At 71.2% G+C, this 114,168-nt stretch carries 98 protein-coding genes, 3 tRNA genes and 2 pseudogenes (2 of these 103 running past the window's edge); 49 read left to right on the top strand and 54 right to left on the bottom strand.

The window, feature by feature from the left end; genetic code table 11:
- Positions 1-133, bottom strand: the 5' end (the start) of a protein-coding gene (locus PV682_RS21750; protein WP_319732307.1) for a sensor histidine kinase. 911 nt of this gene lie to the left of the window's left edge; the window shows 133 of its 1,044 coding nt (coding positions 1-133); the start codon lies at positions 131-133; the stop codon falls past the left edge of the window.
- Positions 134-464: 331 nt separating this feature from the next.
- Between PV682_RS21750 and PV682_RS21755 the strand changes: the two genes are divergently transcribed.
- The 6 genes from PV682_RS21755 to PV682_RS21770 all read left to right on the top strand — a co-directional run bounded on the left by PV682_RS21755 (position 465) and on the right by PV682_RS21770 (position 6,093).
- A complete protein-coding gene (locus PV682_RS21755; protein WP_319732309.1) occupies positions 465-782 on the top strand; it encodes an SseB family protein in 318 nt (105 codons plus the stop codon).
- The gene (locus PV682_RS21760) at positions 772-1,413 is read left to right on the top strand and encodes a hypothetical protein (protein ID WP_319732311.1); all 642 of its coding nucleotides are present in this window, start codon (positions 772-774) and stop codon (positions 1,411-1,413) included. Before PV682_RS21755 ends, PV682_RS21760 begins: the two co-directional genes overlap by 11 nt.
- 2 nt (positions 1,414-1,415) lie before the next feature.
- Positions 1,416-1,556: a hypothetical protein gene (locus tag PV682_RS44550; protein ID WP_456154970.1), complete on the top strand. Its 141-nt coding sequence runs from the start codon at positions 1,416-1,418 to the stop codon at positions 1,554-1,556.
- The gene (locus PV682_RS44555; RefSeq protein WP_456154972.1) at positions 1,556-2,203 is read left to right on the top strand and encodes a putative T7SS-secreted protein; all 648 of its coding nucleotides are present in this window, start codon (positions 1,556-1,558) and stop codon (positions 2,201-2,203) included. Before PV682_RS44550 ends, PV682_RS44555 begins: the two co-directional genes overlap by 1 nt.
- Complete coding sequence (locus PV682_RS21765) at positions 2,200-5,673, top strand: RHS repeat-associated core domain-containing protein (protein ID WP_456154971.1); 3,474 nt, start codon at positions 2,200-2,202, stop codon at positions 5,671-5,673. Before PV682_RS44555 ends, PV682_RS21765 begins: the two co-directional genes overlap by 4 nt.
- Before the next feature lie 90 nt (positions 5,674-5,763).
- Positions 5,764-6,093 carry a hypothetical protein gene (locus tag PV682_RS21770; protein WP_319732312.1) on the top strand — a complete coding sequence of 110 codons (330 nt, stop codon included), beginning with the start codon at positions 5,764-5,766 and terminating at the stop codon, positions 6,091-6,093.
- Positions 6,094-6,108: 15 nt separating this feature from the next.
- Here the strand turns inward: PV682_RS21770 and PV682_RS21775 are convergent.
- The 3 genes from PV682_RS21775 to PV682_RS21785 all read right to left on the bottom strand — a co-directional run bounded on the left by PV682_RS21775 (position 6,109) and on the right by PV682_RS21785 (position 6,526).
- A tRNA-Ile gene (locus PV682_RS21775) sits at positions 6,109-6,185 on the bottom strand.
- Between the two features lie 190 nt (positions 6,186-6,375).
- Positions 6,376-6,448: transfer RNA gene (locus PV682_RS21780), tRNA-Asn, on the bottom strand.
- A 5-nt stretch (positions 6,449-6,453) separates the two neighbouring features.
- Positions 6,454-6,526 (bottom strand) — tRNA-Asn (locus PV682_RS21785).
- Positions 6,527-6,662: 136 nt separating this feature from the next.
- On the opposite strand from PV682_RS21785, the gene PV682_RS21790 reads away from it, so the two are divergent.
- From PV682_RS21790 to PV682_RS21805, 4 genes are all read left to right on the top strand, one after another.
- A complete protein-coding gene (locus PV682_RS21790; protein WP_319732313.1) occupies positions 6,663-6,953 on the top strand; it encodes a YtxH domain-containing protein in 291 nt (96 codons plus the stop codon).
- 117 nt (positions 6,954-7,070) lie between these two features.
- Positions 7,071-8,522 (top strand): FGGY family carbohydrate kinase, encoded by a 1,452-nt coding sequence (locus PV682_RS21795; RefSeq protein WP_319732315.1) that lies wholly within the window; start codon positions 7,071-7,073, stop codon positions 8,520-8,522.
- Between the two features lie 222 nt (positions 8,523-8,744).
- Positions 8,745-10,478, top strand: coding sequence for an ABC transporter ATP-binding protein (locus tag PV682_RS21800; RefSeq protein WP_319732317.1), 1,734 nt, complete (start codon positions 8,745-8,747; stop codon positions 10,476-10,478).
- Positions 10,478-12,406, top strand: a complete 1,929-nt coding sequence (locus tag PV682_RS21805; RefSeq protein ID WP_319732319.1) for an ABC transporter ATP-binding protein — start codon at positions 10,478-10,480, stop codon at positions 12,404-12,406. The genes PV682_RS21800 and PV682_RS21805 overlap by 1 nt, the downstream gene beginning before the upstream one ends.
- A gap of 36 nt (positions 12,407-12,442) precedes the next feature.
- Here the strand turns inward: PV682_RS21805 and PV682_RS21810 are convergent.
- Positions 12,443-13,690: pseudogene (locus PV682_RS21810) on the bottom strand (RNA polymerase sigma factor).
- A gap of 115 nt (positions 13,691-13,805) precedes the next feature.
- On the opposite strand from PV682_RS21810, the gene PV682_RS21815 reads away from it, so the two are divergent.
- Both PV682_RS21815 and PV682_RS21820 read left to right on the top strand, forming a co-directional pair.
- Positions 13,806-14,378, top strand: coding sequence for a hypothetical protein (locus PV682_RS21815; protein WP_319732321.1), 573 nt, complete (start codon positions 13,806-13,808; stop codon positions 14,376-14,378).
- The gene (locus PV682_RS21820) at positions 14,375-15,313 is read left to right on the top strand and encodes a nucleotidyl transferase AbiEii/AbiGii toxin family protein (protein ID WP_319732323.1); all 939 of its coding nucleotides are present in this window, start codon (positions 14,375-14,377) and stop codon (positions 15,311-15,313) included. Before PV682_RS21815 ends, PV682_RS21820 begins: the two co-directional genes overlap by 4 nt.
- Here PV682_RS21820 and dnaG read toward each other — a convergent pair.
- From dnaG to PV682_RS21840, 4 genes are all read right to left on the bottom strand, one after another.
- Entirely contained in the window at positions 15,284-17,179 is a 1,896-nt protein-coding gene (gene dnaG / locus PV682_RS21825; protein WP_319732325.1) for a DNA primase, read from the bottom strand. The genes PV682_RS21820 and dnaG overlap by 30 nt on opposite strands.
- A 58-nt stretch (positions 17,180-17,237) precedes the next feature.
- Entirely contained in the window at positions 17,238-18,494 is a 1,257-nt protein-coding gene (locus PV682_RS21830; RefSeq protein ID WP_319732327.1) for an NAD(P)/FAD-dependent oxidoreductase, read from the bottom strand.
- Between the two features lie 88 nt (positions 18,495-18,582).
- On the bottom strand, positions 18,583-19,926 hold the full coding sequence (locus PV682_RS21835) for a deoxyguanosinetriphosphate triphosphohydrolase (protein WP_319732329.1): 1,344 nt from the start codon (positions 19,924-19,926) through the stop codon (positions 18,583-18,585).
- A gap of 81 nt (positions 19,927-20,007) precedes the next feature.
- Positions 20,008-20,769, bottom strand: a complete 762-nt coding sequence (locus tag PV682_RS21840; RefSeq protein WP_319732330.1) for a sirohydrochlorin chelatase — start codon at positions 20,767-20,769, stop codon at positions 20,008-20,010.
- A gap of 204 nt (positions 20,770-20,973) precedes the next feature.
- Here PV682_RS21840 and PV682_RS21845 point away from each other — a divergent pair, with 204 nt between their 5' ends.
- Complete coding sequence (locus PV682_RS21845; RefSeq protein WP_319732332.1) at positions 20,974-21,660, top strand: SanA/YdcF family protein; 687 nt, start codon at positions 20,974-20,976, stop codon at positions 21,658-21,660.
- On the opposite strand, the gene PV682_RS21850 is transcribed toward PV682_RS21845, so the two are convergent.
- The 3 genes from PV682_RS21850 to PV682_RS21860 are packed head-to-tail and all read right to left on the bottom strand — an operon-like array spanning position 21,647 to position 25,208.
- On the bottom strand, positions 21,647-22,414 hold the full coding sequence (locus tag PV682_RS21850; protein ID WP_319732334.1) for an enoyl-CoA hydratase-related protein: 768 nt from the start codon (positions 22,412-22,414) through the stop codon (positions 21,647-21,649). The genes PV682_RS21845 and PV682_RS21850 overlap by 14 nt on opposite strands.
- Before the next feature lie 14 nt (positions 22,415-22,428).
- Entirely contained in the window at positions 22,429-23,676 is a 1,248-nt protein-coding gene (locus tag PV682_RS21855; RefSeq protein WP_319732336.1) for a ferredoxin reductase domain-containing protein, read from the bottom strand.
- Entirely contained in the window at positions 23,673-25,208 is a 1,536-nt protein-coding gene (locus tag PV682_RS21860) for an amino acid adenylation domain-containing protein (RefSeq protein ID WP_319732338.1), read from the bottom strand. Before PV682_RS21860 ends, PV682_RS21855 begins: the two co-directional genes overlap by 4 nt.
- 496 nt (positions 25,209-25,704) lie before the next feature.
- Between PV682_RS21860 and PV682_RS21865 the strand changes: the two genes are divergently transcribed.
- The 5 genes from PV682_RS21865 to PV682_RS21885 all read left to right on the top strand — a co-directional run bounded on the left by PV682_RS21865 (position 25,705) and on the right by PV682_RS21885 (position 32,124).
- The gene (locus PV682_RS21865) at positions 25,705-27,189 is read left to right on the top strand and encodes an MFS transporter (protein ID WP_319732340.1); all 1,485 of its coding nucleotides are present in this window, start codon (positions 25,705-25,707) and stop codon (positions 27,187-27,189) included.
- A 242-nt stretch (positions 27,190-27,431) separates the two neighbouring features.
- Complete coding sequence (locus PV682_RS21870; protein ID WP_319732342.1) at positions 27,432-28,553, top strand: hemopexin repeat-containing protein; 1,122 nt, start codon at positions 27,432-27,434, stop codon at positions 28,551-28,553.
- Between the two features lie 21 nt (positions 28,554-28,574).
- Entirely contained in the window at positions 28,575-30,041 is a 1,467-nt protein-coding gene (locus PV682_RS21875) for a hypothetical protein (RefSeq protein ID WP_319732344.1), read from the top strand.
- Positions 30,041-31,600 carry a hypothetical protein gene (locus PV682_RS21880; protein ID WP_319732346.1) on the top strand — a complete coding sequence of 520 codons (1,560 nt, stop codon included), beginning with the start codon at positions 30,041-30,043 and terminating at the stop codon, positions 31,598-31,600. Before PV682_RS21875 ends, PV682_RS21880 begins: the two co-directional genes overlap by 1 nt.
- Positions 31,597-32,124: a hypothetical protein gene (locus tag PV682_RS21885; protein WP_319732348.1), complete on the top strand. Its 528-nt coding sequence runs from the start codon at positions 31,597-31,599 to the stop codon at positions 32,122-32,124. The genes PV682_RS21880 and PV682_RS21885 overlap by 4 nt, the downstream gene beginning before the upstream one ends.
- A gap of 86 nt (positions 32,125-32,210) precedes the next feature.
- Here the strand turns inward: PV682_RS21885 and PV682_RS21890 are convergent, their stop codons facing one another.
- Positions 32,211-33,857, bottom strand: a complete 1,647-nt coding sequence (locus PV682_RS21890; protein WP_319732350.1) for a M4 family metallopeptidase — start codon at positions 33,855-33,857, stop codon at positions 32,211-32,213.
- Between the two features lie 71 nt (positions 33,858-33,928).
- Here PV682_RS21890 and PV682_RS21895 point away from each other — a divergent pair, with 71 nt between their 5' ends.
- The 3 genes from PV682_RS21895 (at position 33,929) to PV682_RS21905 (ending at position 35,883) form a co-directional block, all read left to right on the top strand.
- Positions 33,929-34,471, top strand: coding sequence for a gamma-glutamylcyclotransferase family protein (locus PV682_RS21895; protein ID WP_319732352.1), 543 nt, complete (start codon positions 33,929-33,931; stop codon positions 34,469-34,471).
- Positions 34,472-34,625: 154 nt separating this feature from the next.
- Positions 34,626-35,147 carry a hypothetical protein gene (locus PV682_RS21900; protein WP_109363909.1) on the top strand — a complete coding sequence of 174 codons (522 nt, stop codon included), beginning with the start codon at positions 34,626-34,628 and terminating at the stop codon, positions 35,145-35,147.
- A gap of 118 nt (positions 35,148-35,265) precedes the next feature.
- Positions 35,266-35,883, top strand: coding sequence for a class F sortase (locus tag PV682_RS21905; RefSeq protein ID WP_319732354.1), 618 nt, complete (start codon positions 35,266-35,268; stop codon positions 35,881-35,883).
- A 40-nt stretch (positions 35,884-35,923) separates the two neighbouring features.
- Here the strand turns inward: PV682_RS21905 and PV682_RS21910 are convergent, their stop codons facing one another.
- Positions 35,924-36,706: a sulfite exporter TauE/SafE family protein gene (locus PV682_RS21910; protein WP_319732356.1), complete on the bottom strand. Its 783-nt coding sequence runs from the start codon at positions 36,704-36,706 to the stop codon at positions 35,924-35,926.
- 69 nt (positions 36,707-36,775) lie between these two features.
- Between PV682_RS21910 and PV682_RS21915 the strand changes: the two genes are divergently transcribed.
- The 4 genes from PV682_RS21915 (at position 36,776) to nirD (ending at position 41,677) form a co-directional block, all read left to right on the top strand.
- On the top strand, positions 36,776-37,936 hold the full coding sequence (locus tag PV682_RS21915) for a polyprenyl synthetase family protein (protein ID WP_319732358.1): 1,161 nt from the start codon (positions 36,776-36,778) through the stop codon (positions 37,934-37,936).
- Positions 37,933-38,556, top strand: a complete 624-nt coding sequence (locus PV682_RS21920; RefSeq protein WP_319732360.1) for a biliverdin-producing heme oxygenase — start codon at positions 37,933-37,935, stop codon at positions 38,554-38,556. The genes PV682_RS21915 and PV682_RS21920 overlap by 4 nt, the downstream gene beginning before the upstream one ends.
- 182 nt (positions 38,557-38,738) lie before the next feature.
- Positions 38,739-41,330: a nitrite reductase large subunit NirB gene (gene nirB, locus PV682_RS21925; protein ID WP_319732362.1), complete on the top strand. Its 2,592-nt coding sequence runs from the start codon at positions 38,739-38,741 to the stop codon at positions 41,328-41,330.
- Positions 41,327-41,677, top strand: coding sequence for a nitrite reductase small subunit NirD (gene nirD / locus PV682_RS21930; protein WP_319732364.1), 351 nt, complete (start codon positions 41,327-41,329; stop codon positions 41,675-41,677). Before nirB ends, nirD begins: the two co-directional genes overlap by 4 nt.
- Positions 41,678-41,701: 24 nt before the next feature.
- Here nirD and PV682_RS21935 read toward each other — a convergent pair whose 3' ends face one another.
- Both PV682_RS21935 and PV682_RS21940 read right to left on the bottom strand, forming a co-directional pair.
- A complete protein-coding gene (locus PV682_RS21935) occupies positions 41,702-43,168 on the bottom strand; it encodes a sensor histidine kinase (protein WP_319732366.1) in 1,467 nt (488 codons plus the stop codon).
- On the bottom strand, positions 43,165-44,061 hold the full coding sequence (locus PV682_RS21940) for a response regulator transcription factor (protein WP_319732368.1): 897 nt from the start codon (positions 44,059-44,061) through the stop codon (positions 43,165-43,167). Before PV682_RS21940 ends, PV682_RS21935 begins: the two co-directional genes overlap by 4 nt.
- 246 nt (positions 44,062-44,307) lie before the next feature.
- Between PV682_RS21940 and PV682_RS21945 the strand changes: the two genes are divergently transcribed.
- Positions 44,308-44,913, top strand: coding sequence for a carbonic anhydrase (locus tag PV682_RS21945; protein WP_055718709.1), 606 nt, complete (start codon positions 44,308-44,310; stop codon positions 44,911-44,913).
- Positions 44,910-46,715, top strand: coding sequence for a SulP family inorganic anion transporter (locus PV682_RS21950; protein ID WP_319732371.1), 1,806 nt, complete (start codon positions 44,910-44,912; stop codon positions 46,713-46,715). Before PV682_RS21945 ends, PV682_RS21950 begins: the two co-directional genes overlap by 4 nt.
- 26 nt (positions 46,716-46,741) lie before the next feature.
- Here PV682_RS21950 and PV682_RS21955 read toward each other — a convergent pair whose 3' ends face one another.
- From PV682_RS21955 to PV682_RS21965, 3 genes are all read right to left on the bottom strand, one after another.
- The gene (locus PV682_RS21955; RefSeq protein ID WP_109363900.1) at positions 46,742-47,662 is read right to left on the bottom strand and encodes an oxidoreductase; all 921 of its coding nucleotides are present in this window, start codon (positions 47,660-47,662) and stop codon (positions 46,742-46,744) included.
- A gap of 239 nt (positions 47,663-47,901) precedes the next feature.
- Entirely contained in the window at positions 47,902-50,622 is a 2,721-nt protein-coding gene (gene ppdK / locus PV682_RS21960) for a pyruvate, phosphate dikinase (protein ID WP_319732374.1), read from the bottom strand.
- Between the two features lie 342 nt (positions 50,623-50,964).
- Positions 50,965-52,185, bottom strand: coding sequence for an ROK family protein (locus PV682_RS21965; RefSeq protein WP_319732376.1), 1,221 nt, complete (start codon positions 52,183-52,185; stop codon positions 50,965-50,967).
- A 124-nt stretch (positions 52,186-52,309) separates the two neighbouring features.
- Here PV682_RS21965 and PV682_RS21970 point away from each other — a divergent pair, with 124 nt between their 5' ends.
- The 3 genes from PV682_RS21970 to PV682_RS21980 all read left to right on the top strand — a co-directional run bounded on the left by PV682_RS21970 (position 52,310) and on the right by PV682_RS21980 (position 57,621).
- A complete protein-coding gene (locus PV682_RS21970) occupies positions 52,310-53,755 on the top strand; it encodes an MGH1-like glycoside hydrolase domain-containing protein (RefSeq protein ID WP_319732378.1) in 1,446 nt (481 codons plus the stop codon).
- A complete protein-coding gene (locus PV682_RS21975; RefSeq protein ID WP_319732379.1) occupies positions 53,752-55,689 on the top strand; it encodes an amylo-alpha-1,6-glucosidase in 1,938 nt (645 codons plus the stop codon). Before PV682_RS21970 ends, PV682_RS21975 begins: the two co-directional genes overlap by 4 nt.
- A 162-nt stretch (positions 55,690-55,851) precedes the next feature.
- On the top strand, positions 55,852-57,621 hold the full coding sequence (locus PV682_RS21980; RefSeq protein ID WP_407705716.1) for a CDP-alcohol phosphatidyltransferase: 1,770 nt from the start codon (positions 55,852-55,854) through the stop codon (positions 57,619-57,621).
- A gap of 4 nt (positions 57,622-57,625) precedes the next feature.
- Here PV682_RS21980 and PV682_RS21985 read toward each other — a convergent pair whose 3' ends face one another.
- Both PV682_RS21985 and dusB read right to left on the bottom strand, forming a co-directional pair.
- Positions 57,626-58,156, bottom strand: a complete 531-nt coding sequence (locus tag PV682_RS21985; protein WP_319732383.1) for a hypothetical protein — start codon at positions 58,154-58,156, stop codon at positions 57,626-57,628.
- Positions 58,157-58,203: 47 nt separating this feature from the next.
- On the bottom strand, positions 58,204-59,346 hold the full coding sequence (gene dusB, locus PV682_RS21990) for a tRNA dihydrouridine synthase DusB (protein WP_319732385.1): 1,143 nt from the start codon (positions 59,344-59,346) through the stop codon (positions 58,204-58,206).
- A gap of 106 nt (positions 59,347-59,452) precedes the next feature.
- Between dusB and PV682_RS21995 the strand changes: the two genes are divergently transcribed.
- Positions 59,453-60,904 (top strand): MFS transporter, encoded by a 1,452-nt coding sequence (locus PV682_RS21995; RefSeq protein WP_319732387.1) that lies wholly within the window; start codon positions 59,453-59,455, stop codon positions 60,902-60,904.
- 137 nt (positions 60,905-61,041) lie between these two features.
- On the opposite strand, the gene PV682_RS22000 is transcribed toward PV682_RS21995, so the two are convergent.
- Positions 61,042-62,424 carry a glycine--tRNA ligase gene (locus PV682_RS22000; protein WP_319732389.1) on the bottom strand — a complete coding sequence of 461 codons (1,383 nt, stop codon included), beginning with the start codon at positions 62,422-62,424 and terminating at the stop codon, positions 61,042-61,044.
- Between the two features lie 228 nt (positions 62,425-62,652).
- Between PV682_RS22000 and PV682_RS22005 the strand changes: the two genes are divergently transcribed.
- From PV682_RS22005 to PV682_RS22020, 4 genes are all read left to right on the top strand, one after another.
- Positions 62,653-63,609: a metal ABC transporter substrate-binding protein gene (locus tag PV682_RS22005; RefSeq protein ID WP_319732390.1), complete on the top strand. Its 957-nt coding sequence runs from the start codon at positions 62,653-62,655 to the stop codon at positions 63,607-63,609.
- Between the two features lie 24 nt (positions 63,610-63,633).
- Positions 63,634-64,389, top strand: coding sequence for a metal ABC transporter ATP-binding protein (locus PV682_RS22010; protein WP_319732392.1), 756 nt, complete (start codon positions 63,634-63,636; stop codon positions 64,387-64,389).
- Between the two features lies 1 nt (position 64,390).
- Positions 64,391-65,293 (top strand): metal ABC transporter permease, encoded by a 903-nt coding sequence (locus PV682_RS22015; protein ID WP_319732395.1) that lies wholly within the window; start codon positions 64,391-64,393, stop codon positions 65,291-65,293.
- Positions 65,294-65,354: 61 nt separating this feature from the next.
- Positions 65,355-65,765: a Fur family transcriptional regulator gene (locus PV682_RS22020; RefSeq protein WP_319732397.1), complete on the top strand. Its 411-nt coding sequence runs from the start codon at positions 65,355-65,357 to the stop codon at positions 65,763-65,765.
- Here the strand turns inward: PV682_RS22020 and PV682_RS22025 are convergent.
- The 3 genes from PV682_RS22025 to recO are packed head-to-tail and all read right to left on the bottom strand — an operon-like array spanning position 65,762 to position 68,753.
- Positions 65,762-67,093 carry a histidine-type phosphatase gene (locus PV682_RS22025; RefSeq protein WP_319732399.1) on the bottom strand — a complete coding sequence of 444 codons (1,332 nt, stop codon included), beginning with the start codon at positions 67,091-67,093 and terminating at the stop codon, positions 65,762-65,764. The genes PV682_RS22020 and PV682_RS22025 overlap by 4 nt on opposite strands.
- A 40-nt stretch (positions 67,094-67,133) precedes the next feature.
- The gene (locus PV682_RS22030) at positions 67,134-67,988 is read right to left on the bottom strand and encodes an isoprenyl transferase (RefSeq protein ID WP_055719061.1); all 855 of its coding nucleotides are present in this window, start codon (positions 67,986-67,988) and stop codon (positions 67,134-67,136) included.
- 15 nt (positions 67,989-68,003) lie between these two features.
- Complete coding sequence (gene recO / locus PV682_RS22035) at positions 68,004-68,753, bottom strand: DNA repair protein RecO (RefSeq protein ID WP_055719060.1); 750 nt, start codon at positions 68,751-68,753, stop codon at positions 68,004-68,006.
- A 44-nt stretch (positions 68,754-68,797) separates the two neighbouring features.
- On the opposite strand from recO, the gene PV682_RS22040 reads away from it, so the two are divergent.
- Positions 68,798-70,009: an MFS transporter gene (locus PV682_RS22040; RefSeq protein ID WP_319732402.1), complete on the top strand. Its 1,212-nt coding sequence runs from the start codon at positions 68,798-68,800 to the stop codon at positions 70,007-70,009.
- Here the strand turns inward: PV682_RS22040 and PV682_RS22045 are convergent.
- Complete coding sequence (locus PV682_RS22045) at positions 70,006-70,431, bottom strand: protein-tyrosine phosphatase family protein (RefSeq protein WP_319732497.1); 426 nt, start codon at positions 70,429-70,431, stop codon at positions 70,006-70,008. The genes PV682_RS22040 and PV682_RS22045 overlap by 4 nt on opposite strands.
- 71 nt (positions 70,432-70,502) lie before the next feature.
- On the opposite strand from PV682_RS22045, the pseudogene PV682_RS22050 reads away from it, so the two are divergent.
- Together PV682_RS22050 and PV682_RS22055 are read left to right on the top strand one after the other, a co-directional pair.
- Positions 70,503-71,015, top strand: a pseudogene (locus PV682_RS22050) (SigE family RNA polymerase sigma factor); the annotation flags it as partial.
- A gap of 406 nt (positions 71,016-71,421) precedes the next feature.
- Positions 71,422-72,438, top strand: a complete 1,017-nt coding sequence (locus PV682_RS22055) for a hypothetical protein (RefSeq protein ID WP_319732404.1) — start codon at positions 71,422-71,424, stop codon at positions 72,436-72,438.
- Between the two features lie 30 nt (positions 72,439-72,468).
- On the opposite strand, the gene PV682_RS22060 is transcribed toward PV682_RS22055, so the two are convergent.
- The gene (locus PV682_RS22060; protein WP_319732406.1) at positions 72,469-73,164 is read right to left on the bottom strand and encodes a TerB family tellurite resistance protein; all 696 of its coding nucleotides are present in this window, start codon (positions 73,162-73,164) and stop codon (positions 72,469-72,471) included.
- Between the two features lie 182 nt (positions 73,165-73,346).
- Entirely contained in the window at positions 73,347-75,068 is a 1,722-nt protein-coding gene (gene leuA / locus PV682_RS22065) for a 2-isopropylmalate synthase (protein WP_319732408.1), read from the bottom strand.
- Between the two features lie 321 nt (positions 75,069-75,389).
- Between leuA and PV682_RS22070 the strand changes: the two genes are divergently transcribed.
- The 5 genes from PV682_RS22070 (at position 75,390) to PV682_RS22090 (ending at position 78,828) form a co-directional block, all read left to right on the top strand.
- A complete protein-coding gene (locus PV682_RS22070) occupies positions 75,390-76,457 on the top strand; it encodes a M4 family metallopeptidase (protein WP_319732410.1) in 1,068 nt (355 codons plus the stop codon).
- Between the two features lie 22 nt (positions 76,458-76,479).
- Entirely contained in the window at positions 76,480-76,746 is a 267-nt protein-coding gene (locus tag PV682_RS22075; protein ID WP_319732413.1) for a protealysin inhibitor emfourin, read from the top strand.
- A gap of 93 nt (positions 76,747-76,839) precedes the next feature.
- Positions 76,840-78,138, top strand: a complete 1,299-nt coding sequence (locus tag PV682_RS22080) for a GH1 family beta-glucosidase (protein ID WP_319732415.1) — start codon at positions 76,840-76,842, stop codon at positions 78,136-78,138.
- Between the two features lie 43 nt (positions 78,139-78,181).
- Positions 78,182-78,433, top strand: a complete 252-nt coding sequence (locus tag PV682_RS22085) for a type II toxin-antitoxin system CcdA family antitoxin (RefSeq protein ID WP_319732417.1) — start codon at positions 78,182-78,184, stop codon at positions 78,431-78,433.
- A complete protein-coding gene (locus PV682_RS22090; protein ID WP_319732418.1) occupies positions 78,430-78,828 on the top strand; it encodes a PIN domain-containing protein in 399 nt (132 codons plus the stop codon). Before PV682_RS22085 ends, PV682_RS22090 begins: the two co-directional genes overlap by 4 nt.
- Positions 78,829-78,831: 3 nt before the next feature.
- Here the strand turns inward: PV682_RS22090 and era are convergent, their stop codons facing one another.
- Positions 78,832-79,794 carry a GTPase Era gene (gene era / locus PV682_RS22095; protein ID WP_055718987.1) on the bottom strand — a complete coding sequence of 321 codons (963 nt, stop codon included), beginning with the start codon at positions 79,792-79,794 and terminating at the stop codon, positions 78,832-78,834.
- Between the two features lie 174 nt (positions 79,795-79,968).
- On the opposite strand from era, the gene PV682_RS22100 reads away from it, so the two are divergent.
- Together PV682_RS22100 and PV682_RS22105 are read left to right on the top strand one after the other, a co-directional pair.
- Positions 79,969-81,267 carry an ammonium transporter gene (locus tag PV682_RS22100; RefSeq protein WP_319732421.1) on the top strand — a complete coding sequence of 433 codons (1,299 nt, stop codon included), beginning with the start codon at positions 79,969-79,971 and terminating at the stop codon, positions 81,265-81,267.
- A complete protein-coding gene (locus tag PV682_RS22105) occupies positions 81,264-81,602 on the top strand; it encodes a P-II family nitrogen regulator (RefSeq protein ID WP_010354845.1) in 339 nt (112 codons plus the stop codon). Before PV682_RS22100 ends, PV682_RS22105 begins: the two co-directional genes overlap by 4 nt.
- Before the next feature lie 76 nt (positions 81,603-81,678).
- Here PV682_RS22105 and PV682_RS22110 read toward each other — a convergent pair whose 3' ends face one another.
- The 15 genes from PV682_RS22110 to PV682_RS22180 all read right to left on the bottom strand — a co-directional run bounded on the left by PV682_RS22110 (position 81,679) and on the right by PV682_RS22180 (position 98,289).
- On the bottom strand, positions 81,679-82,659 hold the full coding sequence (locus PV682_RS22110) for a DUF7507 domain-containing protein (RefSeq protein ID WP_319732425.1): 981 nt from the start codon (positions 82,657-82,659) through the stop codon (positions 81,679-81,681).
- Between the two features lie 91 nt (positions 82,660-82,750).
- Positions 82,751-84,070 carry a beta-xylosidase gene (locus PV682_RS22115; RefSeq protein ID WP_319732427.1) on the bottom strand — a complete coding sequence of 440 codons (1,320 nt, stop codon included), beginning with the start codon at positions 84,068-84,070 and terminating at the stop codon, positions 82,751-82,753.
- Positions 84,071-84,235: 165 nt separating this feature from the next.
- Positions 84,236-84,712, bottom strand: a complete 477-nt coding sequence (locus PV682_RS22120) for a hypothetical protein (protein WP_319732429.1) — start codon at positions 84,710-84,712, stop codon at positions 84,236-84,238.
- Positions 84,713-84,859: 147 nt separating this feature from the next.
- Positions 84,860-85,213 (bottom strand): cytidine deaminase, encoded by a 354-nt coding sequence (locus PV682_RS22125; RefSeq protein WP_319732431.1) that lies wholly within the window; start codon positions 85,211-85,213, stop codon positions 84,860-84,862.
- Between the two features lie 82 nt (positions 85,214-85,295).
- Positions 85,296-86,681: an SMI1/KNR4 family protein gene (locus PV682_RS22130; protein WP_319732433.1), complete on the bottom strand. Its 1,386-nt coding sequence runs from the start codon at positions 86,679-86,681 to the stop codon at positions 85,296-85,298.
- A gap of 20 nt (positions 86,682-86,701) precedes the next feature.
- Positions 86,702-87,061, bottom strand: a complete 360-nt coding sequence (locus PV682_RS22135) for an MmcQ/YjbR family DNA-binding protein (protein ID WP_055724576.1) — start codon at positions 87,059-87,061, stop codon at positions 86,702-86,704.
- A complete protein-coding gene (locus tag PV682_RS22140) occupies positions 87,058-88,353 on the bottom strand; it encodes a hemolysin family protein (protein ID WP_319732436.1) in 1,296 nt (431 codons plus the stop codon). The genes PV682_RS22135 and PV682_RS22140 overlap by 4 nt, the downstream gene beginning before the upstream one ends.
- Entirely contained in the window at positions 88,350-88,847 is a 498-nt protein-coding gene (ybeY, locus tag PV682_RS22145; RefSeq protein ID WP_319732438.1) for an rRNA maturation RNase YbeY, read from the bottom strand. The genes PV682_RS22140 and ybeY overlap by 4 nt, the downstream gene beginning before the upstream one ends.
- A 12-nt stretch (positions 88,848-88,859) precedes the next feature.
- The gene (locus PV682_RS22150) at positions 88,860-89,918 is read right to left on the bottom strand and encodes a PhoH family protein (protein WP_319732440.1); all 1,059 of its coding nucleotides are present in this window, start codon (positions 89,916-89,918) and stop codon (positions 88,860-88,862) included.
- 176 nt (positions 89,919-90,094) lie between these two features.
- Positions 90,095-91,165, bottom strand: coding sequence for a carbohydrate kinase family protein (locus PV682_RS22155; RefSeq protein ID WP_319732499.1), 1,071 nt, complete (start codon positions 91,163-91,165; stop codon positions 90,095-90,097).
- A 641-nt stretch (positions 91,166-91,806) separates the two neighbouring features.
- Positions 91,807-93,105, bottom strand: coding sequence for a glucarate dehydratase family protein (locus PV682_RS22160; RefSeq protein WP_319732442.1), 1,299 nt, complete (start codon positions 93,103-93,105; stop codon positions 91,807-91,809).
- Positions 93,106-93,176: 71 nt separating this feature from the next.
- Complete coding sequence (locus tag PV682_RS22165) at positions 93,177-95,807, bottom strand: immunoglobulin I-set domain protein (protein WP_319732444.1); 2,631 nt, start codon at positions 95,805-95,807, stop codon at positions 93,177-93,179.
- A 98-nt stretch (positions 95,808-95,905) separates the two neighbouring features.
- Complete coding sequence (locus PV682_RS22170; RefSeq protein WP_319732446.1) at positions 95,906-96,442, bottom strand: hypothetical protein; 537 nt, start codon at positions 96,440-96,442, stop codon at positions 95,906-95,908.
- Between the two features lie 82 nt (positions 96,443-96,524).
- Entirely contained in the window at positions 96,525-97,478 is a 954-nt protein-coding gene (locus PV682_RS22175) for an HtaA domain-containing protein (RefSeq protein ID WP_319732448.1), read from the bottom strand.
- 52 nt (positions 97,479-97,530) lie between these two features.
- Positions 97,531-98,289, bottom strand: a complete 759-nt coding sequence (locus tag PV682_RS22180; RefSeq protein WP_319732450.1) for a neocarzinostatin apoprotein domain-containing protein — start codon at positions 98,287-98,289, stop codon at positions 97,531-97,533.
- Between the two features lie 134 nt (positions 98,290-98,423).
- Between PV682_RS22180 and PV682_RS22185 the strand changes: the two genes are divergently transcribed.
- Positions 98,424-99,437 (top strand): heme/hemin ABC transporter substrate-binding protein, encoded by a 1,014-nt coding sequence (locus PV682_RS22185; protein ID WP_319732453.1) that lies wholly within the window; start codon positions 98,424-98,426, stop codon positions 99,435-99,437.
- Here PV682_RS22185 and PV682_RS22190 read toward each other — a convergent pair.
- From PV682_RS22190 to PV682_RS22205, 4 genes are all read right to left on the bottom strand, one after another.
- Positions 99,434-100,423 (bottom strand): adenosine deaminase, encoded by a 990-nt coding sequence (locus tag PV682_RS22190; RefSeq protein ID WP_319732454.1) that lies wholly within the window; start codon positions 100,421-100,423, stop codon positions 99,434-99,436. The genes PV682_RS22185 and PV682_RS22190 overlap by 4 nt on opposite strands.
- 20 nt (positions 100,424-100,443) lie before the next feature.
- Positions 100,444-101,355, bottom strand: coding sequence for a ribonuclease Z (locus tag PV682_RS22195; RefSeq protein ID WP_319732455.1), 912 nt, complete (start codon positions 101,353-101,355; stop codon positions 100,444-100,446).
- Between the two features lie 6 nt (positions 101,356-101,361).
- Entirely contained in the window at positions 101,362-101,715 is a 354-nt protein-coding gene (locus PV682_RS22200; protein WP_319732456.1) for a histidine triad nucleotide-binding protein, read from the bottom strand.
- 64 nt (positions 101,716-101,779) lie between these two features.
- Entirely contained in the window at positions 101,780-104,983 is a 3,204-nt protein-coding gene (locus PV682_RS22205; RefSeq protein WP_319732459.1) for a S41 family peptidase, read from the bottom strand.
- A gap of 103 nt (positions 104,984-105,086) precedes the next feature.
- Between PV682_RS22205 and PV682_RS22210 the strand changes: the two genes are divergently transcribed.
- Positions 105,087-105,425: a hypothetical protein gene (locus PV682_RS22210; protein WP_319732461.1), complete on the top strand. Its 339-nt coding sequence runs from the start codon at positions 105,087-105,089 to the stop codon at positions 105,423-105,425.
- Here PV682_RS22210 and PV682_RS22215 read toward each other — a convergent pair.
- The 4 genes from PV682_RS22215 to hrcA form a co-directional block, all read right to left on the bottom strand.
- Positions 105,420-106,166, bottom strand: a complete 747-nt coding sequence (locus PV682_RS22215; protein WP_319732463.1) for a 16S rRNA (uracil(1498)-N(3))-methyltransferase — start codon at positions 106,164-106,166, stop codon at positions 105,420-105,422. The two genes, PV682_RS22210 and PV682_RS22215, sit on opposite strands and share 6 nt — an antisense overlap.
- A complete protein-coding gene (locus PV682_RS22220) occupies positions 106,166-107,275 on the bottom strand; it encodes a nitronate monooxygenase (protein ID WP_319732465.1) in 1,110 nt (369 codons plus the stop codon). The genes PV682_RS22215 and PV682_RS22220 overlap by 1 nt, the downstream gene beginning before the upstream one ends.
- Before the next feature lie 78 nt (positions 107,276-107,353).
- Complete coding sequence (dnaJ, locus tag PV682_RS22225; protein WP_055718599.1) at positions 107,354-108,490, bottom strand: molecular chaperone DnaJ; 1,137 nt, start codon at positions 108,488-108,490, stop codon at positions 107,354-107,356.
- Positions 108,491-109,507: a heat-inducible transcriptional repressor HrcA gene (gene hrcA / locus PV682_RS22230; protein ID WP_055718598.1), complete on the bottom strand. Its 1,017-nt coding sequence runs from the start codon at positions 109,505-109,507 to the stop codon at positions 108,491-108,493.
- Positions 109,508-109,627: 120 nt separating this feature from the next.
- Between hrcA and PV682_RS22235 the strand changes: the two genes are divergently transcribed.
- Together PV682_RS22235 and PV682_RS22240 are read left to right on the top strand one after the other, a co-directional pair.
- Entirely contained in the window at positions 109,628-110,317 is a 690-nt protein-coding gene (locus PV682_RS22235; protein ID WP_319732470.1) for an MBL fold metallo-hydrolase, read from the top strand.
- 41 nt (positions 110,318-110,358) lie between these two features.
- Positions 110,359-111,162, top strand: a complete 804-nt coding sequence (locus PV682_RS22240; RefSeq protein ID WP_319732471.1) for a DUF3097 domain-containing protein — start codon at positions 110,359-110,361, stop codon at positions 111,160-111,162.
- A 62-nt stretch (positions 111,163-111,224) separates the two neighbouring features.
- Here the strand turns inward: PV682_RS22240 and hemW are convergent, their stop codons facing one another.
- Together hemW and PV682_RS22250 are read right to left on the bottom strand one after the other, a co-directional pair.
- Positions 111,225-112,457 carry a radical SAM family heme chaperone HemW gene (gene hemW / locus PV682_RS22245; RefSeq protein ID WP_319732473.1) on the bottom strand — a complete coding sequence of 411 codons (1,233 nt, stop codon included), beginning with the start codon at positions 112,455-112,457 and terminating at the stop codon, positions 111,225-111,227.
- A 27-nt stretch (positions 112,458-112,484) separates the two neighbouring features.
- Positions 112,485-114,168, bottom strand: partial view of a SpoIIE family protein phosphatase gene (locus PV682_RS22250; RefSeq protein ID WP_319732475.1) — the 3' portion only. It continues 332 nt past the right edge of the window; the window shows 1,684 of its 2,016 coding nt (coding positions 333-2,016); its start codon lies off the right edge, out of view; its stop codon occupies positions 112,485-112,487.

Genomic DNA, 114,168 nt, shown 5'->3' on the forward strand with positions numbered 1-114,168 from the left:
AGTCGACCTGGCGGGCGAGCAGTTCACTCAGATGAGGCTGCCGGACGAGCGGGCTGTCCAGGGCCCCGAGCCGCTGGAAGAACTGATCGGTGATGCGCGTGCGCGTGCGATCGGAAAGATCGGTTCTGCCCATGTCGACGGAATCGGGACTTTCGTCAGGTGAATCTAACGCCATGGTGGCATCCCCCACGATTCTGGCCTGTTTCGCCGTGTTCCCTCACGTCCGATCGTAGCGCGCCCGGCAAACACCGCTTTGTGGCCGGGAGACGTGACGTCAACACGCCGGAGGCCATTGTCCGGGCACGGACATGAGAACAACCGATCTCCCGACACCGGCTCCAAACCTCGCGTCCCGCCAAGCATGACTTCCCTGCATCGAGGCCGGTCCGCCTCGGAAATCTTCACGAGAACCGCCCCTGTCCCCCGTGCCCTGGTCGGCGAGATTGCGGCGTTCGGTCCTTCTCGTGCCGACGGCCGCCGGCGGCCTCTGGTCGGCGCGGTCGGGCGGTGTCCGGTGGATCTGCGGGTTCACCGACGAGTCCGCACTGGCCCGGTTCGCTCTGCACCACGGCCCCGGCGGTCAGCCCATGGAGTACGCGGCGCTGCTGGGCGCGCGCATCGTGGACGAGATCGTGCCGTCCCTGAACGAACCCGCCGGCCTCGCCGTGGACATCGCCACCGAGGACGGGGCGATGTTCTTCCCACCGGTCACCGGCATCGTCCCGGACGGCGCCGCCGTCGACTCCGGCGAGGCGCGGGAGGAGCGCGGCCATGGGCGATGACGGAATGGACCTTCAGCTCGGCAGGGAAGCCGTCGCGAAGTTCACCCAGGGCGTGGGCGCGACCATCGACGCGCTCGGTGACCTCGGCGGCCCCACCGGTTCGGTGCTGGGCAAGGGCTTCTCGGAGCTGTCCATGACGGGGATGGAGGCCGGACACCACGGCCTCTCGGTCGACTTCGAGGACTTCTGCGAGCGCTGGGAGTGGGGGGTACGGGCCCTGGTGAGCGATGCCGGCGAGCTCGCGAACCGCCTCGGCCTGGCCGCGGGCACCCAGTGGGAGAACGACCAGTACGTGGCGGGCTCGCTGAAGGTGGGCGTCAACGCCCTCATGGGCGGCAATCCGCACGCCACCGAGGAGGAGATCGCCCGGCAGAACTGGGGCGACGTGTTCACGCCGGACGCCCTGAACCCCGACTACAGCCCCGAGTCGTTCGAGAAGGCCGGCCAGGACATCGAGCAGACGTGGAAGGACACGGGCCGCACGCTGCTCACCGAGGGCCAGGGCGGCCAGCGGTCGGAGGTGCTCAAAGACACGCTCGGGATCTCCGACGGCGAGTGGAACCAGGCACTGGACGACACCTTCGGCCCCTCCCCCGAGGAACGGCAGACACCACCGTCCGGGGGCAACTGACCATGGGGATCGGCGACTTCATCAGCGACCTCACGCCCGACTCGGTCAAGGACGCGATCGAGGACGGTGCCGAGTGGGTCGGCAACCGGGTCGAGGACGTCGGCAACTGGACCTCGGCCAGACCGACGACAAGACGAAGCTGATCTACGGCAGCCCCGGCAAGCTCGACTCGACCGCCGCGAAACTCCGCTCCTTCCAGACCGCCTTCGACACCACCGGCGACGGCCTGAAGGGCCTCGACTCCTCCCGCCTCAAGGGCGAGGCGGCCGACGCGCTGCGCACCGCGGTGAACACCCAGCCGCCCAAGTGGTACACCGCCGCCGACGCCTGCGCGAAGGCCCTCGCCGCGCTCGACGCGTTCGCCGCCACCGTCACCTGGGCGCAGGGCCAGGCGCAGACCGCGATCGACAAGTGGAAGGAAGGCACCAAAGCCTCCGCCGACGCGGCCGACGCCCACCGCAAGAAGGTCGACGACTACAACAGCGCCGTCGACCGCTACAACGCCCAACCCGCCGACAAACGCGACCCGTCCTCGCTCCCCGCCAAGCCCACGGCGACGTTCGACGACCCCGGCAAGAAGCTGATGCAGGACGCCCAGGACATCCTCGCCGAGGCCCGCAGACAGCGGAACTCGGCGGCGGAGACCGCGCGCACGGCGATCCGCGCCGCCCGCGACATGGCCCCCCGGAAACCGTCGTACGCCGAACAGGTGAACGACGGGCTCGACGAGTGGCAGATCATGGGCGACCACGTGGCCGGCGGCCTGATCAGGGCACGGCGGGCATCGTGAACTTCGTCCGCTCGGTCAACCCGATGGACCCGTACGACCTGACCCACCCGGCCGAGTACGCCACGTCCCTCAACAGCCTGGCCGCCGGGCTGCTGGTCGCCGCCAACGACCCCGTGGGCACGGGCAAGCAGATGGTCGACGGCTTCATGAAGGACCCCACGGAGGGGTTCGGCCGCCTGCTGCCCGACGTCGCGCTGACGCTGGCCACCGGCGGAGGCGGCGCCGCGGTGAAGGGCGTACGCGTCGCCGAGGAGGCGTCCGACCTCGCGAAGGCCCGCCGGCTCCTCGACGAGACCCCGGAAGGCACCCACACCCGCCCCGACGTCGAGCGCCACACCGATGGCACCGACCCGGTGGACCTGGCCACGGGCCGGATGTACCTGCCCCAGACCGACGTCGAGATCCCCGGCATCCTGCCGCTGCTCTTCACCCGCCGCACCGAGTCCGGCTGCACGGCCGGCCGCTTCCTCGGCCCCTCCTGGACCTCCACCGTCGACGAGCGCCTGACGATCGACGCCATCGGGGTCGTCCACATCACCGCCGACGGCCTCCTGATCCCCTACCCGCACCCGGCCCCCGGCGCCCCCACCACCCCGGAGACCGGCAGGACCCGCACCCTGCTGTCCCGTGGCCCCGACGGCGACTACACGCTCACCGACCCCGACACCGGCCTGACCTTCCACTTCACCGCCCCGCCCGGCAGCGAACCGGGAGGCGACGGCACCGCCTTCGCCTACGACGACCGCCGCCGCGTCACCGCCTGGACCGACTCCAACGCGAGCCGCTACGACTACGTCTACGACGACCGCGTCGTCGCGGAGGGCGGCCAGGCCGGCCACGTCCAGATCACCCTGGCCACCACCGACCCCCTCGGCCACACCACCCGCTTCACCCACGACCCGCGCGGCAACCTCCTCACCCGAACCGACCCCCTGGGCCGCACCACCTCCTTCTCCTACGACGAAGACGGCCGCCTCACCACGGTCACCCGCCCCGACAGCACCGAACTCCGCGTCGTGCGCGGCCCGTTCGGCCTGCCGGTGGAGCGTCATGACCCGGACGGCGCCCGCTGGCTCCAGGAGTTCGACGCACACGGCAACCGCACCGCGGTCACCGATCCGGCGGGCCGCACCACCCACTACGCCTACGACGAGTCCGGTCTCCTCACCTCCGTCACCGACGCCCTGGGTGCCACCACCCTCGTACGCTGCGACGGCTCCGGCCGCCCGGTGGACGTGACCGACCCGGCAGGCGGCACTACCCGCCTGACACGCGACGCCCTCGGCAGACCGGTCCGTGTCAGCGATCCGACAGGCGGCGTCACCCACCTGGAGTGGCACGCGGACGGGCAACTCGCCCGGCGCACCGGGCCCGACGGCGCCACCGAGTCATGGACCTACGACGGCGAGGGCAACTGCCTCACCCACACCGACGCGGCGGGCGGGGTCTCCCGCTTCGAGTACCCCCACTTCGACCTGCTCGCCGCCCGCATCCGGCCCGACGGCGCCCGCTACGAATTCGAGCACGACGCCGGCCCGCGCCTCACCCGCGTCACTGACCCACAAGGCCTGACCTGGACCTACGAGTACGACGCGGCAGGCAACACCGTCTCCGAGACCGACTTCGACGGCCGCCTCGTCACCTACGGACTCGACGCCGCGGGACAACTCGCCACCCGGACCGATCACCTCGGCGCCGTGACCGCGTACGCCTACGACGAACTCGGCCGGTTGATCCGCAAGGAGGTCGCGGACCGGGTCACCGTCCACGCCTACGACCGCGCCGGACGCCTGATCCAGGCGTCGAGTCCCGACAGCGAACTGGTGCGCGGCTACGACCGGTGCGGTCGGCTCAAGACCGAACTCGTCGACGGCCGCGCCCTCGACCACGCGTACGACGCCGTCGGCCGCCGGATTCGTCGCACCACCCCCACCGGACTGGTCACGAGCTACGCCTACGATGCCGCGGGCCGCCCCACCCGAGTGAGCACCGGGGGCCACGACATCACCTTCACGCACGACCCTGCCGGACGCGAAGCGGAACGCGTCTTCGGTGACATCGTCACCCAGACCTCCGCCTGGGACGAGGCAGGCCGGCTGTCGGCCCAGCACCTCACCGCCGGTTCCCGCACCCTCAACGAGCGCACTTACGCCTATCGCGCCGGCGGCCGTCTCACCGCGACGTCCGACCGGTTGTCGGGGAAGCGCACCTTCGAGCTCGACCCGGTCGGCAGGGTCACCGCCGTCCACGCACACGGCTGGAGCGAACGGTACGCCTACGACGCGAGCGGCAACCAGACCACGGCCGCATGGCCCGCCGCACACCCCGGCCACGAAGCCACCGGCCCTCGCACCTACACAGGCACCGCCGTCACGCGCGCGGGTGACATCCGCTTCGAGCACGACGCCCTCGGCCGCGTCACTCTGCGCCAGAAGATCCGGCTCTCCCGCAAACCGGACACCTGGCGGTACACAGGGGACGCCGAGGACCGGCTCACCTCCGTGGTCACCCCTGACGGCACCCGCTGGCGCTACCGCTACGACCCTCTGGGCCGACGTACCGCCAAGCAACGCCTGACGCAGGACGGCGACACCGTGGCGGAGGAGATCCGGTTCACCTGGGACGGTCCGACTCTCTGCGAACAGACCAGCGTTTCCGGCGACTTGCCCCGTCCGGTGGCGATCACCTGGGAGCATCGGGGCCTCGTGCCTCTCGCGCAGACCGAACGCATCCTCACCCCGGACGCCCGTCAGGAGGAGATCGACCGGCGCTTCTTCGCCGTGGCCACCGACCTGATCGGCACCCCCACGGAACTGATCGACGAGTCCGGGCAGATCGCCTGGCGCACCCGCACCACCCTCTGGGGAACCACCGCCTGGTCCCGCTCCAGCACGGCCTACACCCCGCTGCGCTTCCCCGGTCAGTACTACGACCCGGAAACCGGTCTCCACCACAACCTCTTCCGTCACTACGACCCGGAGACCGGCCGGTACACGTCCCCGGACCCGCTGGGACTTTCTCCGGCGCCGAACCCGGTCGCCTACGTGACCAACCCGCACACCGTCTGCGACCCCTTCGGCCTGTCGCCGTACCCGAACGGCGAAGGCCCCACCATCGGCGAATACACCACCAAGGGCGAGGGCCAGGACCTCAAACACTCCGCCACCGTGGGCGACGACCAGTGGCACTTCAACACCGGCCACGGCTACGACCGGGCCCACACCGGCCCGGACGGAACCACGGACGACCTCCGCACCACCAACCTCAAACCCGACCAGATCGAACAGGCGATCGTCTCCGACGTGTACGCGTACATGAGGGACGGCGGGGTCGTCCCCCGCGCCAGAACCCCCGAATTCACCGGCCCACTCGACAGGTCGATACAGATCGACGGCCACGACATCGGCTACCGGGTCATCCAGCGGCCCGACGGCGCCTACCAACTGTCCACGTACTGGCTCAACCCGTAACGTCCGGTAGGCGTCGACTAGGGTCTGAACACCCGTATCGTCCCCAGGCACCTCGGGGCGCCGTCCGAGATCCGTCAGGAGCAGCGAGAGATGCCCGACCCGACCCCTGCGGCCAGGAGTCTCAGCCAGGCGATCGACGGCGTGGACCATCAGCAGGTCAACGACGCCGCCCGTGAGTTCGTCGAGAAGCTCACCTTCGCGACGGCCGACGAGATCCTCGCCATGCTCAGCGAGATCCTCGACGAGGACTGGACGGCCCTGCCGCCCTGGGCCCGCAATCTCGCCTACCGCCTGGCCTGCCTGCAACGCCCCGACGACCCGCACCTGCTCCGCGAAGCGGCTGCGGACCTCCTGTCCTTCGGACCCGACTGGGACACGTACGCCGAAGACCTCAAGAGACACGCGGCAGAACTGGAGTAGCCCCGCGGGACGAAATGGTGGGGCGGGTGGGACTCGAACCCACGGCCGACGGATTATGAGTCCGCTGCTCTAACCGGCTGAGCTACCGCCCCATAGCGGCGTGTCGCGTACAAGTGTGCGCGCCGTCTGCCGCAGCATAGCCGGTCATACGATCTCCCGCTCCGGATGGTCGGCTTCCGCATGCCTGCTGACCTCGCCTTCATATCCGGGAGGACCGCACCAGCGCCCGTACGGTTCCACCGGACATGAAAAAGGACCCCAACGGGGTCCTCGTTCAGCATGCTCCCCCGACTGGACTCGAACCAGTAACCTGCCGGTTAACAGCCGGCTGCTCTGCCAATTGAGCTACGGAGGACCGAGCTCCCCCGACTGGACTCGAACCAGTAACCTGCCGGTTAACAGCCGGCTGCTCTGCCAATTGAGCTACAGGGGAATGCCTCGTCGCATCGATCGTCGTCACCTGGGTACTTGCCAGGGGGCGCCCGCTCGCTGCGACACATACATTAGCGCAAGCAGGGGGGTGCTTCGCCAATCGGTATCCCCGCCGACACCAGGGAAGGGTCGCCGTCATGCGCTACCGGCTGACGTTCGCCGCCGGACTCGCCGTGGGTTACGTCCTCGGCACCCGTGCCGGACGTGAACGCTACGAGCAGCTGAAGAAATCCGCCCGCGCCGTCGCGCAGAACCCGGCGGTCCGCAACACCGCCGAATCGGCCGCCCAGCAGGGCCGCCAGTTCGCGGGCCGCACCTTCGAGAAGGTCAGTACCCGCTTCCCCGACTCGGTCGCCACCCGCGTCCGTACGCTCCGTGAGCGCAACGCGACGGCAGCGGACGACGACTGGGGAACGAGCAACACATAAACGAGCCGCACAGAGGGGTCGCGACCAGCCACGACGTGCCCGCGCCCGGAAGACCCCGCGAGCCGTCCAGCACCTCACCGGCCCGAGCCAGCGCAGCGCTACGGCAGAATTTGACCCATGGGGATAGTCGCCGGGCTGGACAGTGCGCCCGATTTCACTCGCATCGTCGTCTGTGACACGGACACGGGCGCCGTGCTCAGGCAGGGCTACGCCCCGCACCCGCTCGACAGCGCGGAGGGCGGCGCCCGCCCGAGCGACGTCGACCCGCAGTCCTGGCTGCTGTCGCTCGGCGAGGCGGCGGGCGGCGGTCTGCTGGAGGGCGTGCAGGCGATCGGCGTGAGCGCGCAGCAGAACGCGGTGATCCCCCTGGACGCGCAGGGCAACACGGTCCGCCCGGCGATGACGGGCAGCGACAAGCGCGCCCAGGTCGCGGCGGCGGACCTGGTGGACGCGCTGGGCGGGCGCGGCGCGTGGGCGCAGGCCGTCGGCGCGGTCCCCCAGTCCGCGCACCCGGTGACGAAGCTGCGCTGGCTCGCGAAGAGCGACCCGGAGGCGGCGGCGCGCACGGCCGTCCTGCTCCAGGCGCACGACTGGCTGGTCTGGCAGCTCCTGGGCCGCCCGGCGCGCCGTACGACGGACCGGGGCGGGGCGTCGGGTACGGGCTACTGGTCGGCCGCGTCCGGTGGTTACCGCCCCGATCTGGTGGAGCTGGCGCTCGGTCACCAGGTGATGCTCCCGGACGTCATCGGGCCCTCCGAGGCGGCGGGTACGACGCCGGAGGGGCTGCTGATCTCGGCGGGGACCGGCGAGACGATGGCGGCGGCCTTCGGTCTGGGCCTGGGGCTCGGGGACGCGGTCGTGTCGCTGGGTGCCTCGGGTTCGGTGATGGCCGTGCACCCGGAGGCGCTGGTGGACAGCTCCGGGATGATCACGTCGCTGGCGGACGCGACCGGCATGCACCTGCCCGTCGTCACCACCCTCAACGCCGTACGCACCCTGCGCGGGACCGCCGAACTGCTCGGTGTGAAGGACCTGGAGGCGCTCTCGGAGCTGGCGACGCAGTCGACGCCGGGGTCGCACGGGCTGGTGATGCTGCCGTACCTGGAGGGTGAGCGGACGCCGAACCTGCCGCACACGGCGGGGACGATCACCGGGCTGCGCCGGGAGTCGATGAAGCCGGAGCATCTGGCGCGGGCGGCGTTCGAGGGGATGCTGTGCGGGCTGGCGGACGCGTTGGACGTGCTGCGCGGGCGCGGGGTCGACGTACGGCGGATCTTCCTGCTCGGCGCGGCGGCCGGGCTTCCGGCGGTGCAAGCGGCGGCTCCTTCGCTGTTCGGGGCCCAGGTGGTCGTACCGCAGCCGGCGGACTACGCGGCGATCGGGGCGGCGCGGCAGGCGGCGTGGGCGCTCGGGGTGTCGCAGGGGACGCTGGACCCGCGGACGCCTCCGGCCTGGCAGGGAGCGGCGGCGCAGGTGCTCGACCCGGGCGAGGATCTCGCGGTGGGCCAGGCCGTGCGCCAGCAGTTCGTGTCGGTGCGGGAGCAGATCCATCCCGGGGCCCTGCACTGACGCTCCACTGAGGCGGGGCGCGCCTTCGAAAAGCGCGTTCCCATAAGTTCCAACGCACCAAAGAACGGCCGAGTTCCCGGTTGCGCTGTCAGCTCAAGAAGGCCACCTGATGGGTTAATCGGTTGAGGTAACGCGGGTGGAGTGTCCGACGATAGGGGCCAGGGGCAACCAGAAGGCCCCGTCGTCGGACCACTCCATCCACCCTCTGCCGAGAGACGTAGCGTGCTCATACGACTTCTGCGGACCTATCTCAGGCCCTACCGAAAACCGATCGGTCTGCTGGTGCTGCTGCAACTGCTCCAGACCAGCGCGACCCTGTACCTGCCCACGCTGAACGCCGACATCATCGACCAGGGCGTCATCAACGGCGACACCGGCTACATCCTGACCTACGGCGCTCTGATGATCGGCATCTCGCTGGCGCAGGTCGTGACGAACATCGGTGCCGTGTACTACGGCGCGCGGACGGCGTCCGCGCTGGGCCGGGACCTGCGCGGGGCGGTGTTCGACCGGGTGCAGTCGTTCTCCGCGCGCGAGGTGGGCCAGTTCGGTGCCCCGTCGCTGATCACGCGCACGACGAACGACGTGCAGCAGGTCCAGATGCTGGTGCTGATGACGTTCACCCTGATGGTGTCCGCGCCGATCATGTGCGTGGGCGGCATCGTGCTGGCGCTCGGTCTGGACGTGCCGCTGTCGGCGGTGCTGGTGGCCGTCGTCCCGCTGCTGGGCGTCTGCGTGACGCTGATCGTGGTGAAGCTGCGGCCGTTGTTCCGGTCGATGCAGGAGCGGCTGGACACCGTCAACCGGGTGCTGCGCGAGCAGATCTCCGGCAACCGGGTGATCCGCGCGTTCGTGCGGGACGCGTACGAGGAGGAGCGGTTCCGGAAGGCCAACACGGACCTGACGGACGTATCGCTCAAGGCGGGGAATCTGCTGGCGCTGATGTTCCCGATCGTCATGACGGTGGTGAACCTGTCGTCGATCGCGGTGGTCTGGTTCGGGGCCCATCGCATCGACGGCGGCGAGATGCAGATCGGTGATCTGACGGCGTTCCTCGCGTATCTGATGCAGATCGTGATGGCCGTGATGATGGCCACGTTCATGTTCATGATGATCCCGCGCGCGGAGGTGTGCGCCGAGCGGATCCAGGAGGTGCTGGAGACGTCGTCGAGCGTGGTTCCGCCGTCGGCGCCCGTGCGGGAGCTGCGGCGGCACGGGCATCTGGAGCTGCGGGGCGCGGGGTTCCGCTACCCGGGCGCCGAGGAGCCGGTGCTGAAGGCGGTGGACCTGGTGGCGCTGCCCGGTGAGACGACGGCCGTGATCGGCTCGACGGGCAGCGGCAAGTCCACGCTCCTGGGGCTCGTGCCCCGGTTGTTCGACGCGACGGACGGCGAGGTCCTGGTGGACGGCGTGCCGGTCGCCGACATCGAGCCGGAGCTGCTGGCGAAGGCGGTGAGCCTGGTGCCGCAGAAGCCGTACCTGTTCGCGGGGACGGTCGCGACGAACCTGCGCTACGGCAACCCGGACGCGACGGACGAGGAGCTGTGGCACGCGCTGGAGGTGGCGCAGGCCAGGGAGTTCGTGGAGCGGCTCGAAGGCGGGCTGAACGCGCCGATCGCTCAGGGCGGGACGAACGTGTCGGGCGGCCAGCGGCAGCGGCTGTCCATCGCGCGCACGCTGGTGCAGCGGCCGGAGATCTACCTGTTCGACGACTCGTTCTCCGCGCTCGACTACGCGACGGACGCGGCGCTGAGAGCTGCGCTCGCGCGCGAGACGGCGGCGGCGACCGTGGTGATCGTCGCGCAGCGCGTGGCGACCATCCGCGACGCGGACCGGATCGTCGTCCTGGACGAGGGCCGGGTCGTCGGGACGGGCAGCCATCACGAGCTGATGGCGGAGAACGAGACCTACCGGGAGATCGTGCTCTCCCAGCTCACGGAAGCGGAGGCTGCCTGATGGCCGGGCCTGCGGGACGCATGTTGGCCGGTGCGGGACCCGACAGCCGGTCGCTGGACTTCAAGGTGTCCGGGAAGCGGCTGGTCGGGTACTTCAAGCCGGAACGCCTCACGGTGTACGCGCTGCTGGTGTGCGTCGTGATCAGCGTGGGGCTGAACGTCGTCGGTCCGAAGATCCTCGGGAAGGCGACCGACCTGGTGTTCGCGGGGATCATCGGGCGGCAGCTGCCGGCCGGTGAGTCGAAGGAACAGGTCCTCCAGGGGATGCGGGACGACGGGCAGTCGTCCGTCGCGGACATGCTCAGGTCGACGGACTTCACGCCCGGCAAGGGCATCGACTTCGGGGCCGTGGGGGAGGTCCTCGGGATCGCCGTCGGCGTGTTCGTGATCGCCGGTCTGCTGATGGCCGTCGCGACGCGGCTCGTCAACCGGGCCGTCAACCGGACGGTGTTCCGGATGCGGGAGGACGTGCAGACGAAACTGTCGCGCCTTCCCCTGTCGTACTTCGACAAACGGCAGCGCGGGGAGGTGCTGTCGCGGGCGACGAACGACATCGACAACATCGGGCAGACGCTCCAGCAGTCCATGGGGCAGCTGATCAACTCCGTGCTGACGATCATCGGCGTGCTCGCGATGATGTTCTGGGTGTCGTGGCTGCTCGCGCTGGTCGCGCTGGTGACGGTGCCGCTGTCGGCGCTCGTCGCGACGCGCGTCGGCAAGCGCTCGCAGCCGCACTTCGTGCAGCAGTGGCGGACCACCGGGCAGCTCAACGCGCACATCGAGGAGATGTACACCGGGCACACGCTGGTCAAGGTCTTCGGGCGGCAGCGGGAGTCCGCGCAGCAGTTCGCCGAGCAGAACGACGCGCTGTACGAGGCGGGGTTCAAGGCGCAGTTCAACAGCGGGATCATGCAGCCGCTGATGATGTTCGTGTCCAACCTCAACTACGTGCTGGTGGCGGTCGTCGGCGGGCTGCGGGTGGCGTCCGGGTCGCTGTCCATCGGGGACGTGCAGGCGTTCATCCAGTACTCGCGCCAGTTCTCGATGCCGCTCACGCAGGTCGCGTCGATGGCCAACCTGGTGCAGTCCGGGGTCGCGTCGGCCGAGCGGATCTTCGAGCTCCTCGACGCGGACGAGCAGGAGGCGGACGCGAAGGACTCCGAGCGCCCGGCCGAGTCGCTCGGGCGGGTCGCGCTGGAGGGCGTGTCCTTCCGGTACGACCCCGACAAGCCGCTCATCGAGGACCTGTCGCTGACCGTCGAACCCGGCCACACGGTCGCCATCGTCGGCCCCACGGGCGCGGGCAAGACGACCCTCGTCAACCTCCTGATGCGGTTCTACGACGTCTCCGGCGGGCGCATCACCCTCGACGGCGTCGACATCGCCCGCATGTCCCGCGACGACCTGCGCGCGGGCATCGGCATGGTCCTCCAGGACACGTGGCTGTTCGGCGGGACGATCGCCGAGAACATCGCGTACGGCGCCGCGCGCGACGTCACACGCGGGGAGATCGAGGAGGCGGCGCGCGCGGCGCACGCGGACCGGTTCGTCCGTACGCTGCCGGACGGGTACGACACCGTCATCGACGACGAGGGCAGCGGGGTCAGCGCGGGTGAGAAGCAGCTCATCACCATCGCGCGCGCGTTCCTGTCCGACCCGGTGATCCTCGTCCTCGACGAGGCGACGTCCTCCGTCGACACCCGTACGGAGGTGCTGATCCAGAAGGCGATGGCCAAACTGGCGCACGGGCGCACGTCGTTCGTCATCGCGCACCGGCTGTCGACGATCCGGGACGCGGACACGATCCTCGTCATGGAGAACGGCTCGATCGTCGAACAGGGCTCGCACAGCGAGCTGCTGGAGTCGGGCGGCGCCTACGCGCGGCTGTACAAGGCGCAGTTCGCGGAGGCGGTGGCCGAGGTCGACTGAGGGTCCGGGGGCCGCTCGTCACCCGCGGCCCCCGCTTCAGTCCAGGTATCCCCTCAGCTGGTCCGCGAACGCGTGGTCCCGGAGCTTGTTGAGGGTCTTGGACTCGATCTGCCGGATCCGCTCGCGCGTGACGCCGAAGATCCGGCCGATCTCCTCCAGGGTGCGCGGCCGGCCGTCGGCGAGCCCGTACCGCAGCTGGACGACCTTGCGCTCGCGCTCCCCCAGCGTCGACAGCACGGCCTCCAGGTGCTCCCTGAGCAGCAGGAACGCGGCGGACTCGACGGGGCTCGCGGCGTCGCCGTCCTCGATGAGGTCGCCCAGGGCCACGTCGTCCTCCTCGCCCACGGGTGCGTGGAGGGAGACGGGCTCCTGGGCGAGTCGCAGGACCTCGCCGACGCGCTCGGGCGCGAGGTCGAGCTGGGCGGCCACCTCTTCCGGCGTCGGCTCGTAGCCGCGCTCCTGGAGCATGCGGCGCTGGACGCGCACGACACGGTTGATGAGTTCGACGACGTGGACGGGGACGCGGATGGTCCGGGCCTGGTCGGCGAGGGCCCGGGACATGGCCTGGCGGATCCACCAGGTGGCGTACGTCGAGAACTTGTACCCGCGCGCGTAGTCGAACTTCTCGACGGCGCGGATGAGGCCGAGGTTGCCCTCCTGGACGAGGTCGAGCATGGTCAGGCCGCGGCCGACGTACCGCTTGGCGACGGAGACGACGAGCCGCAGGTTCGCCTCGATGAGGCGGCGCTTGGCCATCCGGCCCATGACGACGAGCCGGTCCAGGTCCAGCGCCAACTGGCTGTCCAGGTCAGGGGTGTTGAGGAGTTTCTCCTCGGCGAACAGGCCCGCCTCGACGCGCCGCGCCAGCTCGACCTCCTCGGCCGCGGTCAGCAGCGGGATGCGGCCGATCTCGCGGAGGTACTGGCGGAACAGGTCGGAGGAGGGTCCGCCGGTGTCGGACGGGCGGATCCGCTCGGGCGGTTCGTCGATCCCCTCCGGCGGGGGCCCCGTCTCGGGGTGGTGCGCGGCGGTGCCCTGCGCGGGCACCGCGGCCAGCACGTCGGCCTCGGCGTCGGGCTCCGCTTCGGTACTGACGTCGGTCTGGGTGAGCGTCTGGGTCTGCACGGGGGCGACCTCCAGGATGATCGCTGCCAGGGGGTACGACAGCGGCACTTCGGGGCGGAGTGGACGGCCTCGCCGCAGTCCGTCCCGTACGCGGTGAGCATCGGCCTGGGTGGGGGTTTCGTGGGGGACGGATCGGCCGCGCTCCGAGTACTCAGGCACCGCCACCCAGTGTGGGGTACGACACATCACCGCCACGAGGGGCGTGCGGTGACTTTTTGAGTCCGGGACGTGACCGGCCGCTGACCCGCACGCCCCCACCTGCGAGAATCCCCCGGTGTCCGAATCCTTGTACGAAACACACCTCACCGTCGACTGTTCCGACCTGGACCAACTGCGCGCGTGGGCGTCCGCGGCGGACCTGAAACTCACGGTGATCGAACTCGCGCGGGGGCGAACGCCGTTGCAGCCGATGCTGACGCTGCGGGGCGACGCGTACGCCGCGCAGCGCGCCCGCGCGCGGGAGGTCGCCGGGGCGCTGCGGGCGGCGGGGTTCGTGCCGGTCCGCGTGAAGATCGAGTCGGCGCCGTGGGCCCCCGAGGTACCGGACGGGCCCTGCGGGGACGGGCGTTACTTCGAGCACCACGTGAAGCTGCGGCTGGACGAGGGCGCCGACCTCTGTGAACTCGCCGCGCTGGTCGTGCCGTTCGGGGCGCATCTGTCGCGCAACGTGCGGCGGGAGGGCGAGCGGTTCGTGACGCAGCGCTGCCGGGGCACCGACGCGGACGGCGCCCGACTCGCCCTGGGAAAACTGCTGGACGCGCTCTCCGGCTTTGATGTGTTGTCGGTGGAGCGGGAGTTCGTGCTGTACGACAGCGACGAGTCGGTGGACGAGGGGTGGTTGGCATGACGCCGGACGGGGACTCGCGGTACGTCGACCTGCCGCCCACGCTGCGGACCGTCCCCGGTGAGGACGTCACGCAGAAGCTGGTCTTCGACCCGTCGATGAAGCAGCACCGGGACGCCTACCGCGCCACCGACCCCGCCTTCGCGGACCCGGCGCGCACCGAGGCGTGGCGGGCGGCCCGGCGGCGCGCCCTGGAAGCGGTCCTGCGCGTGATCGGCGGCTCGGAGTGGGCGGACGCGCTCGTCCTGCGCGGCAGCATGCTGATGACGGCGTGGTTCGGGGAGGCGGCGCGCGAGCCGGGCGACCTCGATTTCGTCGTCGTACCGCCCGCGTGGGGCCTCGGCGACCCCCGGACGGCCAGGATGCTCGACGGCATCGCGAGAGCCGCCGAGGAGGCCGCACAGGGCTTCGACGCGGCGGGGGCGGTCGCGGAGGACATCTGGACGTACGAGCGGGTGCCGGGGCGGCGGCTGGTCCTGCCGTGGACGGCGCCGGGGCTGCCGGGCGGGCACGTCCAGCTCGACTTCGTGTTCGGGGAGCGGCTGCCGCAGGAGCCCGCGCCGGTCGAACTCCCGGGCGGGGCCGTCCTGTTGGGGGCGACGCCGGAACTGTCGCTGGCGTGGAAGCTGCTGTGGCTGACCCTCGACATGCACTCCCAGGGCAAGGACCTGTACGACGCGGTCCTGCTCGCCGAACGGCACCCGCTGCCCTACGCGTTGCTGCACGCGGTGTTCGAGGCGGGGGGCGAGTGGCCCGAGTACCACCGGCACGAGGTCCGCTTCGAGGACGTGGCGGAGGCGCTGCGGTACGTGGAGTGGCGGCACTTCGTCGCCGAGTTCCCGCGATTCGCCGACGCGGAGGGGGAGTTCGTACGGCGGCTGCTGCGGGCTGTGGCGCCGACGTTCGCCTCAGAGGGCGGCGACCCCCTGCGCCTGTAGCGCCCGGTCGTACTCCTGGAGGATCCACAACTCGTTCTGGACGGCGGCCAGTTGGGCAGGGTCGCCGGCGGTGGCGAGGCGGGTCAGCTGGGACTGGATGTCGTGGATGCGGCGTTCCACGGCCCGGCGGCGGACGGTGACCAGTTGGGCGCCCGCGTACACGTCGTCGACGGTGCGGCGCATGATCGGTTCGACGGCGAGTTCGGTGACCATCGCGCGGACCGTGTCGTCGGGGGCGACCTCGCGCACGCACATCAGGTAGTCCTGCGCGTCCTCGATGCCGTACTCGGCGCCGCCCGCGTCGAGGATGGCCTGGCGGACGGCGGCGTAGGGGGCGCAGGTGAACTCGTCCACGCCGTACGCGTCGAACGCCGGGGAGACCAGCTCGGGGCGCTGGAGGGCGAGTTTGACGAGCTCGCGCTCGGTCGCGTAGACGGGGTTGCGGAGTTGGAGGGCGGGGCCCTTGACGGCGGGGCGGGGGCTCTCCTCGTACGGCTGGCGCCGGCCCGCGGGGGCGGGGGCCTCGCCCTTGCCCTTGGCCCAGCGGGCGAGTTGGGCGACCCGCTTGACGACGAACTGGGTGTCGAGGATGCCGAGCAGGCCCGCGAGCTGGACGGCGACCTCGTGCTGGGCGCCGCTGTTCTTGATGCGGGCGACGACGGGGGCGGCCTCGTCGAGCGCGGCGGCTCGGCCCCCCGGCGTGTCGAGGTCGTAGCGGGCGACGATCTGGCGCAGCGCGAACTCGAAGAGCGGCGTGCGGGGTTCGGCGAGGTCGGCGACCGCCTCGTCGCCCTTGGCGAGGCGCAGCTCGCAGGGGTCCATGCCGTCGGGGGCGATCGCGATGTACGTCTCGGCGGCGAACTTCTGGTCGTCCTCGAAGGCGCGCAGGGCGGCCTTCTGGCCCGCCGCGTCGCCGTCGAAGGTGAAGATGACGCGCGCGCTGCCGTTGTCCATCAGGAGGCGGCGCAGGATCTTGATGTGCTCGCCGCCGAAGGCCGTACCGCAGGTCGCGATGGCGGTCGTGACGCCCGCGAGGTGGCAGGCCATGACGTCGGTGTAGCCCTCGACGACGACCGCGCGGCTGGACTTCGCGATCGACTGCTTGGCGAGGTCGATGCCGTACAGGACCTGGGACTTCTTGTAGATCGGGGTGTCCGGCGTGTTCAGGTACTTGGGGCCGGTGTCGGCCTCGTACAGCTTGCGGGCGCCGAAGCCGACGACGTCGCCGCCGATGTCGCGGATGGGCCACATCAGGCGCCCGCGGAAGCGGTCGATGGGGCCGCGGCGGCCCTCCTGGGAGAGGCCGGAGAGGGTGAGTTCGCGGTCGCTGAAGCCCTTGCCGCGCAGGAAGCGGGTGAGGTGGTCCCAGCCCTGCGGGCTGTAGCCGACGCCGAAGTGGACGGCGGCGGCCTGGTCGAAGCCGCGCTCGGCGAGGAACATGCGGCCGGTGTCGGCCTCGGGGCTGGTGGCGAGCTGTTCGGCGTACCACTCGGCGGCGATCTTGTGGGCCTCGACCAGGCGGATGCGTTCGCCGCGCTGGTGGGAGGGGTTGTAGCCGCCCTCCTCGTAGCGCAGCGTGATGCCCGCGCGCGCGGCGAGGCGCTCGACCGACTCGGAGAACGTGAGGTGGTCGACCTTCATCACGAACGTGATGGTGTCGCCGCCCTCCTGGCAGCCGAAGCAGTGGAAGAGGCCCTTGCTGGGGCTGACCTGGAACGACGGGGACTTCTCGTCGTGGAAGGGGCACAGGCCCTTGAGGTTGCCGCCGCCCGCGCTGCGCAGTTGGAGGTACTCGGAGACCACGGCGTCGATCGGGACCGCGTCCCGTACCGCCTTCACGTCCTCGTCGTTGATCCGTCCTGCCACGCTGGAATTCTACGGGGGCCGACCGACACTCCGGTGCCGAGGCGGCCCCCGTCCGGGCTCAGGCGGCCAGGGACTCCAGGGGGGTCGCGGGGTTCGCGAGGGCGTCCGGGTCGACCTCGGCGCCGCTCTGGATCAGCCGCTGGATCTGCTCTGTGACATCCCACACATTCACGTTCATCCCGGCCAGGACCCGGCCCTCGCGCAGCCAGAACGCGATGAACTCCCGCTTCCCGGCGTCCCCGCGGATGACGACCTGGTCGTACGAGCCGGGCGGCGCCCAGCCGCTGTACTCCATCCCCAGGTCGTACTGGTCGGAGAAGAAGTACGGCACCCGGTCGTAGGTGACGTCCTTGCCGAGCATCGCGCGCGCGGCGGCCGGTCCGCCGTTGAGGGCGTTCGCCCAGTGCTCCACGCGCAGGCGCGCGTCGGCGAACGGGAACGCGGCGACGTCTCCGGCGGCGTAGATGTCCGGGTCGGAGGTGCGCAGGCTCGCGTCGACCTCGATGCCGCCGCCGTGCGCGCGGTCGGCGAGCGTGAGCCCGGCCGCCTCGGCGAGGCCGGTGCGCGGGGCCGCGCCGATCGCGGCGAGCACGTCGTGCGCCGGGTGCTCCTCGCCGTCGTCCGTGCGCACCGCGAGGACCATGCCGTCCTGGCCGGTGATCTCGGTGAGGCGGGCGCCGAAGTGGAAGCGGACGCCGTGCTCGGCGTGCAGGTCGGCGAAGAGCTGGCCCAGTTCGGGGCCCAGGACGCCGTGCAGGGGCGTCGGCTCGGGTTCGACGACGGTGACCTCGGCGCCGTACGTGCGCGCCGCCGCCGCGACCTCCAGGCCGATCCAGCCGGCGCCCGCGATCACCAGGTGGCCGTTGTCGCGGCCGAGGGCCTTGAGGACGTGCCGCAGGCGCTCTGCGTGGGCGAGGCGGCGCAGGTGGTGGACGCCCGCGAGGCCGGTGCCGGGGACGTCCAGGCGGCGCGGCTCGGCGCCGGTCGCGAGGAGGAGCTTGTCGTACGCGATCAGGGTGCCGTCGCCGAGGCTGACGGTCTTCCTGGCGCGGTCGATCGCGGTGACCGTCTGGCCGAGGTGCAGTTCGATGTCGTTCTGCGCGTACCAGGCCGGTTCGTGGACGAAGACGCTGTCGCGGTCGTCCTTGCCGAGGAGGTAGCCCTTGGAGAGCGGGGGGCGCTCGTAGGGGTGGTCGCGTTCGTCGCCGATCAGTATCACGCGCCCGGTGAAGCCCTCCGCACGGAGCGTCTCGGCCGCCTTGGCACCGGCCAGGCCACCTCCGACGATGACGAACGTCTGATCCGCGTCGACCACTTGATGCCTCCTCGTAAGGGTGTCGCCACATGCGAGCGTCCCGCACGCAACGTTCGGGGGGAAGGGGTAGTGCCCCGGCGGGGCGATCTCAGGGGCGGCCCGTCAGCCGTGTGTGCAGGGCTCTCGCGGACGCGTCGGTGAGGGACGCGATCTGGTCCACGATCACCCGTTCGCGGGCGTGGTCGTCCGGTGCCTTGACGTACAGCGCGTGGAACTGGGGGTCCAGTCCGTACGGCGCCCGCGCGGTGAGGGCCTCGGCGAGTTCCGTGATGACGATCCGCTGGTCGGCGCGCAGGCGCTCCTGTTCGGCGCGCTGCATGACGTACCGGTCGGCGACCGCCTTGAGGACGGCGCACTCCAGGCGGGTCTCGCGCGGGACGACCAGTTCGGCGGCGTAGCGCGTGAGGCGGCCGGTGCCGTACCTCGCGCGGGTCGCGCCCTCCGCCGCCAGGCAGAAGCGGCCGATCAGCTGGCTCGTCGCGTCCTTCAGGCGGGCCTGGGCGACCGCCGTGCCGTCGTAGCCGTGCGGCCACCAGTCCTGCGCGAGGAGGCGGTCCAGGGCCGCCGCGAGTTCGGCCGGATCCGTGTCCCCGGGGACGTAACGGCCCACCGCCACACGGAAGATCTCCTCGCGTTCCGCCCGCGCGGACAGGGCGGCCGGGTCGATGTGGCCCGCGTGCAGGCCGTCCTCCACGTCGTGCACCGAGTACGCCACGTCGTCCGACCAGTCCATGACCTGGGCCTCGAAGCACGCGCGCGTGCCGGGGGACTCCTTGCGGATCCAGTCGAAGACCGGGCGGTCGTCGTCGTACACGCCGAACTTGGGGGACCTCGGGTCCGTGGGGTGCTCGCCCCGCGGCCAGGGGTACTTCGTCGCCGCGTCCAGCGTCGCGCGCGTGAGGTTGAGGCCCACCGAGCCCTCCGGGGTGAAGCGCTTCGGCTCGATGCGGGTCAGCAGGCGCAGGGACTGGGCGTTGCCCTCGAAGCCGCCGCAGTCCTTCGCGAAGTCGTTCAGCGCCTGTTCGCCGTTGTGGCCGAAGGGCGGGTGGCCCAGGTCGTGCGCGAGGCAGGCCGCCTCGACGAGGTCCGGGTCACAGCCGAGGGCCGCGCCGAGTTCCCGGCCGACCTGGGCGCACTCCAGGGAGTGCGTGAGGCGCGTACGGGGGCTGGCGTCCCACACCGGGCCCTGCGTGCCCGGCGTGACGACCTGGGTCTTCCCCGCGAGCCTGCGCAGGGCGGAGGAGTGCAGGAGGCGGGCCCGGTCGCGCTGGAAGGCGGTGCGGCCGGGGCGTTTGTCCGGTTCGGGGGCCCAGCGGTCGGCGGCGGAGGGGGCGTAGGCGGGGGCGGTGCGGGTGTGGTCGGGGGCGGGCTCGGTGTTCTCGTCGGTGTTCTCGTCGGTGTTCTCGTCGGCGTTCGGATCGGTGCCTTCCATGCTTCGACAGTAAGGGCAGGCACTGACAATTCGGCTCTGCGCCTCGGGTCGGAGCGGGGGGAAGTGCGGGAGTGGGGTGGGTCAGGCCGCGTTGCTGGTGCCCGCCGTCGCCGTCGCGTCGTCGTAGCGGGTCAGGACGAGGCGGGCCATCGACTCGTGCGCGCCCAAGGGGGCCGAGACGATCCAGGGCGCCGCCGCCGCGCACTCCGTCGCGAAGCGGCCCGGGGCCGTGAAGTACGAGGCGATGGCCACGCGCGTGTAGCCGCGCGCGCGGAGGTCGGCCAGGGCCCTCGGGACGGCCGGTTCCGCCGTCGAGGCGTACGCCGGGAGGACCGGGACGCCCAGGCGGGCCGAGAGGAGGTGGGCCGTGCGGTTCGTGTCGGCCGCGTTGTCGGGGTCCCGGGAGCCGGCCGCCGCGAGGACGATCGCCGTATCGCCGTACCCGGCGTCCGGGCGGGTGGGCCAGCCGGCCTCCTCCAGGCGGGACACCAGCGTGTCGACCAGGAGGGCGTGCGGGCCCAGTGCGCCCGCCACGCGCGCGTGCGGGTGCGTCTGCGCCGCCATCTCCGGGATGTCGCGCTTGATGTGGTAGCCCCGGCCCAGCAGGAGGGGGACCAGGACGACGTCCTGCGTGTCCACGCGCGCGAGCGTGTCGGTGAGCAGCGGCTCGTTCAGCTCGATGTGCCCCAGGTGGACGTCCAGACCGGGGCGCTGCGCGCGCACGCGGTCCAGGAGGGCGCCGACCGTACGCAACGCGCGCGGGTCGCGGCTGCCGTGGGCGACGACCACGAGCGCGGGCTGAGCGGTGCGCCGCCGGGCGAGGCGGCTGAGCTGGCTGGACATGGGTCGATCCTCGCGCGGGGGCGTTGCGGGGTGGTTGCGTGACCGTCACGGGTGTTTTCCGGGGGTTCACGGTGGGGGTGGGGGTGGTGTGAGGGTGTTCTCGCAAGGGCTGGGGCGTGTGAGTGAACCTGATCAGCGCCGGGTGCGTCTTGCCTGGTGAACGTCGTCGGGGGTGGGCCGGGGAGGGTCCGGGGAGGGGTGTCCATGCGGAGGCTGTCGCTGCGCAGGCCGCGTCTGCCGCGTACGCGTGCCGGTCAGCGGCGGCTCGTGCAGGCCGTGATGGCGGTGTGCGTGCTGGCGCTGCTGCCGTCGACGTGGCTGTTCGTGTCGACGTCCGGCCGGTACGGGACGACGGCGGACGCGCCGCGTACGGACGTCGCCGTCGTCTTCGGCGCGGGCCTGTGGAACGGCGAGCCGTCCCCGTACCTGCGCGGCAGGCTGAACGCGGCGGCGGACCTCTACCGCGCGGGCCGCGTCAAGGTCGTCCTGGTGACCGGCGACAACAGCCGCGAGGACTACGACGAGCCGGACGCGATGCGCGCGTACCTGACGCGCCACGGCGTCCCGGACGGTCACGTGGTGAGCGACTACGCGGGCTTCGACACGTGGGACTCGTGCGTGCGCGCCAAGAAGATCTTCGGCGTCCACCGCGCGGTGCTGATCAGCCAGGGCTTCCACATACGCCGCGCCGTCGCGCTCTGTGAGGCCGCGGGGATCGACTCGTACGGCGTCGGCGTGGCCGAGAAGCACGACGCGACGTGGCTGTACGGGGGCGCCCGCGAGGTGTTCGCGGCGGGCAAGGCGGCGCTGGACGCGGTGTTCACGCCGGACCCCCGGTTCCTGGGGCCGAGGGAACCGGGGGTGGGGCAGGCGCTCGCTAGCGCCCGCTGAACCGTGGCGGGCGTTTCTCCAGGAACGCCGTCATGCCCTCCCGCTGGTCGCCGGTCGCGAACAGGCCGTGGAACGCGCGGCGTTCGTAGCGGATGCCGTCCCTGAGGCCGGTCTCCAGCGCCCGGTCGACGCAGTCGCGGGCCGCCCGGACGGCGAGACGGCCGTACGAGGCGATCGTCGCCGCCGCCTCCAGCGCCTCCGCAACCGTCCGGTCGTCGGGGACCACCCGGGACACGAGCCCGGCGCTCTCCGCCTCGCGGGCGTCCATCGTGCGGCCGGTGAGGACCAGGTCCATCGCCTTGGCGCGGCCGACGAGGCGGGTGAGGCGCTGGGTGCCGCCGATGCCGGGGATCACGCCGAGCTTGACCTCGGGCTGCCCGAACCGCGCGGACTCCCCCGCGATCACGAGGTCGCACATCATCGCGAGTTCGCAACCCCCGCCGTAGGCGACGCCGTTGACGGCGGCGATCTTCGGGACGCGGAGGCCGGCGAACTCCTCCCACGCCCCGAAGTAGTCCTCCGCCACCATGTCGGCGGCGCTCTTCCCGGCCATCTCCCTGATGTCGGCGCCGGCCGCGAACGCCCGCTCGGAGCCGGTGAGGACGACGCAGCCGACCGTGTCGTCGGACTCCAACGGCCGTACGGTGTCGAGGAGTTCGGCGAGCAGCTCGGAGCTGAGCGCGTTGAGGACGTGCGGCCGGTGCAGGCGGACGAGCACGACACCCTCGTACCGCTCGGTTTTGAGATGACGCATCGTCACCATCCTTTCTACGAGTCCCAGATCGCGCCGTAGGCGGGTATTCCGCGCTGTTCGAGGCCGTGGACGACCTGCCAGGTGAGCTTCTTGTTGGAGATGCAGATGACCGCCTCGGCGCCGAAGTCGCGGTAGGCGGCGTACGCGAGGCCGACCATGTCGGGTTTGCCGTGGCGGGAGGTGTCCCAGACGACCGCGTCGGGCTGGACGGCGAGGATCTCGTCGACGAGCGCGTCGCCGTAGGTGACGCGGGGGTCGCGGGTGGCCCAGACGAGGCGGGAGGGGACCTCGGCGGCGAGGAGGTGGGGCAGGCAGGGGCCGATGCCGCTGCCGGTGGCGACGTAGACCACCTTGCTGAAGAGGACTTCGATGTTGGCGACCCCGGCGGTGGTGATTCCCTTGACCCACACCTTCGTCGGGAGGTCGTCGATGAACTTCCCGGTCCAGTCCCCGGCCCGCGAGATGGTCAGCCGGAAGCCCGGGCTGCCCGGCGAGGGGACGTTCGCGAAGGAGTGCCACTCCGTGAGCGGGCTGCGGCTGACGGCCGTGGAGGACCCGGCGAAGGGGGTCTCGCCGTAGTCGAAGCGGGCCAACACCACGTGCGGGGACGGCCGTTCGACCCGTACGTCGACCTTGCGCAGCCGCAGCCAGGGCAGCGCGACGCTGAACGTGACGAGCGCGAGCACCGCCGGTTCGAGGGGCCCGGTCGCCGTCAGGACGGTGTGCGCCCAGAAGAGGGCGAGGGCGCTCCAGCCGCCGAAGCGGTGGATCTTCTCGAAGTGGTCGTGGTGCCGGGACCGGAAGGGCGGCAGCGCGGTCGCGACGATGACCAGCAGCAGTACGAGCAGCGCCCAACTCACGGCCATGACGGCCCTGTTAGTGGTCGTGAGGGTGAGCGCGGCGAACCACGCCGTCCCCGCGAGCGCGCCTCCGACGTGCAGTCCGCCGAAGTGGTAGACCTTGCCCAGCGTCCAGCGGACCCGCAGCGGCCAACTGACCGGGGCTGAAGTCGCCGCCCGGAAGAGGAAGTTGATGACGTACTGCTGGCGGATGAGGATCGCCGGCGCGAGGTTCGCGAGGACCGCGTGGGCCATGCCCTGTTCGGTGACCGGCCAACTCGCGTACAGGCACGCCCCGTTCACCAGGAACACCGTTGCCGCGAGCCGGTTGTAGTGCATCAGCCGGGGGTGCTTGAGGAGGCGGCGCGGCAGGGAGGTCAGGGCCGGCAGCGGGGTGCCGGTGCGGCTCAGCTCCGTCGTCATCGGGCCACCGCCGGGCGGTCCGGGGCGAGTTGGAGGAGCGCCGGTTTGTCGATCTTGCCCCGGTCGGTCTCCGGTAGTGATGTCAGGGGCATGACACTATCGGGTACGCAGTAGTACGGCAGCGCGTCGGCGACCGCGCGGCGGGCCGTGTCGGGGTCGACGTCCGCCGGGCAGACGAAGGAGACGAGCGTGCGGTCGTCGCGCTTGAGGGTGACCGCGCGCACGACGCCCGGCACCTGCTCCAACACCGAGGAGACGGAGTCGAGTTCGACGCGGAAGCCGCGTACCTTCACCTGGTCGTCGGTGCGGCCGAGGTGTTCGAGGCGGCCGTCCGGGGTCCAGCGGCCGAGGTCGCGGGTGCGGAACATGCGCCGGCCGCCGCCGAGGAACGGGTCCGGGGCGTAACGCTCTTTGTTCAGGCGGTCGCCCGGGTCATCGGTGAGGTAGCCCGCCGAGACGCAGTCGCCACCGGCCCACATCTCGCCGACCTCGCCGATCGGGAGCGCGCGGCGGTCGGCGTCCAGGACGTACACCGTGTTGTTGGGGGTGGGGCGGCCGATCGTGAGGAGGGGGTTCCTCGGGTCGTGCCGGGACATGGTGTTGACGATCGTCGTCTCGGTCGGGCCGCAGCAGTTGAAGAACGCGGCCCGGCGCGCCCACGCGTCGGCGAGGGGGCGCGGGCAGGGTTCTCCGGCGACCGCGACCGCGCGCACCCGGGGGCAGGCGGCCGGGTCGATGCCGGACAGGACCGTCGGGGTGGCGATCAGGACGGTCGCCGTGCCGGCGGTGGCCGCGATGTCGCGGTCGCGGATGACGAGGGTGGCGCCGTGCGCGAGGCAGCCGAGGATCTCCCAGGCCGCCATGTCGAAGGCGATGTTGAGGAGTTGGGCGACGCGGTCGCCGGGGCCGATGCCGAGCGAACCCGGTTCGGTGAGCAGGAGGTTGGCGACGTTGCGGTGGGTGACCTTCACGCCGTTGGGGCGGCCGGTGGTGCCGGAGGTGAACAGGACGTAGCAGCCGTCGTCCGGCAGCGGGGTGGGGAGCCGGAGCCTCGCGGGCGGCAACGGCTCGTCCAGGTCGATGAGTTGATGCCCCTGGTCCGGCGGGAGCGGGACGCGGTGCGCGTGTTCGGCGAGGGTGAGGATCACGCGGGTGCGTGCGGTGCCGATGACGTGGGCGAGTTGGGCGGGCGGTGCGAGGCCGATGTCCTGGGGAACGTAGGCGGCGCCCGCCTTGAGGATGCCCAGCAGGCCGACGAGCATCGGCAGGGAGCGGCGCACGAAGAGGCCGACGTGGTCGCCGGGGCGGACGCCCTCCGCGTGCAGGCGTGCGGCCAACGCCTCGGCGTGCGCGTCGAGTTGGGCGTAGGTGAGGGTGCGGCCCCGGTGTTCGGCGGCGATCGCGTGCGGGGTGGTGGCCGCGTGCCGGGCCACGGCCCGGTGGATCAGCGGGTCCGGCACGAAGGCGGCGGGGCCGGTGCCGTGGAGCAGGAAGAGCCGCTGGTCATGTGGGGTGAGATGGCGCAGAGGCATGGTCGGGGGACCTCCTGGCTGCTTCGAGTGTCGGTGACATGGCCGCCAAGTGCTGCGGCCTGCCCGGGAGTTCGAACGCCGTGCGGGTGTTGGTGCGGAGGCCGTGCGGGATGGTGCGGATGCGCTGCGCGGCGATCGGGCGTGGCCGCGCGGGGCGGGCGCCCGTCGGCGGGACCGTGCGGGGACACCCGTGTCGGTCGACTGTAGCGGGGGTTCTTCAACGCTCAAGCGTCTGGGACCGGCCAAGTAGCGGTGAGGAATGAGTCACTTGTGGCCGATGCCGGCGCATCAGCAACTCGGGTGGGGGGCGGCGGCGACTGGAGTGGGGGGCTGCGCGCCGGGATCTCCGGGGGCGCGGAGGGGCCGGGCCGGAAGGGTCGCCGGGGTGCGATCACCCCTCCTTGCGCACACTGTTCCGCGTGGCGTACGGTGTGCGCAACGGCAGCGAGAACACCGTACGCATCAGGCGCACGATGTTCGCAAGGGAGGGAATCCGATGGACGGACACGGCAGGAGCGGGCGGCGCTGGTGGATTCTGGTCGTGCTCTGTCTGAGCACGGTCGTGCTGACGATCGACAGCATGGCGCTCACCGTGGCGGTCCCGTCGATGACCTCGGACATCGGCGCGAGCGCGCAGGACACGCAGTGGATCCTCGACTCCTACATCCTCGTCTTCGCGGGCCTGCTCCTGACCTCCGGCAGCCTCGGCGACCGGTTCGGGCGGCGCCGGGTGATGCTGATCGGCCTGGTCCTCTTCGGGACGGCCTCGCTCGCGGCGGCGTTCTGCTCAACTCCCGCCGAGGTCATCGCCGTTCGGGTCGCGATGGGCGTCGGCGGGGCGCTGATCATGCCGTCGACGCTGTCGATCCTGATCACCGTCTTCGACGAGGAGGAACGGCCGAAGGCGATGGCCGCGTGGGGTTCGGTGTCGATGCTGGGCCTGGTCGGCAGCCCGGTGCTCGGCGGCGTCCTCATCGACCACTTCTCCTGGCACTCGATCTTCTTCCTCAACGTCCCTGTCGTGGCACTGGCGTTGGTCGCCGGAGTGACCTTGATGCCGGAGTCCAGGGCGCCTTGGCAGAAGGCGGACCCGATCGGCGCCGTGCTGTCGGCGGTCGGGATGACCGCGCTGGTGTGGTGGATCATCGAGATCCCCAAGCACGGTGCGTTCGAGGGCCGTTCGGCGCTCACCCTGGTGGTCGCGGTGCTGGCGCTCGCCGGGTTCGTCGTCTGGGAGAACGTCACCGCGTCGCCGATGGTGCCGCTGGTCCTCTTCAAGCACCGTAATTTCAGCGGAGGTTCGCTCTCGCTGGCGCTCGTCCAGATCGGCAACGGCGGTCTGCTGCTGGTACTGACCCAGTACCTCCAGTTCGTGCTCGGCTACTCGCCGGTCGAGGCGGGGCTCGCGTTCCTGCCGCTGGCCGTCGCCGCGCTGGCCGGCAACGGGGTGGGCGTGAAGCTCTCGGCCCGCTTCGGGAACCGGTTCGTGATCTTCGCCGGGATGCTGGTCATGGTCGCGTGCTTCGCCCTGATGACGACGGTCCGCTCGGACAGCGGCTTCACAACTCCCGCCGTCTCCCTCGGACTTCTCGGCCTCGGCGCCGGGCTCGCGATGCCGGCCGCCGTCGCCGCGCTGATGGGCACCATCCCGGCCGACAAGGCGGGCGTCGGCTCCGCACTCAACGACACGATCCAGCAGGCGGGTACGGCGCTGGGCATCGCGATCCTGGGCTCGCTGCTGACCAGCGGGTACACGGCGCGGATGCCGGAGGACGCGCCCGAGGCGGCCCGGCAGTCGATCGCGGGGGCCACTGAGCCGGGGGTGCTGGGCGCCGCGCGGTCGGCGTTCACCGAGTCGATGGGGACGACGTTCACCGTGAGTGCGGTGGGGGTGCTGGTGGCTGCGGTGGTGGCGGTGCTGGTGATGCGGGACGGAAAGCGTGCCGAAATGCCGGTGGAGGAGGCGGAGTTGGCGGCCTGATCGCTCGCGCTCACGGAACGGCCGGTGCCCTCTCGGGGGTGCCGGCCTTCCTCGCGTATTCACCCTCGCGTATTCACCCGAACGAGGACGCCCCCGGGGACAGAAGGTGACGGCCGGCGGGACAGACATCCAGGGACCAGGGCCTCAGAGGGACGGGACAAGAACGGGACAAGCACCCCAAGCGCTCAGCACACCGATCCCGTTAGAAATGAGTACATAACCCACCGACGAAAGGCCGTGACATGGGCGGCGTACCCGAGGCGTACTTCCTCACCGGCTCGACGGTGCGGACCTTCACCATCGACACGGACTCCGCCGACCCCGACTTCGACCAGCAACTCTCCGACACCTGGGCGGGGTTGCCGCCCGGCTGGGAGGAGGGGATCGACGGGGCCGTGGACCTCGGGCAGGGGTATCTGTACGTGTTCCGGGGCACCGAGTACGTCCGTGTCCCGTACGAGACGCGCGAGGTCGAGGCCGACTACCCGCTGCCGATCAGCGGGAACTGGGCGGGGCTCGCGTTCGAGACGATCGACGCCGTCATGAACTGGGGCGACGGCAAGCTCTACTTCTTCTGCGGTGCGCAGTACGCCCGTTACGACCTGCCGGGCGACCGGCAGGACCCCGGCTACCCCAAGGCGATCGCCGACGGCTGGTCCGGCGTCGACCCCTCCTGGGTCGGCACCGGTCTCGACGGCGCGCTCAACCCCGGCAACGGGCATGCCTACTTCTTCAAGGGCACGCAGTACGTGAGCGTCGACTGGGCGACCAAACGGCAGGACGGCGTCCCGCAGACCGTGTCGGAGCAGTGGGCGGGCCTGGTCGGGCCGTACGACGCGGTCTGGTCGGCGGCGGCGTCCGCGCCCTCGAAGGTGGGCGACTTCGTTGCCCGGTACGGGAGTTACGCGGACGCGAGCGAGACGGCGACCGGTGTTCCCGCGCTGGTGACGCTGGGGCAGGCGGCGCTGGAGTCCGGGTGGGGCGAGAAGGCGCCGGGCAACAACTTCTTCGGCGTGAAGGCGAAGGCGTCCGATCCACCCGAGACGCGCCAACTCGTCCGCACACATGAGGTGTTGAGCCGTCCCGACGTGCCGTTCCCGGAGGTCGTCTCGGTGACGCCCCGGGCCGACGGCAAGTACGACTACGACGTGCGCGACTGGTTCCGGGTGTACGCGAGCCCCGAGGAGTCGTTCTCGGCGCACGGCAACTTCCTTCGCGCCAACAGCCGTTACTCGCCCGCGTTCGACCACACCGACGATCCGTACGCGTTCGCGCGGGCCATCGCCTCGGCGGGGTACGCGACGGCACCGAACTACTACGACGTGCTGGCGAGCACGATGCGCTCGATCGCGGCGCACCGGTAACCCGGAAAGGGCGGACACGCCATGGCGTACAAACTGGCCGACCTCGGAAACCTCTTCCGCAACCAGCTCTTCGCGATCCTGACCGGCGGCGACGGGACCGTGCCGCCGGCGAAGGACTCGTTCATCACCTGGTGTATGCCCGGACTGCCGTACGAGCCCGCCGACTTCAGGTTCGCGGCGGAGGGCATCGCGTCGGGGAGCACCGTGGCGGAACAGCGGCTGCTGCTCCAACAGGCGTACAACTTCGCCTCGTTGATCGACTACATCCCGGATGTGACGTCCGCGTACTCGACCGACCGGCAGGAGGGGGTGTGGCGCAACGCGAGTGGGGCGCGGCTGAGCGAGATCTACGGGCAGATCCTCAAGTTCTCGCTGGTGATCGACGATCAGCTCACGCCGGAACAGCAGAAGCGGCTGGAGCGGATGCGCGGGCTGCTGCGGGTGACCAAGACGGTGAAGGACATCATCACCGAGGAGGAGAAGCAGGTCACCGAGGACAGTCCGATGCAGAAGGCGTACAAGGCCGGCATGCAGGCGTACGCGCAGGCTGTGACGGTGTACAACGCGAAGCGGACGGCCGCGCAGACCGCGACCGGCGAGGCGGGCATGCAGGCGGTCGCCGACTGGTCCAGCAACGCGGAGCTGTACCGGATGCAGGTCGCCGCCGCGATGGACGACTGGACGACGAGCGGCTACAAGAACGAGGTCGAGCAGATCCACGCGTACGTCGACCAGACGACCGAGAAGTCGATGCTGCTGTGGAAGCGGAACCTGGAGAACTTCTACGACCTGGGCACGCTCACCGGCGCGTCCGGTCCCGGCCAGCGGTTCTACTACACGACCGTCGTCCCCGGTGACTTCGCGACGGCGGGCGGCTGGACCGAGTACAACGTCTACCACAGCCAGGTCGACTCGCATCAGCACACCGAGAACACGTCCTGGTCGGCGGGCGGGGGCTTCGGGTTCGGGTTCTGGAGCGCGAACGCCGGTGTGAAGTCCAACTCGACGACGTACGACTCCAATTACGCGGTGGACGACTTCGCGATGTCGTTCAAGCTCGCGCAGGTGCAGATCGTACGGCCGTGGTTCTACCCGGAGTTCCTGGAGAACCGGGGGTGGGACCTGCGCAAGGGGCACGGCTGGAACTACGACCAGATGCCGTCCGACGGGGGCACCCCGCCGCAGGGCCGGTTCATCGGCTACCCGCTCCAGGCGATCTTCGTGAAGGACGTCGCCATCCGCTCGGCCTCGTTCGCCTCCGCCCTGCGTATGCACGACAGTTCGTTCTCGGCGAGCGCCAGCGTCGGCTTCGGGCCGTTCAGCGCGCGGGGCAGCTACAGCCACCAGGAGTCGGACCGGCGCTACCACTACGAGAACGACGGCACCACGATCACCATCCCCGGCATGCAGATCATCGGCTTCGTCAACCACCTGCTGGGCAAGACACCGAACCTGCTCGACGGCATCGACCCGAACTCGCTGGTCTGATGGACGAGTTGGGCGTGTGGGCCGCGTCCCCCGTGGACGCGGCGTCCCTCTTCGGCCTCGGCGCCCATTTCTGGCGCCAGTTGACCGACGCCGACCACCTGGTCTCCCTCCCGGTGACCCCGCTCGTCTACAAGGACGCCGAGTTCCGCCTCGAAGGCGGCCTCGACGCCCGGCGGGCCGCCGTCCTCGCGGAGTTCTCCGAACTCGCCAACCGCATCCCGACCCACCCGGTTTGGACCCCTCCGGTCACTCCTCACCTGTGGGACGTGTACGGCGAGGTCCTCGCCGCCGACCTGGCGCGCAGCTCCCTCACCCCCGAGGAACGCACCCGGTACGACGCCGCGATCGACTACCTCTACGACCCCGACCCCGCCACCGGCGACCCCACGCCCTCCGCCGCGCTGCGCGCCTACCGTGCCACCCGGCAGAACTGGACGGACGCCGACCGCGAGTACCGCCGTGCCGAGGACACGGCCCGGATGTCCACCGACCCTGCCGCGCACGACCGTTGGGCCCGCATCGAGGAGCCCGATCTGCGGCAGAAGCGGGACGACGCGCTGGACGCGTGGCAGACGGCGGGCCGCAAGGCCGAGGTCGAGGACGCGCTGCGCGAGTCCTCCGAGCTGGCCGCCAAGTCCCCGTCCGCCACATGGAAACGCCACCGCGACGCCTTCAACCCCAACGCGCCCGGCCAGTTCTCCACCGCCCCCAACGGCCTGCTCTACGCGCCCACTTACTACTCCCCCGCCGCCGCCCTCGACACCCCCTGGACCGAGGTCCGGCTCACCCGCGAACTCTTCCTCACCCTCGCCGACCAGGCGCCGGCCGCCTTCTCCGCCGCGCTCGGGCACCGCGCCACCGACAACTCCGTCTCCCAACTCGCCTTCGAGTACCGGGTGGTGTCCGTCGTACGGCCCTGGCTGGATCCGCCGATGGACCTGTTCGGGTCCCGTGCGTGGCGATTCTCGTCCGGGGTACGGGAGTTGAGCGACGGCGGGGATGTGCCCAAGGGCCGCTGCCCTTCGTACGTGGAGTCCATCGCGCTCGCCCGCAACGTCCATCTGACCCGGGAGGCGCACACCTACTCCCCCGGCGCCGCGTCCGAGAACACCTGGCCGCCGATGACCACCTTCGACTTCGACACGTGGCGGTTGGAGGTCGGCATGGACGAGGCGTCCATCCGCTGGGAGTGGACCGGGGACGGCACCGGGGCACGCCTCGCGCCCGGCGCCGATACGGGGCTCGTCCTCCTCGGTGCCGTCGACTACGACGGCCTCGACGGCCGCGCCCTCGACCGCCTGCGCTACCGCGATGCCCCCATTCCCGGGACCGACCTCGTCCCCGGCGCCGTCTTCGCCGTGCGCACGCGCCGCAAGAAGCTCGTGAAGATCCAGGTGCTGTCCTACGGCTCCCAACTCGCCATCCGTGACCAGGAGTACGAGTTGACCGCGTCCTCCGCCGTCGCCTCCGACACCGCGCCGGACGATGTGTTCATCGCCGCGTTCGTCTGTCGGCGGCTTCCCAAGTCGCCTGATCCTGATGGGGCGTTGCAGTGGTGAGCGACTGGTTGCTGCTGGGGCTCGACACCGTCTACGCCGTGCGGCTGGGAACGGGCGGGGAGCAGACGGTGGTCCGGGTGCAGCCGACGTCGGAGCTGTATCGGACGGCTCGGGAACTGTACGGGGGCGCCGCTGAGTTGACGTTCCGGACGGGGGAGGCCGCGCCGTACACCGGGGAGTTGTTCTTCGGGCGGATGGATGTGGACGCGGAGTCGCTGGGCCATATGACGGTCGAGCTGCGAAAGGTTCTGTACCGGGAGCGCCTCGCCCGTCGTGAGGGCCTCCGTTATCTCCTCTTCGGCGACGACCAGTTGTTCCTGTGGCACCTGCCGGGCTCCTTCGAGCAGGGGCTTCGGGTGCGGTTCTCGGGGTGGGAGAGTCCGGCGCTGGGGGTGGACGAGGTGGTCGCGGTGGAGGTCGAGGGGCGGGGATCCGAGGTGGGGGGGAGGCTGTTGCCCGGGGAGCAAGTAGCGGCGATGGGGGCGGAGTTGATGGTGGTGGCGGAGGTGTACCTGAGAGAGTGATCGTCAGCCTCGTCCGGCAGTTCGGCGTCCATGCCGCTTTGGTACCCCACCGGACGAGACCTCCGACAACCGACCGCCAGCTCCCCCTAGTTGACGTTCACCGCGCTCCAGGCCGCCGCCACCGCGTTGTACTCGGCGCTGCCGGTGCCGTACAGGTCGCGCGCGGCGTTCAACGTCGCCGTCCGCGCGCCCGCGTAGTTCGTGGACGACGTCATGTAGACCGTGAGTGCCCGGTACCAGATCGCGCCCAGCTTGGCGCGGCCGATGCCGGTGAGGGTGGAGTTGTTGTACGTGGGCGAGTTGTAGGTGACCCCGTTGATGGTCTTCGTGCCGCTGCCCTCCGCGAGGAGGTACGCGAAGTGGTTCGCGACGCCGGAGGAGTAGTGGACGTCGAGGTTGCCGACCGAACTGCTCCAGTAGTCGGCGGAGTTGGCGTCACGGCTGGGCCGGTCCATGTAGCGCAGGGCGTCGCGGCCGAAGCCGGAGCGGACGATCTTCTCGCCGATCAAGTAGTCGCCGGCGTCGGAGGAGTTGGCGGCGTGGAATTCGACGAGGGTGCCGAAGATGTCGGACGTCGCCTCGTTGAGGCCGCCGGACTCGCCGGAGTATGTGAGGTTCGCGGTCTTGGAGGTCACGCCGTGGGACATCTCGTGGCCCGCGACGTCGAGGGAGACGAGGGGGCCGAGTTGCGTGCCGTCGCCGTCGCCGTAGGTCATGCAGAAGCAGCTGTCGTCCCAGAAGGCGTTGTTGTAGCCGTTGCCGTAGTGGACGCGGTTGTAGGAGCCCTTGCCGTCGTTGCCGATGCCGTTGCGGCCGTGGACGTTCTTGTAGTAGTCCCAGGTGACGTCGGTGCCGTACTGGGCGTCGACGGCGGCGGTCGCGCGGGACGCCGTAGTACCCGTACCCCAGTGGTTGTCGGCGTCGGTGAAGAGGGTCGCGGGCGCGCGGACGATGCAGATGCCGAAGATGCAGAGGTCGGTCTTGTTCTCGGCGTCGCCGGTGTACGTGTTGCCCCGGGTCGGGTCCTTGAGCTGGTATGCCGTACCGGAGAGGGTCGTCTCCAGCGGGACCGTACCCCCGTAGAGGGACTGCCCGTCACCGCTGACGGTCTCGATCAGGTCCCAGGCGTCGATCTGGGCCCCGGTGCGCGCGTCGGTGACGACGGTGCGGGCGACCGGGTTGCCCTGCCGGTCCAGCCCCACCGCGTCGGTCTTCCAGGCGAGCTTCGGCGCCCCGTGCAGGGCGTCGACGACGAGCTGCGGCTTGGCCTTGGCCTGCCGGACCCCGGCGCCGAGGTGCGCGGCGCGCAGCGCGTTCACCGCCTTGTCGGCGGCCTCGGGCGCGGGCACGGCCGGGGTGATGGTGGCCAGCGCGATGGTGCTCCGGGTCGCGCGGTCGGCGGCGCGGTAGGCGCCGTCGGGCGCGAGGTGGACCACGAAGTCGCCGCCCAGCACCGGAAGTTGCCGGTACGTCCGGTCGTAACGGACGTGCTGCGTACCGTCCTTGTCGACGACCACGTCCCGCACGCTCGTGCCCTGCGCGGAGTTGATGCCGAGACTCGCGGCCCGGTCGGCGACAGCGCTCGCCGCGTTGTCGATCGCCTGGGCGCGGGTGGGTCTGTCGGCGGCGTCGGCCACGGGGCTGAGCACCGCGGCCATCAGGGTCGCCGTGGTGGCGGCTATGCCGGCCGCGGCGAGACGGGAACCTCGGACGTGCTGCCGTAAGGGGCTCATCGGTCTCCTCGGGGGCGCGTAGCGGGGATGGCGCTGACGTCGACTGCGATTTATAGGCGCCGCAACTTGTCATGTCCATAGCGCGCTCACAGCGACGGCCGGGAGACAATCCCTCCGTGACCCCCGCGCCCCTCCCCTTCTTCGTCTACGGCACCCTGCGCCCCGGCGAGACCAACCACGCCCTGTTCCTGTCCGGCCGCACCCTCACCGAGGAGCCCGCGCGTCTGACCGGCGCGGTGCTGTACGACGGCCCGGGGTACCCGTACGCCGTGGAGGCACCCGGCGGACCGATACACGGCGACCTCGTCACCGTCACCCCCGAGTACTACCCGGGTACCCTCCGCGAGCTGGACGCCCTGGAGGAATACCGGGCGGACGACCCGGACAGCCCCTACCTGAGAGTTACCCGGGACGTGGTACGAGCCCGTAGCTCCGAAGTCGTACGCGCCTGGGTGTACGTCGCCGGCCCTCGTATCTCCACCCGCCTCCGCGCCACCGGCACCCTCATCGGGACCGGTGACTGGCTCACCCGGCACCGACCTGACGGCGCGTCGGTCACCCGTTCACCCCTCCCCGGCAAGGATTTCCCCGCCCCCTCCTCACACCCTCACTGACCTGCCCAAACGCCAGCGGCACCCCCTCCTCCCCGCCACCCGTTCATCCCATTCCTGACGCCCCCTCAGGAAGCGCGCCCGCCCCGCTGCCTCTTACCTCGGAAGGGCACAGACACGAAGGGCACAGGCACGACCGAGGCTCGGAGGAGCACCGATGCGACGTACCGTCCGGCTGCTGGCCGCCACCGCGTTCGCCGTGGCCGCCGCGAGCGGAGCCGCGGCACCCGCGTACGGCGAGGACGGCGGCAGCCTGGAGGTGTACCCCTCGACGGTGATCCCGGGCGGGCAGGTCACCGTCAACACCGACGCGTGCGGGGACGGCGGGACCGCCGCCGGGGACGCGAGCGCGGTCGGCGCCGGCCGGTTCACGCTCGCGCCGTCCACCCACGAGGGCGACGCCATCGGCCAGTTCGGGGTACCGCCGAGCGCGCAGCCGGGGACGTACGAGATCGTCGCCGCGTGCGCGGAGGGCGGGCGGAAGGTCACCGGAGATCTCGTGGTGATGCTGGCCGGCGCTCGACAGCCGGCGCATCCGAGGGGGAGTGTGAAGACGGGGGTCGGGGGCGCGCTGGGCCCCGACCCCGTGCAGACCGCGGCCGGTGTGGCGGCGCTCGCCGTCGCAGCCGCGGGCGGTACCTGGCTCCTGCATCGCCGGGCGAGAGGCGACGGGATCTGACGGACACCCTCCGCTGTCCGTCCGCCGGTACCGCATACCCCTCCCCCTCCGGGTCCGACGCCCCTCGCGGCCCGGAGGGGGGTACGGGGTACCCGTACGACGAGAGGGGTACGTCCCGATGCGCAAGGTCGGCAACACCGCGATAGCGGCCGTCACCGTGACCGCTCTCTGCTCGGGCGCCTGGCTGCTGCACAACGGCACCGAGGAGCACGCACCGCCCCAGCCGTCCGCCGCGCAGGCCCGCACCGCCGCGGTCGACCCCCGCTCGGCCCCCGCGCTCCCGCCCTCTCCCCCGGACCGCATCCGCATCCCGTCGATCCGGGTGGACGCGCCCCTGATGGGCCTCGGCCTCACCCCCCACGGCAGCCTCGACGTCCCGCCGGCCGCGAAGAAGAACCTCGCGGGCTGGTACGAGGCCGGCACCACCCCCGGCGAGACCGGTACCGCCGTGGTGGCGGGCCACGTCGACAACGCCGACGGCCCCGCGGTCTTCTACTCCCTGGGAGCCATCCGCAAGGGGGCAACCATCGAGGTACAGCGGCGAGACGGCTCCGTGGCCCTCTTCGCCGTGGACGCCGTCGAGGTCTACCAGGCGGACGCCTTCCCCGACGAGAAGGTGTACGGCGCGGCCGACCGCCCCGAACTCCGGGTGATCACCTGCGGCGGCCCCTACTCAAGGGCTACGGGATATCAGGGCAACGTGGTGGTGTTCGCGCACCTCACGGGGACGAGGTGATACCCGTAGACCTCGTCATACCTCAGAGCCACCCCGTCCCTCACGCCACCCACTGCTCGTACGCCATGTTCGCCACCAGCGCGAACACCACCGTCAGCAGCACCACCCGCACGAACCCGCTCCCCTTCTTCAGCGCGGTGTGCGCCCCCACCGTCCCCCCGACCAGGTTGAACACCGCCAGCAGCACGGCGAGTTGCCAGATCACCGCGCCCTGCCAGGCGAACGTGACCAGCGCGCCGAAGTTCGTGCAGCAGTTGACGATCTTCGCGGTCGCGGAGGCGGTGACCAGGTCCAGGTGGAGGATCGCGGTGAGGGCGAGGACCAGGAACGTACCGGTGCCGGGGCCGACGAGCCCGTCGTAGAACCCGATCCCCACCCCGGCCAGCCCGATCGCCGCGAGGACCCGGCGCGGGCCCGCCGGGCCGGTCGCCGGCGCCGTACCGAACGCCGGGCGGGCGATGACGAAGGCCGCGACCGTGAGCAGGACGACCATGATCACCGGCTTGAGGACCGCCGTGCTCATGCCCGCCGCGAGGAGGGCGCCCCCGGAGGAGCCGAGCAGGGCCGCGACGCCGATACGGACGGCGAGCCCGACGTCCACCTTGGTCTTCCGGACGTAGGTGACCGCCGCGCCGGACGTGCCGACGATCGCGATCGCCTTGTTCGTGCCGAGCGCGTGGGCGGCCGGGGTGCCCGCGGGGAGGCCGAGGAGGAGCGCGGGGAGCAGGAGAAGGCCGCCGCCGCCCACCACCGCGTCGATCCAGCCCGCCGCGAGCGCGGCCAGGCAGAGCAGAGACAGGGTGGTCAGGGGTATGTCGGGCATGATCGGGAGCCTATGTACGGGGTAGGTGCAGAGTCCATCGATATGAGGGGCTCCTGAGGTTCGCCTCCGATGGCCGGAAGGCATCTGGACCGGACCGACCACGGGCCCGATGCTGCATATGTGGAACCGGTTACTACGCATGTGGAGAAGGTGGAGGAGATCGTCCGCCAGGACGCGGCCCTCCTGGAGGAGGACCTCGGCGCGTTCCTCGACGCGCTCACGGACGGCGGTGAGAGCGCCGACGTGTACGCCCACGCCCTGCGCGGCACCCTGCACGAACCGGCGGCGGACGCCCTCGGCTCGAAGGCCGGCCAGCAGGCGCTGCCCCCGAGACCGGACGCCCCCGGCGGCACGGCGCCGCTGAGACCCTCGATGGTGTACTGGGCCTACCGCAACTACCGTGGTTTCTCAGGCGAGTTCGCACCCGACTTCGCCGCGATCCGGCGCACGGCGGTGGCCGTCCGCGTCCTGATGAAGGCGGCCGTCGCCCTCGACGACATCCAGGACGACAGCGCGATCCGGTACGGCGAACCCGCCCTGCACGTCACGCACGGCGTGCCGGTCGCCCTCAACACCGGCGCCTGGCTGATCACGTCCGCGCTCCGGCATGTCGGCCAACCAGCCGCCACGCAGGCCCTGTTGGCGAGCGTGAGCCGGGGCTTCACCGGTCAGGCGGCCGACCTCGCGTCCCGTACGGACGCCACGCGCGCGTCCCTCCTGACCGCACCCCACCCCGACCGCGTCCGCTTCTGGGAGTCCGTGGCCGCGCTCAAGACCGGCACCCTGTTCCGGATGCCCCTGGAAGCCGCCCTCGCGGCACTCGGCGTCCAGGAGGACGACCGGGACACGCTGGACGACGCGATGCGCCGCCTCGGCCTCGCCAGCCAGCTCTTCAACGATCTCACCGACGTCGTACCGGAGTTCGGCGGCGCCAACACGCACGAGGACTTCGCCGGCCTGGGCAACCGGGTCTTCCTGGAGCTGCTCGGCACCCAACCGCCGCCCGCCGGCGCCGACTTGAGGACGTACGTGCTCGGCCACCCGAAGCTGGACCAGACGCTCCTCCAACTGTCCGCCGAAGCCGTCGAGTTGAAGCGCTCGGCGAAGGAGGCCGTCCACTCGGTCTGCCGGTCGGACCTCAGCGCCGCCTACTTCGACCTGACCATCGACCGCAAGGGCCACCTCATCGACCGCCTCCACCGCACCCTCACCGAACGGAGCGGCGCGTGAACACCTCGGCCGTCCAGGAACTGCGGACCCGCACCCGGAGCCGGCACGACGCCCTGGAGCGCACCGGGTTCGCCGCCGCGCTGCTCGCGGGGAGCCTGCCCGTAGAGCTGTACGTCGGCCAACTCGCCGCCTACCGCCCGGTGTTGGCGGCGCTGGAGGACGAACTGGCGCGCTCGTCCCACCCCGCCGTACGGCGGGTGTGGTCGGCGGAGCTGGCGAAGGTGCCGTTCATCGACCGCGACCTCGGGCACTTCGCGGCGTCCGGCGTCCTGCCCCGGCCGGGCCTGGTGGCGGCGGAGGTGCGCGCGTTCACCGGGGACGTCCGCGCGACGGCGCGCACGGCGCCGGAGGAGTTGCTCGGGTTCCTCTATGTGCTGGAGGGGTCCACGATGGGGGCGCTGTTCCTGCGGGGTCCGGTGTCGGCGGCGTACGGGCTGACCGGCGGCGACGGGGTCGCGTACTACGGCAGCGGCGACCGGGCGCGCTGGCGGGCGGTCGCGGCCCGGCTGGACGAGGCGCTGCCGGGGCCCGAGGAGCGGGAGCGGGTGGTCCAGGCGGCCGAGCGGGCGTACGCGCACACGGCGGCGGTGTCCCGGGCGCTGTCACCGGCACCGGTCTGAGCTGTGGAAACGCCGCAGCAATCGGTTTCACCCCCGTTGCCGCGGCGCTCCGCCCCACGACCTCACACCCCGTACGGACCCTTGCTGAGGGCAGCGTTCCTCGTGGGAAACAGGCGTGATGCGGTCGGGTAACGTCCGCGCCGCAGTCTCATCGGCATGACCTCGAATGACGGAGGCTGCTGATGCCCACGGACAACACCCCCACGATCGTGCTTGTCGGCCATGGCATGGTCGGCCAGCGCTTCCTCGAAGCGCTCGCCGCGCGCGGCCTGACCGCCACGCACCGCGTGGTCGTGCTGTGCGAGGAGCCGCGTCCGGCGTACGACCGCGTCCAGCTCACCTCGTACTTCTCGGGTACTACCCCCGAGGAGCTATCGATGACGGACATGGAGTTCATCGCCGAGCACAAGATCGAGCTGCACGTCGGGGACCCGGCGGAGACGGTCGACCGCGAGACGCGGACCGTGACCTCCCGCAATGGTCTGCGGGTCGACTACGACATCCTCGTGCTCGCCACGGGCTCCTACCCGTTCGTACCGCCCGTGCCCGGCAAGGACGCGGCCGGCTGCTTCGTGTACCGGACGATCGAGGACCTGCTCGCCATCGAGGAGTACGCGAAGGCGCGGGCGACGGTCGGCGCGGTCGTCGGCGGCGGGCTGCTCGGCCTGGAGGCGGCGGGCGCGCTCCAGGGGCTCGGACTCACCACGCACATCGTGGAGTTCGCGCCCCGGCTGATGCCGGTGCAGGTCGACGAGGGCGGTGGCGCGGCGCTGCTGCGGACCATCGAGGACATGGGCCTGTCCGTCCACACCGGGACGGGTACGCAGGAGATCGTGGTCGACGCGGACGGCGCCGTCACCGGCATGAAGCTGTCCGACGGGTCCGAAGTCGCCACCGATCTGGTGGTGTTCAGCGCCGGGGTCCGCCCGCGCGACCAACTCGCCCGCGACTGCGGCCTGTCGGTGGGCGAGCGCGGCGGCATCACGGTCGACGAGCAGTGCCGTACGGTCACCGACCCGGCGGTGTTCGCGATCGGTGAGTGCGCGCTCGCGGCGGACGGCCGCGTGTACGGTCTGGTCGCGCCGGGCTACGAGCAGGCGGAGACGGTCGCCGCGACCATCGCCGAGGACGAATCCGCCTTCCTGGGCGCGGACTTGTCGACGAAGCTGAAGCTGCTCGGCGTGGACGTCGCCTCCTTCGGGGACGCGCACGGCGCGGCCGAGGACTGCCTGGAGGTCGTCTACTCCGACGCCCGCTCCGGCCTCTACAAGAAGCTCGTGATCGCCCGGGACGGCACGCTGCTCGGCGGCATCCTGGTCGGCGACGCGGAGGCGTACGGCACGCTGCGCGCGTTCACCGGTTCGGTGCCGCCGGTCGCCCCCGAGTCCCTTGTCCTGCCCGCCGGTTCGAGCGGCGGCGCGCAGCTCGGTCCGTCCGCGCTGCCGGACGAGGCGGTCATCTGCTCCTGCAACAACGTCACCAAGGGCGCGATCCGCGGCGCGGTCACCGAGCACGCGTGCACGACGGTCCCCGAGGTCAAGAAGTGCACCAAGGCCGGTACCAGCTGCGGCAGTTGCGTAAAGGTGCTGGGCCAGCTCGTCACCGCCGAGCTGGAGGCGAGCGGCGTCGAGGTCGACAAGGGCCTGTGCGGCTGCTTCGGGCAGACCCGCGAGGAGCTGTACGAGATCGTCCTCGCGCTGCGCATCAACACCTACCGCGAACTCCTGGACCGCTACGGCCGCGACGGCGCCAAGGGCGGTGACGGCTGCGAGGTCTGCAAGCCGGCCGTCGGCTCGATCATCGCGTCCCTGGCCCCGGTGATCGGCGCGAGCGTGTACATCCTCGACGGCGAACAGGCGTCCCTCCAGGACTCCAACGACCACTTCCTCGCCAACATCCAGAAGAACGGCTCCTATTCGATCGTGCCGCGCGTCCCCGGCGGCGAGATCACCCCGGAGAAGCTCATCGTCATCGGCGAGGTGGCCCGCGACTTCGGCCTCTACACGAAGATCACCGGCGGCCAGCGCATCGACCTCTTCGGTGCCCGAGTCGAACAACTCCCGCTGATCTGGGCCCGGTTGGTGGACGCCGGTTTCGAGTCGGGGCACGCGTACGGCAAGGCGCTGCGGACGGTGAAGTCCTGTGTGGGGCAGACCTGGTGCCGCTACGGCGTCCAGGACTCGGTGCGGATGGCGATCGACCTGGAGCTGCGCTACCGGGGCCTCAGGTCGCCGCACAAGCTCAAGTCGGCGGTGTCGGGCTGCGCCCGCGAGTGCGCGGAGGCCCAGTCGAAGGACTTCGGGATCATCGCGACGTCGAACGGCTGGAACCTGTACGTCGGCGGCAACGGCGGCGCCACCCCGCGCCACGCGGACCTCCTCGCGCAGGACCTCGACGACGCCGGGCTCATCAGGCTCATCGACCGGTTCCTGATGTTCTACATCCGCACCGCCGACCGCCTGGAGCGCACCTCGACCTGGCTGGAGCGCATCCCCGGCGGACTCGACCACGTCCGGGACGTGGTGGTGGAGGACTCCCTCGGCATCTGCGAGGAGCTGGAGTCGCTGATGGCCGCGCACGTCGCGAACTACCGCGACGAGTGGGCGGAGACCATCAACAACCCGGAGAAACTGGCCCGGTTCGTGTCCTTCGTGAACGCGCCCGACACCCCCGACCCGGTCGTCGGGTTCGTCCCGGAGCGCGAACAGATCAAGCCCGACCTGCCCCTGCTGTCGATCGGCATGCGTCCCATGGAAGGAAGTGCCCAGCGATGACCCTGGCGCCCGAGACGACCGATCTGAAGGTCCAAGTCGGCCTGGACGACGCCTGGCTGACGGTGTGTGACCTCTCCGCGCTGCTGCCGGGCCGGGGCGTCGCCGCCCTGCTGCCGGACGGCCGCCAGGTGGCCGTGTTCCAGGACAGGAACGGCGAGTTGTACGCCATCGACAACCGGGACCCCTTCAGCGGGGCGGGAGTTCTCTCCCGCGGCCTCACCGGCACCCACCAGGGCCGGCCGTTCGTCGCCTCGCCCCTGCTGAAGCAGCGCTTCGACCTGGCGACCGGGGAGTGCCTGGACGACGGTGACGTGCGCGTCGCGACGTACGAGATCCGGCTCGGCTGAGGCCTTCTGATCGGCCAGGAGGATCTACCCCTGTCCACGCACCGCCTGGAGCTCACACGCCGGGCGGTGCTTGGCAGTTGAGGCAGCGGGCAGCCGCACGAAGGCGTCCAGGCCCCCCAGCGGAGCCGTACGCAGCAGCGCCTCGCCGCCGCTCGCGTGGGCCAGGCGCTGGACGAGGGCGAGGCCGAGGCCGGTGCCGCCCTTGGGGGCGTCGGGGGCCCGCCAGAACCGGTCGAAGGCGCGGCGGCGCTGCTCCTCGGTCATGCCGGGCCCCTCGTCCATGACGTGCACCTCCACCGACGGCTGGGCGAACTGCCGTGCGGTGAACCGGCGTTCGTGCTGCGCGGTGCGGCGGACGTCGATGAAGACGGTGGTGCCGGCGGGCGAGACGCGCAGCGCGTTGGAGAGGAAGTTGTCCAGGATCTGCTCGACCGCGCCCGGCACGGCGGTCACCTCCCCGGCCGCCTCGCCCGCGAGCGCGAGCCGGACCCCGTGCCGCTCGTACAACGGCCGCCAGGCGTGGTGCCGTTCGGCGCGTACGGCGTCGAGGTCGACGCGTTCGCGTTCGGCGGCCTTCTCGTCGAGGCGGGCCATCGCGAGCAGGCCCTCGACCATCCGCGCGAGCCGGTCCGTCTCGGTCATCGCCGCGCCGAGGCTGCCGCGCGCCTGGAGCGCGATGTGGTTCTCCAGGTTCTCAAGTCGCAGGCGCAGCGCGGCCAGTGGCGTCTTCAGCTGGTGGGACGCCTCGCCCGCGAAGGCGCGCTGGGAGGACACGAGGTGTTCGAGCCGGGCGGCCGTGTGGTTGAACGTGGCGGCCAGGCTGCGGACTTCGGGCGGGCCGTCGTCGATCGCGACCGGCGTGGTGGTGCCGCCGGTCGCCAACTCCCGGGTCGCGCGCTCCAGTTCACGGATGGGCCGGCCCGTCCAGCTCGCGATGGCGAACCCGACGACGGCCACGGCCGCGAGCACCGCGATACCGCCCGCGAGGAGCAGCAGCCATACGTGGTGCACGCGTTCGTGCACCATCCCGGTCGGGACCGTGATCCGTACGGCGCCCTGCGGCTGGGCGCCGTGCCGGACCGGCGCGGAGGCGGCGAGGTACTGGACGCCGCCGATGGTCGAGGTCCGGACGTCGGCCGTGGCCGCGCCCTGGAGGGCGGCGGCGATGCCCGGCCAGGCGGCGAGGTTGCCCTCCTCCGTGCCGGTGAGCGGATGCGAGGAGGCCAGCAGGGCCCCCTGGGCGTCGACGATCAGTACCTTGCCGCCGATCCGTTGCGCGCAGTGCGCCGCGCGGGCGGGGAGGTCCTGGGCCGCGTTCCCGGTCAGGATGGACAGCGAGGCGTACGCGGAGACCGACTCGGCCTCGTCCTTGGCCAGGTTGACGACCCGCTCGCGCTCCGCGCCCGAGTACACGTATCCCAGGGGGATTTCGAGGCAGAGCAGGACCAGCGCGGCGAGCGTCAGGTAGCTGAGCAGCAGGCGGCGGGTCACCGGGCCGCCGTCCAGTCGTAGGCGGGCGTGGGGGCCTGGGCCGGGGGGTACGGCTGGGGGTGCGCCTGGGGTTGCGGCTGGGTCTGCACGGCCAGCCGGAAGCCGACCCCGCGCAGCGTCCGGATCCACGCCGGGTTCCCCAACTTCCGCCGCAGGGTGGCGACATGGACGTCCAGGGTCTTGGTCGGGCCCTGGTAGTGGGGGTCCCAGACGCGGTCCAGGATCTGCTGGCGGGAGTAGACCGCGCCGGGGTCCTCGGTGAGCAGGGCGAGGAGGTCGAACTCCTTGGGGGTGAGGACGACGGGCTCGTCACCGACCCAGACCTGCCGGGTACGCCGGTCGACGACCAACGGGCCGGTGGCTACCGGGTGTTGAGGGGGCTCGACGGGGTGCGCGGGGGCCGGGGACACCGGGTACGCCTGGGGCGCGTCGTACGAGGAGGACGCCCCGTACGACGAGGACGCGCCGTAGGTCTGAGCCGTCGGCGCCGCCGCGTACGTCTCCTGGGGCACGAACTCCCCTCCCCCGCTGACCCGTTGGGACCGCCGTGTCACCGCCCTGATCCGCGCGACCAACTCCCGCACGCTGAACGGCTTCGCGAGGTAGTCGTCCGCGCCCAGCTCAAGACCCAGGACCCGGTCGGCCTCTTCGCCGCGCGCGCTGAGGATGATGATCGGGACCTCGGAGACGCCCCGGATGCCCCGGCAGACGTCGATGCCGTCGATGTCCGGCAGCCCCAGGTCGAGCAGGACGACGTCGCCGTACGGGCCCCGCAGTCCCTCGGCGCCGGTGCCGACGTGCTGCACCGTCAGTCCGAAGTGGCCGAGACCCTCGACGAGCGGTTCGGCGATCGTGTGATCGTCCTCGATGAGCAGGACTCGTACGCCACCCATGCGTTTCCGTCTCTTCCATTCGATGGATTCGACACGGTACAAGAGGCGCGGAAAGCCGTCGCCCGGTTCCTTGAAATTGTGAGCAGCGACTCAGCGGCCCGCGGCGGTGCGCCAAGAAATATCCGGCCACTGTCGGCGATTTAGTTTTCCGCTAACCTTCCGCTGGCCGACGCTCCCCTAACGTTCTGGAACACACACCTCTGACCTGCGGATCTTCTTCGCAGGGCGTGTTCATCGGGAGGAATCGTGCAGGCTTTGCTGGACCGTGCGCGCTCGTTCAAGCGGTGGGTCGACTTCGAAAGCGGCGAATACCGGAAACTGGCCGAAGGGCAAAGTCCGGAGGTCTTGTTCATCACCTGCTCGGACTCGCGGGTGATACCGGCGCTCATCACCGGCGCGCGGCCCGGCGAGATATTCGAGCTGCGCAATGCGGGGAATATCGTTCCGCCGCACGACGGTCGGGGCCCCTCCGGCGAGGCCGCCACCATCGAGTACGCGCTGGAGGTGCTCGGCGTTCAGGACGTCGTCGTGTGCGGTCACTCGCACTGCGGGGCGATGGGCGCGATCACCTCAGGGGACGACCTGTCGACGCTGCCCGGCGTCGCGGCCTGGCTGAGCCTCGCCCGGCCGGGTCTCGCGCCCGCGCTGGAGGCCGTGCCGCAGGAGCCGTCGCTGCCGGACGTCACTCAGCTGAACGTCGTCAACCAGCTTGCGGAGCTGGGGAGTTACCCGGCGGCCCGGCGGCGGGTCGAGGACGGGAGGCTGCGGCTGCACGGGTGGTACTACGAGGTCCACACGGGCCAGGTGCACGAGCTGGACACGGACGGGTCGTTCCGGGTGCACGCGGCATGAGCGGCACGCATGCGGCGAAGGTCGGCCGGGGGCGAAGTCGGCGGCAGGGCCGGGGAGTTGGAGCGGCATACTCGGACACTCCCTACGGCGCTCCCCCGGCCTCCCCCTCGGGCACTCCCTACGGCGCTCCCCCAGCCTCTTCCCCGGCCGGCCGGAAACCGAAGGCGCCCAGGGGCGACCTCGGCACCGAGATCACCGCCTCCCTCGTCGTGTTCCTCGTCGCCCTCCCCCTGTGCATCGGCGTGGCCGTCGCCTCGGGCGTACCGGCCGAGCTGGGGATCATCTCCGGTGTCATCGGCGGTCTGGTCGTCGGCGCCGCCCGGGGCTCGACGCTCCAAGTCAGCGGCCCCGCCGCCGGGTTGGCGGCGCTGGTGGCGGAGACCGTGCTGGAGTACGGAGTCGCCATGCTCGGCGTCATCGTCCTGTTCTCCGGGCTGCTCCAGATCGTCCTGGGATTGGTCCGGTTGGGCCGGTTCTTCCAGGCGATCTCGCTGGCCGTCGTGCAGGGGATGCTCGCCGGGATCGGGCTGCCGCTGATGTTCAGCCAGGCGTACCCGATGATGGACGCGAAGGCGCCGGGCACGCCGATCGAGAACATGGCGGGCGTCCCCGGGCTCCTCGCGGACACGTTCGCGAACCCGCAGGCGCTGATCGCGGCCGGGCTCGGCGTCGTCACCGTCGCCTTGAGCTTCCTGTGGAAGAAGGTGCCGGGGCCGGTGAAGAAGGTGCCGGCGGCGCTGGTCGCCGTGGGGATCGGGATCGGGGTCGCGGCGCTGCCCGGGGTGGAGGTGAAGACGCTCCAGGTCGGCAACCTGCTGGCCTCGGTCAGCGTGCCGGGGCCCGAGGAGTTCGCGGGGCTCGCGGACGCGGGGATCATCACGGCGATCCTGACGTTCACCGTCATCGCGTCCGCCGAGTCGCTGTTCACGGCCGCCGCCGTGGACCGCATGCACGACGGTGAACGCACGCGCTACAACCCGGAGTTGATCGCGCAGGGTGCCGGTAACACGGTCGCCGGACTGCTGGGCGCGCTGCCCATCACCGCTGTCGTGGCCCGGAGTTCGGCGAACGTGCAGGCCGGTGCGAAGACGCGGCTGTCGCGGACCCTGCACGGCGTCTGGCTGCTGGCGTTCGCGCTGCTGCTGCCGCAGGTGCTCGCGCTGATCCCGGTCTCCGTCCTCGCGGGTGTCCTCGTGCACAGCGGGTGGAAGCTGTTCGCGCCGGAGGAGTTCCCGAAGATGTGGCGGCAGGACCGGGGCGAGTTCGCGGTCATGACGATCACCACGCTGGTCATCGTCGCGACCGCCCTGCTGGAAGGGGTGCTGATCGGGCTCGCCGCCGGGATCGTCCTGCTCGCCGTGCGGATGTCGCGGACCGTGATCCGGCGGCACGAGGAGGAGGACACCGCGAAGGTCGTCATGGCCGGCAACGCGACGTTCCTGCGGCTGCCCGAGGTGATCGAGGCGCTGGAGGGCGCGGCGGAGGCGGGCAAGCCGCGCATCCGGCTCGACCTGACGGGGGTGACGCACCTCGACCACGCGTGCCGCAGCCAGGTGGAGGAGTTCGTGGCGCAGCAGCGGGGGAAGGGGCTGCGGGTGGAACTGCTGATGCCGAACGAGAGGCGCGAGAACGAGGAGATCAGGGAAACACCGGAGCAAACGGTTGCAGAAACACCGTCGCCCGTCCCTTCCGCCACGGCGGAGTGGTTCTACCTCGACACGACGCCCGTACCCGAGGACTACGGGTACTACGGGTCACCCCAGGAGTCGTACGAGTCGTACGGGTATTACGCCCACCGGTGACCCACCCCGCCGCTCACCTCACCCCCTCACCCCTCCCCCAACCCCTCGTACCCCACCCCCGTCATCCGCTCCGACACCTCCCACAGCCACTCCGCCAGCCGGTCGTCCCGGGTGCGCGGCGCTCTCCAGGACGGTGCCGGTGCCCCTCTCCACATCGCGAAGGACGGCCCGGTGAAGGAGTCGGGCCGGACGGCGTCGGCGGTGGCCGCGTAGAGGATGGGCAGGGCGCCGGTCTCGGCGGGCTGGGCCATCGCACGGTCACCGAGTTCCATCAGGAGCCGGCTGCCGCGCCCGCCGACCCCGGACGCGAGCCCGGTCGCGGCGTACCCGGGGTGCGCGGCGGCGGCCACGACGTAGGACCCTGCGTCGGCGAGGCGGCGCGCGAGGGCGTGGGTGAAGAGGAGGTTGGCGGTCTTGGAGCGGGCGTACGCGGTCCAACGGTGGTAGCTGCGCAGGCCGTTGGGGTCGCGGAGGTCCACGTTGGACATGGCGTGCATCATGCTGGAGACGGTGACGACGCGGGCGCCGGGACCGGCTTGCAGGAGCCGGGGCAGCAGCAGTCCGGTGAGCGCGAAGTGCCCGAGGTGGTTGACGCCGAACTGCGTCTCGAAGCCGTCCACGGTGGTGCTGTACGGCACGGCCATCACGCCCGCGTTGTTGACGAGCAGGTCGAGCTGGTCGTACGGGAAGCGGTCCGCGAAGCGGTGTACGGAGCGCAGGTCGCCGAGGTCGAGGAGGCGGACCTCGGCCTCCGCGCCGGGCACCTCGCCCCGCAGCCGGTCGGCAGCCGCTTTCCCGCGCGTCTCGCTCCGGCACGCCAGGACGACGTACGCCCCCTTGCGCGCCAGCTCCCGCGCGGTGACGTACCCGAGGCCGCTGTTGGCCCCGGTGACCACCGCCACGCGGCCCTCCTGATCCGGCATCTCCCCCGTGCTCCAGCCGCCCATGGCCCGCCGCTCCCTCCTCAAGTGGTGATCTATCCACCCTAGGAGGGACACTGTCGGGGCGGCGTATGTACGCAGCACGGACAAGGTGAAACCGCGTACGGAAAGTTGCACAAGGACTACACGGTGGACGGCACGGAGGGCGGCGCCCCCGCACAGGGCGCCGCCCTCTCCTGTGTACCGGAACCGCCGCCGATCGGTGAGGGTCGGGGACCGTCGGCGGTTCCGGGGCCTGGAGCCGGTCAGCGGTGGTCGCTGCCCTCCGACTGGGTCGCGGCGCGGCCGGCTTCGAGGCGCGCGACGGGGATGCGGAACGGGGAGCAGGAGACGTAGTCGAGGCCGACCTCGTGGAAGAAGTGGACGGACTCGGGGTCGCCGCCGTGCTCGCCGCAGACGCCGAGCTTGAGGTCGGGCCGGGTACGGCGGCCCGCTTCGGCGGCGGCCTTCACCAGGGAGCCGACGCCGTCGCGGTCGATGGTCTCGAAGGGGGAGACCCCGAAGATGCCCTTCTCCAAGTAGGCGGTGAAGAAGGAGGCTTCGACGTCGTCGCGGCTGAACCCCCAGACGGTCTGGGTGAGATCGTTGGTGCCGAAGCTGAAGAACTCGGCGGCCTCGGCGATCTGATCGGCCGTCAGGGCGGCGCGGGGCAGTTCGATCATCGTGCCGATGGACAGCTTGAGCTCGGTGCCGGTGGCGGCCTCGACCTCGGCGATGACCTGGTCGGCCTCCTCGCGGACGATCTCCAGCTCCTGGACCGTGCCGACGAGCGGGATCATGATCTCGGCGCGCGGGTCGCCCTTGGCGGCCTTGCGGGCGGCTGCGGCCTCGGCGATCGCGCGGACCTGCATGGTGAACAGGCCGGGGATGACCAGGCCGAGGCGTACGCCGCGCAGGCCGAGCATCGGGTTCTGCTCGTGCAGGCGGTGGACGGCCTGGAGGAGGCGCAGTTCGTTCTCGTGCGGGTCCTTGCGGGACTCGGCGAGCGCGACGCGGACCGACAACTCGGTGATGTCGGGCAGGAATTCGTGCAGCGGCGGGTCCAACAGGCGGACGGTGACGGGGAGTCCGTCCATCGCCTCGAACAGCTCGACGAAGTCCTGCTTCTGGAGCGGGAGCAGCTCCTTGAGGGACTCCTCGCGCTCCGTGTCGGTGTCGGCGAGGATGAGCCGCTCGACCAACTCCCGCCGGTCGCCGAGGAACATGTGCTCGGTGCGGCACAGGCCGATGCCCTGGGCGCCGAACCGCCGTGCGCGCAGCGCGTCTTCGGCGTTGTCGGCGTTGGCGCGCACCCGCAGCCGGCGCTTGCGGTCGGCGAACGCCATGATGCGGTGGACGGCCTCGACGAGTTCGTCGGCGTCGTCGGCGCCCGCGTGCATGCGCCCCTCGAAGTACTCGACGACCGGCGACGGTACGACGGGCACCTCCCCGAGGTAGACCTTGCCGGTGGACCCGTCGATGGAGACGATGTCGCCCTCCTCCACAACGTGCCCGCCCGGTACGGTCATCCGGCGCCGCTTGGTGTCGACCTCCAGCTCCTCGGCACCGCAGACACAGGTCTTGCCCATGCCGCGCGCGACGACGGCCGCGTGGGAGGTCTTGCCGCCCCGGCTGGTCAGGATGCCCTCGGCGGCGATCATGCCGTCGAGGTCGTCGGGGTTGGTCTCGCGCCGCACCAGAATGACCTTCTCGCCGGAACGCGACCACTTGACGGCCGTGTACGAGTCGAAGACGGCCTTGCCGACGGCGGCGCCCGGCGAGGCGGCGATGCCCCGGCCGACCTGGTCGGCCTTGGCGTGCTCGTCGAAGCGGGGGAACATCAGCTGCGCCAACTGCGCGCCGGTGACGCGCTGGAGGGCCTCGGTCTCGTCGATGAGGCCCTGGTCGACGAGCTGGGTCGCGATCCGGAACGCGGCACCCGCCGTCCGCTTGCCGACCCGGGTCTGGAGCATCCACAACTGGCCGCGCTCGATGGTGAACTCGATGTCGCAGAGGTCCTTGTAGTGGTTCTCCAGCGTCTCCATGATCGCCATCAGCCGGTCGTAGGACGCCTTGTCGATCGTCTCCAGTTCCGCGAGGGGGACGGTATTACGGATACCGGCGACGACGTCCTCACCCTGCGCGTTCTGGAGGTAGTCCCCGTAGACCCCCTGATGCCCGGAGGCGGGGTCGCGGGTGAAGGCGACGCCGGTGCCCGAGTCGGGGCCGAGGTTGCCGAAGACCATGGAGCAGACGTTGACGGCGGTGCCGAGGTCGCCGGGGATGCGCTCCTGACGGCGGTAGAGCTTGGCGCGGTCGGTGTTCCAGGAGTCGAAGACCGCCTTGATGGCGAGGTCCATCTGTTCGCGCGGGTCCTGGGGGAAGTCCCGGCCGGTCTCCTTCTTGACGATCTTCTTGAAGGTGGTGACCAGCTTCTTGAGGTCGGCGGCCTCCAGCTCGGTGTCCACCGTGACCTTCTTGGTGTGCTTGGCCTTCTCCAGCGCCTCTTCGAAGAGGTCGCCGTCGACGTCGAGGACGGTCTTGCCGAACATCTGGATGAGGCGGCGGTAGGAGTCCCAGGCGAACCGGTCGTCGCCGGCCTGCGCGGCGAGGCCCTGCACCGACTTGTCGGAGAGGCCGATGTTCAGGACGGTGTCCATCATCCCCGGCATGGAGAACTTGGCGCCCGAACGGACCGACACCAGAAGGGGGTTGTCGGCCTGGCCGAGCTTCTTGCCCATCCGCGCCTCAAGGGCGTCGAGGTGGGCGCTGACCTCGTCACGCAGTGCCACGGGTTCGGTGCCGGTCTCCAGGTAGACCTTGCACGCGTCGGTCGTGATGGTGAACCCAGGGGGTACGGGGAGCCCCAGGTTGGTCATCTCGGCGAGATTGGCGCCCTTGCCACCGAGGAGGTCTTTGAGGTCCTTGTTTCCTTCGGTGAAGTCATAAACGAACTTCGGGGCCTGCGAGGTTTTTTTCTCCGACACAGTTCTCGACTCCTCAAGGACGCGACGGCTGCCCTGACGACGAGGAACATACCCAGATCAAAGGCTTCCCGGGAGGTCCAGGCACGCGTCACATGCCTGTAACCCGCCGTGCACCACGGGATCTAAAGCAGCCCATGCATTCACTTCTTGAAGGCGACCCTCCACTCTCACCCCAGTTTAGCGCTCATATGAGCGTGATTCTACACGTCTGATTTTGATCGATGAACGATCAAGGGGTGGCACTCAGTGCCACCCCTTGAGGAAGTGCAACCACTCTTGATCCGCTCATGTGAGCGAAACCCCTATCAAGCGTGGCGAGAATCACTCCTGAGACGTACCCGTCTAATACCCCAGAGCCATGAGCCGCTCCTCCACCCGCTCCGGCGCGTAGAGGTGCTCCACGACCAGCGCGCCCGCCCCGATCAGCCCCGCCCGCTCCCCCAGCCGCGAGGTCACGACCTCCAGATGAGCGGTCGAGCGCGGCAGGGCCCGCTGGTAGAGCAGCTCCCGCACCCCGGTCAGGAACGGCGTACCCGCGAGGTCCCCGGCGATCATCAGGACACCCGGGTTGAGGAGGGTGACGACGGTCGCGAGGACGTCCCCGACCTGCCGCCCGGCCTCCCGCGCGAGCGCCGCCGCCTCCGGATGCCCCGAGGCGAGCAGATCCCGTACGTCGGCTCCCGAGGCCGCCGGTACACCGCTCTCCGCGAGCCTGCGGGCCACCGCGCCACCGCTCGCGACGGCCGCGAGGCAGCCGTACGAGCCGCAGCGGCACAGCGCGTCGGCGCCCACCCGGATATGGCCGATGTCGCCCGCGCCGCCGTCGATCCCCCGGAAGATCGAGCCGCCGACGACGACGCCGGCGCCGATCCCGGTGGACACCTTGACCAGCACGAACGCCGAGCAGTCGGGGTGGGTGGCGCGCTGTTCGCCGTACGCCATGAGGTTGGCGTCGTTGTCGACGAGGACCGGGACGGCCGGGGCGCCCGTGCGGTCGGTGAAGGCGCGGGCGAGGCGGCCTCTTATGTCGTACCCGTCCCACCCGGGCATGATCGGCGGCTGGACGACGCGGCCGGTCTCCATGTCGACGGGGCCGGGGACCGCGAGGCCGATGCCGCACACCTCGTCCGGCCGGTGGCCCGCCTTCTCCAGCAACTCCGCGAACCAGGCGCCGAGTTCACCGAGGACCTGGTCCGGTCCCGCCTCGATGACGAGGGTCCCGGAGTGCTCGGCGAGGATCTCCCCCGTGAGGGTGAGGACGGCCGCGCGGGCGTGCCGGGTCTCCAGGTCCGCCGTGAGGACCACGGCGTGCGCGTCGTCGAACTCCAGGGTGATGGAGGGCCTGCCCCCGAGGGGTGAGTCGACCGGTCCCCCGGCGCCCTCGCGCAGCCAGCCCGCCCGGAAGAGCCGGTCGAGCCGCTGGCCGACGGTGGCCCGGGAGAGCCCCGTCATCTGCTGGAGCGCGCCACGCGTCGTCGCCCTGCCGCTGCGGACGAGCCCGAGCAGCTCTCCGGCGCTCGCCTGACCCCGAACCTGACCTCGTGCCGACGTCCGACCGGTCATGCGCACCCCCTTGTGTTTCCCAAGCCTGCATTACATATTGAGTTTTGCGTGTTAAATAGACGTAACCCTACGGTAGCCACTACCGAACCGGCCGGTCAGCCATGTCGTCTTCGGGGAGCCCCGAGTGGATCGCACCGCCCAGCTCATCGCCCGCTCAGCCGGGCCCACCACTGCATACGATCCTGGTACTACGGGATCGCCGCACTCCAGGGCGGTACGGGTACTACAGGAGAACTGGACCGGCACCTCGACCGTCCCCTCGCGCAGCCTGTACCCGCACCAGTGGTCGTGGGACTCGGCGTTCATCGCGATCGGCCTGAGGCACGTCTCGCCGGTGCGCGCGCAGACCGAGCTGGAGACGCTGCTCGCGGCCCAGTGGGGCGACGGCCGGATCCCGCACATCGTCTTCAACCCCTCCGTCCCGCTCGACGCGTACTTCCCGAGCCCCGACTTCTGGCGCTCCTCGGCCGCCGGGCGCGCTGCGGGCGCCCCGCGCACGGTACAGACCTCCGGCATCGTGCAGCCACCGGTCCACGCGCTGGCCGCCTGGCTGGTGCACTGCGCCGACCCCGGCCTGTCGCGGGCGCGCGGCTTCCTGTCCCGGGTCTACCCACGGCTCGCGGCCTGGCACCGCTATCTGCTGCACCGCCGCGACCTCGGGGGCGGCGGGCTGGCCTCCGTCGTCCACCCCTGGGAGCAGGGGATGGACAACTCCCCTTGCTGGGACGCCCCGTTGGCGCGGATCACGCCGGCCCCCGCGCGGTCCTTCCGGCGCGCGGACCTCGACCACGGCGCCCCCGAGGACCGGCCCACCGACCTCGACTACGGGCGGTACGTCCGGCTCGCGGCCGACTACCGGGACCGCGCATACGCCGACAGGGCGCGGGAGTTCGCCGTCGAGGACCCCGCGTTCAACGCGCTGCTCGTCGCCTCGGAGCACGCACTCGCCCGGATCGCCCACGAGTTGGGGGCGACCGGCACCGCCCGGCACGCGCGCGCCGAGCGCCTCACCGCCGCCCTGCTCGACCGGCTCTGGGACCCGGCCGAGGGGATGTTCTTCTGCCGGGACGTCGTCGGCGGCGGCCTGATCCGCGAGCGCGGCGTCTCCGGCCTCGTCCCACTGCTGCTGCCCGGCCTGCCGCGCGAGGTCGCGCGGGCGGTCGTACGGACGCTGTGCGGACGGCACTTCGGGCTCGGGACGTCGACGCGGCTCGTCCCCTCCTACGACCTGCTCGGCGAGGCGTTCGACCCGCACCGGTACTGGCGCGGGCCCGCCTGGTTCAACACGAGCTGGCTGCTGGAGCGGGGACTCCGCCAGCACGGCGAGAGCGCGCGGGCCGACGCGCTGCGCGCCGCCTTCCTGCGGGCCGCCGACGCCTCGCGGTTCGCCGAGTACGTCGACCCGTACACCGGCGAGGCGTGCGGGGCCACCGGCTTCGGCTGGACCGCCGCGCTCGCGCTGGATCTGCTGCACGACAAGGAACTTGACGACATGTCAGGCAACGACATGTCAGGCGACGACATCTCAGACATGGGCATCGCGGGGACCAAGGGAGGGGACCGGGGATGACGGACCTGCATCATCTGCTCGTGTACGGCGGTACGTTCGCCGCCGTCGGCGACCGTGGGGACATCAGCGGCGTAGGCTCCGGGACCTCCCTTGAGGGCCTCTTCGTGCGCGACGCGCGGCACTTGAGCCGCTGGCAGCTCACCGTCGACGGGGCCGTGCCGGAGGCGCTGACGCCGGTCACCGCCGGGGACACCACCGCGTGCGTGCTCGTTCCGCGCGGCGGGCGCAACGAGCCGCCGTCCTGCACGCTCTTCCGTGAACAGGCCGTCGGGGACGGCTCGTTCATCGAGTCGCTGCGGGTCGTCAGCAACCGGCCGGTGCCGACGACCGTACGGCTCGCGGTCACCGCCGACGCGGACTTCACCGACCAGTTCGAACTCCGCTCCGACCACCGCACCTACGCCAAGTCCGGCATCGTGCGGCGCCGCCAAGTCCTCGACGACGGGGTCGAGTTCACCTATCAGCGCGGTGAGTGGCGGTCCTGTACGACGGTCACCGCCGACCCCGCGCCCGACGGGGTCGAGGAGACCGGGACCGGGGCCCGACGGCTCGTGTGGGCCCTGGAGCTGGAGCCGCACGGGTCCGCCGAGGTCACCCTGCGGGTGATGGCCCGGCCGCACGGCGAGAAGCGGGCGCTGCGCGTGCCGCGTTCGCCCGCCGCGGTCAGTGAGCATCTCCTCGCCGTGGAAGGGGAGTTCGTCGAAGGGGTCGCGTTTCCCACCGGGTGGCCCGAGCTGGCCGCCGCCTGTGCTCGCGGGCTCGCCGACCTCGCCTCGCTCCAGGTGCCCGCCGTCGGGCCCGACGGGGAGGAGCTGCGGGTGCCGGCCGCCGGGGCGCCGTGGTTCCTCGCGCTGCTCGGGCGGGACGCGCTGCTGACGTCCCTGTTCGCCCTGCCCTACCGGCCGCAGCTCGCGAGTTCCACGCTGCTGGCGCTCGCCGCGAGCCAGGCCACCGAGACCGGGCCGCGAGCCGTCTCGCAGCCCGGGAAGATCGTGCACGAGGTGCGGCACGGGGAGCTGGCGCACTTCCAGCAGGTGCCGTACGGGCGGTACTACGGGTCCGTCGACGCGACGCCCCTGTTCCTCGTCCTCCTCGGGGCGTACGTCGAGCGGACCGGAGACCTCGCCCTCGCCCGGCGGCTGGAGAGCCATGCCCGGGCCGCCGTCGACTGGATGCTCGACCACGGGGGCCTGTCCTCCCGGGGGTACCTCGTCTACCGCGCCGACCAGGGCGGGCTGTCCAACCAGAACTGGAAGGACTCCCCCGGCGCGATCTGCTCCGCCGACGGGACCCGGGTACGGGGGACCGTGATGGCCGCCGGCGCCCAGGGGTACGCGTACGACGCCCTTCGGCGTACCTCCTGGGTATCACGTACCGCCTGGGGGGACGAGACGTACGCCGCGCTCCTCGAACAGGCCGCCGCCGATCTGCGGGACCGGTTCCAGCGGGACTTCTGGATGCGGGACGCGTCCTTCCCCGCGCTCGCCCTCGACGGGGAGGGGCGGCAGGTCGACGCCATCGCCTCGGACGCCGGGCATCTGCTCTGGTCCGGGCTGCTCGACAAGGAGTACGGGGAGGTCGTGGGGCGGCGGCTGCTCGAACCCGATTTCTTCTCCGGGTGGGGGGTGCGGACGCTGGCCGCCGGGCAGGCCGCGTACCACCCCCTCTCCTACCACCGGGGGTCCGTGTGGCCCCACGACAACGCGCTCATCACGCTCGGGCTGGCCCGGTACGGGCTCCACGACGAGGCCCGGACCGTGGCCCACGCGCTGGTCGACGCGGCCACCGCCACCGGGCACCGGCTGCCGGAGGTACTCGCGGGGTACGGGAGGGATACCCAGGGGGTACCGGTGCCCTATCCCCACGCGTGCGTTCGCGAATCCCGGTCGGCCGCGACGCCGTTGGCCCTGTTGACGGCGGTGGGTGGGGCGTAGCCGTTGCCCTTTGGGCCGCCGTTTGCTCTGTGTTTGCCTGTTTCTGCCCCCGTCGGCTGAACACGTGCGCCGACCAGCCCGTACGAAATGATGGCGGATCCGGACCTCCACACCGGGTCCGCCGCCCAGCTGGGCCACTGCCTCGTACGGAAGGACCTTCGGGTGCCTGTCTCCACACACTCACGTCAACAGCCGGAACCTACGCCGTCCGAGGTGGAGCCGACGGTCGAGGAACCCGAGGCCGGTGAACCGCCTGTCAAGCGGTTCGCGGCCGTCCGGGAGTGGCGGAGCCGGTACCCCCTCGCCGCGAAGATCGTGTGGTGGACCGGGACCGTTCTCGCGGTGCTGCTGCTGTACACCTCGTTCCTGCTGCCCGTGTCCATCGCCGCCTTCAAGTGGTCCACCTTCATCCGGCTGCCCGGCGAAGCGATCGTCGTCGCGGCCCTGTTGATCGCCCTGCCCCGCAAGGCGCGGCTCGTGTTCGCCGTCGTCGGGGGGATCGGGCTGGCCGCGCTGACCGTCGTCAACGGGCTGGAGATGGGGTACCGGGACTACCTCGGCCGGAGCTTCAACCCAGTGCTGGACTGGGAGTTGCTCGACGACGCGAAGTCGTACGTGGCGGACTCCTCGGGCAAGACCGCCGCGAACCTGCTCGCGATCGGGCTGGTCGTCCTCGTCGTGCTGCTGTTCGCGGGGATGGTGGGCGCACTGATCCGGGTCGGGAACATCCTCGCGCGGGACGTCCAACGGGCCACCCGGGGAACGCTGTTGGTGGGAACGGCGTGGATCACGTGCACGATCCTCACCGTGCACGTCGCGGGCATCCCGTTCGCCTCGTACCGGGCGGCGGCCGGGCTGAACTCCCAACGGCGGCAGGTCGAGGCGACGTTGAAGGACGAGGCCGCGTTCAAGAAGATCGCGAAGAGCGACAAGTTCGGCAACACGCCCCCGGCGCAGCTCGTTCCGGACCTGCGCGGCAAGGACATGCTGTTCACGTTCATCGAGAGCTACGGCCGCAGCGCGATCGAGGACCCGATCATGGCGCCGGGCGTCGACAAGATGCTCACGGAGAACACGGCGGCGCTCGCGAAGATCGGCTTCCACGCCAAGAGCGGCTGGCTGACGTCGTCGACGTACGGCGGCGGCAGCTGGTTCGGGCACTCGACGACCATGTCGGGCCTGTGGATCGACAACCAGCAGCGCTACCGCACGGTGATGGCGAGCGACCACCTCTCCCTGACCAAGGCGTTCCAGAAGACCGGCGCTTGGGACACGGTCGGCATCATGCCGGGCGTGCAGAAGAGCTGGCCCGAGCAGAAGTACTACGGCCTCGACAAGGTCTACAACGCCTTCCAAATGGGCTACCAGGGGCCGAAGTTCAGCTGGTCGACGATGCCGGACCAGTACGCGCTGGAGTCCTACCAGCGCCTGGAGCACGGCAAGAAGCGGGACAAGCCGCTGATGGCCGAGATCATCCTGACGTCCAGCCACATGCCGTGGGCGCCGATCCCGCAGCTCGTCAACTGGGAGGACGTGGGCGACGGTTCGGTCTTCGACGCGATCCAGAAGGCGGGCAAGAAGTCCTCGGACGTCTACAGCGACGACACCAAGGCCCGTGAGGAGTACGGCAAGTCGGTGCAGTACTCGGTGACCGCGCTGACCCAGTGGATGGAGCGGTACGCCGACGACGACACGGTCCTCGTCTTCCTCGGCGACCACCAGCCGAACGCCAAGGTGAGCGGCGCCAAGGCCAGCCGCGACGTACCGATCTCGATCGTCGCCAAGGACCCCGAGGTCCTGGAGAAGGTGGCCGGCTGGAACTGGACGGACGGCCTGAAGCCCGCCCACGACGCCCCGGTCTGGAAGATGGACCAGTTCCGCGACCGCTTCCTCACGGCCTACGGCTCGACCCCGCACCCGAAGACCAACTGACGGTTCACGGCGGCTCGTTCATCGCGTCGCGGGCCGCTTCGACGAACGCGGTCAGGGAGGTCGAGTAGGCCTCCATGGCCGCGTCGAAGCGCGCGAACGCCTCTGGCCCCTCCCGGGAGATGTCGGCCAGGGAACCGTTGGTGCGTGTGGCCGCCGTCAGGACCGCCTTGGCCATCTCGGCCAACTGGCCAGGTCCCTCAAGCGAGATGACGCGCACGCTGTGCATGAGCGGGTCGTACGCCTCGCGCGCCTCGGCCCGCAGTTCCTCGATGCGCGCCAGAAAGCCTTCCGGGCCGGCCGGCCGGAAGCGGACCTCGCCGGCCTTCCAGTACAGCTCGCTCATCCCGTGCGCGCACCGCATCAGCTCCAGGTACGCGTCCCTCCGCAACTCCCGCACCCGGCCCTCCTGTTGGGCCTTCGCCGAGGCCTCCGCCTGGACCCTGGCGGCGCGGACGTTCCCCAAGTTGGTGACCCAGCCCGCCAGTACGGCCGTACCGCCGGTCAATGCCGCGACCCACACCGCGCTGTCCGCCACGCGATCAGTGTCGGCGGGCTCCGGCGCGGTGTCGAGAGGGCGTCCGATCAGCCACCCGACGTGTCCAGCTCCGCGTCCTCGCTCACGCCCGCGCAGTCGTACGGGTCCTTCAGCCAGCCGTCGGGGAGGACGACGCGGTTGTTGCCGGAGGTGCGGCCCCGGGGGCCGTCGGCGCCGGTCGGCCAGGGCTGGGCGAGGTCCAGCTCGTCGAGGCCGGCGCGGAGTTCGGCCAGGGACGAGGTGATCGCGAGGCGTTTGCGCATCTCGCTGCCGACCGCGAAGCCCTTCAGGTACCAGGCGACGTGCTTGCGGAAGTCGATGACGCCCCGCGACTCGTCGCCGAGCCATTCGCCGAGGAGGGTCGCGTGGCGGACCATGACGTCGGCGACCTCCTTCAGGGACGGCCGGGCGACATCGTCCAGGCGGCCCTCGAACGCCGCGACCAGGTCCGAGAACAGCCACGGCCGGCCCAGGCACCCCCGGCCCACCACGACTCCGTCGCACCCGGTCTCCCGCACCATCCGCAGCGCGTCCTGCGCCGACCAGATGTCGCCGTTGCCGAGGACGGGGATCTCCGGGACGTGTTCCTTGAGGCGCGCGATGGCGTCCCAGTCGGCGGTGCCGCCGTAGTGCTGGGCGGCGGTGCGGCCGTGCAGGGCGATCGACGTCACGCCCTCCTCGACGGCGATGCGGCCGGCGTCGAGGTAGGTGATGTGGTCGTCGTCGATGCCCTTGCGCATCTTCATCGTGACGGGGAGGTCCCCGGCGCCGGAGACGGCCTCGCGGAGGATCGCGCGCAGGAGGTTGCGCTTGTACGGGAGGGCCGAGCCGCCGCCCTTGCGGGTGACCTTCGGGACGGGGCAGCCGAAGTTCAGGTCGATGTGGTCGGCGAGGTCCTCCTCCGCGATCATGCGGACGGCCTTGCCGACGGTCGCCGGGTCGACGCCGTACAGCTGGATCGAGCGGGGCGTCTCGGTCGCGTCGAAGCGGATGAGCTGCATGGTCTTGTCGTTGCGCTCGACCAGCGCGCGGGTGGTGATCATCTCGCTCACGAACAGGCCTTTTCCGCCGCTGAACTCTCGGCAGAGAGTGCGGAAGGGCGCGTTGGTGATACCGGCCATCGGCGCCAGGACGACGGGCGGCTGGACGGTGTGCGGGCCGATCTGGAGCGGCTGGGCGGTCGTGGGCATTGCTCCATTGTCGCGCATGGGACGGGTGGGCCGAACGGGTGAAGTCCAGGATCTTGTATCGGTCATTAGTTAGACGCACTATCGATACGGGCGTACAGTGGTGGGCATGCCGGAGCTCAGCCATCACCGTCGACTGCTGGTGCTCGCGATCTGCTGCATGAGCCTGCTGATCGTGAGCCTGGACAACACCGTGCTGAACGTGGCGCTGCCGTCCATGCAGCGCGATCTCGACGCGAGTACGTCGGGTCTCCAGTGGACCATCGACGCGTACACGCTGGTCCTGGCCTCGCTGCTGATGCTCGCGGGGTCGACCGCCGACCGGATCGGGCGGCGCAAGGTCTTCATGACCGGGCTCGTCGTCTTCACGGTCGGGTCCGTGCTGTGCTCGCTCGCGCCGAACCTCGAACTCCTCGTCGTCGCGCGGATGGTGCAGGCCGTCGGCGGTTCGATGCTCAACCCCGTCGCCATGTCGATCATCACGAACACGTTCACCGACGCGCGGGAGCGCGCGAGGGCCATCGGCGTGTGGGGTGCCGTCGTCGGGATATCCATGGCCGCCGGGCCGCTCGTCGGAGGGCTGCTCGTCGAGTCCGTGGGGTGGCGGGCGATCTTCTGGCTGAACCTCCCCGTCGGGGTGGCCGCGCTGCTCCTCACGCTGCGGTTCGTCCCCGAGTCCCGCGCCGAGCGGCCCCGGCGGCCCGACCCGGTCGGGCAGGTGCTGGTGATCGCGCTGTTCGGGTCGCTCACCTGCGCGATCATCGAAGCGCCGGTCTCCGGGGCCGGGGTCAGCGCCCCGTTCGGCGTCCTCGCCGTCGCCGCGCTCGCCGGGCTGCTGTGGTACGAGCCCCGGCGTACCGATCCCCTCATCGACCTGCGGTTCTTCCGGTCCGCTCCGTTCAGCGGGGCCACCGTGATCGCGGTCTCCGCGTTCTCCGCGCTCGCCGGGTTCCTGTTCCTGTCGACGCTGTACCTCCAGAACGTCCAGGGGCTCAACGCGCTGCACGCCGGGCTGTGGATGCTGCCGATGGCCGTCCCGACGTTCCTCTGCGCCCCCGTCTCCGGGCGCCTCGTCGGTACGCGCGGCCCTCGCATCCCCCTCCTCGTCGCCGGGGTCGCCATGTCCTCGGGCGCGCTGCTCTTCGCGGCCTTCGACGCCGGGGCCTCCGACACCGGGCGCTTCCTCGGCTACCTCCTCTTCGGCATTGGCTTCGGCTTCGTCAACGCGCCGATCACGAACACGGCGGTGTCCGGCATGCCCCGCGCACAGGCCGGGGTCGCCGCGGCCGTGGCCTCCACCAGCAGGCAGCTCGGGCAGACGCTGGGCGTCGCGGTGGTCGGCGCGGTCCTGGCGTCCGGCATCAGCGCGTCCTCGTACCGCGAGACCTTCACCTCGGCCGCCACCCCGGGCTGGTGGATCATCGTCGGCTGCGGGCTGTCCGTCCTGACCCTCGGGCTCCTGACCAGCGGGCGCTGGGCCCGCGGGACGGCGGCGCGGACGGCCGAGCGGCTCCGGGCACCGGAGATCCAGGGGGTGGAGTCGAAGATCTCGACGGGCTGAGCCGGGCCACCGGAATCACCGGCACACGCCTCCGGAATCACCCACGGAAACCGCCCCGCACCCCCAGCCGCACGCCGCCGCACAGCACAACGCCGGGCCCCCGACCAACAGGAGCCCGGCGTCGCAGAGTTACCGCCCTAGCAGCCGATCAGCCGGCTCGCGAGGTACCCCTCGATCTGGTCGAGAGACACCCGCTCCTGCTTCATCGTGTCCCGCTCCCGCACGGTCACCGCGTTGTCGTCGAGCGTGTCGAAGTCGACGGTGACGCAGAACGGCGTACCGATCTCGTCCTGACGGCGGTACCGGCGCCCGATCGCACCCGCGTCGTCGAACTCGATGTTCCAGTGCTGCCGCAGCGCCTGCGCGAGCCCCTTCGCCTTGGGCGAGAGGTCGGCGTTGCGGGACAGCGGCAGCACGGCGACCTTCACCGGCGACAGGCGCGGGTCGAGCCGCAGGACGGTCCGCTTCTCCAGCTTGCCCTTGGCGTTGGGCGCCTCGTCCTCGACGTACGCGTCGAGCAGGAACGCGAGGAGCGAGCGGCCGACACCGGCGGCGGGCTCGATGACGTACGGGGTGTAGCGCTCGCCCGCCTCCTGGTCGAAGAAGGAGAGGTCCTGGCCGGAGGCCTTGGAGTGCGCGGTGAGGTCGTAGTCCGTGCGGTTGGCGACGCCCTCCAGCTCACCCCACTCGTTGCCGCCGAACTGGAAGCGGTACTCGATGTCCGCGGTGCGCTTGGAGTAGTGGGAGAGCTTCTCCTTGGGGTGCTCGTACCACCGCATGTTCTCCTCGCGCATACCGAGGCCGGTGTACCAGTTCCAGCGCTCCTGCATCCAGTACTCCTGCCACTTCTCGTCCTCGCCCGGCTTGACGAAGAACTCCATCTCCATCTGCTCGAACTCGCGGGTGCGGAAGATGAAGTTGCCGGGCGTGATCTCGTTGCGGAAGGACTTGCCCATCTGGGCGATGCCGAACGGCGGCTTCTTGCGCGAAGCGACCTGCACCAGCGCGAAGTTGGTGAAGATGCCCTGCGCGGTCTCGGGGCGCAGGTAGGCGACCGAGCCGGTGTCCTGGGTGGGGCCGAGGTGGGTGGAGAGCAGGCCGGAGAACTGCTTGGGCTCGGTGAACTGGCCCTTGTTGCCGCAGTTGGGGCAGTTGATGTCGGCCATGCCGTTCTCGGGGAGGCGGCCGTGCTTGGCCTCGTACGCCTCTTCCAGGTGGTCCGCGCGGTACCGCTTGTGGCAGGCGGTGCACTCGGTCAGCGGGTCGGAGAACGTGGCGACGTGGCCGGAGGCGACCCAGACGTCGGGGGCGAGGATGACGGACGAGTCGAGACCGACCACGTCCTCGCGCGACGTCACCATGTAACGCCACCACTGGCGCTTCAGGTTCTCCTTGAGCTCGACACCGAGGGGGCCGTAGTCCCAGGCGGCGCGCTGGCCGCCGTAGATCTCACTGCAGGGGAAAACGAAGCCACGGCGCTTGCTCAGGCTGACGATGGTGTCGATCTTGTCGGCGGCCACGATGCTCTCTTCATAACGACGGTAACGACGACGGGCGAAGCGGCTGCGCCCGCGAAAGAACGCGGAAGAAGCGGAGAAGTGTGCTTCGGGGCGCATGCTTCGGAGCGAACCCTCAGGGTACCGGCGGGGACTCCCCCTCTTCCAAATCGGAACCGTCATCCGCACCGCCAGCCGTCCGCGACCAGCTCTTGTTGACAACGGTTTCCATATTTGTTGAAAATGGCTTTCATGAACGTACGACGACTCATATCGGGCACCGCCCTCGCGGCGGCCGGTGCTCTCTCCCTCGGCGCCCTCACCGGCTGCTCCTCCGACAGCGCCGCCGCCGACGGTGACGGCAAGTTCGACATCGTCGCGTCGTTCTACCCGATGGCCTTCCTCGCGGAGCAGATCGGCGGCGACCACGTCAGCGTGACCAGCCTGACCGAGCCCGGCCAGGAGCCGCACGACCTGGAGATCAGCGCCAAGCAGACGGCGAACCTGGAGAAGGCCGACGCGATCGTCTACCTGAAGAACCTCCAGCCGTCGGTGGACGCGGCCGTCAAGCAGTCCTCGGTGAAGACCAAGGTGGACGCCGCCTCCCTCACCACCCTGGAGAAGCACGGCAACGAGGTCGGCGGCCACGCGGCCGAGGCCGACCACACCCACAACGACGAACTCGCCGGCCTCGACCCGCACATCTGGCTCGACCCGGTCCGCTACTCGCAGGTCGCCCAGGGCGTCGGCGCCGCCCTGGAGAAGGCCGACCCGGACCACGCGGCGGACTACAAGAAGAACACCGCGGCCCTGGTCACCAAACTCGCCGCCCTGGACACGCAGTTCAAGACCGGCCTCGCCAACACCAAGACGAAGGTGTTCATCACCACGCACGCCGCCTTCGGCTACCTCGCCGAGCGCTACGGCCTGACCGAGGAGGCCATCAACGGCCTCGACCCCGAGTCGGAGCCGAGCGCCGCGCGCGTGAAGGACCTTGAGAAGATGGCCAAGGCCGACGGCGTCACCACGGTGTTCTACGAGACGCTCGTCAGCGACAAGACCGCGAAGACCATCGCCTCGGACGCGAACCTGAAGACGGACGTCCTGGACCCGATCGAGGGCATCACGGAGAAGTCCCGCGGCAAGGACTACTTCGCGGTCCAGGAAGCCAACCTCAAGGCACTCCAGAGCGCCCTGGGAACAAAGTGAGCCCGAAGTGACTTGGAGGACGGCATGACCACTGAGCCCGTCATATCCCTGCGCGGCGTGCGCGCCGAGCTGGGTTCGCGGCCCGTCCTCCGCGGGATCGACCTCACCGTGCGGCGCGGTGAGGTCGTCTCGCTGCTCGGCGCCAACGGCTCCGGCAAGTCGACGGTGATCCGCGGCGTGATCGGCCAGGTCCCGCTCAGCGCGGGCGAGATCGAGCTGTTCGGCACCCCGCGCAGGCGGTTCCGCGACTGGTCGCGCGTCGGGTACGTCCCGCAGCGTACGACCGCCGCCGGCGGTGTCCCGGCGACGGTCACCGAGGTCGTCTCCTCCGGCCGCCTCTCCCGCGCCCGCTTCGGCGTCCTGCGGAAGGCGGACCACGCGGCCGTACGGCACGCCCTGGAGCTGGTCGGCATGGCGGACCGCGCCAAGGACAGCGTGGACGCCCTCTCCGGCGGCCAGCACCAGCGCGTCCTGATCGCCCGCGCGCTCGCCTCCGAACCCGAGCTGCTGATCATGGACGAGCCGATGGCGGGCGTGGACCTGGCCAGCCAGGAAGTGCTGGCCCAGACCCTGAAGGACCAGGTCGCGGCGGGTACGACGGTCCTGCTCGTGCTGCACGAACTCGGGCCCCTTGAGCCGCTGATCGACCGGGCGGTGGTCCTGCGCGACGGCTGCGTCCTGCACGACGGCCCGCCCCCGCACGCGGTCGGACAACACGCTCTGCCGGGCCACGACCACGTCCACCCCCACGAGCCGATGCACACGGGACTGCTGAGCTGACATGGACTTCCTCGACTACGCCTTCATGCAGCGGGCCCTGCTCGCCGCCGTCCTCGTCGGCATCACCGCCCCCGCCGTCGGCATCTACCTCGTCCAGCGCCGCCAGGCCCTCATGGGCGACGGAATCGGCCATGTCGCGATGACCGGCGTCGGCCTCGGCTTCCTGCTGTCCTGGTCGCCGGTGTGGATGGCGACGCTGGTGTCCGTACTCGGCGCGGTCCTCATGGAGTTGATCCGCTGGTACGGCAAGACGCGCGGCGACATCGCGCTCGCGATGCTCTTCTACGGCGGCATGGCGGGCGGTGTGATGTTCATCAACCTCGCGCCGACCGGGTCCAACGCGAACCTCACGTCGTACCTCTTCGGGTCCCTGTCGACGGTCTCGCAGTCCGACGTGACCGCGATCTGCGTCCTGGCCGCGTTCGTCGTCCTCGTCACGCTCGGCCTGCGGCGGCAGCTGTTCGCCGTCAGCCAGGACGAGGAGTTCGCGCGGGTCACGGGGCTGCCGGTGCGGGCGCTGAACCTGCTCACCGCGGTCACCGCCGCCGTCACGGTCACCGTCGCGATGCGGGTCGTGGGGCTGCTGCTGGTCAGCGCGCTGATGGTGGTGCCGGTCGCCGCCGCGCAGCAGCTCAGCCGGAGTTTCGCGGCGACCTTCGCGATCGCCGTCGCCATCGGGGTGAGCGTGACCATCGGCGGCACCGTCACGTCGTACTACCAGGACGTGCCGCCCGGCGCGACGATCGTCCTGCTGACCATCGGCGCGTTCATCGCGCTCACGGCGCTGTCGGCGCCCCTCGCGCGTCGGCGCGCCCGCGCGCACGCCCTCGCGCGGCCCGACGGGAATGCCGTGGAGTGCGCGATTCCGGCCACCCGGAAGGCGGGCGGCGGGGTCGGCGTCTGACCGGGCACCGGCCGGGCTGGCACAATGGCCCGGCAGGTGCTCAGACGTTCAGGAGGCAACGGTGACGACCGCTGGACCGCCCGTGAAGGGCCGCTCCACCCGGCAGCGTGCCGCAGTGGCGGCGGCGCTCGACGAGGTCGACGAGTTCCGCAGCGCCCAGGAACTCCACGACATGCTCAAACACAAGGGCGACTCGGTGGGCCTGACGACGGTCTACCGCACCCTCCAGTCCCTCGCGGACGCCGGCGAGGTCGACGTCCTGCGCACCTCCGACGGCGAATCCGTCTACCGCCGCTGCTCCACCGGCGACCACCATCACCACCTCGTGTGCCGCGTCTGCGGCAAGGCGGTCGAGGTGGAGGGCCCGGCGGTCGAGAAATGGGCCGAGGCCATCGCGGCGGAACACGGCTACGTCAGCGTCGCGCACACGGTGGAAATCTTCGGCACCTGCGCGGACTGCGCCGCGCTTTAACCCCGCTTGAAGCAGCGCTGCAATTCCGTGAAGTCGTAGAAAACGCTGTTCTTCGCGACCGGCTCGCAGTCCGCCTTGAAAGGGATCTCCTTCTCGTTGTAGAGCATCCGTACGAGATACCGGGTGCCCTTCTGATACACGTCCCACTGGATGTTGGCACCCAAGGGGGCCACGTCGGCGCCCCTCCAGGGGTTGTTCTTGTACGTGTACGACTGCCCCGGAGCCGCCGGCTTCGTGCTTCCCGGGAGGCCCATCAGGGCGGCGAGGGGGATGATCTCCTCGGCGTGGGTGAACCGGAGTTCGGCGCCCAGCGTGGAGGTGCCGGACTTCTTCGCCTCCACCTGGGCGAAGAAGTCGTCCAGCAGGACGTCCGCCATCTTGTACGTGATGTCGGAGTCCGCGAAACCGGGGCCCTTCTCGTAGAAGTCCTCGGCGTCTCCCAGATATCCGAACCAGGCGGCGTCGGTGCGGGAGATATAGCGCTCCAGACCCCAGCCCTTTCCTTCCGGGCTTTCCTGGATCATCGCCGGGGCGATGGCGTACAGGTTGTAGACGGCTTCCGCCGCGGCCACCTTGTCCGCGATTCCGGCCACGAAGTCACGCTTGAAGATCTTCCGCAGAACGCTCACAGCCGCCCGCTGCGTCCTCGGCTGATCGGTGATCGACTTCAGGGTCGAGGCCAGGCGCTGGTCGTTCGCGAGGTACTCCTGGTACGCCTTGCCGCCCGCCGCCTTGTGGAAGTACAGGAGGTCCTTGTCGGTGCGGGTCGCGCCGATGAGCGGCTTCAACGCCGGGTCCTTCGCGGCGAGTTCACCGGCGTACTCGTTGGCGCTGTCGACCGCGCGGCCCTGGCCGGAGCTGACGACGTCGATCTTCTCGCCCTTGGCGGCGATGGCCGCGAAGAGGGACGGCACCCGGGAGGCCATCCGGTCGGCCGTGTCGCGCATCTCCGCGCGGCCCCGCCCGCTGAGGTTCCCGTACCCGACCTTCGCCATGGCCGCGAGCAGCGCCCGCACCTTGGGCCCGAACTCCTCGCCCTTGCGGGTGAGTTGCCCCGACGCGGCGGCCTGGTCCCACAGCGCGAGGATCAGGTCGCCGTCCTCGCTGTCGGTGGCGGCGCGGGAGCCGTGCCGGGAGACGTTCTCCGTGAAGACGGGGACGAACCCGGCGGGGGCCTTGGAGTACGACGCGGGGCGCTGCTCAGGCGCGTACGGCGCCTTCGTGCCGTAGCTGTCGAGGTGCGCCGGGGGCCGGGGCGCGGCGACGGCCGGGGCCGCCGCGACCGCTACGGCGCACAGGGCCGCGAACGCGGGGGTTACGTGCTTCATGGGCGGATCGTCCGTGAGCCACGTGAACCCCCGGTGGCGCTCAGGTGACCGGCTGCTCGCCCTCGCCCGTCCGTCCCTCCATCGCGAGGAGTTCCTCGTTCGGGATGGCCCCGCCGAACCGGCGGTCGCGGGAGGCGAACTCGACGCAGGCGCGCCACAGGTCGCGGCGGTCGAAGTCGGGCCACAGGACGTCCTGGAAGACCATCTCGGCGTAGGCGCTCTGCCAGATCAGGTAGTTGGAGGTGCGCTGCTCGCCGCTGGGCCGCAGGAACAGGTCGACGTCCGGCATGTCCGGGTAGTAGAGGTACTTCGCGAGGGTCTTCTCGGAGACCTTGGACGGGTCGAGCCTGCCCGCCTTCACGTCCTCCGCGAGGGCCTTGGCCGCGTCGGCGATCTCGGCCCGGCCGCCGTAGTTCATGCAGAAGTAGAGGGTCAGCCGGTCGTTGTCCTTGGTCTGCTCCTGCGCGATCTGGAGCTCCTGCGCGACGGACTTCCACAGCTTCGGCATCCGGCCGACCCACCGCACGCGGATGCCGAGCGCGTCGAGCTGGTCGCGGCTCTTGCGGATGAAGTCGCGGTTGAAGTTCATGAGGAAGCGGACCTCGTCGGGCGAGCGCTTCCAGTTCTCGGTGGAGAAGGCGTACAGCGAGATGTTCCTCACACCCATCTCGACGGCGCCCTGGAGGACGTCGAGGACCTGCTCGGCGCCGACCTTGTGGCCCTCCGTGCGGGGCAGCCCGCGCTCCTTGGCCCAGCGGCCGTTGCCGTCCATCACGATCGCCACGTGCTCCGGCACCAGCTCGCCGGGAAGCTTCGGCGGACGCGCGCCGGAGGGGTGCGGCTCCGGCGTCCGGTACTCGCGCCGCTGACGCCCCAGGATCCCGCGTACGACCATGTCCTTCTCGTCTCCCTAGCTTTTTTCCACGTACCTGAGCGAGCGCAGCCCCCGCTCCAGGTGCCAGTGCAGGTACGCGGACACGAGTCCGCTGCCCTCCCGGACGTACCGGCTCTCCGCCGTGTCCGCCGTCTCCCAGTCTCCCGTAAGCAGCGCGCCCAGGAGGACCAAGGTCTGCGGGGAGGGTACGACGCTGCCGGGCACCCGGCAGTCGACGCAGACGCAGCCGCCGGAGGCGACGGAGAAGAAGCGGTTGGGTCCTGGGAGTCCGCACTTGGCGCAGTCGCCGAAGCTGGGGGCGTAGCCGTTGACGGCGAGCGAGCGCAGCAGGAACGCGTCCAGCACGAGGTGCGGGGCGTGCTCGCCCCGGGCCAGCGTCCTGAGCGCCCCCACGAGCAGCAGATACTGCTGCACCGCCGGTTCCCCCTCGTGGTCCGTGAACCGTTCGGCCGTCTCCAGCATGGCCGTACCGGCGGTGTACCGCGCGTAATCGGCCACGATCCCGCCACCGTACGGAGCGATGGTCTCGCTCTGCGTGCACAACGGCAGTCCCCGGCCGACCAGTTCGCTCCCCCGGGTAAAGAACTGGACATCGACGTGGGAGAAAGGTTCCAGACGCGCCCCGAACTTCGACTTTGTCCGCCGCACACCCCGCGCGACCGCGCGTACCCTGCCATGGCCGCGTGTGAGCAGGGTGATGATTCTGTCCGCTTCGCCCAGTTTCTGGGTGCGCAGGACGATGCCGTCGTCGCGGAACAGGCTCATGGGGCCATTCTCGCATCGAGCGGCTTTCTGAAGGGCGGGCGTAGGTGGGGCGGGACTTCCGGTGGCTGTGGGGGGCCTACGCGGTCAGCGTGTTCGGTACGTGGCTGGCGTTCGACGCGTTTCCGATGATCGCCGTGCTGGCGCTGGACGCGAGTCCGGCGGCCGTGTCGGCGCTGGCGGCGGTGGGCCCTGCCGTGGGGGCGCTCGCGGCGGTGCCGCTGGGGCCGTGGGTGGAGTACCGGCGCAAGCGGCCCGTGATGGTCGCGATGGACGTCGTGCGGTGCGTGGCGCTGCTGAGCGTGCCGCTCGCGTACGCGCTCGGGGTGCTGGGGCTCGCGCAGTTGCTGCTGGTGTCGGTGGTGGTCGCCGCCGCGGACATCACGTTCACGTCCGCCAGCGGGGCGTTCGTCAAGTGGCTCGTGCCCAAAGACCAGTTGCTCGCGGCCAACGGGCGGTTCGAGTCGACGATGTGGACGGCGACGATGGTGGGGCCACCGCTGGGCGGCGCCGCGATCGGAGCCGTGGGTCCGGTCGTCACGGTGATCGCGAACGCGGTGAGCTTCCTGCTGTCGGCGCTGGGGCTGGCGCGGGTACGCGGCCGGGAGCCCGAGCCGGTCAAGGCGCCCGCTCTCGACTGGCGTGAGCTGCTGGAGGGTTGGCGGTACATCCTCGCGGACTCCGTCCTGCGCCCCCTCCTGCTCAACGCGATGGTCGTCAACGGGCTGGTCATGGCCGGGATGCCCCTCCTCGCCGTCCTCCTGCTCGGCGAACTCGGCCTCCCGCCCTGGCAGTACGCGCTCGCCTTCGCCGTCCCCTGCGTCGGCGGGCTCATCGGCTCCCGGCTCGCCCGCCACCTGGTCCCCCGCCGGGGGCGGCGCCGGATGCTGCTGTGGTTCGGCACGCTGCGGGCGTGCTGGCCGGTGGGGCTCGCGTTCGTGGGCCCCGGGGTGGCGGGGCTGGCACTGATCATGCTGGTCGAGTTCGGGCTGATCATCTGCTCCGCCGCCTACAACACCGTCCTCTCCACCTTCCGGCTGGAGTCGACGCCGGCCGACCGCGTCACACGCGTCCTGTCGGCGTGGTCGGTGAGCACGAAGGCGGGGATCGCGTCGCTGACCGCGCTGTGGGGGGTGGTCGCGGGGATGACGGGGACACGGACGGCGCTGGGCCTGGCGGGGGTGGTCCTGCTGGCAACTCCCTTGATGCTGCTGGGGGTTCGCAAGGCGGCGGCCCCTGCGGAGAAGGTCGCGGGCTAGAACCGGCGTACGTACCGGCTCTGCCAGGGCGTCTCCACCGCCCCCTTGTGGTAGTTCCGGCGCACGAACTCCACGGCCTCGTCCGCCGGTACGCCGTCCAGGACCGCCAGGCACGCCAGCGCCGTCCCCGTACGCCCGCGGCCTCCCCCGCACGCCACCTCGACGCGTTCCTCCCCGGCCCTGCGCCACGCCTCCGTGAGCGCGTCCCGGGCGTCCTCGCGGTCCTTGGGCAGCCGGAAGTCGGGCCAACGCAGCCAGCGGGAGGGCCAGTTGTGGGGCGGGGGCGGGCTGCCGAGGAGGTACAGGCCGTACGTGGGGGCGGGGTCCGCCCGGGGGAAGGGGTGCCGCAGCCCTCTCCCCCGTATCCGCCGGCCCGACGGCAGCTCCAGTACGCCCGGTGTGTCCCGCTCCCAGATCTCCATCCGACGATTCTTGCCCACCGGGCAACCCTTTTCGCGTTCTGTGCGGTCTGGGGGGCGAGGAGGAGTACTTGATGCGTGACGAGCTGGAAGAGCAGTTCCAGGAGTTCGTCCGGGCGCGGTGGGCGCGGCTGGTGCGGACGGCGTACCTGCTGACGGGAGACCCGCACCACGCGGAGGACCTGACGCAGACCGCCCTGGCCAAGGCGTACCGGTCCTGGCGGCGGGTCTCGCGGGCGGACAGCCCCGAGGCGTACGTCCGCCGCATGCTCGTCACCTGCAACAACGACCGCTTCCGCAAGCGGCGGGTACGGGAGTCGCTGACGGCCGCGCCGCCCGACACCGTCGCCTACGCCGACCACCCCGTCGAGGACCGCGGCCCCCTCCTCACCGCCCTCGCCGAACTCCCCGACCGCCAGCGCGCGGTCGTCGTCCTGCGCTACTGGGAGGACCTCTCCGAATCCGAGGTCGCCGAGATCCTCGGCTGCTCCCCGGGCACGGTGAAGAGCCAGGCCTCCAAGGGCCTCGCGAAGCTGCGGACACATCCAGGACTGGCCCGGACACCCGGAGGTGGGCCCCACGGGGGTGGACCCTCCCTACGGGCGTCCGGGCCGGGGGGAGCCGGCTCCGGAGGGGGACCCCAGGGGGGCGGGTCCCACCGACGGGCGCCCGGGCTGGAGGGGGCGGCACCGGAGGGTGGGCTCCACGGGGGTGGGTCCACCCGACGGACGCCCGGTCCGGGGGAAGACGGCTCCGGAAGGGGACCCCACGGGGGTGGGTCCCTCCGACCGGCGTCCGGGCCGGGGGAAGCGGTGAGGGGGCAGGTGCTGACGGAGGAGGCGCCGGCGGGGGACGACGCGTCCGCCTACGCCCGCCTTCCGCAGCAGCCTGTCCGGCCGGCCGCTCCGCCGGCGCCGCGAACCCGCCCCACCTCCGCTTCCCTCGGCCCGCGCCCCCTGTCCCCCACCCCGACACTTCAGAAAGGAACCGGCGATGAGCGGTGAGCAGGACGGGCGACGGAACGACGCCGGGGGCGGTGAAAGCGAGGAATGGGTGCGGGAGTTGCTCGCTGAGGACGCGTACGCCATCAGTCCCTCGCCCGTGCCGTATCCGGCGATCCGGCGGCGGGGGGTGATCGAGCGCAGGCGGCGGCTCGCTGTCGCGGGTGTGGTGATCGCGGCGCTCGGGATCGTGCCCGTGGCGACGTGGGCCGTGGTCCGGGGGGACCACGCCGACACGGTCGTGGCGGGACCGCCGGCCGGGGACTCCAGCAGCGCCGACGCATCGGGCGACTCCGGTGCCCCGGACAGCCCCGGTGCCTCGAACGGCCCCGGCGACTCCAGCGGCTCCGGCCGCTCCGCCTCGGGCAGCTCCGCCACCCCCCAGGGCCCCACCCCTCCCGCCACCCCCGCCCAGCTCGTCGCCGGTATCACCTTCGCCCAAGCCGCCGACGGCCTCGAAAAGTGCCTGGCCTTCGACCGCTCGGGCGTCCAGCACCCCGGCGAGGAGGGCCTGGGCGAAGCCTCGGAGTACCGGATCATCCTGGCGATCCCCAGCACGGGCGACTCCAACTCACCCGGCGACGGGATCTACGTGGTCGCGGTGAAGGAGAAGCCCACCCCGGTCCGCCTGATCTGCACGCTGAAGAACGGCAGGGCCGAGGGCATCAACAGCAGCGGCGGCGGCGCCGAGGAGTTCGTGCCCTTGGTGTATCCGGACATCAACAGCGGCAGGCTCTACCAGCAGTCGTTCATCGACCGGGGCAACTGGAAACTCCCCTTCCGCTGGGGAGTCATCGGCACGTACGTCCCGGCAAAGGTCACCCGGGTGACCGCCTCGTACGGTACGAGTACCCCCGTGGAAGCAACCCTGGACCACGGCTGGTACGTGGCGACCGGCGTCCTGGACCGCCAGGTGACCCGGGCCCCCCACCTCAAGGGCTACGACTCCAGCGGGAGGCTGGTCTACGACTCGGACACGGACACGACGTACGAACACACCCTGCCCTGATACCTGTACCCCGCAAGGACCACGCGAGTACTACGACGGCGTCCGCGCAGCCGCGAGCAGCCGTGTGACGTCCTCCGCCCCGATGGTCAACGCCACTCCCACGGTCGCCAGGGTCTCCCGCTCGGCGGGCGTGTAGGGGCCGTCCGCGAGGGCGATCCGGGCCCCCTGGAGGAGGATGGACTCCCGCCCCACGGCGGCGAGATGGGGCGCGAGGGGGTCGAGCGCCTCGTGCAGCTCTATGGCCAGCCCGGGCCCGCAGGGCGTCCCGTAGGCCCGCCCGGTGTCCGCGGCGACGGCCTCCACGAGCGCGACGAGCTGCTCCCCCGTACAGTCCTGGAACCCGGCGGCGCGGACGGCGGCGGTGGCCGTGTCCAGGGCCGTACGGGACGACGTACCGCCCGCGGAGAGGACCGCGAGGGCGACCGTGTGGACGGCGTCCCGGAGCATCGCGGAGAACCGGGTGGTGGTGGGGTGGTCGAGGACGTCCAGGGGGAAGTGCCGGCGGCAGGCGGCGCACTCGACGACGGGCCCGGTCTCACCCCTGGGCAGTACGGGTACCCCCAGGCACGTGAACCGCCGGCGCCCGGTCAGCCGCTGGTAGTTGCGGTCCCCGCCGCACCCGGGGCAGAAGAACTCCCCGTCCCCCACGGGCGTCCACGCCGTGCGGATCCCCAGGATGCGGGCAACCCCGGTGGCTCGGCTGTCTCGTCCCGGTCCTGGCAGCACGTCGCACCTCCGTCACCAGCGCGGCCTCATCGCCACGTCTGCGTGATGTTAGCCACATCGGATGGGTGCAGTCAGCACCTTCGACGAGACCTGCCCGTGATCTGCACCCTGGAATGGCCGATATACGACGGGGCCCGGACCGTCGCACAGGACGGCCCGGGCCTCTGACACGACCGGGTGAGTTACCGCGTCGCGCGGTTGACGGCGGAGACGACCGCCTTCAGGGACGCGCGGGTGGTGTTCGCGTCGATGCCGATACCCCACAGGACCTTGTCACCGACGGCGCACTCGATGTAGGAGGCGGCCTGCGCGGACGCGCCCTCGCTCATCGTGTGCTCCTGGTAGTCCAGCAGGCGTACGTCGATGCCGATGCCCTGGAGGGCGTGGAAGAAGGCCGAGATCGGACCGTTGCCGGTGCCGACCAGGGTCGTCTCCGTGCCGTCGACCTCGGCCTCGACGGTCAGCGTGTCGACGCCGTCCTTGTCGGTGGTCGACTGGCCGGCCTTGAGCTGCATCCGGCCCCACGGGTTCTCGGGGTTGGGCAGGTACTCGTCGCGGAAGACGGCCCAGATGTCGCCGCCGGTGACCTCGCCGCCCTCGGCGTCGGTCTTCGCCTGGATCAGCTTGGAGAACTCGATCTGCATCCGGCGCGGCAGGTCCAGCTTGTGGTCGTTCTTCAGGACGTAGGCGATCCCGCCCTTGCCGGACTGCGAGTTGACGCGGATGACGGCCTCGTAGGAGCGGCCGACGTCCTTGGGGTCGATGGGCAGGTAGGGCACGGCCCACTCGATGTCGTCGACGGTGACGCCCTTCGCGGCGGCGTCGGCCTCCATCGCGTCGAAGCCCTTCTTGATGGCGTCCTGGTGGGAGCCGGAGAAGGACGTGTAGACCAGGTCGCCCACGTACGGGTGGCGGGGGTGGACCTCCATCTGGTTGCAGTACTCCCACACACGGCGGATCTCGTCGATGTCGGAGAAGTCGATCTGCGGGTCGACGCCCTGGGAGAAGAGGTTCATGCCCAGGGTGACCAGGTCGACGTTGCCGGTGCGCTCGCCCTGTCCGAAGAGGCAGCCCTCGATGCGGTCGGCGCCGGCCATCAGCGCCAGTTCGGCCGCCGCGACGGCCGTACCGCGGTCGTTGTGCGGGTGGACGGACAGGACGACGTGCTCGCGGCGGGTCAGGTTGCGGTGCATCCACTCGAAGCGGTCGGCGTGCGTGGAGGGGGTCGAACGCTCCACGGTGGCGGGCAGGTTGAGGATGATCTCGCGGCCCGGGCCGGGCTGGTAGACGTCCATCACCGCCTCGCAGACCTCCAGCGCGAAGTCCAGCTCGGTGTCGGTGAAGATCTCGGGGCTGTACTGGTAGCCGAACTCGGTCTCGGGGCCCAGCAGTTTCTCGGCGTACTCCATCACCAGGCGGGTGCCGTCGACGGCGATCTGCTTGATGTCGTCCTTGGAGCCGCGGAAGACGACGCGGCGGAAGACCGGGGCGGTCGCGTTGTACAGGTGGACGGTCGCGCGCCTGGCGCCCTTCAGGGACTCGACGGTCCGCTCGATCAGGTCCTCGCGGGCCTGGGTCAGGACGGAGATCGTCACGTCGTCCGGGATCGCGCCCTCTTCCTCGATGATCGAACGCACGAAGTCGAAGTCGGTCTGCCCGGAGGCCGGGAAGCCGACCTCGATCTCCTTGTAGCCCATCTTGACCAGCTGGTCGAACATCCGGCGCTTGCGCTCGGGCGACATCGGGTCGATCAGGGCCTGGTTGCCGTCACGCAGGTCGGTGGAGAGCCAGCGGGGGGCGGTGGTGATCCGCTTCCCGGGCCAGGTGCGGTCGGGGATGTCGACCTGGTCGTACTGCCCGTACTTGTGGATCGGCATCTGACTGGGCTGCTGGCGGTTCGCCATGGGGCTCAAAGCTCCTCGATGGGGTCCGGGTGACCGGCCGACACGCAACGCCAAAGCTCCGCGGGGAGGGAGTCGGCCTTCTTTACAGGCCCTCGCCGCGGCAGCTAAGGAGAAGCAGCCCGAAACGCATAGTGCTCCGCACTCTAGCGGAGGTGCTGGTGGGGCGCGGCTCCGTCCCAGTATGCGGGACCGGTGGGACGAACGGGGCAAAACGTGCGCCGTACCACAGAGCGGAATCGTCCGCGTCCCTATGTGGGGGTATTTCACCAATCATGGTTGCGGGTAGTGACAGGCGGATGACTCAGTGCCAAGGTGCCCGACATGACTCACCACGGGGGCTTCGAGCCCGTCTTCTGCACGATCATTCCGCCGCACGTCCTGGACCACGTGGCCCGCCACGAGGACGCGTCCATCGCCGACCGGGTCGCCCGCACGCTGGAGCGCGACTCCCTCCAGCGCACCCGCCGCCGCGTCGCCATCGAGCGCGGCCTGACCGCCGCCGCGCCCGCCGCGGGCACCGGCAAGCCGAAGCGCACCATCTACGACGCCGGGCACGGCACCGACCTGCCCGGCACCGAGGTCCGCGCCGAGGGGTCCGAGCCGGGCCAGGACGCCACCGTCAACCGCGCGTACGCCGGGCTCGGCGCGACGTTCGACCTGTACCTGAACGCGTACGGCCGTGACTCCATCGACGGCGGCGGGCTCGCGCTCGACGCGACCGTCCACTACGACCGCGACTACGACAACGCGTTCTGGGACGGTCAGCAGATGGTGTTCGGCGACGGGGACGGGGAGCTGTTCCTCGACTTCACCATCCCGGTCGACGTCATCGGCCACGAACTCACCCACGGCGTCACCCAGTACACCGCCAACCTGGAGTACTACAGCCAGTCCGGCGCCCTCAACGAGTCCGTCTCCGACGTCTTCGGCGCCCTCATCAAGCAGTACGCCCTCGGGCAGAGCGCCGACCAGGCCGACTGGCTGATCGGCGCCGGCCTCCTCGGCCCGGCGATCGACCGCGGCGAGGCCCTGCGCTCCATGAAGGCGCCGGGGACCGCGTACGACGACGACGTCCTCGGCAAGGACCCGCAGCCCGGCCACATGGACGACTACGTCAAGACCAGCCGCGACAACGGCGGCGTCCACATCAACTCCGGTATCCCCAACCACGCGTTCTACCTCTTCGCCACCGAACTCGGCGGCAACGCCTGGGAGAAGGCCGGCCAGGTCTGGTACGACGTGCTGACGGGCGGCGAGTTGTCGTCCACCGCGCGCTTCACCGAGTTCGCGAGGCTGACGGCCGCCGCCGCGAAGTCCCGCTACGGCGACGGCGACGTCCACAAGGCGCTCGTCGACGCCTGGCGCCGCGTCGGGGTGCCGACCGCCTGAGATCTGTACTAGACAGGGCTCCATGCGGATTCAGGTGCGACGCACCGGCGGTTTCGCCGGCATCGAACGGTACGCGCAGCTCGACACCACCGGACGCCCCGACGCGGCCGAGTGGCACGCCCTCGCGGAACAGGCGGTGGCCGCCGCGCGGACGGTGCGCCCGATCGGGGTGCCGGACGGGTTCGCCTACGAGATCACGGTGGACGGGAAGACCGTGTACGCGGCCGACCCCCGGCTCACCGAGGAGCAACGGACGCTGATCTCACGGGTGTTGAAGGAAGGGGCGTAGCGGGAGGCGTTCCGGACGGGGGTTTCCGGGACGCCTCTTCCGTTCTCCGTCAGGGCGTTGACTTCCCTACCCGCCGGTACGGATGATCCGCGCATGGCTCTTGACGCAGGCAACGCGATACCCCGGTTCCCCGCGGACTTCCTCTGGGGAGTGTCGACCTCGGCGCACCAGATCGAGGGGGCCGCCGGGCGCGGCCCCTCCGTGTGGGACGAGTTCTCCGGGGTGAAGGACGGGTCCACGGCCGAGGTCGCCTGCGATCACGTCCACCGCTACCGCGAGGACGTCGCGCTGCTCGCCGGGCTCGGGGTGGACGCGTACCGCTTCTCCGTGTCGTGGCCGCGCGTCCAGTCGCCCGGGGGGCTGGACTTCTACGACCGGCTGGTGGACGAACTCCTCGCGGCGGGCGTCCGTCCCGTCCCCACCCTCTTCCACTGGGACCTCCCCGTGGGCCTGGACTGGCTGGAGCGCGACACCGCGTCCCGGCTCGCGGAGCACGCGGCCGTCGTCGCCGGGCGCCTCGGGGACCGCGTACGGAAGTGGATCACCCTCAACGAGCCCGCGGAACACACCCTGTTGGGCCACGCGCTCGGCACGCACGCGCCCGGCAGGCAGCTCCTCTTCGACGCGCTCCCCGTCGCCCACCACCAGCTCCTGGCCCACGGCCTCACCGTCCAGGCCCTGCGCGCGGCCGGCGCAAGCGATGTCGCGATCACCAACTCCCACGGCCCGGTGTGGCCCGCGTCCGGTGAACAGGCCGACATCGAGGCGGCGGCCTTCTACGACACGCTCCTCAACCGCCTCTTCGTGGAGCCGGTCCTCCTGGGCGAATACCCGGACGGCCTGGGCGAGTTGATGCCGGGCGACGTGGCCTCGGACCTCAAGACCATCTCCGAGCCCCTCGACTGGTACGGCATCAACTACTACGCCCCCACCCGCGTCGGCGCCCCCCAGGGCGAGGAGATCAACTTCGGCGGCGTCACGATGCCGGCCGAACTCCCCTTCTCCGTACGGGAGATCGAGGGCGTCCCCACAACGGACTTCGGCTGGCCGGTGGTCCCGCAGGCCCTCACGGAACTCCTCACCACCTTCAAGTCCCGCTACACCGGCCGCCTCCCCCCGATCGTCATCACGGAGAACGGCTGCTCGTACGAGGGCCTCGACGACCAGTCCCGCATCACGTACCACGCCACCCACATCCAGGCCCTGCACCAGGCCCTGGAAGCAGGCGTGGACATACGCGGCTACTTCGTCTGGTCCCTCCTCGACAACTTCGAGTGGGCCGAGGGCTTCGCCCGCCGCTTCGGCCTGGTCCACGTGGACTACGCGACACAGGAGAGGACGCCGAAGGCGTCGTACGCGTGGTACCGGGAGGTGCTGCGGGCGCAGCGGTGAGGAAAGCCGCACGGGGGTTGCCATATCGCGGTATGGTGATCGTGTGGCTGCGAAAAAGATCACCATCACAGTGCCGGAAGAGCTCGTCGAGGCGGCACGGGGACTGACCTCCAATGTCTCCGGCTATGCCGCCGAAGCACTGGCGGACAGAATCCGCCACGATCTCCTCGGCGAGGCTCTCCGGCTCTACCAGGAGGAGCACGGAGCCTTCACCGCAGAAGAGATGGCTGAGGCAGACGCCCTTTTGCTCGGTACCTCGGAGTCCGACGCGTCTGCTCAGGCGGATGCCGCGTGACCCAACTCCGCACCTTGGTCCTCGACTGCGAAGGATTTAGCGCCTGGCTCACCCAAGACCGCAAGGTTCTGGGGATCATCTACAGCGCCTGGCGTCACAAGAGCCGCATCGTCGCCAGCGCGAACACCATCATCGAGGTCTCGCACGCCGGCCTGAGCATGCCCCGCCTCAACTGGGCCCTCTCACACGTGAAGATCGAACCCGTCACCGAGCAATCCGCCGAAGCCGCCGCGCGACTCCTCAAGGAAACCGGCCTCCACGGCCACAAGTACGCCCTGGACGCCACCGTCGCCGAGACCGCCCTGCGTCAGCCCGGCCCCGTCGCGGTTCTCACCTCTGACGTGGACGACATGCGGAAACTCTGCGGTCAGCGGGTCCGCGTCATCCCGGTCTGAAGCTCAGAACCCCAGCTTCCGCAGCTGCTTCGGGTCCCGCTGCCAGTCCTTGGCGACCTTCACGTGCAGGTCGAGGAAGACCGGTGTGCCGAGGAGGGCCTCGATCTGCTTGCGGGACTTGATGCCCACGTCCTTCAGGCGGCGGCCCTGGGGGCCGATGATGATGCCCTTCTGGCTGGAGCGCTCGATGTAGATGTTCGCGTGGATGTCGAGGAGGGGCTTGTCGGCGGGGCGGTCCTCGCGGGGGAGCATCTCCTCGACGACGACGGCGATGGAGTGGGGCAGCTCGTCGCGGACGCCTTCGAGGGCCGCCTCGCGGATCAGCTCGGCGACCATGACCTGCTCGGGCTCGTCCGTGAGGTCGCCCTCGGGGTAGAGCGGGGGGCTCTCGGGGAGCATGGGGGCCAGCAGGTCCGCGAGGAGTTCGACCTGCTTGCCCGCGACCGCCGACACCGGCACGATCTGCGCCCACTCGATGCCCAGCTCCTTGCCGAGCAGGTCGATCGCGATGAGCTGCTCGGCGAGGGTCTTGGAGTCGACGAGGTCGGTCTTGGTGACGACGGCGACCTTGGGCGTGCGCTTGATCCCGGCGAGCTCCTTGGCGATGAACCGGTCACCGGGGCCGAGCTTCTCGTTGGCGGGCAGGCAGAACCCGATGACGTCGACCTCGGCCCACGTCGTACGGACGACGTCGTTGAGCCGCTCCCCGAGCAGGGTCCGGGGTTTGTGCAGGCCAGGGGTGTCGACGAGGATCAGCTGGGCGTCCTCGCGGTGGACGATGCCGCGCACGGTGTGCCGGGTCGTCTGCGGCCGGTTGGAGGTGATCGCCACCTTCTTGCCGACGAGAGCGTTCGTGAGGGTGGACTTGCCCGCGTTGGGACGCCCCACGAAGCACGCGAAGCCCGCACGGTGGGCGGCGCCGCCCGACTTCTCGGACGGCGAGGATGACTGGGAACGAACGCTCATACCCCCATTCTCCCTGATCCACGAAGCACCGCCGCACACACGAGCGGCCGGCCACCCCCACGGTGAGTTTCCGGAAACCCGTACGCAACGAAACGCCCCGGAAACACATCCGTACGCGCCCGGAAACGGGAACCGGTGACCCTCTGACGAGCCCCGACCCCGTTGGAGACCCCCGTGCCCCTCGCCGCCGCACAGGTGAACACCGGCGACACCGCCTGGCTGCTCGCCGCGACCGCCCTCGTCCTGCTGATGACCCCGGGCCTGGCCCTGTTCTACGGCGGCATGGTCCGCACGAAGAGCGTCCTCAACATGCTGATGATGAGCTTCGTGTCGATCGCCCTCGTGACGGTCGTCTGGCTCGCCGCCGGCTACTCCCTGGTCTTCGGCGACGACGCCGGCGCCGGCCTGATCGGCGGCCTCGCGCACGCGGGCATGGCCGGAATCAGCCCCGACAGCGTTCAGGGCACCGTACCGACCCTCCTGTTCGCCACCTTCCAGCTGACCTTCGCGATCATCACGGCCGCGCTGATCAGCGGGGCCATCGCGGACCGCGCGAAGTTCGGGGCATGGCTGGTCTTCGTCCCTCTGTGGACGCTGCTCGTATACGTTCCGGTCGCGCACTGGGTCTGGGGGCCCGGCGGGTGGATCCTGACGCACCTCGGGGCGCTCGATTTCGCGGGCGGACTGCCGGTGGAAATCACCTCCGGGGCGTCCGGACTGGCCCTCGCGATCGTCGTCGGGCCGCGGCTGGGCTTCAAGCGGGACGCGATGCGGCCCCACAACCTCCCCATGGTCGTCCTCGGCGCCGGGCTCCTGTGGTTCGGCTGGTTCGGCTTCAACGCCGGGTCCGCGCTCGGCGCGAACGGGCTCGCCGCCGCCGCGTTCCTCAACACCCTCGCCGCGGGCTGTACGGGGCTGCTGGGCTGGCTCTTCGTCGAACAGCGGCGCGACGGCCACCCCACGACGCTGGGCGCCGCGTCCGGCGCGGTCGCCGGGCTCGTCGCCATCACCCCGTCCTGCGGGTCCGTCTCCCTCCTCGGCGCGCTCGTCATCGGGCTCGCGGCGGGCGTCGTCTGCTCGTACGCCGTGGGCTGGAAGTTCAGGTTCGGTTACGACGACTCCCTCGACGTCGTCGGCGTACACCTCGTCGGCGGGGTGATCGGGACGCTCCTCATCGGCGTCTTCGCGGCCGACGAGATGACCGGGGGTACCACCGGTCTCCTGTACGGGGGCGGCCTCACCCAGCTCGGCAAGCAGGCCCTCGCCGTCGTGGTCGTAGCCGGGTACGCCTTCGGAGTGACGTACGGCATCGGCAAGCTCATCGACAAGGTCATGGGGTTCCGGGCCGACGAGGACCACGAGCACACGGGGCTGGACCTTACGGTGCACGCCGAGACCGCATACGATCACGGCGTCCTCGGCCACGGTGCGCCCATCTCGCACTCCATCCAGAAGGTGACGCCGCCCGCATGAAACTCATCACCGCGATCGTCAAGCCGTACCGCCTCGACGCGGTCAAGACGGCACTGCAAGAACTCGGCATCCACGGTCTGACCGTGACGGAGGCGAGCGGGTACGGGCGCCAGCGGGGGCACACGGAGGTGTACCGGGGCGCCGAGTACCAGATCGACCTGGTGCCGAAGGTGCGGATCGAGTTGGTGGTGGAGGACGCGGACGTGGAGCCGGCGATCGAGGCGATCGTGAAGGCGGCACAGACGGGGAAGATCGGGGACGGAAAGGTGTGGGCGGTACCGGTGGAGACGGTGGTACGGGTACGGACGGGCGAACGAGGGCCGGACGCGCTCTAGATTTTGATGCCGGGTTCGCTGTGTTCTTTTAGGGGCGCGGGGAACTGCGCGACAAGCCACGACGGTGCCGCACCAGCTAGACGGCCTTCTGCGGCTCGATCGTGGTTGCTCGCGCAGTTCCCCGCGCCCCTTGAGGGCGGCTGCGCCGCCATTTGAGCAGCACCCCGGCTCCTACAAGAACCCCCACGGCCACCCCCACCGCAGCCCACGGAACCGCCAGGAACGACGTACTCCCCTTCTCCTCCGTCCCCGTGGCGCTAGCCGTCAACGTCACCCGCCCCCGGTCCAACTGGGGTGCATGACCCCAGCGTTCGGTGAGCCGAACCCTCTGCCCCGGCAACAACTCCGCAGGCACCTTGGTCAGTTCACGATTCAGCAGCGTACGTCCGAACAGCCCCGTCGCCTTCAGACGGACCCGGGGATCCAGCGTCACGTTGCCCGTGTTGTGCAGCGTGTACGAGACGGTGGCCGTGCTGTCCCCGAGCCCCGGAACCAGCGGACGATCCTGCGAGATCCGGACGTCCTCCACGGCGAGAGCCGGCAGCGAGACCCCCGTGACCTGCAAGTACACCCGCGCGCCCACCGCCCGCTGCACCCCGAGCGCCACCCCTCCCCCACCCTTCTCGACCTTCTCGTCGAGCGCGACGATCGCCCCGGGATGATCACCGGGCTCCGCACCGGACGGCACCGTGATCGTGAACGGCACGGTGACGTTCCCCCGGGCCGGCACGCTGACCGAACTGCCGGGCAGCTTGGCCCAGGCCCCCACCCCCGACATCTTCTCGCCGGCGGACTTGACGGCGAACCCCCCGTCGCGGGCGGTGTTGTACGCGTCGGCCGCGTACAGCCGGAACCGCATGGGCCGATCGGTCTTGTTGGCGACGACGACCTTGTCCCGCACGGTGTGCCCGGGATCGGCGGAGACGAAGAAGTACGGCCGGGCGGCGACGGCCGTGGACGCCGGATAGACGGACCAGCTCCCGTTGTCGGCGGCCCGAGCCGGAGCCGGGAACAACAGGAGGAGCAGGACCGGGACGAGCCCGAAGAGCTTCCGCATGGAGACGAACCCCCCTGGTGCGAAGGGAAGTCGGACGGTCGGGCGGATGCGGACCCGTGGGGTGGACGCCCGGCCGTCTGGTGCCCCGCGCTCAGGTCAGCGTCAGGGTGAGGACGCCGGCGTAGCTGCCCGGAGGCGTGAACGCCGGTACGTCGAGGGAGAGTTGCGCGCCCGCGGTGAACTCGCCGCCGGCTCCGGCCCCGTCGGGCGTGGCCGCGAGGGTCGCGCCGCCGCTGCCGACGACGCCCGCGCTGCCCGCCTGGCAGGTGCTCGGCGAGCCCGGCTTCGTGGTGCAGGACGGTGTCCAACTCAGCTTGCCCGCCGCGATCTTGGCGCCGGGCCCGGTGAAGTCGGTGACCTTGCCGGTCAGGGACCAGCCCGCGGGACCGCCGCGGAAGTCCTTGACGGTGACGGTCTGGAGCGCACCGGTGGACGCGTTGCCGCTGCCGAAGTCGACGGCGGAGAGCGCGACGGAGTCACCGGCCTGGGACATGGCGAGCGTCCCGGCCTTGACGGTGGCGGTGACCTTCTGGCTGCCGGGCGGTACGGGCGTGTCGTTGACGACGACGTACGCGGCCGGTCCGGCTCCCTTCGTCTCGGACCAGGCGCTGCCCTCGTAGGCGACGATCCCGGTGGTGGTCAGGTCGTTGACGGTGAGCGAACCGCTGATCGCGCCACTGGAGCCGGCGGTCACGGTGGCGGTGTCCTGGGTCTGGCCCGCGCCCGCGCGCCCGGCCAGGGTGACGCTCGCGCCGGCGGTGAAGTTGCTGCCGCTGACGGTGACTGCCGCGCCCGGCGCGCCCGTTGCCGAACTCAGTGAGATCGTCCGGGTGTTGGCGGGCGGGTTGGCCGTGGCGGTGACCGTCTCCGAGGCCGGTGCGGGCGGGTTGGTGACGGTGCAGGGCGTGTCCAGCTCCAGGATGTAGCTGGTGTGGATGTTGTAGTCGCCGGGCGAGAGGGTGATCGCGCCGGGCGCGGTCACGGTGAACGACCCGGTCATGGAGAACGACGGGAAGGGTGCCCGGCCGGGCACCGGGTCGTTCTTCTTGGGCCCGGCGACCGTGACGCTGCCGGTCTGGGCACCGCCGAGGGTGACTTTCCCGGTCGGGGTCATGATGTCGGCCGGCAGGGCCAGGTCGGTGGGGTTGCCGGCGGCCGGAGTGACCACCGTGTAGGTGACGTTGACGGTGTCGCCGACCTTGGGCGACGTGTTGTCGACGGCGATCTTCGCGGTGGTGGTGCCGTCGATCGGCGGGATCCCGGAGACCGCCGGGGGGATGCAGTGGGTGGGGAAGTCGACGTTCGTCGCGGCCGACGCGGGGCAGGCGAGCGCGCCGCCCGCGCCGAGCGCGAGCGCGGCCGTCCCGAGCAGTGAGACCAGACGCCGTCTTCGAGTGGGTGTGCGACCCATGGGTGCCCCCTCCTTCTTGGGGTGAAGGCGCAGCGGCTCTTCTGCGCCGACAGGGGGCATTGACGTGGAGCGGGCCGAAGAAGTCAATGGACTCGGCGGACAAAGCTGACGGTCGGTCAGCTGGAGAACTGACAGACCGTCAACTCACTTCGCGGGTGCGGAGGTTCAGTCGTAGATGAACGGGCCGGTGAGTTGCGGTGCGGTCGCCGAGCAGTTGACGGTGATACCGAAGACGACCATCGACAGGCCGCCGCCGAAGATGTCCAGTTTGTCGCCCGAGGCCACCGTGCCGTTCAGCGGGCCGACGGTGATCGGGTCGTTGACGGCCATCGCCGGGTTCGCGTTACCGGTGAAGACCCGGCTCGGGCCCGTCGAATTCGCCATCGTGAGCGTGGAGTTGATGCTGTTCGCGGCGATCGTGAGCGGTGCCTTGATCGCCGTCGTGGACAGCGTGAGGGTGGCGGCGGTCCCGGTCTGGGTCGCCGTGAGGGTGGCCGCACCACCGCCGAAGATGCCGCACGTGGCGGTGAACGTCGCCGTCGTGGGGCTGACGGCGGCTGCGGTGGGAGCGAGCGCGAGACCGGTGACCGCGAGGGCCCCGGCCAGCAGTGCCGCACCTGATCCGATTCGCTTGCCTCTCATGGAGTTTCCGGCTCCTTCCGGGGGAGAGACGGACGGCCGATCGGGGCGGGAGGGTGCGGGCTCCGGCCCCGGTGGGGAAATCTGACGGCCCGTCGGAATCAACGGCTCCATTGATGCGTGGGAGACGCGCGAGGGCAAGGCCCCTTTTCAGCCAACGGCGAGAGTCCGCCGTACGGTCCCGTCCGGCCCCGCCACCACCACGGGCGTCCCCGCGCCCCCCAGATCCCGCACGGCGGCGAGGTCCTCCTCCGCCACGTCCTCCCCGGCGGTCACCACAGCCGCCGCCTCCAGCGACTCGGCGCCGGACGCGACGGCCATCGCCACCGCCGTACGCAGCGCGCTCAGCTTCAGCGACGGCAGCTCCACGGTCGCCGCGACATACGTACGCCCCGTCTCGTCCCGCACGGCCGCCCCCTCCGGAACACCGTTGCGCGCCCGCGCGGAACGGGCCAGGGTGACGATCTTGAGGTCCTCGGGGCCGAGGGAGGTGGTGTCGGTCATGGTCAGAGCATACGAGCGGGGCGGACGGGGGCGGGGGTGAGGGTGAGGTGGCTCTCAGGTAGGGGGGAGCCGGTCGGGCGGGTCAGGCGGGGAGCGGGCCGAGGTCGCCCGTCACGACGGTCGGGGTGATCGGTGAGCGGCCGAAGAGCGCCAGGATCTCGTTCGCGAGAGCCACAAGGTCGAGGGGGTGATGGCCGCCGCCCGCGTTCGTCTCGATGGACGCCGCCAGCAGCCCGCGCGGGACGGCCCCGGCGTCCAGGAGCGACCGCCAGTACTCCGGAGGGAGGTCGAGGTACTCCAGGCCGGTCAGCCCGCCGATCTCGCGCGGGTCCGCGAGGGTACCCGGGTAGGCCGAGAGGGTGCGCAGGCGCGGCAGGCCGACGACAGGGGCGAGGCTGAACGGCTCGTCGCACACGCCGAGGGAGAGCACTTCGAGCGCCGGGTGGGCGGCGGCCTCGACACTCGGTACGGCGCTGTGGTTGACGCGGGCCACCTCGGGAAGCTCCTCGCGGCGCTCCCTGCCCTCCTCGCGCTCGCCGTCGCGCACCAGGCCGGTGAGGGAGTCGGCGAGCAGTTCGGCACCGACGTGCTCCTCGTGGCTCAGCAGGATGACCTGGCCGAGGTTTCCGCCCGGCCCCGGCGTCAGGTCGAGCGCGACGGCGTCACCGCCGCCGTTGCCGCCGAAGACGATCCACCCCGGCGAACCGGCCAGCCCCTGCACCGCGTCCCCGGGCCGGGTGACGGCCGCGTCCGTCGCGCCGAACTCCCAGGGAGCCGGCCGGGTCGACGCGTCCGCGACGTACACGTGGTCCAGCGGGAGCAGTTCGCAGCCGACGGCCTCGTACACCCGGTCCGCCGCGTCGACGTCGTCCTCCCAGTCCTCCCACCTCCCCCGCACCACCCCGTAGAGGGACCTCAGCTCCCCCGGGAGAGCTACGCCGATCCGGGACTCGGCGGCGGCGAGCTCCTCCTCGGTGGCGCCGACGACGTCCGGGAGCCGCTCGCGCAGCAGCCGCTCCAGCTCCCCCGCGTCGGCCGTCGGCGCCGGCAGCGCGTCCGGCACCGGCTCGGGGAGCCTGCGCCAGGGCTGCGGCACCGCGTCGTCGACGAGGAGCAGCGAACCGCCCTGCGGGCCGCCGAACCCGGGTTCCACGTGCGGGTGCGGACCGTACAGCCGCAGCGTCGCCGCCCCGTCCGCCCCGCACTCCAGCACGAACTCGACCTGGCCGGTGTCCGCCTCGGCGAGCGCGCCGATCACCGCGTGGACCGCGTCCCACTCCTCCTGCGCGTCCTCCACCTGCGCCGCCCGCCCGGGCGGCGGGGCGGGCCGGTGCACCGGGACGCTCCACGAGCCGACCCCGACATGGCCCCGCACATACCCGCCGGGCTCGGCGAGCACCGCCGCGTTGCCCGACCGGATGAGCCTCAACAGCGGCTCCCACAACGCGAATTCATACAGCGCGGACAAGAAACGCTCCCCCTGGAAACCTAGGGCCGGTCCAGCCGCAGCCGCTCCGCTCTCGGCAGGCCGGCCACGACAAGGTCGTACGAGTCCTCCACCAGCTCCCGCACGAGCCGCGCCGGAAGACCGGCCGTCAGGTCGACCGTGTTCCAGTGCCGCTTGTTCATGTGATACCCGGGAGTGATCACCCCCGGGTACTCCCCCCTGAGGCGTACGGCGTCGTCAGGGTCGCACTTGAGGTTGACCTTCAGGGGTACGGCGTCCGTCCAGCTCAAGGCGAACATCTTCCCGCGGACCTTGAAGACGGAGATCTCCGGCGAGAACGGGAAGTCCTCGACGGCCGCGTTGAACGACAGGCACAGGGAACGGAGTTGGTCCGGGGTCACGCGGACTCCTTCCCGGGGTCTTCCCCGACGGGCTCCACCAGCACGGTCACGATCTTGTTCCGCCGCCCGGCAGCCGCCTCGGCGGTCAGCCGCAGCGTCCGGTCGTCCGGCAGGCGTACGACCGCGGAGGCACCGGCGATCGGCACCCGCCCCAGCGCCTTCGCGAGGAGCCCGCCGACCGTCTCGACGTCCTCGTCGTCGTACTCCTCCAGGCCGTACAGCTCGCCCAGGTCCGTGATGTCGAGGCGCGCGGTGACCCGGTGCCGGTCGTCGCCCAGGTCCTCCACCGGGGGCAGCTCACGGTCGTACTCGTCGGTGATCTCACCGACGATCTCCTCCAGGATGTCCTCGATGGTGACGATCCCGGCCGTACCCCCGTACTCGTCGATGACGACGGCGACGTGGTTGCGCTCCTGCTGCATCTCGCGCAGCAGGTCACCCGCGTTCTTCGTGTCGGGGACGAACGCGGCGGGCCGCATGGTCGTGGAGACGAGGGCGGACTCGGCGTCGCGGCTGATGTGCGTCCTGCGGACGAGGTCCTTGAGGTAGACGATCCCGACGATGTCGTCCTCGCTCTCACCCGTGACGGGTATCCGGGAGAACCCGGACCTGAGAGCCAGGGTGAGCGCCTGACGGATCGTCTTGTACCGCTCGATGACCACGAGGTCGGTCCTCGGGACCATGACCTCCCGTACGAGGGTGTCACCGAGCTCGAAGACGGAGTGCACCATCCGGCGCTCGTCGTCCTCGATCAGCGACTCCTTCTCCGCGAGGTCGACCATCGCGCGCAGCTCCGCCTCGGAGGCGAACGGACCGCGCCTGAACCCCTTGCCGGGGGTGAGGGCGTTGCCGATGAGGATCAGCAGCGACGGGATGGGGCCCATGACGCGGGCCAGCGGCAGCAGGACGTACGCGGCGGCGGTGGCCGTGTTCAGGGGGTGCTGGCGGCCGATCGTGCGCGGGGAGACGCCGACCGCGACGTACGAGACGAGGACCATCACGCCGATCGCGGTGAGCAGCGCCGCCCACGTCTCGTGGAACTCCTTCAGACAGGCGTACGTCACGAGCGCGGCAGCCGCCATCTCGCAGGCCACCCGGACCAGCAGGGCGACGTTCAGATAGCGGGTCGGGTCGGCCGCGACCTGCGCGAGGCCCGCGCTGCCCCGGCGGCCCGACTTGACGGCCTCCTCCGCGCGGAAGCTGGACACGCGCGCGAGGCCCGCCTCCGCGCAGGCGGCGAGCCAGGCGACCACGACCAGCGCGACGGCACCCGCGACGAGCTGGACGCTCATGAGACGGTCGGCGCGGGAGAGGGGCCCGTGAGGCCCTTCTCGGCCCGCCAGCCGTCCACGATCGCCGCCTGGAGGCCGAACATCTCGGCCTTCTCGTCGGGCTCCTCGTGGTCGTAGCCCAGCAGGTGCAGCACCCCGTGGACCGTCAGGAGCTGGAGCTCCTCGTCCATGGAGTGCCGCGTCGGCGCTTCCTCACCCTGCTTCTTCGCGACCTCCGGGCACAGCACGATGTCCCCGAGCAACCCCTGCGGGGGCTCCTCGTCGTCCTTCGCCGGGGGGCGCAGCTCATCCATCGGGAACGACATCACGTCCGTCGGGCCGGGCAGGTCCATCCACTGGATGTGCAGCTGCTCCATCGCGTCGGCGTCCACGACGATCACCGACAGCTCCGACAGCGGGTGGATCCTCATCCGCGCCAGCGCGTAGCGGGCGATGTCGAGGACCGCCTGCTCGTCGACCTCGGTTCCGGACTCGTTGTTGACGTCGATCGACATGGCGCTGATCTGCTACTTCCGCTTGTTCCGGCCGCCCTTGTGGCCGCCGTTCTCCGTACCGTTCTCGCTGTCGTACTTCTCGTACGCGTCGACGATACGGCCCACCAGCTTGTGCCGGACGACATCCTGCGACGACAGCCGCGCGAAGTGCACGTCGTCGACCCCCTCCAGAATGTCCTGCACCTGCCGCAGCCCGCTCTTGGTCCCACTCGGCAGGTCGACCTGCGTCACGTCACCCGTGATCACGATCTTCGAGTCGAACCCGAGCCGCGTCAGGAACATCTTCATCTGCTCGGGCGAGGTGTTCTGGGCCTCGTCGAGAATGATGAAGGCGTCATTAAGGGTCCGGCCCCGCATATATGCCAGCGGCGCCACCTCGATCGTGCCCGCTGCCATCAGGCGCGGGATCGAGTCGGGGTCGAGCATGTCGTGGAGGGCGTCGTACAGGGGGCGCAGGTAGGGGTCGATCTTTTCGTACAGGGTGCCGGGGAGGAAGCCGAGGCGTTCGCCCGCCTCGACCGCGGGGCGGGTCAGGATGATGCGGTTGACCTGCTTGGACTGGAGTGCCTGGACGGCTTTCGCCATGGCCAGGTACGTCTTGCCGGTGCCGGCGGGGCCGATGCCGAAGACGATCGTGTGCTTGTCGATCGCGTCGACGTAGCGCTTCTGGTTGAGGGTCTTGGGGCGGATCGTGCGGCCCCGCGAGGACAGGATGTTCTGTGTGAGCACCTCGGCCGGGGTCTCCTGGCCGTCGCTCGTCCCGTTCTCACTCGCCCGCAGCATGGCGATCGAGCGTTCCACCGCGTCCTCCGTCATCGGCTGCCCGGTGCGGAGCACCAGCATCATCTCGTCGAACAGGCGCTGGATCAGGGCGACTTCGCGTACGTCCCCGACCGCGCTGATCTCATTGCCCCGGACATGGATGTCGGCCGCCGGGAAGGCCGTCTCGATCACGCGCAGCAGTGAATCGCCTGATCCCAGCAACGACACCATGGGGTGCTGGGCGGGAACGGTGAACTGTGCTCTCGCCTGCCCCTGCGCGGGGGCCTTGGCCGTGGGTGTCTCCGTCATAATCCGGCCCGCAGGGCCTCTACGTCCTCCCGAACGCGTCTCGCCTGCCACAAGGGCGGCCTGGCGATTTCAAGAGTACGCCCTGCCACTGACAACGCCGTAGGAGTTTTCGCACGGCCGTACGGGGTGGGGCGGGGGGCCGGGTACGTCGCTCCCGGCGCCCCCGCGCGCGTGGCTCACGCCGAGCGTCTGAAGCCGATCGTCGGGACGGCCCTGCGCAGGGGCCAGGGCCTCGCCTCGCCGTCGGAGAGGAGGGCGGCGAGGAACGCGTACCGGCGCAGGGCCTCGGGGTCCTGCGTCTCCACCGAGCGGATCTCGCGCCACCACGCGGCGATCTCGGCCCAGCCGGGTGCGGAGAGGGAGCCGCCGAACTCCTGGACGGAGAGGGCGGCGGTGAGGCCCGCGAAGGCGAGGCGGTCGGCGAGGGGCCAGCCGGCGAGGGTGCCGGTCACGAAGCCGGCGACGAAGACGTCCCCCGCGCCGGTCGGGTCGAGCGCCTCGACGGCGATGGCGGGGACCTCGGCGGTCTCGCCGGTGCGCCGGTCGACCGCGTACGCGCCCTGCGCGCCCAGCGTCACCACGGCGAGCGGTACGTGGTCGGTGAGGGCGTGCGCGGCCTCGCGGGGGCAGTCCGTGCGCGTGTACCGCATCGCCTCCTGCGCGTTCGGGAGGAACGCCTCGCAGTGCTCCAGGTCGGCGAGCCCGGCGAGGTCCCAGGCGCCGGTGTCGTCCCAGCCGACGTCGCCGAAGATCCTCGTGCCCTTCGACGCGGCCTGCGCGATCCACGGTTCGCGCCTGCCCGGCGTGAGGGAGGCGACCGCCGCGCGCGCGGGCGGGGGGCAGGCGGGGGCGGGCTCCACGGGGGGCGCCTCGTGGCCGTGGGAGACCATCGTGCGCTCGCCCTCGTACGCCATCGACACGGTGACCGGGGAGTGCCAGCCGGGGACCGTGCGCGAGGGGGTGAGGTCGATGCCCTCGCCCTGTTCCAGCGCGTCCCAGCAGTACTCGCCGTAGTGGTCGTCGCCGAACGCCGCCGCGAGGGACGTCCGCAGGTTCAGGCGGGCCAGCGCGGTCGCCATGTTGGCCACGCCGCCGGGGCTTGAGCCCATGCCGCGCGCCCAGGACTCGGTCCCGCGCACGGGCGCGGAATCCAGGCCGGTGAAGATGATGTCCAGGAACACGGTCCCGGTCAGATACACGTCACACGCCGGATCCCCGGGCGCGCGCACCCCGGCCAGCGGATCCATCGGACACTGCCGGTCCGGGCGGATCCTGCTCCTCGGTACGGTCTCTCCTGCCGACGCGTCGGACGGGCTCACGGTGCGCTCCCTGCGAGTGGTGCCGATCCGGCACCCCGCGCCCGGGGAACGCCCCCACGGCGGTGCGTCCTCGCGAGTGTGCCGATCCGGCCAGTGTGCACCACCCCACCGACATCGGTCCCCCCAACAGGCCCGGAGGACCGTGGGGCACACAGGAACCCCACATGGGGAACGCGGCGGGGGGACGGCGGAAGAGTGGCGGTGGGGGCGCCATGCGGTGAGGCAGGGTGTCGGTGAGCCGGGTACGGGGGCCGGGGTGGCCCCGGGAGCGGGACCGCCCACCGGATCGCCCTGGAAGGCTCGGGGAGCCGGGAGCGCGCCCGCACGCGGGTACCGCAGCCCGCGCCCGCGCCCCGCCGGATCCGCGACGCGAGCGCGCCCCCCCTCACGCAGGTACCGCCGAACCGGGCCCGCCGGCCGGCCGGCGCCCCGGAGCGTGCCCCGCCGGACGACAGGCCCGCCGCCCCGCCTCCACGCGGGCCCCTCGAATCCGCCTCCCGCGCGCGTGCCCGCCGATCGCCCTCCACGCGCGCGTGCACCTCAAGAACGCCCCGTGAAGACGCCCCGTCTCACCACCGAGGCACCGACGGCGTCACCCACCCCGGCTCGGCCACCCGCATCGCCGCCGCGTCGTCGCGGTCCCGCAGGGTGCCGTCGTCGTCCTGCCAGCGCTGGTGGAGGAAGGCCAGCTTGTCGCGGTCGAGTTCGATGCCGAGGCCGGGGCCGTCGGAGACGGTGACTTTGCCGGCGTCGAAGGTGAGGCGTTCCGTGAGGACGTCCTCGGACTGCCACGGGTAGTGGGAGTCGCAGGCGTGGTGGAGGCCCGGGACGGTCGACGCGACGTGGGTCATCGCGGCGAGGGAGATGCCGAGGTGGGTGTTGGAGTGCATGGAGATGCCGACGCCGAACGTGCGGCAGATCGCGGCGAGTTGCTGGGTGTTGCGCAGCCCGCCCCAGTAGTGGTGGTCGGAGAGGACGACCTGGACGGCGCCCCGGGTGAACGCCTCGGGGATCTCGGCGAACGTCGTGACACACATGTTGGTCGCGAGCGGCACCCCGGTCCGCGCGGCGACCTCGGCCATCGCGTCGGTGCCGAGCGCGGGGTCCTCCAGGTACTCCAGGACGTCACCGAGCTCCTTGGCGACGGTGAGGGACGTCTCGACGGACCAGGCCCCGTTGGAGTCGAGCCGCAGCGGGTGCCCGGGGAACGCCTCGGCGAGCGCGCGGACCGCGGCGATCTCCTCCTGCGGCGCGAACACCCCGCCCTTGAGCTTGAACGACGTGAACCCGTACCGCTCGGTGAACTTCCGCGCCTGCTCGACGACCCCGGCGGGATCGAGGGCGGCCCCCCAGTCGTCGCGCTCGGCGGGGACGCCGGCGGGGTGCTCGGCCCACTTGTAGAACAGGTACGCGCTGTACTCGACGGCATCGCGCACCTTCCCGCCGAGCAGCGCGTGCACGGGCAGCCCGAGGGCCTTGCCGAGCGCGTCGAGGCAGGCGACCTCGAAACCGGAGACGACGGACAGCCGCAGTTTGTCGGCGGTCTGCACGCCCCGCAGCCCGCCGACGTCGACCTGGTCGACGACCCGCGCGCGGTCGACGTCCACCCCGTTCATGACCGTGAACAGCCCGTGGTGATCGGCGACGGACCTGCCGACGAGCCGCTCCGCGAACGGCCGCGCCAGCTCCAGGTACTTGGTGTCCCCGTAGGTCTCCCCGAGCCCGGTGACCCCGTCCTCGGTGACGACCTCGATGATCAACCGGGGGGTGTACGGCTGGTGCACCCCCTGCGTGTTCAGCAGCGGCGGGTCCGCGACCAGGATCGGCGTGAGGCGTACGTCGGCGATCGTGAGGTCCACCCTGGTCATCTCCCTCTCAGCGCATCCATGTACGGAAACAGAGGTTAGGTACGTGAACCAATGCCGTCAATGGAGCGCCGTCACTGGAGCGCCCGGGCCCGCCGCACCGCGTACACCCCGGCCACCGTCAGCAGCGCGGCGATCCCCGCGACCGCGCCGACGGTCACTCCGGTGGAGGCGAGGCTTCCCCCTGCGGTCGTAGTACCTCCGAGGGACCCCCCGGACGAGGACGTGCCCGTAATACCCGTAGTACCCCTAGTACCCGTAGTACTTGAGTCGCCCCCCGTGGACCCGGCACCACCCGTAGTACCCGTAGTACCCCCAGAGGCCCCCGATCCCCCAGTGGTACCCGTCCCCGGATCCGTCTCCACCGGCTTCTGCCCCACGAAGCTCACCGGCACCTTGACGTCCTGCGACCGGTCCCCGGACAACGTGTGGTCGGCCCGGGTCGCCAGCACGCACGTCACCTTGAAGCAGTCGGTGTACGCGTCCTTGGCGTCGAGGGTCAGCGAGACGGAGAACGTCCCCCCGTCCCCGTACGGCCTCGCCAACTCCTTGCCGTAGTCGGGCGGGTTGGAGGAGATCCACGCCGAGGAGTGCGACGCGCCGGTCATGTCGACGCCCCCGACGCACGGCGTCGGCAGCTGCCCGGCGCCGTTGTCGACGCAGAGGGCGACGTAGATGCCCTTGTCCTCGTCGTACCCGGACCCGGTGACCTTGACGGTCTGCCGCTCGACGGCCAGGCCGTTGACCGGCGTGACGGTCAGCCTCTGCCCCTCGGCGCCGGTGACGGTCCGGGTCCCGGACGGCCCGGTCGGCGTCCCACCGCCGCCGGTGGTGCCGCCCCCGTTCGTGGCCCCGGCTTCCCTCACCGTCAGCGTGAACTCCGAACTCCGCGTCGTACCCCCGGCGTTGGAGAAGACGACGCGGTACCGGTAGCCGTCCTGAGCGGCGCGCGCGGTGAAGGAGTACGTCCGGGAGCCGGCGCCCGCGACGACGTTCCAGGTCTGCCCGTCATCGGCGCTGACCTCCCACTTCTGCCCCGGCGCCGGGACCCCTTCGGCGGCGGCGACGAAGGTGACCTTCTCCCCCGCGGACACCGTCTGGTCCGTCGGAGTCTGGGTGACCCGGGGAGACACCCGGAGGTCCACCTTGACGACCTTGCTCTCCGCGTACTTGGTGAGGTAGACGGAGGTCGCGCCGGGCGTGACCGCGACGCCCGCGTAGACCGTGCCGGCGATGCTGCCGGGCAACGCGACGGGTGCGGCGGCCTGTTCGAAGGTCGCGCTGTCGAGGATCTGGAGCGAGCCGGTGCCGTCGGCGCCCTCGGCGGCCGTGCCGTAGTCCTCGCGCAGGACGAACGCGCGCCGGGACGCCTTGTCGAAGGCCATCGCGAGCGGACGGTCCTTCGCGGTGAGCGTCCTGAGCGCGACGCCGTTCCTGTCGAAGACGTGGACGTTGTCGTCGACCGCCACCCACACGTTGCCGTTGGCGGGGTCGGTCTCGACGAAGTAGACGGAACCGGCGGGGAGTTCGGTGGTCGCGGTGACCGCGAAGGCCGCGGACCGCGTGTCGACGCGCCGCAGCACCTTCACACCGTCGGCCGAACCCACCGACCAGGCGACGCCGTTGGCGGCGTCGACGCCCAACTGGGCGCCGCCTTCCAGGGTGATGGACCGCCGCACCGTGCCGGTGCGGGTCTCGACCTCGGAGAGCGTGGCACCCTGGGCGACGAGGACGGTGGACGCGGTGGCGGGCCCGGTGCCGGTGACGGTCGCGCCGTTCAGCCAGCTGCCCTCGGCGCGCGCGTCGCCGTCCTTGGCGGTGGCGAGGCCGCGCAGCGGGAAGTGGAAGGAGACGCCGTCGCCGGGCAGCGGGGCGATGATCTGCCGGACCACGCGCGCGGCGAGCGCGCCGCCCGCGCCGGGTGCCTGGGCGATGTGGCCGAGGGCCTTGCCGGTGGCCGGGTCGAGGGCGTAGAGGCCCTGTTCGGCGAGGTCGGCGGTGTCGGGGATGTTGTCCGAACCGACGTACAGCTTCCCGGAGTCGGGGTGGACCAGTACGTCCAGGGGACGACCCGCGGTGGTGAACTCGGCGGCCCGCGCGTAGGAGACGGTCCCGGCGGGGACGTCCACGCCGCCGTCCTCGCCGCCGCCCGGGTCCTGGCCCTGGAAGGTGACGGGTATGCGGACGTCCTGGGAGCGGTCGCCGGGCGCGTTGTGGTCGACGCGGGTGACGACCGAGCAGGCGACCCGCGTGCAGTCGAGGCCGCCGTCCTCGGCCTTGATGCCGAGTCGTACGTCGAACGTGCCGCCCGTGCCCCACTTCTCGGCGACCCCGGCGGGGGCCTCCGTGGAGTCGGCGGGGACGATCCACCTGGACGCGCCACTGCCGCCGGTCTGGTCGGCGCCGCCGAGGCAGGGGGTGGGGATGCGGTTGTCGCCGTTGTCCTTGCAGAGCGCGACGTACACCCCCTTGGTGACGTCGTACCCGGCCCCGGTCACCCGCAGGGTCTCCCCCTCGGGGTTCAGCCCGGCCGAGGCGGAGACGGTGAGCCGCTGGCCGTCCTTGCCGTACGCGGTACGGGGGGTGTCGGCGGCCCGCGCGGCCGGGCCCACCGTGACCGCCGTCGCCGCCGCGGCCACGAGTGCCACCGCGCCGAGCAGGGCGGCGGGCCGTCTCAGCCGCCGGGCGGGGGTGTCGTCTGTCATGAGAGGTCCCTCGGAGAGGTGGTACCCGGGTAGTACCTGAGTGGTACCGAGGGGCACCCCGCAGCAGGCGCCCCTCGGGGATCGGGAGTAGTGCGGGACTACTGGAAGGTGATCGGCACGTGGACGTCGTAGTTGCGGTCGTTCGTGTCGAAGTGGTCGGCACGGGTCACGACCGCGCACTCGACGTCCTGGCCGCAGACGCTGCCGTCGTCCAGCGTGGCCTTGACGAAGATGTTCACGCTGAAGGTGCCGCCGGTGCCGAACTTGGAGCTGTTGGCGAAGAGGCCGCCGAAGGTGTTGTTGACCCAGTGGGAGGCGCCGGTGGAGCCGGACTCGTCCTGGCCGCCGAGGCAGGGGGTCGGCTTGTTGGCACCGGCCGCGCCGTCGACGACGCACAGGCCGACGTAGATGCCCTGGCCGGTGTTGTAGCCGGAGCCGGAGACGGTGACGACCTGGCCGGCGGCGGTCGCGGTGCCCGGCGAGGTGAGGGAGAGGCTGTAGGTGGTGCCGCCGTCGGTGACCGTGCGGGTGGCGGTCGCGGCGGAGGCGGAGGTGGCCAGGCCCAGGGTGAGCGCGGACGCGGCGGCGACGGCGAGACCGGCGCGGGCGGCGGTGCGGGCGGAGGCGACTCTCATGGGGGAGACCCTTCTGGTCGGTTCCAGCCTGAATGGCTCGAACTTAGGTAAGGCTAACCTAATTACGATCTCCGGCTGCTTGTCAATGGGAGGTAAAGCCGACCACCTCGAACTCGGCGCCCAGCACGGCCCGTTCACCGGTCACGGCCGTCACCTCGACGGCATGCGCGCCCCGCGCCGCGTTCTCGTACACCGGGAAGTCCTGGCCGAACCGCCCGTCCCCTCCGGCCACCACTTGGTACCGCGTGTCCCCGTCGATCGCGACGAGCAGGACTGCGCCGGGGGTGAACCCCTCACCGGTGAGCCCCTGTTGACCCCCGGCGGGGAGGGTGGGACGGGCGAGGGAGACGGCAGCAGCGGCCTCGGGGGACGCCTCCGCCGAACTCCCCGCCGTCGGCGTGGGGTTCGCGGCCGGTGCCCCGACGGGCTCTTCGGCAACCCCGGTGCCGACCGTCACGTCGAGCACCCCGAGCCCGTCTCCGGCCACGAACCCCCGCCCGCTCCAGGAGGAGAGCAACTCGGCGCCCTCCTCGGAGAGTTCGGCCCACAACCCGGCCCACGTCACAGCGCTCTCACGCACGACGGGACCGGCACCGGACGCGGCCACCGAGGCGAGCGTCACCTCGCGGGCCCGCCCGTCCAGCGCCGTACGCGCCAGGAGGGTGCCCCCGCTCCCGGCGAGCCGGAGCGTCAACCCGGCGAGCACCAGGGGCTGTTGCCCGGGGGAGCCGCCGAGCCGGACGGCGCCGCCCAACTGGACCTCCGCCGTGGCCCGTTCGGCGTCGAGACCACCGCCGACGGCCGGGAAGGACGCGCCCGCCTCCTCGACGGCGGGTTCCGTCACACCGAACGACACGCCCCGCGCCGCGAGTTCACCGTCGGCACCGGCCCAGGCGGCCCGCCCTTCGACGAGCACGCCGGGACCGTCCTGGGCGACAAGCACGCCGGGACCGCCCTGGGCGGCGAGCGCGCCGGGGCCGCCGAGTGCGAGCAGGGCGCCGGTCGTCAGGAAGACGACGGCCGTTCTCTTCGCCATGTTCCGTTCCCCTCGGGGATATTGAGTTCTGGATCAGTGATATGACGTACCGTCAGGCAGCGGCCCTGCGTCGCCGGGCCCACACCCACGCCCCGCCCCCCACCGCCAGCAGCCCCGCCGAAGCGAGCCCCAGCGGCAGCGCGAGGCCGGACCCGGTGCCGGCCATGGACCCGGACGGCGCGGAGGAGGTCACCGCCCCCGAGGAACCGCCGGTCGCCAAGGCGGACGCGGAGGCCGACGGAGTGGCAGCGGGCGAGACCGACCCTCCACCCGCCGACCCCCCACCCGTCGACCCGCCCCCCGTCGAACCCCCGCCCGTAGCACCGGAAGCACCCCCGAACGTCACCGGAATCCGCACGGTCTGGCTCTGATCGCCGCCCCTCGTATGGTCGTTGCGCGTGATGACCGCGCACCTCACCCCGCCCGCCGCACAGTCCGTGTTCGCGTCCTTCGCCCGCACCTTGAGCTGAACGCTGAACGTCCCCCGGTGCCCGCTGCCGCCATACGGTTTGGCCAACCCCTCACCGTAGGAAGGGGGGTTGGACGAGACCCACACGGACGCCCCGGACTCACCGGACATGTCGACGCCGCCGACGCAGGGCGTGGGCGTCCTGCCGGGCCCGTTGTCGACGCAGAAGGCGACGTAGATGCCCTTCTCCGTGTTGTAGCCGGTGCCGCTGACGGTCACCGTCTCGCCCGCCGCCGCCAGCCCGGACGTCTTGGACACGGTGAGTCTCTGACCCTCGGGACCCGTGGCCGTACCGCTCGCGGCAAGGGCCGTCGGGGCGGTCGCGAACAGGGCGACGGCCACGAGAGAACACACAACTCCGTGACCGCGCAAGCCACTTGCCGAGGTCATGAAACACCCCCACCAGGTGAAACTAAGGAAAGGCTAACCTAAGCTATCTCCCAAGGAACTGCCAAGCACCGCGGAGAGGAAAGACCATGCGGAGACGACTGGCCGCCCTGGGAGCGGGCCTGGCACTGCTGACGGCGGCCTGCGGAACGGGCGGCGGCAGCGACACCCAGGACGCGCCGAAGACCGCGAGCGCGCGGGCCGCCGCAGCGGTGGAGCGGCTCGCCGAAAACACCGTCGTACCGCTCGAAGGACCCGCCCCCGTACCGGAGTTGCCGGTCACGGTCGACTCCTCCGACGGCCGGAAGGTGACCGTCGCGGACGCCTCGCGCATCCTGCCGCTCAACGGCGGCGTCGCGGAGACCGTGTTCACGCTCGGGCTCGGGAAGAACGTCGTCGGCCGGGACATCACGGCGACGTTCGAGGAGGCGAAGAAGCTTCCCCAGGTCACCAAGGCGCACGACGTGAGCGCGGAGAGCGTGCTGTCGCTGCGGCCGACGGTCGTGCTCGCCGACACCGACACGGGCCCCAAGGAGGCGATCGACCAGATCCGCGACGCCGGGGTCCCCGTCGTCGTCCTCGATCCGGCGACGAAGCTGGCCGACGTGACGACGCGAACGACCCGGATCGCGGCGGCACTCGGCGTCCCCGACGCCGGGAAGGCCCTCAACTCGCGGATGGGGAAGGAGCTTGCGCAGGCGCGGGCCGGGGTTCCGGCGGGGAGCAGGCCGAACGTCGCGTTCCTCTACATGCGGGGCAGTGCGGCCGTGTACCTGATCGGCGGCAAGGGGTCCGGCGCGGACTCCCTGCTGGAGGCGGCGGGGGCTCAGGATGCGGGCGTGGCCGCCGGGTTCGCGCGGCCGTTCACGCCGATCACCACCGAGGCGCTCGCGCAGGCGAGCCCCGACGTCATCCTGATGATGACGAAGGGGCTCGACTCGGTCGGGGGCCTGAGCGGCCTGCTCCAGGTGCCCGGCATCGCCCAGACCCCCGCCGGGATGAACAAGCGGGTCGTCGACATGGAGGACGGCGTCCTGCTGAGCTTCGGCCCGCGCACGCCGCTCGTCATCGACATCCTGGTGGACAGGATCCACCAGCCCTAAAAGACGTACGCCTCGACTTCCGCAAGGTACTCGGCCCGCCGCTCCTCGTCGTCCTCCAGGAAGGACGCGACGAAGGAGTTGCGGGCCAGCTCGCGCAACTGCTCCTGCTTCAGCCCGAGTTCAGCGGCGACCGCGTCGAAGTTGTCGCCCGCGTAGCCGCCGAAGTAGGAGGGGTCGTCGGAGTTGACCGTGCACAGCAGCCCGGCGTCCAGCATCGCGGGCAGCGGGTGCTCGGCGAGGCTGCCGACCGCCTTGAGCCGTACGTTGGACAGGGGGCACAGCGTCAGCGGCACCCGTTCGCGCACCAGCCGCTCCACCAGCGCCGGGTCCTCCACGCAGCGCAGGCCGTGGTCGACGCGCTCCACGCCGAGGACGTCGAGGGCCTCCGTGATGTACGCGGCCGGGCCCTCCTCCCCCGCGTGCGCCACCCGGCGTAGTCCCAGAGAGTTAGCCGCCTCGTACACCTCGCGGAACTTCGCCGGAGGGTGGCCGACCTCGGCGGAGTCGAGACCGACACCCGTAATACGGTGGAGGTACGGCTTCGCGGCCTCCAGCGTCTCCATCGCCGACTCGGCGGACTGATCGCGCAGGAAGCACAGGATCAGCCGGGTGGAGACGCCGTGCCGCGCCTCGCTCTCGCCGAGCGCCCGCCACAACCCCTCGACGACCGTGCCCAGTTCGACGCCGCGCGCGGTGTGCGCCTGCGGGTCGAAGAAGATCTCCGCATGCCGGACGCCCTGCGCCGCCGCCCGCGCGAGGTAGGCGTCCGCGAGGTCCGCGAAGTCCTCCTCCGTGCGCAGGACCGTCATCAGCGCGTAGTACAGGTCCAGGAACGACTGGAGGTCCGCGAAGTCGTACGCCCGCCGCAGGGCCTCCGTGTCCGCGTACGGCAGCGTCACACCGTTGCGGCCGGCCAGCGCGAACGCCAGCTCCGGTTCCAGGGTGCCTTCGATGTGCAGGTGCAGTTCAGCTTTGGGGAGAGGCATCCAAGCATCGTACGGCCGTTTCACCGACGTTTCGGAACCGGCACTCGCATCAGGTCCCTGGCGATCGTCAGCTCGCCCTCGAACCCCGCGGACCTCGCCTGGCGCTCGAACTCCTCCGGGTCGGTGTAGCGCTGGCTGAAGTGGGTGAGGACGAGGTGGCGCACGCCGGCGTCCCGCGCGACCGCCGCCGCCTGGACCGCCGTCAAGTGGCCGTGGTCCTGCGCCAGTCGGGCGTCCTCGGCCAGGAACGTCGACTCGATGACCAGCATGTCGCAGTCCTCCGCGAGGGCGTGCACGCCGTCGCACAGGCGTGTGTCCATCACGAACGCGAACCGCTGGCCGCGCCTCGGCTCGCTCACGTCGTCCAGCGTGACGCCTCCCAGGGCGCCCTCGCGCTGGATCCGGCCCACGTCCGGGCCCTTGATGCCGTGCTCCGCGAGGCGGGCCGGGAGGATGCGGCGGCCGTCCGGCTCGACCAGGCGGTAGCCGTACGACTCGACCGGGTGCGAGAGCCGGTGCGCCTCCAGGGTGTACGAGGGTCCCTCGGCCAGCGTGAGCATGCCGCCGCCCGCGACCGGGGATTCGGTGATACCGACGGTTTCCCGGTACGCCGTGGAATACCGGAGCCTGTCGAAGAACCGCTGACCGGAACGCGGATAATGCGCGACCACGGGATGCGGCACCTGGTCGAGGTTGACGCGTTGAATCACCCCGGCAAGACCGAGCGAGTGATCCCCGTGGAAATGGGTGACGCAGATCCTGTTCAGATCGTGCGCCGCGACACCTGCCCGCACCATCTGCCGCTGAGTACCCTCGCCGGGATCGAAGAGAATCCCCTCGGCGTCCCACCGCAGGAAATACCCGTTGTGATTACGGTGCCGGGTGGGCACCTGGCTGGCCGTCCCCAGCACCGTCAACTCACGTACGGACACGCGGATTCACCCCGGAGGCCACTGAAGCCCACGTCCACCGAGGACATGCGCGTGCACATGGAACACCGTCTGCCCGGCACCGGCCCCCGTATTGAACACGGTCCGATGACTGCCGAGCTTCTCCTCGTCGGCGACGGCCTGCGTCTCCCGCAGAACATCGGCGAGAACATCCGGGGCCGCCACGGCGAGAGCGCCGACATTCTCGTAATGCGCCTTGGGAATCACGAGCACATGCGTGGGAGCCTGCGGATTGATGTCCCGAAAAGCGACGGTGGTCTCGGTCTCCCTGACAATGGTCGCCGGAATCGTCCCGGCGACCACTTTGCAGAACAGACACCCGCCCTGCGGCTCCCCTGCCATACGTGTCCCTCCTAGGTGGTACGGCGAATGGTAGACGAAGCCTCACGCCCCCCACCGACTCACCTCAGGCCGACGGCACCTCCGGCGCCACCCGTCCCTCCCCCTCCCCCAGCCCCTCCAGCGCCAGCCTTATCGCCGCGTCCAGTTGCACGTCCGTCCCCGCCACATAGTCCTGGGGCCGGACCACCACCTCCACGTCGGGATCGACCCCGTGGTTCTCGACCCCCCACTCGAACCCCTCCAGCCAGAACGCGTACTTCGGCTGAGTGACGAGCGTCCGGTCGACCAGCCGGTACCGGCTGTCGATCCCGATCGTCCCGCCCCAGGTCCGGGTCCCCACGACCGGCCCGATCCCCAGCGCCTTGATCGCCGCGTTGACGATGTCCCCGTCGGACCCGGAGAACTCGTTGGCGATGGCGACGACGGGCCCCCGGGGTGCGTCGAGGGGGTACGTCGTGGGCCGCATGCCACGGGCCACGTCCCAGCCGACGACCCGCCGGGCGAGCTTCTCGATGACCAGCTGGGAGGTGTGGCCGCCCCGGTTCTCCCGGACATCGACGAGGAGCCCCTCGCGGGCGACCTCGACCCGCAGGTCCCGGTGGATCTGGGCCCAGCCGGGCGCCTGCATGTCGGGAACGTGGAGATACCCGAGCCGCCCCCCGGACGCGGCATGGACGTACGCCCGCCGGTCGGCGACCCACGCGTGGTAGCGCAGCGCCTCCTCGTCCCCGACGGGCACGACGACGGCATGCCGGACGTCACCCCCGTCGGCGGGCAGGACGGTCAGCTCGACGGCCTTCCCGGCCGTCCCGACGAGGAGGGGACCGGGCCCGGCGACAGGGTCGACGGGATGCCCCCCGACGGCGACGATCGCGTCACCGACACGAACAGCGACTCCCGGCGCGGCGAGGGGAGATCGGGCATCAGGATCGGACGTCTCGGAGGGAAGAATCCGGTCGACACGCCAACTCCCGTCATCCGCACGGGAGATGTCCGCCCCCAGCAGCCCTTGCCGAGGCCCCCGCCCATACCCCCACCCCGGAGTGACGTACGCATGGGACGTCCCCAACTCCCCCTGAACTTCCCAGAGAAGGTCGACGAGGTCGTCGTGCGTGGCGACCCGTTCGAGGACGGGCCGGTACCGGTCGAGGACGCCGGTCCAGTCGACGCCCCCGAGGTCCTCCCGCCAGAAGTTGTCCCGCATGAGCCGCCCGGCCTCGTCGTACATCTGCCGCCACTCGGCGGCGGGGTCGACGGTCTGCCGGATGCGCCCGAGGTCGACGGTGATGTTGGAGTCGCTGTCCTCGTCCCCGGAGGCCCGCCGGTCGCTGGGTACGACCTTGAGCTTGCCGTCGGTCCACAGCAGCAGCCGCTTGCCGTCGCCGCTGACCTCGAACCCGTCGGCGTCGTCGGCGAGATGCTCGACGCGCCGCGCGCCGAGGTCGTAGCGCTCCAACTCGGTGGTGGCGGCGGGCTCTTCGGGAGTGGCCCGGGAGGACCCGAGGACGCCCTGGACGGGATGGCGCAGCCACAGGAGCCCGTCCTTGGCGGCCCGAAGGGACGAGTACCGGCCGGCCTCGACGGGGAACGGGACGATCCGGTCGGCGAGCCCGTCGAGGTCGATGCGGGTCGCGGGGGTCCCCTCGCTGTCGGGCGTCTCCTCCTTGTCGGGCGCCTCGAAGGCGCGCCCGTGCCGCTGCGGCCCGAAGGGGGACGGGGTCGTCGCGGCCAGGGTGATGAGGTGGGGCCGCGCCCCGGCGAGGAAGGAGAGGTCGAAGGCGTGCTGGTCGTAGACGGGGTCGAAGGCGCGGGTGGAGAGGAACGCGAGGTGCTTGCCGTCGAGGGTGAACGCGGGCGCGTAGTCGCGGAACCGCAGCGGCGTCGCCTCGGTGACGGACAGGTCGGTGGTGTTGGCCAGCATCAGCTGGCTGAGCGGACTGGGTCCGGGATGGGACCAGGCGAGCCACCCGGAGTCGGGCGAGAAGACCAGGTCGGACACGTCACCGTCGTCGCTGCGCACGACCTCGCGGACCTCCCCGCTCTCCCGCTCGACGAACAGCAGCCGCCCGTCGTGCGAGGCGACGGCGGCCCGGCTGCCGTCGGGAGCCATGGCCAGCTCCAGCACCCGCCCGAGCGCGCCGGAAGCGAGCCGCCGGGGAGTGGCCCCCGGCGCCAGCCCGGTCGCGGGCGCGAACTCCAGCGCGTCCTCCCCCTCCGCGTCCGTCACCCACACCACCCACTCCTCGCCCTCCGGCGTCCGGAAGGTACGCGGCAGCCGCGCCCGCACCCCCGGCTCGGCGGCGAGCGCGCGGGCGGGCCCGGCGCGGTGGGTGACCCAGTGCAGGCCGCCGCGGACCTCTACGGCGCTGCCACGCGCGGTGTGGTCGGGCGCGGCCTCGCCGAGCCAGCCGGCGGGGGCGAGGGGGCGGGGCCGGCGGTCCATGCGCTGGCCGCCCAACTGGACGTCGAGCAGCCGCGGTTCGGCCGAGTCGAGGTCGTCGAGGAGCCACAGCGCACCGCCGGACGCGTACACGAGACGCGTGCCGTCACCCGTCAAGTGCCGGGCGTAGAAGCCGCCTTGAGGGGTGTGCCGGCGCAGGTCGGAGCCGTCGGCGAGCGAGGAGTAGACGGCGCCCGTGCCCTCGTGGTCGGACAGGAACGCGATGCGGTCCCCCGCCCACACGGGCGACTCCAGGTTCCCGTCCAACTCCTCGTGCAGCCGCACGAATCGCCCCTCGCCGTCCCGGTCGATCCACAGCTTCCCCGCCATGCCGCCCCGGTAGCGCTTCCAGTGCGCGGCCTCGCGGCCGTGGCGCGCGGAGAGCAGGACGACGTGCGGTCCGCCGAGCGCGAGGTCGTCGACGAGTCCGTACGGCAGGGTCGTCGCCGGTCCCCCGTCGAGCGGGACGGCGCGGGCCCAGCTGCGGGAGCGGGATGCCTGGTCGTACGTCGACACGACGAGGACGTGCCCCTCGGGGGTCCAGCCGCACACCCGGGTGGACGAACTCCCCCAGTACGTCAGCCGCGTCGACGGCCCTCCGTCGACCGGCGCGACCTGCACCTCCCGGGCCCCGTCACGCGTCGACGTCCACGCGACCGTCGTGCCGTCGGGGGATATCCGGGGCGCGGTGACGGGCGTGTTGTCGGCACTCACCCGCCACGCGCGCCCGCCGTCGAGCGGCGCGAGCCATACGTCGTCCTCGGCGGTGAAGGCCACCAAGTCGCCGTGCAGGTGCGGGAACCGGAGATACGCAGCGGGCTGGGTCACCGGCTCACCCTAAGCGGGGAACGCCCGAAGAGACACCGCTTTCGGATCACCTGCCCGGATATCCGCAAGCCTCCCGCCGGGCGGACCCAGCAGGATGGGGGCCATGCGCGCAAGGAAGACACGGAAGATCACGGTGGGCCGGGACTACTACTGGTCCGTCCGCCACGTCCACCCGCCCTGCCAGGACGTCCTCAGCCTGAACCGCGACAACGTCCGGCTGCGCCTGGTCTTCGCCGAGGGCCCCGGCCGTATCCCCTCGGGCGGCTTCACGACCCCCGGGGGCACGGTCAGCACCCCCGGCCACGACCTGAACCTCCATCTCCCGTCCGTGGTACGGGCGTTCGTGGAGGAGGCGGAGAACAGGGGCCTGTTCGGGAGGAGTTCGGAGACGGACGGCTGGGAGCTGTTCGACGCGGTGGTCCAGCGCACGACAGGTCTATGACCAGCGCCCCGTCCGCCCCAGCACCAGCGCCGCAGCCGCCGTCCCCGCCGTAGAGGTACGCAGCACGCTCCGCCCCAGCCGGCACGTCACCGCCCCCGCCTCCTCGAAGAGCGCCAACTCCTCGGGAGACACGCCCCCTTCGGGACCGACGACGAGCACGATCTCACCGGCGGACGGCAGTTCGGCCACCGCGAGCGGCGCACTCCCGTACTCCCGGTCCTCGTGCAGGACGACGGCGAGATCCGCGCCCGCGAGCAGCGCCGCGACCTGCTTGCCGGACGACAGCTCCGCCACCTCGGGAAACCGCACCCGCCGCGACTGCTTCCCCGACTCCCGGGCCGTGGCACGCCACTTGGCCAGCGCCTTCGCCCCCCGCTCGCCCTTCCACTGCGTGATGCAGCGGGACGCGGCCCACGGGACGATCGCGTCGACCCCCACCTCGGTCATCGTCTCGACGGCCAACTCCCCCCGGTCGCCCTTGGGAAGAGCCTGGACGACGGTGAGGCGGGGCGCCGGCGGCGGCTCCTCGGACACCGGCTGGAGCCGGACCACGAGCCGGTCCTTGCCCTCGGCGGCGAGCACCGAGCCCGCCGCCCAGCGCCCCGCGCCGTCCGTGAGGACCACCGGCTCGCCCGCCTGGAGCCGCTTCACCGAGACCGCGTGCCGCCCCTCGGGCCCGTCGAGGACGAACTCCGGCCCCGCGCCCGCGAGTTGCTCGACCACGAAGACCGGAGCGGTCATCAGGCCACGCCCCCGTCGGCGGTGGGCGCGTCGTCGGGAAGGGGCGCCGTCGCGGCCAACGCGGTGCGCGCGGCGTCCAGTTCGGCCGCGAGCACCTCGACGAGGTCCCCGGCGGGCAGGTCACGCGCCATCCGGTGCCCCTGCCCCGCCCACAGGGCCATCCCCTGCGCGTCCCCGGCCTTCGCCGCGGCCTTGCGCAGCGGCGAGGTCAGATGGTGGATCTCGGGGTACGCGGCGGGCGCGTACGGGCCGTGCTCGCGCAGGAACCGGTTCACCAGCCCCCGCGCCGGCCGGCCCGAGAAGGCCCGCGTCAACTCCGTACGCGCGAACAGGGGGTTGGTCAGCGCGGCCTTGTGCACGGCCGCCGCCCCGGACTCCGGCGTCGCGAGGAACGCCGTACCGAGCTGGGCCGCGGACGCGCCGGCCGCCATCACCGCCGCGATCTGGCTCCCCCGCATGATGCCGCCCGCGGCGACCAGCGGCAGCGACACCGCCTCGCGGATCTGCGCGAGCAGAGCGAGCAGGCCGACGCCCGCACGGTCGTTCTCCGGGTTGTCCCGGTGCGTCCCCTGGTGACCGCCCGCCTCCACGCCCTGCACGATCACCGCGTCCGCGCCCGCGCGCTCGATCGCGACGGCCTCCTCCGGGGAGGTCGCGGTGACGAGGGTGAGCGTCCCGGCCCGCCGGAAGTTCGCCAGCACCTCGGGGCTCGGCGCGCCGAAGTGGAACGACACGACGGGGACGGGGTTGTCGAGCAGCACGGCGAGCTTCGCCTCGTACCCGTCGTCCCGGCCGCTGTCGGGGTCGCCGAGCTCCGTCTCGTACCAGGTGGACTCACCGGCGAGCTGATGCGCGTAGAGCTCGACCGCGCCCGCCTCGGCGTACTCGGGCTGGGGCATGAAGAGGTTCACACCGAACGGCCGCGAGGTCTGGCCACGGACCTGTTTGATCTCCTCGTACATGCCGTCGGCCGTCTTGTACCCGGCGGCGAGGAAGCCGAGGCCACCGGCCTCGGACACGGCCGCGACCAGCCGCGGCACGGAGACCCCGCCCGCCATGGGGGCCTGCACGATCGGGTAAGGAAAGAGATCGGTCAGTTCGGAGGACATGACCGCATGTTGTCACGTCCTCCGAACAACCTCGAACCGACCCCACGTTTGGCACATGCCAACACACGCGCCACAGGATCAACGCCCGTTGAAGGCATCCTTCAGCCGCGAGAACAACCCCTGCTGCCCCGGCTGGAACTGCCCCTGAGGCCGTTCCTCGCCGCGCAGCTTGGCGAGTTCACGCAGCAGGCGCTCCTGCTCGGGGTCCAGCTTCGTGGGGGTCTGGACCTCGACGTGCACGATGAGGTCGCCGCGCCCGCCGCCGCGCAGATGTGTGACGCCGCGCCCGTGGAGCGGGATCGACTGGCCGGACTGGGTGCCGGGCCGGATGTCGACCTCCTCCATGCCGTCCAGGGTCTCCAGGGGGACCTTGGTGCCGAGGGACGCCGCCGTCATCGGGATGGTGACCGTGCAGTGCAGGTCGTCGCCCCGGCGCTGGAACGTGGAGTGCGGGAGTTCGTGGATCTCGACGTAGAGGTCACCGGCGGGCCCGCCACCGGGCCCGACCTCGCCCTCACCGGCGAGCTGGATGCGCGTGCCGTTGTCGACACCGGCCGGGATCTTGACCGTGAGCGTCCGGCGGGAGCGGATGCGGCCGTCACCGGCGCACTCGGGGCACGGCGTGGGCACGACCGTCCCGAAGCCCTGGCACTGTGGGCACGGCCGCGAGGTCATGACCTGGCCCAGGAAGGACCGCGTGACCTGCGAGACCTCACCCCGGCCCCGGCACATGTCGCAGGTCTGCGCGGTGGTGCCGGGCGCGGCCCCCTCGCCGTTGCAGGTGTTGCAGACGATCGCCGTGTCGACCTGGATGTCCTTGGTCGTGCCGAAGGCGGCCTCGTCGAGGTCGACTTCGAGGCGGATCATCGCGTCCTGGCCGCGCCGGGTGCGCGAGCGCGGGCCGCGCTGGGACGCCGTGCCGAAGAACGCGTCCATGATGTCGGAGAAGTTGCCGAAGCCACCGGCGCCGAAGCCGCCCGCGCCCCCGCCGCCGCTCTGCGAGAGCGGGTCGCCGCCGAGGTCGTAGACCTGCTTCTTCTGCGGGTCCGACAGCACCTCGTAGGCGGCGTTGATCTCCTTGAACCGCTCCTGGGTCTTCGGGTCCGGGTTGACGTCCGGGTGCAGCTCGCGCGCGAGCCGGCGGAACGCCTTCTTGATCTCATCCTGCGACGCGTCACGGCGCACGCCGAGTACGGCGTAGTAGTCCGTGGCCACTTACGACTCCGCCAGGATCTGTCCGACGTACCTCGCCACTGCGCGTACCGCTCCCATCGTTCCCGGGTAGTCCATGCGGGTCGGTCCGACCACGCCGAGCTTGGCGACTGCCTCGCCGCCCGAACCGTAGCCGACCGACACGACGGACGTGGAGTTGAGTCCTTCGTAGGCGTTCTCGTGCCCGATGCGCACGGTCATGCCCGAATCCCCGGCCTCGCCAAGCAACTTGAGGAGCACGACCTGCTCCTCCAGGGCTTCCAGGACGGGCCGGATGGTGAGGGGAAAGTCATGTCCGAAGCGGGTGAGATTGGCGGTTCCGCCGATCATCAGCCGCTCCTCGTTCTCCTCGACGAGCGTCTCCATCAGCGTGGAGAGCACGATCGAGACCGTACCCCGGTCCTCGCGCTCGAACGCCTCCGCGAGGTCCTCGACGAGCATCGGGACGTCACTGAACCGGCGCCCGGCGACCCGGCTGTTGAGCCGCGCGCGCAGATCCGCCAGCGAGGATTCCCCGAAGGGCGCCGGGCAGTCCACCATCCGCTGCTCCACCCGGCCCGTGTCCGTGATCAGCACGAGCATCAGCCGCGCGGGCGCGAGCGCCAGCAGCTCGACGTGCCGGACGGTGGAGCGGGTGAGGGAGGGGTACTGGACGACGGCGACCTGCCGGGTGAGCTGCGCGAGCAGCCGGACCGTGCGCGCCACCACGTCGTCCAGGTCGACCGCGCCGTCCAGGAAGTGGTGGATGGCGCGGCGCTCGGGCGCCGTCATCGGCTTGACTCCGGCCAGGCGGTCGACGAACAGGCGGTAGCCCTTGTCGGTGGGGATGCGCCCCGCACTCGTGTGCGGCTGCGCGATGAACCCCTCGTCCTCCAGGACGGCCATGTCGTTGCGCACGGTCGCCGGGGAGACGCCGAGGTTGTGCCGCTCGGTGAGCGCCTTGGAACCCACCGGTTCCTCGGTCCCCACGTAGTCCTGGACGATCGCGCGCAGCACCTGAAGCCTGCGTTCACTCAGCACCGCGCACACCTCCAGAAGTCCGCCCTGGCACTCTTCACCTACGAGTGCCAGTGTACGGCGGTCGGGTACCACGGGGGCAAGGTCGTCCCCGTCGCCGGATGGTACGGCTAGCGTCGCCGTATGACGGTGACTTGGGAAGAGCTGGGCTGGGAACGTCTCGGTGACGGCGTCGGCCGCGTCCGCCTGCCGGGATGGGACTGCACGGTGGGGCTGGTGATCACCCCGGACGCCGCGCTCCTGATCGACTCCGGCTCCAGCCTCCCCGAGGGCGCGCGTCTACGTGATCTCCTCCCCGTCAATGTGACCCATCTCGCGCTGACCCACCCCCACTTCGACCACGTCTTCGGCGCCGCGGCCTTCCCGGAGGCGGAGGTGTACGCCGCGTACGCCGGATACGACGCCGCCGAACTGGCCGCCGACGCCGTACGCAACGGCCTGGACACCGACCTGGCCCAGGAGGCCGCCGCCGCGCTGACCGCCCCCGGGCACGTGGTCACGCGAGCCTGCACCCCGGTCCCGGGCATCGACCTCGTCCCCCTGGGTCCCGCACACACTCCGTACGACCTTGTCGTCACCGTCTCCGGTGCCGTGCCGGTGGTGTTCTGCGGGGATCTCGTCGAGGAGTCCGGGGAGCCGCAGGCGGGGCCGGACGCGGCGGTGTCGCGGTGGCCCTCGGCGCTGGACGCGCTGCTGGCACTCGGCGGGGAGGACGCCGTGTACGTGCCGGGGCACGGGGCTGTCGTGGACGCCGCTTTCGTACGGCGACAGCGGGACGCTCTCAGCGAACGGTTCGGCGTGTCGCGCGGGTGAGGGGTCTGCCGGGCGCCGGGGTTTCTCCTATCGTCATCCGAATGCGCCAGTACTCTCCGGACCTCACCCCGCCGTGGAAGAAGCAGGCCCCCGCGCCCGAGATCCCGGCCGACCCCGGCCTCGTCGTCGAGGAGCCCGGCACCGGGTTCTGCGGCGCGGTGATCCGCTGCGAGGCGGGCACGGTCACGCTGGAGGACCGCTTCGGCAAGCACCGGGTGTTCCCCCTGGAGCCGCGCGGGTTCCTGCTGGAGGGGAAGCCGGTGACGCTGGTGAAGCCCTCGGCGGCCTCGGTACGCCCCACCCGTACGGCCTCCGGTTCCGTCGCCGTCCCCGGCGCCCGCGCGCGCGTCGCCCGTGCGGGCCGCATCTACGTCGAGGGCCGGCACGACGCCGAGCTCGTCGAGAAGGTCTGGGGCGACGACCTGCGCGTCGAGGGCGTCGTCGTCGAGTACCTGGAAGGCGTGGACGACCTCCCCGCGATCGTCACCGAGTTCGCGCCCGGCCCCGACGCCCGCCTCGGCATCCTCGTCGACCACCTGCTGCCCGGCACCAAGGAGTGGCGGATCGCCCAGGCGGTGACCAGCGAGCACGCCCTCGTCGTCGGGCACCCGTACATCGACATCTGGGAGGCGGTGAAGCCGTCGACGCTGGGCATCACCGCCTGGCCCCGCGTCCCGCACGGCCAGGACTGGAAGACGGGGGTGTGCAAGGCGCTGGGGTGGCCGTCCGAGAACACCGGCGCGGTGTGGCGGGCGATCCTGGAACGGGTGACGTCGTACAAGGACCTGGAGCCGGAGTTGCTGCGTTGTGTCGAGCACCTCATCGATCACGTGACCGTGCCCTGAGGCCCGCCGAGTCGTTGACGCGACCCGAGCAGATCATCGTCCCCGCGCCCGCGGGGTTGTGATCAGTCCACCAGATCCCTGACGACGGCGTCCGCCAGCAGCCGCCCCCGCAGCGTCAACACCGCCCGCCCCGCCTCGTACGCCCCCCGCTCCAGCAGCCCCTCCCCCAGTACCCGCCGCGCGGCGGCCAGCCCCGCTTCCCTGAGCAGTGACAGCGGCACCCCCTCCCGGAGCCGCAGCTCCAGCAGGATGCGCTCGACCCGGCGGTCCTCCTCGGAGAGGAGCTCGCGGCCGGCGCCCGGGGACTTCCCGGCGCCGAGTGCCGCCGCGTACGCGCCCGGGTGCTTCACGTTCCACCAGCGCACGCCGCCCACGTGGGAATGCGCCCCGGGCCCGGCGCCCCACCAGTCCGCGCCCCGCCAGTACAGCTCGTTGTGCAGGCAGCGGGCGGCCTCGGAGGTGGCCCAGTTGGACACCTCGTACCACGCGAAGCCGGCGCCGGACAGCACGGACTCGGTGATGAGGTACCGGTCGGCGTGGACGTCGTCGTCGGTCATCGGGACCTCGCCGCGCCGGATGCGCCGGGCGAGCTGGGTGCCTTCCTCGACGATGAGCGCGTACGCGCTGACGTGGTCGGGCCCGGCGCCGAGCGCGGCGTCGAGGGAGGCCCGCCAGTCGTCGTCGGACTCGCCGGGGGTGCCGTAGATGAGATCGAGGTTCACGTGCTCGAACCCGGCCGCCCTGGCCTCCCGGACGCACGCCTCGGGCCGGCCGGGGGTGTGCGTGCGGTCCAGCACCTTCAGCACATGCCGCCGGGCGCTCTGCATCCCGAAGGAGACCCGGTTGAACCCGCCCTCGCGGAGTTCGGCGAGGTAGGCGGGGCCGACGGTCTCGGGGTTGGCCTCGGTGGTGATCTCCGCGTCGTCCGCGAGCCCGAACTCGTCCCGGACGGCGTCCAGCATCCGTACGAGATCCCCGGCGGCCAGCAGGGTGGGCGTCCCCCCGCCCACGAACACGGTCCGCACCTCCCGGGGATCGTCCCCGAGCACCTTGCGGGCGAGCCGCACCTCGTCGATCAGGGTGTCGGCGTAGTTGTCCCGGGAGGCCAGCACGCCCCCCGTACCGCGCAGCTCGGTGGCGGTGTACGTGTTGAAGTCGCAGTACCCGCAGCGCGTGGCGCAGTACGGAACGTGCAGGTAGAAGCCGAGCGGCCGGTCCGCACCCCCGGCGAGCGCGGCACCGGGCAGGGCGCCGTCGTCGGGGACGGGTTCACCGTCGGGAAGTACGGAAGGCATACGCCCATTGTCCCGCACCCGCCCTGTTCACTCCGCCTGGAGCACCAGCAGCGCGAGATCGTCCTCCGGCGGCTCGGAGCCGAACCCGTGCACCAGTTCCTGGATCCGCTCGGCGATCAGCTCCGCGTCGTACCCCGCGCAGCCGGCCAGCGCGACGGCCAGTCCGTCGCCGTCGTCGAACTGCTTGCCGCCGTTGCGGCGTTCCGTCACGCCGTCGGTGACGCACAGGAGGCTGTCGCCGGGGAGGAGGTGGAGGACCTCGCTCGTGTAGGTCGCGTCCTCGACGACCCCGATGAGGGTCTGGGGCTGGGCGACGGGGGTGACCGTGCCGTCGGGGCGCAGCAGGAGCGGCAGGGGGTGGCCGGCGGACGCGAGGGTGACCCGTACGCCTCCGTCGTAGGGGACCAGTTCGCCGTAGAGGAGGGAGAGGAACCGGGTCTGGGGGCCCTCGCCGGGGCCGGCGGGGCCCACGTACGCGCGGGCGGCGGCGTCGGCGGCCTCGGTGGCGTCGTCGAGGAGGAGCTGGTTCAGCCGGTCGAGGACGTCCGCGACGCCGTAGCCCTCCCGCGCCAGCAGCCGCAGCCACGGCCGGGCGAGGCCGATGACGACGGCGGCCTCGGGCCCCTTGCCCTGGACGTCGCCGATGGCGAAGCACCACCGGCCGTCGTCGGCGGGGAAGAGGTCGTAGAAGTCGCCGCTGGGCCCGCCCTTCTCCCGGGGCTCGTAGACGAGCGCGCTGCGCACGCCGGGAATCTCGGCGACGGCGCCCGGCAGCAGCCCGCGCTGGAGTACGGCGCTGATGGTGACCTGCCGGGCGTACTGCCGGGCGGCGCCGATCGCGAGCGCGACCCGCCGGCTGAGGTCCTCGACGAGCCCGGTGACCTCGTCGGGGAACCGGAGGATCCCGCACCGCCCGATGACGAGCGTCCCGAGGACCCGCCCCCCGGCGACGAGCCGGTACGCGAGGGCGGTGCCGGGCGAGCCGAGGGACTGGACGGGCCAGGGGTGGTCGTAGGGCTGGGTGTCGGGGGGCCGCCCATTGTTCTCGGCGGGCGGGGGCGGCGTCTGCTCCAGCTCCCGCTTGAGCCCTTCGAGAAACCCTTCGCTCTTGTGCCACACCCGCGCGAGCCGCCCGCCGCCCCCGACGGTCTCGTCCTCCAGCCATACGGCACACCAGTCGGCGACGCGCGGCACGACGACCTGCCCGGTGAGCGCCGCGACGAGGTCCTCGTCGAGCTGCCCGGCGAGCAGATCGGACGCCTCGGCGAGGAAGGAGAGCGCCCCGCGCCCGAGCCAGTCCTGCTCGTTCAGCGAGGACCGCGGTTCGGGCGCGAGCGCGACGGCGAGCCCGAGGGAGGGCAACGGCCCGAGGACGGACACGGGCCCACGTACGCCTTGGCCTCCGCAAGCCCCGCACGGCTCGCTCCCACCCCGGGGCTCGCTCCCGCAACCGGTCCCGAGGCCGCCAACACCGGCCCCAAGACCGTCGCTCCCCTCGTGGGGCCCGTGATGGGTCTCGTCCCCGAACCCCCGCTCCCCCGCCCCGCCGCACTCCCCGCACCCGCCGGTCTCCCCCAGCCGGGCCCAGACGGTCTTGCCGTCGCGCCGGTACGTCACGCCCCACTCCATCGCGAGCGCGGTGACGAGCCTCAGCCCCCGTCCGTACTCGGCGGGTTCGTACGACGGGTCGGGGTCGCCGTCCCGCAGGGTC

Origin of the sequence: Streptomyces niveiscabiei (assembly GCF_033794345.1) — a bacterium.
In the GTDB taxonomy this organism is placed as follows: Bacteria; Actinomycetota; Actinomycetes; order Streptomycetales; family Streptomycetaceae; genus Streptomyces; species Streptomyces niveiscabiei.

Excerpts from the sequence above, each read along its gene's own strand:
- PV682_RS22025 (WP_319732399.1), bottom strand. The coding sequence starts at position 67,093 with ATGAAGCACGTAACCCCCGCGTTCGCGGCCCTGTGCGCCGTAGCGGTC.
- PV682_RS22210 (WP_319732461.1), top strand. The coding sequence starts at position 105,087 with ATGCGCGCAAGGAAGACACGGAAGATCACGGTGGGCCGGGACTACTAC.
- PV682_RS22045 (WP_319732497.1), bottom strand. The coding sequence starts at position 70,431 with ATGGAGATCTGGGAGCGGGACACACCGGGCGTACTGGAGCTGCCGTCG.
- PV682_RS21890 (WP_319732350.1), bottom strand. The coding sequence starts at position 33,857 with ATGAGCCCCTTACGGCAGCACGTCCGAGGTTCCCGTCTCGCCGCGGCC.
- PV682_RS21835 (WP_319732329.1), bottom strand. The coding sequence starts at position 19,926 with ATGGAAGGCACCGATCCGAACGCCGACGAGAACACCGACGAGAACACC.
- PV682_RS22155 (WP_319732499.1), bottom strand. The coding sequence starts at position 91,165 with ATGGATCCGCTGGCCGGGGTGCGCGCGCCCGGGGATCCGGCGTGTGAC.
- PV682_RS22125 (WP_319732431.1), bottom strand. The coding sequence starts at position 85,213 with ATGACCGACACCACCTCCCTCGGCCCCGAGGACCTCAAGATCGTCACC.
- PV682_RS22200 (WP_319732456.1), bottom strand. The coding sequence starts at position 101,715 with ATGGCAGGGGAGCCGCAGGGCGGGTGTCTGTTCTGCAAAGTGGTCGCC.
- PV682_RS22105 (WP_010354845.1), top strand. The coding sequence starts at position 81,264 with ATGAAACTCATCACCGCGATCGTCAAGCCGTACCGCCTCGACGCGGTC.
- PV682_RS22170 (WP_319732446.1), bottom strand. The coding sequence starts at position 96,442 with ATGAGAGTCGCCTCCGCCCGCACCGCCGCCCGCGCCGGTCTCGCCGTC.
- PV682_RS22070 (WP_319732410.1), top strand. The coding sequence starts at position 75,390 with ATGACTCACCACGGGGGCTTCGAGCCCGTCTTCTGCACGATCATTCCG.
- PV682_RS21895 (WP_319732352.1), top strand. The coding sequence starts at position 33,929 with ATGTCCATAGCGCGCTCACAGCGACGGCCGGGAGACAATCCCTCCGTG.
- PV682_RS21820 (WP_319732323.1), top strand. The coding sequence starts at position 14,375 with ATGACGCCGGACGGGGACTCGCGGTACGTCGACCTGCCGCCCACGCTG.
- leuA (WP_319732408.1), bottom strand. The coding sequence starts at position 75,068 with ATGGCGAACCGCCAGCAGCCCAGTCAGATGCCGATCCACAAGTACGGG.
- PV682_RS21915 (WP_319732358.1), top strand. The coding sequence starts at position 36,776 with ATGGCCGGAAGGCATCTGGACCGGACCGACCACGGGCCCGATGCTGCA.
- PV682_RS21770 (WP_319732312.1), top strand. The coding sequence starts at position 5,764 with ATGCCCGACCCGACCCCTGCGGCCAGGAGTCTCAGCCAGGCGATCGAC.
- PV682_RS21940 (WP_319732368.1), bottom strand. The coding sequence starts at position 44,061 with ATGGGTGGCGTACGAGTCCTGCTCATCGAGGACGATCACACGATCGCC.
- PV682_RS22215 (WP_319732463.1), bottom strand. The coding sequence starts at position 106,166 with ATGACCGCTCCGGTCTTCGTGGTCGAGCAACTCGCGGGCGCGGGGCCG.
- ybeY (WP_319732438.1), bottom strand. The coding sequence starts at position 88,847 with ATGTCGATCGACGTCAACAACGAGTCCGGAACCGAGGTCGACGAGCAG.
- nirD (WP_319732364.1), top strand. The coding sequence starts at position 41,327 with ATGACCCTGGCGCCCGAGACGACCGATCTGAAGGTCCAAGTCGGCCTG.
- PV682_RS21880 (WP_319732346.1), top strand. The coding sequence starts at position 30,041 with ATGGACGAGTTGGGCGTGTGGGCCGCGTCCCCCGTGGACGCGGCGTCC.
- PV682_RS21910 (WP_319732356.1), bottom strand. The coding sequence starts at position 36,706 with ATGCCCGACATACCCCTGACCACCCTGTCTCTGCTCTGCCTGGCCGCG.
- PV682_RS22015 (WP_319732395.1), top strand. The coding sequence starts at position 64,391 with ATGGACTTCCTCGACTACGCCTTCATGCAGCGGGCCCTGCTCGCCGCC.
- PV682_RS22175 (WP_319732448.1), bottom strand. The coding sequence starts at position 97,478 with ATGGCGAAGAGAACGGCCGTCGTCTTCCTGACGACCGGCGCCCTGCTC.
- dusB (WP_319732385.1), bottom strand. The coding sequence starts at position 59,346 with ATGCCCACGACCGCCCAGCCGCTCCAGATCGGCCCGCACACCGTCCAG.
- PV682_RS21865 (WP_319732340.1), top strand. The coding sequence starts at position 25,705 with ATGGACGGACACGGCAGGAGCGGGCGGCGCTGGTGGATTCTGGTCGTG.
- PV682_RS22160 (WP_319732442.1), bottom strand. The coding sequence starts at position 93,105 with ATGACCAGGGTGGACCTCACGATCGCCGACGTACGCCTCACGCCGATC.
- PV682_RS22010 (WP_319732392.1), top strand. The coding sequence starts at position 63,634 with ATGACCACTGAGCCCGTCATATCCCTGCGCGGCGTGCGCGCCGAGCTG.
- PV682_RS21955 (WP_109363900.1), bottom strand. The coding sequence starts at position 47,662 with ATGGGCGGCTGGAGCACGGGGGAGATGCCGGATCAGGAGGGCCGCGTG.
- PV682_RS22235 (WP_319732470.1), top strand. The coding sequence starts at position 109,628 with ATGACGGTGACTTGGGAAGAGCTGGGCTGGGAACGTCTCGGTGACGGC.
- PV682_RS22120 (WP_319732429.1), bottom strand. The coding sequence starts at position 84,712 with ATGAGAGGCAAGCGAATCGGATCAGGTGCGGCACTGCTGGCCGGGGCC.
- PV682_RS21870 (WP_319732342.1), top strand. The coding sequence starts at position 27,432 with ATGGGCGGCGTACCCGAGGCGTACTTCCTCACCGGCTCGACGGTGCGG.
- PV682_RS22080 (WP_319732415.1), top strand. The coding sequence starts at position 76,840 with ATGGCTCTTGACGCAGGCAACGCGATACCCCGGTTCCCCGCGGACTTC.
- PV682_RS22190 (WP_319732454.1), bottom strand. The coding sequence starts at position 100,423 with ATGCCTCTCCCCAAAGCTGAACTGCACCTGCACATCGAAGGCACCCTG.
- PV682_RS22165 (WP_319732444.1), bottom strand. The coding sequence starts at position 95,807 with ATGACAGACGACACCCCCGCCCGGCGGCTGAGACGGCCCGCCGCCCTG.
- PV682_RS44550 (WP_456154970.1), top strand. The coding sequence starts at position 1,416 with ATGGGGATCGGCGACTTCATCAGCGACCTCACGCCCGACTCGGTCAAG.
- PV682_RS21950 (WP_319732371.1), top strand. The coding sequence starts at position 44,910 with ATGAGCGGCACGCATGCGGCGAAGGTCGGCCGGGGGCGAAGTCGGCGG.
- PV682_RS21975 (WP_319732379.1), top strand. The coding sequence starts at position 53,752 with ATGACGGACCTGCATCATCTGCTCGTGTACGGCGGTACGTTCGCCGCC.
- PV682_RS22220 (WP_319732465.1), bottom strand. The coding sequence starts at position 107,275 with ATGTCCTCCGAACTGACCGATCTCTTTCCTTACCCGATCGTGCAGGCC.
- PV682_RS22240 (WP_319732471.1), top strand. The coding sequence starts at position 110,359 with ATGCGCCAGTACTCTCCGGACCTCACCCCGCCGTGGAAGAAGCAGGCC.
- nirB (WP_319732362.1), top strand. The coding sequence starts at position 38,739 with ATGCCCACGGACAACACCCCCACGATCGTGCTTGTCGGCCATGGCATG.
- PV682_RS22140 (WP_319732436.1), bottom strand. The coding sequence starts at position 88,353 with ATGAGCGTCCAGCTCGTCGCGGGTGCCGTCGCGCTGGTCGTGGTCGCC.
- PV682_RS21860 (WP_319732338.1), bottom strand. The coding sequence starts at position 25,208 with ATGCCTCTGCGCCATCTCACCCCACATGACCAGCGGCTCTTCCTGCTC.
- PV682_RS22055 (WP_319732404.1), top strand. The coding sequence starts at position 71,422 with ATGAGCGGTGAGCAGGACGGGCGACGGAACGACGCCGGGGGCGGTGAA.
- PV682_RS21795 (WP_319732315.1), top strand. The coding sequence starts at position 7,071 with ATGGGGATAGTCGCCGGGCTGGACAGTGCGCCCGATTTCACTCGCATC.
- PV682_RS21965 (WP_319732376.1), bottom strand. The coding sequence starts at position 52,185 with ATGACCGGTCGGACGTCGGCACGAGGTCAGGTTCGGGGTCAGGCGAGC.
- PV682_RS22075 (WP_319732413.1), top strand. The coding sequence starts at position 76,480 with ATGCGGATTCAGGTGCGACGCACCGGCGGTTTCGCCGGCATCGAACGG.
- PV682_RS21855 (WP_319732336.1), bottom strand. The coding sequence starts at position 23,676 with ATGACGACGGAGCTGAGCCGCACCGGCACCCCGCTGCCGGCCCTGACC.
- PV682_RS21900 (WP_109363909.1), top strand. The coding sequence starts at position 34,626 with ATGCGACGTACCGTCCGGCTGCTGGCCGCCACCGCGTTCGCCGTGGCC.
- PV682_RS21905 (WP_319732354.1), top strand. The coding sequence starts at position 35,266 with ATGCGCAAGGTCGGCAACACCGCGATAGCGGCCGTCACCGTGACCGCT.
- PV682_RS21805 (WP_319732319.1), top strand. The coding sequence starts at position 10,478 with ATGGCCGGGCCTGCGGGACGCATGTTGGCCGGTGCGGGACCCGACAGC.
- PV682_RS22110 (WP_319732425.1), bottom strand. The coding sequence starts at position 82,659 with ATGCGGAAGCTCTTCGGGCTCGTCCCGGTCCTGCTCCTCCTGTTGTTC.
- PV682_RS21760 (WP_319732311.1), top strand. The coding sequence starts at position 772 with ATGGGCGATGACGGAATGGACCTTCAGCTCGGCAGGGAAGCCGTCGCG.
- recO (WP_055719060.1), bottom strand. The coding sequence starts at position 68,753 with ATGAGCCTGTTCCGCGACGACGGCATCGTCCTGCGCACCCAGAAACTG.
- era (WP_055718987.1), bottom strand. The coding sequence starts at position 79,794 with ATGAGCGTTCGTTCCCAGTCATCCTCGCCGTCCGAGAAGTCGGGCGGC.
- PV682_RS22185 (WP_319732453.1), top strand. The coding sequence starts at position 98,424 with ATGCGGAGACGACTGGCCGCCCTGGGAGCGGGCCTGGCACTGCTGACG.
- hemW (WP_319732473.1), bottom strand. The coding sequence starts at position 112,457 with ATGCCTTCCGTACTTCCCGACGGTGAACCCGTCCCCGACGACGGCGCC.
- PV682_RS21875 (WP_319732344.1), top strand. The coding sequence starts at position 28,575 with ATGGCGTACAAACTGGCCGACCTCGGAAACCTCTTCCGCAACCAGCTC.
- PV682_RS21850 (WP_319732334.1), bottom strand. The coding sequence starts at position 22,414 with ATGCGTCATCTCAAAACCGAGCGGTACGAGGGTGTCGTGCTCGTCCGC.
- PV682_RS21790 (WP_319732313.1), top strand. The coding sequence starts at position 6,663 with ATGCGCTACCGGCTGACGTTCGCCGCCGGACTCGCCGTGGGTTACGTC.
- PV682_RS22150 (WP_319732440.1), bottom strand. The coding sequence starts at position 89,918 with ATGACGGAGACACCCACGGCCAAGGCCCCCGCGCAGGGGCAGGCGAGA.
- PV682_RS21845 (WP_319732332.1), top strand. The coding sequence starts at position 20,974 with ATGCGGAGGCTGTCGCTGCGCAGGCCGCGTCTGCCGCGTACGCGTGCC.
- PV682_RS22115 (WP_319732427.1), bottom strand. The coding sequence starts at position 84,070 with ATGGGTCGCACACCCACTCGAAGACGGCGTCTGGTCTCACTGCTCGGG.
- PV682_RS21840 (WP_319732330.1), bottom strand. The coding sequence starts at position 20,769 with ATGTCCAGCCAGCTCAGCCGCCTCGCCCGGCGGCGCACCGCTCAGCCC.
- PV682_RS22030 (WP_055719061.1), bottom strand. The coding sequence starts at position 67,988 with ATGGTCGTACGCGGGATCCTGGGGCGTCAGCGGCGCGAGTACCGGACG.
- PV682_RS21995 (WP_319732387.1), top strand. The coding sequence starts at position 59,453 with ATGCCGGAGCTCAGCCATCACCGTCGACTGCTGGTGCTCGCGATCTGC.
- PV682_RS22005 (WP_319732390.1), top strand. The coding sequence starts at position 62,653 with ATGAACGTACGACGACTCATATCGGGCACCGCCCTCGCGGCGGCCGGT.